This is a genomic window from Mesorhizobium sp. M3A.F.Ca.ET.175.01.1.1, from assembly GCF_004791945.1.
GTDB lineage: Bacteria > Pseudomonadota > Alphaproteobacteria > Rhizobiales > Rhizobiaceae > Mesorhizobium.
In genome coordinates this window covers 1-115,343 of the sequence record NZ_SRTP01000012.1, presented here as the reverse complement: position 1 = coordinate 115,343, position 115,343 = coordinate 1, and the positions used below count along the sequence as shown (strand labels likewise).

Genomic DNA, 115,343 nt, shown 5'->3' with positions numbered 1-115,343 from the left:
CCGATGTCGTCGAATTCGGTCGGATGCGACAGGCCGGACACGACAAGCACCGGCGCGCCGATCTTCGGCTCGCGCTCCGGGAAGATGTGGTCGACGTTGCGGCCGACCATCATGCGCACGATCTCGTTCTGGCCGGTATCTTTCAGCAGACCCTCGCCGACCATCTCGCCGTCGCGGAAGACGGTGTAGCGGTCGGCGATGCGGTAGATCTCGTCGAACTTATGGCTGATGAAGAGCACCGCCTTGCCTTCGCTCTTGAGGAATTCGATCAGGAGGAAAAGCTCTTCGATCTCCTTCATCGAAAGCGCCGCCGTCGGCTCGTCCATGATGACGATGCGCGCATCGATCGACATGGCGCGTGCCACAGCGACCAGATGCTTGTTGGCGATGCCGAGGTCTTTCAGACGTGCGTCGGCGTCGATATGCCCGGCACGCATCGTCTCCAGCACCTCGCGCGCGTTCTTGCGCATGGTGCGCCAGTCGATGATGCCGAAGCGGGTGCGCGGCGCGTGGCCGAGAAAGATGTTTTCGGCGACCGACAGATCGTCGAACAGCACGGTCTCCTGGTGAATGGCGGTGATGCCGTGGCCGAAGGCGGCATGGGCGCTGGGGAGCGTGGTGGTTTGCCCGTCGATGCCGATCTCGCCGGCGTCGGGCTGGTAGATGCCGGTCATGATCTTGACCAGCGTCGACTTGCCGGCGCCATTCTCGCCGATCAGCGCCGTCACCTGCCCCGGATAGAGCGATAGGCTGACATTGTGCAGCGCGCGCACGCCCGGGAAACTCTTGGAAATGCCTGAGAGCGTCAGGCGCGGGCTGGCGCTCTCAATCAGGCCTGACGGCTCGGGCCGCTCCGTCTCCATTTTGCGCTGGGCAGTCGTGTCCATATCCGTGTCAGGCCCTGAGAGAAGGTCCGTTTGAAGTTGCGGCGGGACAATTGTCCCGCCGCATGAGTTCGAAGCCGACCAGGATCAATAGATCTTGGAGAACTTCTCGATGTTGGTCTTGTCGAACTGGAAGGGCGGAGCCATCGCAGCCGAGTTGGTGTCGTCGAGCGTTACCTTGCCGACGCGGCCGATCGACAGCGTGGCGCCGGGCTTGGCCTCTTCCTTCTTCACCGCCAGGTCGTGGGCGAGGTAGATGGCCGAGTAGCCGAGGTCGATCGGGTTCCACAGCGCGACCGCCTGGCTGGCGCCATTGTCGATGAACTTCTTGAACTCCGACGGCAGCGCCAGGCCGGTGACGTTGACCTTGCCGATCAGGTTCTCGTCGGTCACCACCTGCGCCGCGGCGACGACGCCGACGGTGGTCGGCGCGATGATCGCCTTGAGATTGGGATAGGACTTCAACAGGCCCTTGGCTTCGTCCGTGCTCTTGGCCGAGTCGTCATCGCCATAGACGGTGGCGACGAGCTTGATCTTCGGGAATTTCTCCGGCAGCACCTTCTTGGCCGCCTCGATCCAGGCGTTCTGGTTGGTCGCGGTCGAGGAGGCCGACAAAATGGCGACCTCGCCGCCTTCCGGCAGGTAGTCGGCGGCGAGCTTGATGATGGTTTCGCCGATCAGGTTGGTGTCGGACGGGTTGAGATGGAGCTGGCGCCCTTCCTTGGCCACGCCCGAGTCCCACGAGATCACGGTGATGCCGCGGTCCATCGCCTTCTTCAGCACCGGCACCAGCGCGTCGGCGTCGTTGGCCGAAACGGCGATGGCATTGACCTTCTGCGCGATCAGCGAATTGATCACCTCGATCTGCGCCTCGGCGGTCGCCTTGGTCGGGCCGGTGTAGATGACGTCGACATCGCCCAGTTCCTTGGCCGCTTCCTCGGCGCCCTTGTTGGCGGCGTCGAAGAAGCCGTTGCCGAGCGACTTCACGACCAGCGCGATCTTGACGTTCTCGGCATAGGCGGCGTTGACGAACATGGCGGCGGAAAACGCCGCCGTGACCAGCAGTTTCTTCAAAAAGCTCATCGAATATCCTCCCTTGAGCGTTGCATTCCATCGCCGCTGCGGGCCGCCTCAGGCCTGCAGTGAAGATTCTTCCTTCTCGCCTGACTGTCTGCGGGCGACGACCAGCGCCACACCGGCAGTCTCGAGCATCTTGGCTTCGCGATCCTCTATGCCGTCGTCGGTGATCACCGTCGCGATGCGCGACAGCCCGCACAGGATCAGGCTGGAGCGCATGCGGAATTTTGAGGAATCGACCAGCACCACCAGTTCGTCGGCCTGGTCGATCAGCTTCTGCTCGGCCTGAATCAAGAGCGGGTCGCCTTCCATCAGCCCCAGGGGTCCCAGGCCTTGTGCGCCCATGAACATGCGGCGCGCATAGAAATTGCGCGTCACGTCATTGTCGAAGGGAGACAGGATGATGTTCTGCTCGCGGTAGATCGTGCCGCCCGACAGCATCACCGTGTTTTTCGAATGCTTGAGCAGATGCTCGGCGATCGGGAACGAATTGGTGAAGATCGGCATGCGCCGTCCGGACAGAAAATGCACCATCTGGAAGGTGGTGGTGCCGCCATTGATGATGATCGGCTCGCCATCGTTGCAGAGGTTCACCGCCTCCCGGGCTATCGCCCGCTTCTGCGTGGCGTTCAGCGTCTCGTTGACCGAGAAGGGCCGTCCGGCAAGGCCGATGAACTGCGGCGGCGAGATCGCCTCGGCGCCGCCGCGCACCCGGCGCAGGCGTTTTTGCACATGCAGCGCCGCAATATCGCGCCGGATCGTCGCCTCGGAAGAGTCCGTGAGGTCGACCATCTCCTGCACCGTCACCACAGGCTTTTCCTGGACGGCGGACAGAATGATCCTGTGGCGCTCTTTTTCGTGCATGGTTCCTCCCTGCGCGACCATCAGGCACTAGAAAGCGCGCAGTGTCAATCATTTCCGATCATATATTTTCATTGTGCAGTGCAATATGATCGATATTGATCGTTTATGATTGACAAGCCGCCCGCTTGCGTAGACATTCGCCGCGAGAAAGAGGAGCGCGACGTTCGCGCTCCAAGGGAGGATCCTCATATGCTCGACAAGCGCTCCGGCTCGCGCCTCGCCAATCTTTGCGACGATGCGAAAACCGTGGGGATGAGCGGTCCCGAGCTTCTTGTCTATCGCTCGAACACGCTCGGCTCCGACAAGCGCGTCACCAACTATGGCGGCGGCAACACCTCGTCCAAGGTCTGGCAGAAGGACCCGCTGACCGGCGAGGATGTCGAGGTGCTATGGGTCAAGGGCTCGGGCGGCGACAGCGCCTCGATCAAGCTCGACGGCTTCGCCACGCTCTACATGGAAAAGCTGCGCGCGCTGAAGGGCCTCTATCGCGGGCTCGCGCATGAGGACGAGATGGTCGGCTACCTGCCGCATTGCACCTTCAACCTCAATCCTCGCGCGGCCTCGATCGACACGCCGCTGCATGCCTTCGTGCCCAAGGCCTGCGTTGATCACATGCATCCCGACGCCATCATCGCGATCGCCGCCGCCAAGGATTCCAAGGCGATCACGAAGGAGATCTTCGGCGATGCCATCGGCTGGCTGCCCTGGAAGCGGCCGGGCTTCGAGCTCGGCCTGTGGCTGGAGACATTCTGCCTCGAAAATCCCGATGCCAAGGGCGTCGTGCTCGAAAGTCACGGACTGTTCACCTGGGGCGACACGCCCAAGGAGTGTTACGAGACGACGATTTCGGTGATCAACCAGGCCATGGAGTGGTTCGAGCGCCGGTCGGAAGGCGTGGCGATCTTCGGCGGCGAGGCGGTGCAGTCGCTCGATGCGCCGGCGCGCCGCGCCATCGCCGCGAAGCTGATGCCGAGAATCCGCGGCCTTGTCTCCGAAAAGAGCCACAAGCTCGGTCATTTCGACGACCAGCCGGCAGTGCTCGAATTCGTCAATTCGAAGCACCTGCGCCCCCTGGCGGCTCTCGGCACGTCCTGCCCGGATCATTTCCTGCGCACCAAGATCCGGCCGCTGGTCATCGAGTTCGACCCGGCGAAACCGGATGTCGATGCAGTCATCGCGCGCCTTGCGAACGATGTCGCCGAATACCGCGCCGGCTACCAGGCCTATTACGACCGCTGCAAGCATGCGGATTCGCCCCCCGTGCGCGATCCGAACGCGGTGGTCTATCTCATGCCGGGCGTCGGCATGTTCACCTTCGCCGGCGACAAGGCGACCGCGCGCATTTCCGGCGAATTCTACGTCAATGCGATCAACGTCATGCGCGGCGCCTCGACCGTCTCCTCCTATGTCGGTCTGCCGGAACAGGAAGCGTTCGACATCGAATACTGGCAGCTCGAAGAAGCCAAGCTGCAGCGCCTGCCGAAGCCGAAGGCATTGGCCGGCCAGATCGCGCTGGTCACCGGCGGCGCCGGCGGTATCGGCCGCGCTACCGCCAGCCGCCTGCTGCGCGAAGGCGCCTGCGTGGTGCTGGCCGATATCGACGAGGCGGCACTCGCCAGCGCCAACGAAGAGCTTTCCAAAGCCTTCGGCAAGGACTTCGTCCGCCCGGTGGTCATCAACGTCACCTCGGAGGAGCAGGTTGTCGCCGGCTTCGCCGAAACCGCGGTCGAGTTCGGCGGCATCGACATTCTGGTTTCGAACGCTGGCCTGGCCTCATCGGCGCCGATCGAGGAGACGACGCTGGCGCTGTGGAACAAGAATATGGACATTCTGTCGACCGGCTACTTCCTTGTCTCGCGCGAGGCCTTTCGGCTGTTCCGCGTGCAGAAGATCGGCGGCAATGTCGTCTTCGTCGCCTCCAAGAACGGGCTAGCCGCTTCCCCCAACGCTTCCGCCTATTGCACGGCCAAGGCGGCCGAGATCCATCTGGCGCGCTGCCTGGCGCTGGAAGGCGCGGAGGCGCAGATCAGGGTCAACGTCGTCAATCCGGACGCCGTGCTGCGCGGCTCCAAGATCTGGAGCGGCGAATGGAAGGAACAGCGCGCCGCCGCCTACAAGATGTCGACCGACGATCTCGAGGAGCATTACCGCTCGCGCTCGATGCTGAAGCGCTCGGTTTTCCCGGAGGACATCGCCGAGGCGATCTACTTCTTCGCCTCCGACATGTCGGCCAAGTCGACCGGCAACATCGTCAATGTCGACGCCGGCAACGCGCAAAGCTTTACGCGGTAAACTATTGAGGGCGGCGCTGCCCCTCACTCTTACCCTCTCCCGGTGAAGAACGGGGAGAGGGGGACGCCAGCGCCGGAGTGCTTCCCTTCTCCCCGTCAATACGGGGAGAAGGTGCCGGCAGGCGGATGAGGGGCAGCGCCAGCCGAACGCATTTTGGGAGGAATTGCAGTGTCCGAATTGATCATCTCGGCTGACGTCATCGAAAAGGGCAATGCCGCCCGCAAAACCGATCTCGAGCGCGACTATGCCTCGCTCGGCGAGCGCCTCGACCGGCGCGGCATCGCCATCGACGCCATCCGCGACAAGGTGGAAAAATTCGGTGTCGCCATCCCCTCCTGGGGTGTCGGCACCGGCGGCACGCGCTTCGCCCGCTTTCCCGGTCCAGGCGAGCCGCGCGACATCTTCGACAAGGTCGAGGACTGCGCCGTCATCCAGCAACTGACACGGGCAACACCCACCGTCTCGCTGCACATCCCCTGGGACAAGGCCGATCCCAACCGGCTGAAGCAGGCGGCGTCCCGCTTCGGTCTCAGTTTCGATGCCATGAATTCCAACACCTTCTCCGACGCCCTTGATCAGAAGCTCTCCTATAAGTTCGGCTCGCTGTCGCACGCCGATGCCGGCACGCGCCGGCAGGCGGTCGAGCACAATCTCGAATGCATCGAGATCGGCAATACGCTGGGCTCGAAGGCGCTGACGGTGTGGATCGGCGACGGCTCGAATTTCCCCGGCCAGGTCAATTTCGCCAAGGCCTTCGAGCGCTATCTCGATGCCATGCGCGAAATCTATGCCGGCCTGCCGGATGACTGGCGCTTGTTCACCGAGCACAAGATGTACGAGCCGGCCTTCTATTCGACGGTCGTGCAGGACTGGGGCACCAACTACATCATCGCCAGGGAGCTCGGCGACAAGGCCTTCTGCCTGGTCGACCTCGGCCACCACGCGCCCAACGTCAACATCGAAATGATCGTGTCGCGGCTGATCCAGTTCGGCAAGCTGGGTGGCTTCCACTTCAACGATTCCAAATATGGCGACGACGACCTCGATGCCGGCTCCATCGATCCCTATCGGCTGTTCCTCGTCTTCAACGAGTTGGTCGATGCAGAGCTTGCCGGCGCCAACGGTTTCAATCCCGCGCACATGCTCGACCAGAGCCACAACGTCACCGATCCGATCGAAAGCCTGATGCTGTCGGCGGTCGAGGTGCAGCGCGCCTATGCCCAGGCGCTGCTCGTCGACCGCAAGGCGCTGGAAAGCTTCCAGGAGGCCAACGACGCGCTGATGGCGACACAGACGCTGAAGGCGGCCTATCGGACCGATGTCGAACCGATTCTCGCCATGGCGCGGCTCAGGACAGGCGGCGCCATCGATCCGGTCGCCGCCTATCGCGAGGCCGGCTACCGCGCGAAGGTCGCGGCGGAAAGGCCGGCGGTGGCGGGTGGCGGCGGCGGGATTGTTTGAGCCGAAGCCGTTCGATAATTCGATTTTTATTGGACTAACGCGCTTCCACGGTCTTTCCTAGGCGTTCCCACGCCCCGGAGAGCCCCGCCAATGCCTATCACCCGCCGGACGCTGATCGCCCTCAGCCTGTCGCTCAGCTTCGCCCTTGCACAGTCAACAGCGGTTTTCGCTGCGTCGCCCGCTCCCTCCAAGGGCGAGCACGGCATGGTGGTGACCGCTCAGCATCTGGCCTCCGAGGTCGGTGTCGAGGTGCTGAAGAAGGGCGGCAACGCCGTAGATGCGGCGGTTGCCGTCGGCTATGCGCTGGCCGTCGTCTATCCGAACGCCGGCAATATCGGCGGCGGCGGTTTCATGACCATTCGCCTGAAGGACGGCCGCTCGAGCTTCATCGACTTCCGCGAGCGCGCGCCGCTGGCCTCCACCAAAACCATGTATCTCGATAAGGACGGCAATCCCATCAAAGGCGCCAGCCTCGACGGCTATCTCGCCGTCGGCGTTCCCGGTTCGGTTGCCGGCTTCGAGATGGCGCGCCAGAAATACGGGACGCGGCCCAGGCAGGATCTGATGGCAGCGGCAATCGCCTATGCCAAGGACGGTTTCGTGCTGAACCAGGGCGACGCCGCCTCCTTTGCGAGTGGCGCTGCACGGTTGGCCAAGGATCCGGCTGCGGCCGCAATTTTCTTGAAAAAGGATGGCAAGCCCTACACCGCCGGCGAGCGGCTGATGCAGCCGGACCTTGCCGCCTCGCTATCCGCCATTTCCGAAAAGGGCCCCGAGGCCTTTTACAAGGGGCCGATTGCCGACGCCATCGTCAAGGCCAGCGGCGCCAAGGGCGGCATCCTGGCCAAGGCCGATTTCGAGCAATATGCCGTGCGCGAGCTGAAGCCCGTCACCTGCTCCTATCGCGGCTACGAGATCATCTCCTCGCCGCCGCCGAGCTCGGGCGGCGTCATCATCTGCGAAATCCTCAACGTGCTCGAAGGATACCCGCTGTCCTATCTCGGCGCCGGTTCGGCCGAGACGGTGCATGTCATGGTCGAGGCCATGCGCCATGCCTATGTCGACCGCAATTCGGCGCTCGGCGATCCGGATTTCGTCGACAATCCGGTCTCGAAGCTGCTCGACAAAAGCTATGCCAAGGACATTCGCGACAAGATCGATCCGTTCCGCGCCGGCGTGTCGAAGGAATTGATGCCCAAGGGCTTCGGCGAGTCTAAGGAAACCACCCACTATTCGATCATCGACAATGACGGCAACGCGGTAGCGGTCACCTATACGCTCAACGGCTCCTTCGGCGCCGGCGTGGTCGCCGACGGCACCGGCATCCTGCTCAACAACGAGATGGACGATTTCACCCAGAAGCCGGGCGTGCCCAATCTCTACGGGCTGGTCCAGGGCGAGGCCAACGCCATCCAGCCGAAGAAGACGCCGCTGTCATCGATGAGCCCGACGATCGTGACCAAGGACGGCAAGCCGTTCATGGTCATCGGCAGCCCGGGCGGTTCGCGCATCATCACCATCACGCTGGAGGCGATCGTCAACGTGATTGATCATGGCATGAACATCCAGGAGGCCATCGACGCGCCACGCATCCATCACCAGTGGCTGCCTGACACCGTCTATATCGAGCCGTTCGGTCTGTCGCCCGACACCGAGAGGCTCTTGGCCGGCATGGGCTATCACCTCGACCTTGCCGACCAGACCTGGGGCCAGGCGGCCGGCATACTGGTCGGCGGCAAGAGCCTCGCGGAGATCGGGAAAGGCGGCGGCGCGCGCTACAACGGCGCCATCGACAGCCGCGCCGCGGCTGGCGAGGCGCTGGGCTACTGACTGGCGGATCAGGCGACCAGCGTGATCGTCGATGCGATCAGGAGCACGGCCGCGATGCCGACGAACAGCGCGTAGAGGCGCGGCCGGTCGAGCAGCAGAGCGTTGCCCGAAATCCAGGCCGAGGTGGCGCCTCCGAGCGCGAACAGGAAACCGTTGCGGTGGCCGAACGCCATCGAGGCGGCCATCAGGCCGCCGATGATCAAGGCGCCAAACACGATGATGACGGCGACGGCGTATTTCTCGAAATCATTGCCGCTGCCCATGGCCGGCCCCAGTGCGTTGAGATTCTGCAGGTCTTCCGGATCGAAAGGGTTGGCCGAGCCGTATTCGTCCTGACCGAGGGATTCGCGCATCATTCGTTCTCCGCTGGGCGGCAACAAACCATCAACGCTTGCCGAGCGCAACCAGCAACGCCATCACGGCGGTGCGTTCGAACGTGGCTGGTGCCGACGTGCCACGGTTTCCCGGCAGGGCTCAACGGCCTGGATTGGATCGGGTTCCCCAAGCTTGCCCTATCTGGAAAAATCGCTTCGCACGATGCCGTGCCGTTGCAGCTTGTCGTAAAAGGTCTTGCGCGGAATGCCGAGCGCCTCGATCGTGCGCCGGACGTCGCCATCGTTGCGGCCAAGTGTCTCGCGGATGATCTCGGCCTCGTAACGCTCCAGTCGCTCCGGCAGCGGCAGGTTGGCGTCGATCTCGCCCGAGGCGACGGAACTGCTCTCACCCATCTCTTCAAGCCCGAGCACGAAGCGCTCGGCAAAATGTGCCAGCTCGCGCACATTCCCGGGCCAGTCGTGGTCTCTGAGATGGCGTTGGATGGCGGCCGGCGCGGTGGGGACAGTGCGGCGGAACCGGGCAGCCGCCCGCTCGGCGAAATAACCGAACAGGAGCGGCACGTCGTCCCGGCGCTCGCGCAGCGGCGGGATCGAGAGCGTTACCACGTTGAGCCGGTAATAGAGATCCTCGCGGAAATTGCCGCGCTGGGCCGGGTCGCCGAGGTCGACCTTGGCGGCGGCGACGACGCGCAGGTCGACCGGCCGGACCTCGTTGGTGCCGAGCGGCGTCACCTCGCGCATTTCCAGCACGCGCAGCATCTGCACCTGCGTCGACGGCGGCATGCTTTCGATCTCGTCGAGGAACAGCGTGCCGCCGCTCGAATGCTCGATGCGGCCGATGCGCTTCTTCTGCGCGCCGGTGAAGGCGCCGGCCTCGTGGCCGAACAATTCGCTTTCGATGACGGTGTCCGGCAGCGTGCCGCAATTCAGCGCGACGAAATTGCCCTGGGCGCGGCGGCTCCAGCGATGCAGCAGGCTCGCCACGACCTCCTTGCCGGAGCCGGTCTCGCCGGTCACCAGCACGTCGACATCGGTGTCGGCGATCTGCCTCAGCGTGCGGCGCAGCCGCTCCATCGCCGGCGTCTGGCCGATCAGCGGCAGGCCTTCCTGCGCCTGCTCGGCCGCCTCGCGCAAGGCGCGGTTCTCCATCACCAAATGGCGCTTCTCCGCGGCACGCCACACACTTTGCGCCAGCCGGTCGGCGGCGAAGGGCTTGGTGATGAAATCATAGGCGCCGTCCTTGATCGCCTTGACCGCCATAGCGATGTCGCCATGCCCGGTGACCAGGATGACGGGGATATCCGGGTCGAGGTCGACCACACGGTCGAAGAGCTGCAGGCCATCCATTTCGGGCATGCGGATGTCCGATACCACGACGCCGGCAAAGCTGGCATTAAGGCCGGCAAGGGCCTCGCTGGCCGAGGAAAAGGCCGACACTGCAAAACCGGCGAGCTCCAGCGTCTGCCGCGTCGCCTTCAGCAGGTCGGTGTCGTCGTCGATCAGGATGACCGGAGACGGATTGCCGTTCGTCATGTCGCGCCGTCTGCCTTCGAGAGATGGATGGTGAAGCGGGTGCCCTGGTCGCTGCTTGCCACCTCGATGCGTCCGCCGTAGTCGGCGACAATGTCCTTGGAGATGACGAGGCCGAGGCCGAGACCCTTCTCCTTCGACGTGTTGAACGGCGTGAACAGAGACTTCAGGATCGCGGGCGGGATGCCGGGACCGTTGTCGCACACGATCAGCGCCACGCGGTCGGTTGTCTCGATCGCTGACACTTCCACCCGCGCATCGTCGCGGCCTTCCAACGCCTCCAGCGCGTTCTGGAAAAGATTGATCAGCACCTGTTCGAGCCGCAGGCGGTTGCCCATGACCTTGAGCGTCGGCGAGGGCAGCGTGATCGCCAAGGCTTCGAGCCGCCCGGCAAAGCGGCTCCTCAAAAGCACCACCGCGCCTTCGATGACGCTGCGCAGCTCGACCGGCTCGGCCGCCGTGCGGCCCTTGCGGGCAAAGGCCTTCAGCTCCTCGGTGATCGAGCCGATGCGTTCCGTCAGCGCGGCGATGGCGTCGAGATTTTCCTCGGCCGGCGCCGTCTGCTTGCGCTCCAGGAAGACACGGGCATTGTCGGCATAGGCGCGGATGGTCGCCACCGGCTGGTTGATCTCATGCGCGACGCCCGCGGCCACCTGTCCGAGGGTCGCAAGACGGTTGGCCTGCACCAGCTCCTGCTGCATGACCTGCAGCTTCGCCTCCGTGCTGCGGTGGTCGGCGATCTCGATCTGCAGCCGGTCGCGCGCGAGGCTGAGATCCTGAGTGCGCTCGGCGACGCGGCGTTCGAGCTCGGCGCGCGCCGCCTGTTCGGCGGCAATCCGCATCTGCGCCGATTGCCGGCGCCACAACAGATAGGCGGCTAAAGCGATGAGCGGGACCAGGACGCCAAGCGCCAACAGCCGCATTTCGCGTTGCGCCGCGGCGATCGGCGCTTCGGCCGGAACGAGATAGTCAAGCTGCCAAGGGGTCGAAGGCACGGCCGCCGACAGCCGCAGATACTCGGCATCGCCACCGCCCGGCGTGATGGCCTGGACCAGCGCGACATCCCCGCTGAGCGGTTGCGGCCGCGTGATCGGCAAGGGCACCAGCGGCGCGTCGCCGAACTGTTGGCTGGAGCGGATGTCGGCCCTGACCGGCTGGTTGAGCGGAGCGGTGGTCATGAAGCGCCAGGAGGGCACGCTGGTGATCAGCACCACGCCATGTTCGTCGCTGACATAGGCCGGGCGGTTCGCCTCGTGCCAGTCGGCCTCGAGCTGGTCGAACTCCATCTTGACCACGACCACGCCGAGCGGTGCCGCCGCGCTGCCGACACGGCGCGAAATGTAGAGCCCGGGCCGCTTGCTGACATTGCCGAGCGCGAAATATTCGGCGGTGCCGGATTGCATCGCGCCGGAGAAGTAGGCCCGAAAGCCATAGTCGTTGCCGACGAAGCTCACGGGCTCGCGCCAGTTGCTGGAAGCGACCGCCAGCCCATCCGTGCCGGTGACATAGAGCACCGAGGCCTTGGTGCCGGAGACCAGCCCTTCGAGCTTGCGGTTGAGCACGTCGATCGAGGCGGCGCTGCGTTGCGTCAGTGCGTCGTGCACCTGCTGGTCCTCGGATAGCAGCAATGGCAGCGCGCGGGGATTTTCCAGCACCGCGCGCAGCAGCGCGACCTTGAGATTGGCATCGGTCCGCCCCTGCGCGGCCAGCGCCTCGACCTCGGTCGAGCGTCCATAAAGGCCGGCGCCGTAGAGCGCTGCGACCACGATGAGCAGCGCCACCGACGCAAACAGCAGCCACGCCTGCCGCGCCCGCCCGGCAAGCAGTTCGGGGGTCGAGGAGAGGACAGCGGCCGGGCGTTGCAGCATGGTCTATTTGTGCATGATTTCGCACAAGGCGCAATTCAGCCTATGCGGATCGCCGCACGGCCGCTTGCCACGCAACAATCGCGAGGTCAAAAAAGCATGCAGAATCAAGCAGGAATCCTCGGAACGCGAATCTGGCACGCCTATTGCTAACGTATCTGCAGCAGCCGCGAGGCTGTGGAGGTCAACTGCCCCGGGAGGTCGAGCTTCTCGATCGGGGCCGAACGGAGGACATCATGCAGACAGCAATTGCTGCCGCGGAACCACGCGGCAAGGTTCCCTTTTACCGGCATCTCTATGTGCAGGTCCTGACGGCGATCGCCGCCGGCATCCTGCTCGGCCATTTCTATCCCGAACTGGGCGCTTCGCTGAAGCCGCTTGGCGACGCCTTCATCAAGCTGGTCAAGATGGTGATCGCGCCGGTGATCTTTCTGACCGTCGCGACCGGCATCGCCGGCGTCTCCGACCTGCACAAGGTGGGCCGCGTCGCGGGCAAGGCCATGATCTATTTCCTCGTCTTCTCGACGCTGGCGCTGGTCGTCGGCCTTGTCGTGTCCAACGTCGTCCAGCCGGGCGCCGGCATGCATATCAATCCGGCCACGCTCGACGCCACGAAGGTGACGACCTTCACCGAGAAAGCGCATGATACGACCATCGTCGGCTTCCTGATGAACATCATCCCCAATACCATCACCGGCGCTTTCGCTGACGGCGATATCCTGCAGGTGCTGTTCTTCTCGGTGCTGTTCGGCGTGGCGCTGGCGCTCGTCCGCGAGCGCGGCCGCCCCGTGGTCGACTTCCTGCAGGCGCTGACGTCGCCGATCTTCCGCCTCGTCGCCATCCTGATGAAAGCCGCTCCCATCGGCGCCTTCGGCGCCATGGCCTTCACCGTCGGCAAGTACGGCATCGGCGCGATCGCCAACCTCGCCTTCCTCATCGGCACTTTTTACCTGACGTCGCTGCTCTTCGTCCTGGTCGTGCTGGGCGCGGTGGCATGGTATAACGGCTTCTCGATCCTGGCGCTGATCCGCTACATCAAGGAAGAGCTGCTGCTGGTGCTGGGCACCTCGTCGTCCGAGGCTGCCCTTCCGGGCCTGATGGCCAAGATGGAGCGCGCCGGCTGCAACCGCTCGGTGGTTGGACTGGTCGTCCCGACCGGCTATTCCTTCAACCTCGATGGTACCAACATCTACATGACGCTGGCCGCTCTGTTCATCGCCCAGGCCACCGACACGCCGCTCACCTTCGGCGACCAGATCCTGCTTCTGCTCGTCGCCATGCTGAGCTCGAAGGGTGCCGCCGGCATCACCGGCGCCGGCTTCATCACGCTCGCAGCCACGCTCTCGGTCGTGCCTTCGGTGCCGGTGGCTGGCATGGCGCTGATCCTCGGCATCGACCGCTTCATGTCGGAATGCCGCGCGCTCACCAACTTCGTCGGCAACGCGGTGGCCACCATCGTCGTGGCGCGCTGGGAAGGCGAGCTCGATCAGACGCAGTTCGCCGCCGCCATGGCCGGCCAGTTGCCGGAAGAGGCCGATCTGGCGCTGTCGGGCGGTCTCCAGCCAGCCTGAGCGACCAAAGCAATTCCAGGACAAGTGTCCGACGGTTTTCCGTCCGGAATTGCGTAGACAAACAGAGGCAATCCTCCCAAGCCTGGACAGGCCGCTGCGTTCGCCGCGGCCTGTTCTTTTTGCCGCACGCCGCATAGGGTGGCGCGGCCGGACCTTCCGGCGCGACCCGAGAGGCCAGCGACATGAGCAACGCCTACCCCGAAGTCTACCTGGCCCGCCACGGCGAGACGGAGTGGAGCGCAACGGGAATGCACACCGGCCGCACCGATATTCCGCTGACAGCAAAGGGCGAGGCGGCCGCGCGCGGACTGGCGGAGCGCCTGCACGGGCTGTCGTTCAAGGCCGTCTGGTCGAGCCCGTCGCAGCGCGCCTTCGATACCTGCCGGCTCGCCGGGTTCGGCGCTGATGCGGTTAAGAAGCCCGACCTGCAGGAATGGGACTATGGCGCCTATGAAGGCGTGACGACGAAGGAGATCCACGCCGGGCGTCCCGGCTGGAACGTATTTCGCGATGGCTGTCCCGGCGGCGAGCGGGCCCCCGATGTCGGCGCCAGAGCCGACACCATCATCGACGAACTCCGTGCCGTCGCCGGCAATGTGCTGATCTTTTCAAGCGCTCATTTCCTGCGCGTGCTGGCGGCGCGCTGGATCGGTCTGCCGCCGGAAGGCGGCGCGAATTTCGTGCTCGACACGGCCAGCGTCAGCCTGCTCGGCTACGAGCACGACCTGTCCGAGCCGGTCATCCGCAAGTGGAACCAGAGATAGCCGCGGGCTTCCCTGTCACCGAGCAAGCTTCGCCAGCTCTTCGGCGGTCAGGTGCCGCGCCTTGCCCTTGGCGAGATCTCCGAGTGTGAGCCCGCCGATCGCCACCCGCACCAGCCTCAGCACCTCGACGTCGAATGCGCCGAGCAGCCGGCGGATCTGGCGGTTGCGCCCTTCGTCGAGCACGATTTCCAGCCAGGCGGTGCGTCCGCCGCTTCGCAGCAGCGCAATCGAGCTCGCCGTGAGCAATTCGCCATCGGCGACGGCTCCCTGGCGCATCCGTTCGAGCATCGGCTCGTCGGGCACGGAAGCGATCTGCACGTGATAGGTCTTGGCGACATGCGAGACGGGATCGAGCAGGCCGTTCGCCCAGCGCGTGTCGTTGGTCATCAGGAGCAGGCCCTCGCTTGCCTTGTCGAGGCGGCCCACCGGTGACACGAAGGGCAGGCCCGGATCGGCCAGGCAATCATAGACGGTGCCGCGGCCTTCCGGGTCGTCGCGGGTAGTGACCTGCCCGCGCGGCTTGTTGAGCATCAGGTAGACCTTGCGCTCGGCAACGACACGCTCGCCGTCGATGGTGATGCGGTCGCGGTCGGGATCGACGCGCTGCAATGGATCGCGCGCCACGTTGCCGGCGACCCGCACGCGCCCTTCAGCAATCAGCAGCTCCGCCTGCTTGCGCGAGCACAGCCCGAGCTTCGACAGCGCGCGATTGAGGCTCACCTTTCCGGCGGCGGATCGCGGCTTTGCAGATGGTGTTCGTCGTGTGGGCTTGTGCGTCATTGGCCGCTGATGCCACGCACAGCGACGCATACGCAACCTCGCCAGCCCCAATCAGGCTGCGGACACGGCGCCTAGAACTTCATGCTGAGGCTGCCCTTGACCGTGCGGCCTTCGCCGTAAATGCAGCCGGCGCCGGGATAACAGGTCGAGTAATAGGTCTTGTCGAGCAGGTTGGAGACGTTGAGCGCGGCCTGCCAGCCGTTTTTCTTGTAGCGCAGCGCGGCGTCGACAAGCGTGTAGCCGGGCACGTCGATCGTGTTGGCGTTGTCGCCGAAGCTCGCGCCGATGTAGCGCACCCCCGCGCCGAAGCTCAGGCCTTCGAGCCTGCCGGCGCCGATCTCGTAATTGGCCCATATAGAAGCCTGGTGCTCGGGCACCAGCGATGGCCGGTTGCCGATGACCTCAGGCGCGTCGCTGATAATTTCGGCGTCGAGATAGGTATAGGCCGCCGTCATGCTGAGCCCCGACACCAGATCGGCATTGGCCTCGATCTCCAGGCCGCGATGGCGCACCTCGCCGGTCTGCACCTGGAAAGGACCGCCGGCATAAGTCACGACGTTGGTCTTGCGCAGGTCGAACAGCGAGGCGGTGATGAAGCCAGGGAAGAAGCTCGGCTCGTATTTCACGCCGACTTCGTACTGCTTGCCCAGCGACGGCCGGAATGCCTCGCCCGACTTCGTCTGGCCGACATTGGTGGTGAAGGATTCGGCATAGCTCGCATAGGGCGTCAGGCCGTTGTCGAAGAGATAGCCGATGCCGACATTGCTGGTGAAGGCATGGTCTTTCTGCCTGCTGTCGCCGGCGCTGTTCAAATGGTCGACATAGGAATTGTCGACCCAGGACTGGCGGCCGCCCAGCGTCAGCAGCCAGTGGTCGGCGACCTTGGCCTGGTTCTGCGCATAGAGGCCGGCCTGGCCGATCGTCTGCGCCCGGTCGAGATAGATCGGCGGATTGCTGATCGACGTCGTGTAGTCGGGATTGAGGATATCGAGGTCGGGACCTGCGCCATAGCCGTTTTGCCCATCGACCGAGAAGCGGTTGTAGTCGAGGCCGACGAGCAGCTTGTTTTCGACCTCGCCGAAGCTTTGCTGATATTCGGCTTGGTTGTCGACGCTGAAAATGGACGCCGTTTCGTCGACCGTGAAAGCCGTGCGCGCCATGGTGCGGTCGTCGACCATGCCGCTGTAGTAGAGCTGCCGGTAGTCGGTGTCCTCATGCGAGTAGCGCAGGTTCTGCCTGACCGTCCAGTTCTCATTGAACTCATGGCTGAACTGATAACCGATCGAGCCGTGGTTGGCGTCGAAGCGGTCGAAGTCGGGCGAGCCGGTGAAGAAGCTGCGCGGCAGCTTGCCGTGTTCGGCCGGATAGTCCTGGCCAGCCACTGGCAGGAATGCGTTAGGCGCCAACCTGTCCCACTGGTAGTTGGCGAGGATTGTGAGCGAGGTCTGCGCGTCGGGCTGCCATGTCAGCGCCGGCGCGACGAAGACGCGGTCGTTGCGCGAATAGTCCGTCTCGGTCGAGCCGTTGCGCACGAGGCCGGTCAGACGATAGGACCAGACGCCGGCATCGTCGATCGGCCCGCCGACATCGAGCCCGGCCTCGACCGTGTCGAAGCTGCCATAGCTGAGGAAGCCGTCATAGATCGGCTTGTCCGTCGGCCGCTTCGAGACGGCATTGACCATGCCGCCGGCCTCGTTCTCGCCATAGAGGACCGAGGCGGGGCCCTTCAGCACCTCGACGCGCTCCAGCCCGTAGGGCTCGATCTTGAAGCCGGAGAAGTCGATCACCTTCTGCGGCAGCCCGTCACGATAGATCACCGCCGTGCAGATATCGAAGCCGCGGATCAGGCACTGGTCGAAGCGGTTGTCGACGCCCCATGGCGAGGACGTCACGCCGGCAAGATAGGACAGCGTGTCCTCGAGCTGCGCCGGCTGACGGTCGTCCAATTGCTTGCGGGTAACGACTGAGACGGACTGCGGGATTTCCTTGAGCGGCGTGTCTGTCTTGGAGCCCGTGGTGGTGTTCTTGGCGATGTAGCCCTCATCCGGGCCGATCGGACTGTCGGTCTGTCCCTCGATGTTGATCGGGCTGAGCTCGGCGGCGTTATCCTGGGCAGCGGCGGGAAAGCTGCCGAGAGCCGATAGGCAGGTTGCCGCCAACACAAATCCCACCATCCGGTTGCGCCCGACCGCAACCGAATCCATGTCCATTCTCATCTCGATACCCCCTCATGGCAGCGGTGACCCTCCATCCTTTGAAGGTCACCAAAATCTTGACTGAAATAGTCAGCTTCAATGTTGACTATTGGAGTCATGTTTCATAGTCAACCACCATCGTCGCACGACTGTTGCATTGCTGCGCAAAATGGGGAGCCGGGGATCGTGTTGAACAATCATGGCCTTATGCCCGGTTCGACGGCGCGGCTGGCTGGCGGCCGGCATGGCGGCTGACCTGCCTCAGCGCGGCTCCCGGATGTCGAGGCGCCGCGCCTTCGGCCTCTTCACTTTGCCGTTTGCGGCCATCGGTACCTCGTCCGCGCGCACGGCATCGCTGCGCATTGCCTGTCTTGACGACGGGCTGGCCGAGACCTTGCTCATGCTCGGCGTCAGGCCGATCGCCATCGCCGACCGTGAGGTCTGGGAAAAATGGGTTGTCGAGCCGGCACTGCCGCCGGAGGTCGCCGATATCGGCACGCTGCTCGAACCCAATCTCGAATTCCTCGCGCAGCTCAAGCCCGACGTCATCCTCGCCATCCCCTATCTCGACGGCATAAAGCCGCTGCTCGAGCGCGTAGCGCCGGTGAAGACGATCGGCATCTATACCGAGGGTGGGCAACCCTATCGCAATGCCGTCGACGCTACACGGAAACTCGCCAGCCTCGTCGGCAAGGTGGAGGAAGGCGAGGCGCTGATCGCCGCGACCGAGGCCTATTTCGCGAAGGTCAAGCTGCAGCTGGCGCCGCTCTCGGCCCGGCCACTCTATGTCGTCAGCTTCATGGATCCGCGCAACGTGCGCGTCTACGGCCAAAAGAGCCTGTTCCAGGAGGTCTTCGACCGCATCGGCATCCGCAACGCCTGGACCGGCGAGACCAATTACTGGGGTTTTGCGACCGTCGGCATCGATGGCCTGGCGACGGACGACGACGCGCGCCTCGCCTATCTCGAGCCTTTGCCTGAGGGGGCCGGCGGCACGCTGACAACGAGCCCGGTCTGGGACGCGATGCCCTTCGTGCGCAACCGCTCGATCATGCGCCTGCCCCCGGTGCTCATGTTCGGTGCGCTGCCCTCCGCTGCCCGCTTCGCGCGGGTGCTTGCCGAAGCGATGGCCGCCCATGGCTGAAGGCTCGATCGTTGCGGCGCGGCGCTCGGCTTGGCAGGCGCCGTGCTGCAGCAGGTGCTGCGCAACCCTCTGGCCTCGCCCGAAACGGTGGGCGTCTCGGCAGGCTCCCATCTGGCGCTGGCGCTGGCGACGCTCGCCGCGCCGTCGCTGCTTGCTTTCGGCCGCGAATGGGTGGCGCTCGCCGGCGCCTTCGCGGCTCTTGCGGCCGTGCTTGCGCTCTCCTGGCATAAGGGCCTGTCGCCGCTTTCCGTCGTGCTCGCCGGTCTTGTCGTCAGCCTCTATGCGGGAGCGATCGGCGCGGCGCTGGTCGTCCTCAAGCACGACTGGCTGGCCGGGCTTTTCATCTGGGGCGCCGGCTCGCTCGGCCAGCAGGATTGGACCACGACGCTTTGGCTGTTGCCGCGTCTTGGCATTGCTGCGCTGACGATCGGCCTCATGGTGCGGCCGCTGACCTTGCTCGGCCTGGAGGACGACGGCGCGCGCAGCCTTGGCGTGCCGCTTGGCATCTACCGTTTTGCCGGGCTTGGCGCCGCTGTCGCGCTTATCGCCTTCACGGTCGCCGCCGTCGGCGTGATCGGCTTCGTCGGTCTCGCGGCCGCGGCGCTCGCACGCATTGGCGGCGGGCGGCGACTAAGCCAGAGGCTGGTCATGGCGCCGCTACTGGGCGCGACACTGCTGTGGGCTGCCGATCAGGCGGTGCAACTTGCGACCGGACCGCAGGGCGACCTCTTGCCGACCGGCGCAATCACCGCTTTGCTCGGCGCGCCGCTCCTGCTTTGGCTGCTGCCGCGGCTGAGCCTCGGCAGAGAACTTCCAGCGCTTGCAGCAGAATGTCTGCCGAGACTGCAGCGCCCAGGCGTTGTGCTGGCGGCGATTGGCTTTGCCCTGCTCGTGCTCCTGGCTCTGGCCTTGCTTTGCGGACCCGGGCCGCACGGCTGGAGTTTCGCCTTCGGCGATCAGCTTGATGCACTGTTGTCATGGCGATGGCCGCGCGTGCTTGCAGCACTTTCCGCAGGCGCCATGCTGGCATTGGCGGGCCTGATGATGCAGCGGCTGACCGGCAATCCGATGGCGAGCCCCGAAGTGCTGGGCATCAGCGCCGGGGCGGCGCTTGGCATGGTGGTGGCGCTGTTCGTGTTCGACGCTCCGGGTCGTGCCCTGCAAACCGGTGCCGCGACCATCGGCGCCTTCGCCGCCTTGCTCGCTGTCCTTGCCATCGGGCGCCGTGCCGCATTTGCACCGGAGCGGCTGCTGCTTGCCGGCGTGGCGCTGACGGGCCTGTTCGACGCGCTCGTCCTGGTGCTCACCGCCAGCGGCGACCCGCGCGCCATGCTGCTGCTCAACTGGATGACCGGTTCGACCTACGGCGTCGATGCCGGTTCGGCAATCCTGACTGCCTCCATTGCGCTGTCCCTGCTGCTGACGGCACCTTTGTTCATGCGCTGGCTCGACATGCTGCCGCTCGGCCCGACGGTCGTCCAGGCGCTCGGACTTGATCTCTCTAGGACCAGGCTGCTGGTGCTGGTTATGGTCGCAGCGCTCACCGCCGCATCCACTTTGATCGTGGGCCCGCTGACCTTCATCGGCCTGATGGCGCCGCACCTGGCCCGGCGCCTCGACCTTGCCCGCGCCTTGCCGCAGGCTGCCGGCGCCGTGCTTGCCGGGGCGCTGATCATGGTCTGCGCCGACTGGATTTCCCGCACCGCCATCTTCCCGCGCCAGATACCGGCGGGCCTCGTCGCCACGCTGATCGGCGGCCCGGTGCTGATGGGACTGCTGCGCCGCCGCTGATCTTTCATCCCCAGTGGAGATAAACATGCACGCATCGCTGATGCAGACGCCGGCATTGATCGCCGACACCAGCGTTCACGATCTCGTCCCGGTGGGCGGCGGCGAGCCGTGGCGGATCTTTCTGCATGTCCCGCCGGACCCTGCGCCCGCAGCCGGCTGGCCAGTTCTATACCTGACCGACGGCAACGCGGTCATCGCAACCGCGGTCGATGCGATGCGCGCGCAAGCGAGCTACCCGTCGGGCACCAATGTCGGCGAGGGCGTCATCGTCGCCATCGGCTATCCGGTCGCCGGTGCCTATGATCCGCTGCGGCGCTCCTGGGATCTTGGGCCGCCGCCCGGGCAGACCTATCCGCCCTTCCACGACGCAGGCCCGGATGTACGCACCGGCGGGGCGGAAAAATTCCTGTCCTTCATCGAGAATGACCTGAAGCCTTTCGTGGCGAACCGCGCCAGCATCGACACCAGCCGCCAGGCGCTCTACGGCCATTCCTTCGGTGGCCTGTTCGCCCTCTATGCCTTGTTCACGCGTCCACGCGCCTTCCGCACCTGGATTGCCGCCAGTCCGGCAATCTATTGGGAAGACCGCGTCATCGACCGCTACCTCGAAGCCTTCGAGGCTGATTTGCCGGAAGACATGCGGGCGGAAGTCATCCTGGCCGCCGGCGAATACGAGTCCGAAAAGCTGGCGCCATTCCAGATCGGGGCTGCGGACGAGCAGAAGCGCCTGGAGCACAAGAAGGTGACGCGCACCGACGAATTCGCCCGCCTGATGGCCGAGCGCCTCGATGCCGTTGCTGGTATCCGCGCCAGTTTCGAACTGCATGCCGGTGAGAACCACATGTCGATCCTGCCGGTCACGGTGAACCGCGCGATCCAGGCGGCGTTTCGCGTGCGCCAGCTTGCTGGCGTGTGAGACCAGGGCAGCAGGTCACGGCGCCGGCGGGGCGCTCAACCGTCGGTAGGAAACGCCGTCGAAGCTTGCCGAGACAAAATCCTTCACCGACATCTTTCGCTTGCGTCCGTCGCTGCAGGCATAGACCGGCCAGCCGTCATCGCTGCATTCGCTGGCAACACAGATGCGGGCCACGCAGTTGCCGACAGTCAGCCGGAACCCGCCCTTGCCGACGAAACCTTGCAACAGGCTGCCGTCCGCCGCGCGCCATGTCCGCGCGCGGAATTCCGTCCGCAAAAGCCGGGGCTCGAGCGGCGCAGCGAGGCTGGCGTCGCCGCCAAGTCCCGCGAACAGAAGGCGATACCGCGCCATGCCTGTTGCGTAGGCGGTGACGAGATCCGACTCCTGCGAATAGGTCGTCGCGAGATCGCCGTGGTCGAGCAAATGAGAAGTCCGCTCTGCTGCCTCTGTCGGCCCTGTCAGCGCAACGAAGCCCCCGATCAGAACAACAATGGCAGAGAGTGCCATGCAAGTTCGCGACATTTTGATTTCCAGCAGCCATTCATATCCGGCCTGCCAGCGCCCCCGGCTGCCTTTTCACACCATCCCGCCAATCGGCTTCTGGCGCAAGATGAGCCGCTGCCGGGGAACGACAAACAGCACATCCGGGAATCGAGTCCCCAACCAGCACATTTCTGACCGAGCGCGGGCTCAATCGGACAGTGAGCGCTTGACCAAATCCCGAAAGTCGAGGTTTGTTCGGCCAGTGTCTGCCACGGTCTGAGCATGATTTCGAACACACGGCACATGGCTGGAGCGATCGCGCCCGGATCGCGTGTCGCGTTGCCGGCGGAATACGCCGGCGTATCGATGGCCATGACAAGGGCCATGATCGCCTGCGGCCATGGAGACCTGCATCTCGTCTGCGTCCCGACGGGCGGACTGCAGGTCGACATGCTGATCGGCGCGGGCTTGGTGTCCTGCGTCGAGACGAGCGCCTTGTCGCTTGGCGAGGCCGGCGGCGCGCCGCGCTTCAACGAAGCCGTGAAACGAGGGGCGCTTGCCGTCCGTGATGCGACCTGCCCGGCGGTGCATGCCGGGCTGATGGCGGCGCAGAAGGGCGTTCCTTTCATGCCCATTCGCGGGCTCATCGGTTCGGATGTGCTGGCCAACAGACCGGACTGGAAGGTGATCGACAACCCGATGGCACTCGACCCCGATCCGATCGTCCTCATCCCTGCGATCCATGTCGATTTCGCGGTCTTTCATGCGCCGCTGGCGGATCGCTCAGGCAATGTCTGGATTGGGCGTCGGCGGGAACTTGCCGCCATGGCCTACGCCGCCGGCAACGTGCTGGTGACCGTCGAGCGCATCGCCGACCACGATCTGCTCGACAACGAAACGCTTGCTGCCGGGGTGCTCCCCTCGCTTTATGTTCGCGATATCGCGGTGGCGCCTCGCGGGGCCTGGCCGTATGGCCTGTGGGGCGAATATGCCACCGACACCGCCGAACTGCGGCGCTATGCGCAGGCTGCGCGCAGTCAAAGCGGCTTCGATGAGTATCTCTCCGGCTTTGTCGGCGAGGGCAAGCATTTGCAGGTCACCCGATGACCCCGCCTGTCGCTGCCCGTGAACTCCTGATAGCGACGATCGCCAGGCTGCTCGACGGCGTTCGACACGTCGCGGTCGGAGCCTCTTCGCCAATCCCCGCGGCGGGCGCCATGCTGCTGCGCGCCATGAAGGAGATGGCCGGCGCGGACCCTGTCCGGATTTCCATCCTCGGCTCGGTCAAGCACAACTTTTTCACCAACGGCGCAGCGGAACTGTTCGACTGCGCCGGGCAGGGCCGAATCGACGCCTTCTTTCTCGGCGGCGGCCAGATAGACGGCCACGGCAACATCAATCTGGTCGGCGCCGGGCCATACCCGCAGTCGCAAGTGCGCTGGCCCGGATCCTTTGGCTCCGCTTACCTCTATTATGTCGTCCCGCGCGTCATTCTTTTCCGCGAGGAGCACACGCGGCGAGTCTTCGTGGACCGCGTCGATTTTGTGAGTGCGCCAGGTGTCAGCGACGCCGGGGTCTACCGCACCGGGGGGCCTTATGCCTTGCTCACCGGGCGAGCCCTGTTCTCCTTCGACAAGGCGCGACGAGGTTTTCGTCTCGAATCCGTGCATCCCGGCCACAGCCTGCCGGAAATCCTGGAGGAGACCGGGTTCGGCTTCGAGCACGAGGCCAATCCTGGGTCAACGGCATTGCCGTCCGCGGCAATCCTGGATGTCCTGCGGGGGCGGGTGCTCGACGAACTGCATGAGACGTATCCGGAATTCGCGAAGCAGTTGCGTGACGAGATCGCCGCTGCCGTCTGAACGACCGAGGAGCCGTCGGGCTTCGAACTGTCCACGACGGCCTCGGAACTTCGGATGCCAACGGCGCCAAGGCGCGTCGCCCGGATCCGTTTCCGTGCGAGGCGCCTTAGGCCGGCTCGTATTGCGAGTGGATGGATGCGCCGCAAAGCGCGGCCGACGTCTTGCCTCAGCGGCGAGCAATCATGCGCATCACCGCCAGGAATAGATCGGATTTCGAATGTGTTCCGACTTTTCCATAGGCGCGCTTCCGGTGCGTCTTGACGGTTTCCTGGCAGATCCCGAGCCTGTCGGCGATCTCGCGGTATGATCGCTAACTTGCCCCAAGTCTCGTTTTGCGCAATTTCGGTGGGAAGCCTTACGCTTTTGCTTGAGTTGCTCTAACACCAGGTGAGCATGAGGGCAGAGCCGCCTTTGACAATCGACCTCTATCTGCAGAGCAAGGACCGACGAGACGCTATGACTTACGATCTCAGCCTTTCCGGAAAAAAGGCGCTGATTACAGCCGCTGGCCAAGGCATCGGCCGTGCCAGTGCCGAAGCCTTCGCCAAGGCCGGTGCGCAGGTCTTCGCCACGGACATCAACGATGCCAAGCTGGCCGAGCTTGACGCCATCGATGGCATCACCGCGCTGAAGCTGGATGTCACGAATGCCGACAATATCGCCGAGGTTCTGGCAAAAACCGGCCCGCTCGACGTGCTCTTCAACTGCGCGGGCTTCGTTCATGCCGGCAATATCCTCGAGAGCACCGAGAAGGAGTGGGACTTTGCCTTCGATCTCAACGTCAAGGCGATGTACCGGCTGACCAAGGCAGTCCTGCCCGCGATGCTCGAAAAAGGCCGCGGTTCGATCATCAACATGTCCTCGGTGGCGTCCAGCCTCAAGGGCGTGCCGAACCGCTTTGTCTATTGCAGCTCCAAGGCCGCTGTGATCGGCATGACCAAGGCCATCGCCGCCGATTATGTGACCAAGGGAATCCGCTGCAACGCGATCTGTCCCGGCACCGTGGACAGCCCCTCCCTGCATGAGCGGCTGCGCGCTACCGGCGACTACGAACAGGCGCTGAAGAACTTCATCGCCCGCCAGCCCATGGGGCGGATCGGCCAAGCGGACGAAATTGCAATGCTTGCGCTCTACCTGGCCTCGGACGCCAGCGGGTTCATCACTGGCCAGGCTCACATCATCGATGGCGGCTGGGCGCTCTAACGCACAAGGACGGAGAGAAACATGAAACTTTTGCGTTTCGGCGCCAAGGGCAAGGAGAAGCCCGGAATCGTCGATTCCGACGGCAAAGTGCGCGACCTGTCCGCCCACGTCACGGATATCGGCGGTGACCTTCTGCGCGATGAAGGCCTGGCCAAGATTGCGGCACTGGATTTGACGAGCCTGCCCGAAGTCAAGGTCGATCGCTATGGTCCCTGCGTCGCTCAGGTGGGCAAGTTCATCTGCATCGGCCTGAACTATTCCGACCACGCCGCCGAAAGCGGCCTCCAGGTGCCGCCCGAGCCGGTGATCTTTGCCAAGGCCACCAGCGCGATTTGCGGGCCAAACGACGATATCGAGATGCCTCGCGGCTCCAAGGCCACCGACTGGGAGGTCGAGCTGGGGGTCGTGATCGGCAACGGCGGCAAGTACATCGACGAAGCCAATGCGCTAGACCACGTGGCTGGTTACTGCCTGATCAACGATATCTCTGAGCGCGACTTCCAGAACAAGCGCTCCGGACAATGGACGAAGGGCAAATCGGCGGACACGTTCGGCCCCATCGGTCCGTGGCTTGTCACCCGTGACGAGGTGCCGAACCCTCAGGACCTGTCCATGTACCTCGAGGTGAACGGCAAGCGGATGCAGGATGGCAGCACCAAGACGATGATCTATGGCGTCGCCTTTGTGGTATCGTACCTGTCGCAGTTCATGAGCCTGCAGCCAGGCGACATCATTTCGACCGGCACGCCTCCGGGGGTCGGCATGGGGATCAAGCCCGAGCCGGTCTATCTCAAGGCCGGCGACAAAATGGAATTGGGTATCCAGGGGCTCGGCGTGCAGCGCCAGAACGTCGTGCAGGGATAATACGCCTTACGATCTGCCAAGAAAGAGTTAGAAGATGACTGCCTTGCTGCCGCATGTGGATCCCGACGGTCTCCTGGAATATTCCGTCGTCTTCACGGACCGCGCGCTCAATCACATGTCGCTGGCCTTCCAGGGCGTCATGCGCGACCTCTCTCAGACGCTGCGCACCGCTTACAATGCGGGCGAGGAAGGCGAGGGCGTGGCATTGGTGCCCGGTGGCGGCACCTACGCCATGGAGGCCGTGGCGCGCCAGCTCGCCCATGGCAAGAAGGTTTTGGTCATCCGCAACGGCTGGTTCTCTTATCGCTGGACCCAGATCTTCGAGGCGGGGGCCATCCCCGCCGAAAGCATCGTGCTGAAGGCGCGCCCGGTCGATACGCAGCCGGGCGGGCGCCAGCGGCCGTTCCAGCCCGTGCCGGTCGACGAGGCTGTCGCCGTCATCGAAGCGGAGCGGCCGGATCTGGTTTTCGCGCCGCATGTGGAGACCGCCTCCGGCATGATATTGCCGGACGCCTACATGAAGGCGATCGCCGATGCCGCCCACAAAGTCAGCGCCCTCTTCGTGCTGGACTGCATCGCTTCCGGCGGCATCTGGGTCGACATGAAGGCGATTAGCGTGGACGTGCTGATCTCGGCGCCGCAGAAAGGTTGGAGCGCTTCGCCCTGCAGCGGCATCGTGATGATGAACAAGGCCGCCAGGGCCGCAGTGAAGGCGAGCACCTCCTCCTCTTTCGGCTGCGACCTGAAGAAGTGGCTCGAGATCATGGAAGCCTACGAGAATGGCGGCCATGCCTATCATGCCACCCTGCCGACCGATGCCTTGCGCGGGTTCCGCGATGCGATGCTGGAGACCGAGGCGAGGGGCTTCGAAAAGGTGCGGGCTGCGCAGCTCGAGCTCGGCGCGCGCGTAAGGCAGCTCTTGGCGCAACGCGGCTTTGCCAGCGTCGCCGCGGACGGCTTTGCCGCGCCCACAGTCGTCGTTTGCTATACCGACGACCCCGGCATCAAGTCCGGCGCCAAATTTGCAGCCGCCGGGCTGCAGACAGCTGCCGGCGTGCCTCTCATGTGCGACGAGCCCAGTGACTTTCAGACCTTCCGTATCGGCCTGTTCGGCCTCGACAAGCTGGCCGACGTCGACCGCACGGTGGGAAACTTGGAAGGTGCCCTCAACCAGGTGCTGGGCACCGCGAACCTTCGCTAGCTGTGGATTGGCTCGCTGTCCGGCGGGTCACAGAGACCGGCTGAACTTGCCGCGTATAGATTGATGTAAAATGGGATACTCAGGTTTCAGACTGATCAAGGAAGCCCTGACCGGAGAACTGGCAAGCACTTCCTGGCCCTCGACTGTGCGTCCGCGCATCCCGAAGGCGCGCGGCAATGTAAGGGCACAACCGAAGCTATAGATTCAGCATCGGGTCATGGGTCTTGGCCTTTACATAGACGACGTGCCGCCGTCGCAGCAAGGGCTTCGGCCAGGCTCAGCTTCCACTGTGAGCGACAATAGCTTCGGAAGTCGAAGGACGGCAGGCCCGGAGCAACCTCGAATTCGATAAGATGGACGGTATCGTCGGGCTCGATCCGGAGGTCCATCGAAAACACGTCCCGCAATCCCAGGACGCGCATCAACCGGTCCGCGATCGCCCTGACCCTGGCATCCGCCACCGGCTGGGAAGCATCGACCGACATCAGGATCGGCTCCTGGTAGGCTCCGACGGTCTTGGCTGTCTCTCCGGCATCTCCGTACAGCGCGAGGCTTTCAGCCATGGTCAGAAAGTCTCCTGCGGAATCGACAAAGGCGATGCCCAGCGCCTCGGCTCCGGCGCCTGGTTCGATTCCAAGAAAACTCGCCCGGACATTTCGTCCTGAAACATAAGCCTGCACGACCGTATCGTCACGATAGGCTGCGAAAATGCGGCGGCTGATCTCCAGCGCTTGGGCAAGATTGCTGCAATGCGAATCCGGCCATATCCCGATCTTGGCGCCGAGGCGGTTGGGCTTTACGAACCAGCCTTTCTGCGAGGCGGGAGGCTCGACCAGCCATTCTCCGGCGCGGGCAAGGCCTGCTGCCGGCACTGGCATCCCCAGCGAGGACAGGACCGAACCAGACCGGAACTTGTCCTGGCAGAGCGCAAACAGCGAATCGTCGGCGCCAATAGTCTTCAGTCCTCGCAGGCGGGCCAGAGCGGGCGCTGCACCACCACGAAAATACGCGATACCGTCCGTCAAGGTCCAAACCAGGGCGGTTTGAGGATCGGCGGCAGCGAGCCTCACCTCCATGTCGACCAGCTTAACCGGGTTGAAGGACATCCCGTAGGCCGCGCAGACCTGCTCGATTTCGCCGAATTCGCGGGCCAGATCGGTCGACTGCGCCAGATAGGCAGAGATTTCCGCGGCGCGGTTGGAATCGAATCCATCCGACGTCAACCGGTCAAAGCAGGCTTGCTCCGGTTCATAGACAAGGATCAATTGGGGATGCATCATAGGTGCTGCGGCAGCCTTGCTCGGAATATACTGAGCTTCACAATCTCATCGCCAAAGGAACGGCCTTTCCCGAAATCCGACACGTGAAGCCAAGAGGGCGACAGAGCTGCAGCCGGGCTCCTGCCCTAACAGGCTGCGGAAAAACTTGGTCGGTTTGCCCTTTCCCGTGTGAGGTCTTCGAAATTGAAGGGGGCCGGCCGGCTGTCGGCCGGGATTTTCGGCCGATTTTGCCTTGATGGTTGGTATGAGAGCGATTGTGGGCATGGTCAGGATGTGGCCATCAGTTTGGCAGCCGGATTCATAGGCGGCAGCGGCCACAGTGAACGTCCAGCCCACCCTGTGAGTGCCGCGATGGCGTGTCTTACGCAGCACGCCGATGGTCTTGATCCAGCCGAAGACCTCTTCGATGCGCTTACGTCCACGCAGGCTGATGCCATAGCCTGCATGCCGTGTCGTGCGGCCATCGAGAGCGCTTCGACGCAAGGTGCCGTTCTTGTCCACAACTCGTTCTTGGCGATGTGCGGCGTGACCTTGCGCTCGCGTAGGTCGGCGACGAACTCGCGTGCGTCATAGGCTTTGTCCATCCCCACTGTGATCTGCTTCTCGGCGCCCAGCCGATCCACCAGCGCCAGCGCTGCTTTCCGTTCGGCCGTCCCCGTCGCCGGCGTCAGCCGCGCACCGACGACCATGCCGTTACGGCCGCGGGAGGTGGAACAGGTAGAGGCGTGAGGCGCCGCCACACCAGCGGGTGCCGAAACGCAGCCGCACGCGGCCTGTCAATTGCATGTCGCTCAACCACCTGAGGACAACGCAGCCTGGCATGCCGGTGAGGGCCCGCAGCTCGCGCGAATCGAGCAACTGCCCTTTTGATTGCACCCGCGATCTTCAAGAAAATCTCGCAATTTTTCTCAAGATCACACAACTTTCTGCTATTGTATCGTGTGACTATGTTATATGCATGCTCAAACAGCCTGGCTTGCCGGGCTGGTGAGGTCCGCGAAAAGTGAAAAGCGACAGCCGCCGCCAAGGCATAATGGATTTCTTGATGGATGCCGGCACGGCCTCCGTCGAGGATCTCGCCTCGCGCTTCAGCGTTTCGAAAATGACGGTTCACCGTGACCTCGACGAGCTTGAGGAGAGCGGCTTCCTGCGCAAGGTGCGCGGCGGCGCCTCGATCCAGCCAAGCGGCCTGTTCGAGAGCGATTTCCGCTACCGGCAGAAGCAGGCGGGCGAGGAGAAGCGTCGCCTGGCGAAGGCCGCGGCCGCAATGATCGAGCCTGGCCAGACCGTTGTCATCGACGACGGCTCGACCGCTGGCAGCATCGCCGCTCATCTGGCCGAATTGCGCCCGCTGACCGTCATCACCAACAACCTGGCCGTCATCCAGGAACTGGCTCCAATCGGCGGTATCACGCTGATCGCGCTCGGCGGACAATACAGCAAGAAGTTCCACGGCTTTTTCGGCCTGCTGGCTGAGGAGACGCTGCGTTCGCTGCGCGCCGACGTGGCCTTCCTGTCCTCGTCGGCTATCCATGGAGCTTCGGCCTTCCATCAGGAGCAGGAGGTCGTGCAGACCAAGCGTCTGATGATGGCGGCAGCGGCACGAAAATATCTGCTGGTCGATCACGGCAAGTTCGGCCGCACGGCGCTGCATTTTCTTACCGAGCTCAAGACATTCGACACGGTCTTCACCGGCGGAGAGCTAGGCCCATCGGCGCGTGAGGTGCTGGAGGCAGCCGGCGTTTCGCTGACGGTTGTCGACGACAAGGATTAGAGGAGCGCTGCGCGTGGTCTACTGGGTCGGTACAAGCTGGAAGATGAACAAGACGCTCGCACAGGCGCTGGCTTTCGCCGAGGCGCTGGCCGGGTTTGTCCCCGGCTTCGACGAGCGCATCCAGCCCTTCGTTGTTCCGCCCTTCACGGCGGTGCGAGAGGTCAAGCGGATGCTGTCGTCGACGCGCATCAAGGTCGGCGCCCAGAACATGCATTGGGACGATGCCGGCGCCTGGACCGGCGAGGTCTCGCCGCTGATGCTGAAGGATTGCGGCCTCGATCTCGTCGAGCTCGGCCACAGCGAAAGGCGCGAGCATTTCGGCGAGACGGACCAAGCTGTCGGTCTGAAGACAGCGGCGGCAGTCAGGCACGGCCTGGTGCCGCTGATCTGCGTCGGCGAGACGCTGGCCGAGCGCGAAGCCGGGCGGGCCGACGCCGTGCTGACCGCGCAGGTCCAAGGCGCGCTGCAGTTTCTCGAAGGGCAGGCGAAGGCAGCAAGAATCCTGTTCGCCTACGAGCCGGTCTGGGCGATCGGCGACAAGGGCATTCCGGCGAGTTCCGACTACGCCGACAGGCAGCAGGCGCTGATCAAGCGTACAGCCGCCAAGCTGCTGCCGACAACGCCGCCGGTGCTCTACGGCGGCAGCGTCAATCCGCAAAATGCCGCCGAACTGATCCGTCAGCCCAATGTCGATGGCCTGTTCATCGGCCGATCGGCCTGGCAGGCGGAAGGCTACATCGACATCTTGCAGCGCGCCTCAGCGGCGGTCTGAACCAATCGCAACGCATTCGGACAAGGAAGGACACGACCATGAAGATAGCCATTGGAGCCGACAGCGCCGGCAAGCCGCTGCTCGACGTCATCGCGGCTCACCTCGCGACCAAGCCGGGGCTGACCGTCAGCGATCTCAGCCAGGCCGGCTACTATGCCGATCTGTCGCAGAAGCTCGCCCAGACCATCGTCGATGGCGAGAACGACCGCGGCATCCTGTGCTGCGGCACCGGCATCGGCGTCTCGATCTCGGCCAACAAGGTGCCGGGCATTCGCGCGGCGCTCACCCACGACACCTATTCTGCCGAGCGCGCGGCCAAGTCCAACAACGCACAGATCATCACGATGGGCGCCCGCGTCATCGGGCCGGAACTTGCCAAGGCGATCGTCGACACCTGGCTGGCATCCGAGTTCGACGAAAAAGGCCCATCGGCCGGCAACGTCCAGGCGATCAACCGGCTCGATGAAGCCAAGCGTTAGGTTATGTCTTTGACGCAATTCCGGACGGGTGAGCCCAACCGTTTCACAGTTTCCTGGAATTGCTCTAGCCAAGGCTGCTTCGGATCGCGCCGATGACGGTGACGGCCGAGGCGGCCCCCGGATCGATATGGCCGAGCGAGCGCTCGCCGAGGCGAGAGGAGCGGCCCTTGGCGGCGATCATCTCCTTGGTGGCCTCGGCGCCGCGCTCGGCCGCGGCAAGCGCCGCAGCGAGGCTTTCCGCAAGGCTCTTGCCGGCGTCATGCGCGGCACCCGCCGCTTCGGCCGCCGGCTGCCAGGCATCGACCATCGTCTTCTCGCCGGGTACGGCCTTGCCGCGATCCTTGATGCCTTGCGCCATGGCCGTGAACATCGCGATCACGTCCTCCTCCGCCAGCGTCGCCTTGCCCTTGACGGCGGCGGCGGCGCGCATGAAGGCGGTCGCATAGAGCGGTCCAGACGAGGCGCCGACAGCGTTGAGGAAGGACTTCGCCGCAGTGTTGAGCAGCGCTGTCGGCTCGCTCGCAGCGAGGTCGAGCGCCGCGACTGCATCGCGCGCCGCATTGAAGCCGAGGGCCATGGCAATGCCATGGTCGGCATCGCCGATCACGCCGTCCAGTTGGCAGAGCCGGTCCTTGTCAGCCTCGATCGTGGCCGCGATCGTGTCGAACATCATCTTCAGGCGGGTCGAGTCGATTGCCGTCATGGTCTGCCTCAGCCGGCCCGGAACATGGCGCAGTCGCACGGATGGTCGAGCATCTCCTGCAACTCGCCGTCGAGATGCTCCAAGGTCACGGAGGCGCCGGCCATTTCGAGTGAGGTGCAGTAATTGCCGACCCAGGTCGCGTGCACCGCGACGCCGATATCGTCGAGCCTCTGCCTGACCCGGCGGTTCATGATGTAGAGCTCCATTAATGGCGTCGAGCCGAGCGAGTTGACGAGCACCGCGACCTTGTCGCCGCGCGACGGCGCCATTTCGGCCAGGATCTTGTCCATCATCTCATCGGTGATCGCATCGGCGCTCTTCAGCGCCCCGCGTGCGATCCCGGGCTCGCCATGGATTCCCATGCCGATCTCCATTTCGTCGGCGCCGATCTCGAAATTCGGCCGCCGCGTCTGCGGCAGCGAGCAGGGCGACAGCGCCACGCCCATGGTGAAGGTGCGGTCATTGGCCTTGCGGGCGATGCGCTCGACCTCGTCGAAGGACAGCATCCGGTCGCAGGCCGCACCCGCTGCCTTGAAGATGAAGAAATTGCCGGCGACGCCGCGCCGCTTCTGGCGCTGGTCGCGGGGGGCGGAGGCGACGTCGTCGGTGGTTAGCACCGTGCGCACCTCGACGTCGTCCATGGCCGCCATCTCGGCGGCCATGTCGAAGTTCATCACGTCGCCGGCATAGTTGCCGTACATGAAAAGCACGCCCGCGCCGCCGCTCGCCGCCTTGGCGCATTCGAGGATCGGGTCCGGCGGCGGCGAGGCAAAGACGTTGCCGATGGCCGCGGCATCCGCCAGGCCCCTGCCGACGAAGCCGAGAAAGGTCGGCTCGTGGCCGGAGCCGCCGCCAATGACGAGGCCGACCTTGCCGGGCCGGGGACCGTCACGGGCGATGATCGAGCGCGGGCTGCCCTCCACGCTCCTGAGGTGACGCGGATGCGCGGCGAGGATTCCTTCCAGCATCTCGTCGACGGCGCGATTACCGTCGTTGATGATCTTCTTGGTCTGCACCGGCATCCTCCCGATCTCGGTATTTCCGAGATATTACAGGCTGTTGCTGCGATTTCCACCCGCCACGCCGGTTTCAGGCAGCGATGCGCTCCCGCGCGGCGAGAATCTCGACGCAGGCCTTGGCCGCCTCCTTGCCCTTGACCTTGAAGTGCTCGAGAAAGAAGCGGTGATGCTCTGCGCTGTCATGATAGTGGTGTGGCGTGAGCACCGCTGACAGCACCGGCACGCCCGTCGAGAGCTGTACGCTCATCATGCCGTCGATGACGGCACGGGCCACGAAATCGTGCCGATAGATGCCACCATCGACGACGAAGGCGCTGCCGAGGATCGCGGCGTAGCGGCCGGTCTCGGCGAGCGTCTTTGCCTGCAGCGGGATCTCGTAGGCGCCCGGCACGTCGAAGACGTCGACCGCAAAGCGACCATGGCCGAGAGCGGCAAGCTCGGTCTCGAACGACATGACGCACTGGTCGACGATGTCGGCATGCCAGCGCGCCCGTATGACGGCGACGCGGCGGTGTTGTTGGTCATTGGGGAAATGCTGATTCATGGGTCCATCCTTCCGTTTCGAACCAGAATCAGGACGCACGACACGAACAAAGGCCCGCGCGAGCGGGACCATTCTCCGTTTCGTTCTCTTCCATCCGGACTATACCGTCGGCCCCGGAATCGCACCGGATCTGCTGACCCTTCCGCTGCCGGAAGGCGCTCGCGGGCTTGGGTTTCCGAAGATCCCCTTACCGCCGGTGGGGACTTTCACCCCGCGCTGAGAACATTGACGGCGCAGCTATGGAAGGGCAGGGTCGGCCTGTCAACCGCCGGGGCATCGGGGGAACGCGATTTATCACGTGGCCCGGAACCGCTCCATCTTTGCCCGGTTGCCGCATCCTGCCATCTTGCACCAAACTCGCCCATTGCCCCGGCCGTGATCGATGAACAGCCAGGTGCAGCGTTTGCATTCCTTGATTTTCGACATCTGTGGACTGGCCGTCAGATGGAAAAGACGCAGGGCGAGCCTATGGCGAATGAGATCCGGACCTTGATGCTCCGGCGCTACGTCCCATGCGAGTTGACGACCTGTTGAGCCCATGGTCGTTACATCCATGGCGTCATGTACCGAGGCCTCTACTGCGCGCTTGGCGTCGCTGGGTGGCTCAACTCCTTTGATAAACGCGCTAAGCAATCCAAAGGCAGCCTCGCGGAATTCGCGAAGCAGTGCAAGCGCCAGCGACTGACCCGAGGTTGCCGCCAATTGGCCGGCTTCCGCAGCGTCGACGACGCCCGCACGCGCTGCCCAGTCCAGCGCGTCTTTCCAACATGTCAGCTTTTCTATTGCGCGTTGCTTGTCGTGGTCGCCGACGGTGTTGAGGAAATCCAGAACAACGTCGCCCGCTACGAAATCGGTCTCGTTCCAGGTCGTCATGAGAGAGTAACCCCTAATCACCAATTAATCGGTTGTGTCCGGCTGCTGCCTTCTGTAACCTTTATTATCCCATTAGCGGTTATCAAGAGGGAAGCATGCTGCAGTTTGATCAGTCGTTTCGTTTTGAGGACCAAAAGATTGCGTGGGGCCGAATTGGCGAAGGCCCGCCTTTGGTCATGATCCATGGGACGCCATTTTCCTCCCAGGTTTGGCGCCGGATCGCTCCGCTCCTGGCGTCCAGGCGCTCCGTCTACTTCTTTGACCTTCTAGGATATGGCCGGTCGGCCAAGGAGAACGTCCCGGACGTTTCCTTAGGCATCCAGAACAGGCTTTTTGCGGCGTTGTTGAGGGAATGGGGTCTGCAGGACCCAGACGTCCTCGCTCACGATTTTGGCGGCGCGACGGCGCTGCGAGCCCACTACCTTCAGAAGATTCGCTACCGGAGCTTGATCTTGGTCGACCCGGTTGCGGTCCCCCCTTGGGGTTCACCGCTGGTCCAGCATGTCCGAGAACATGAAGCGGCATTCGCTGGCGTGCCTGACTACATCCATGAGGCGATATTGCGGGCCTATCTGCAAGGCGCAGCCTTCAGGCCGCTCAGCGATGAAGCCATGAACCTGTACCTGGAGCCCTGGCTGGGGCCGGTCGGGAAGCCGGCATTCTATCGGCAGATCGCTCAAATGGATCAAAAATACACCGATGAAATCGAAGAGCTTTATTCTGCGATGAGCTGTCCTGTCAGGCTGTTGTGGGGAGAACAAGACCAGTGGATTCCCATCAGCCAAGGAGAGCGGTTGGCGAACAAGCTTACAAATGGCGCGTTGACGCCGGTGCCCATGGCGGGTCATCTCGTCCAGGAGGATGCACCCGAAGCAATCGTCGCAGCCCTTTTCGAAACGCTCCGATGACGATGCCTGGCTTGCCCTTGCGTCGAGCTCGATAGAAAGCGGGACGTATGTCCACGCGAGCGAGAGACCATTCTCCGTTTTGTTCTCTCACCCCGCCCTGAGGAATTGCCGGCGGTTGAGGCCGGCTGACGCTGTCAACCGCCGAGGCCATCGCGGATGGCCGAGAAATAGCGGTCGGTTCCGACCTGGCCGCCCTTCAGCGCGATCTCCAGCCCGTCGATCGCCGCGATGCTGGAATGGGCGACGCAGAGTGGCGAGCCGGGGGAGGCTGGAAGCGGCATCCTGACTGTCAGAGCGTCTACGCCCATCTCGCCAAGGGCGTGGCTGGACGTATCGCCACCGGCGATAATGACGCGTCGCAATTTCTGCTCCACGGTCAAGTGACGCAGCAGTTCGCCAAGCCCGCGGCCGACCTTGTGCCGGGCGCCTTCCTGCCGGTCGATCTCGGCCCCGCGATCGGCTGCTGGCCCAAGCGCCGTGTAGAGGATCACGCTGCGCCCGGCCTCGAGGCTGGCCTTGCCCGCAGCGGCTGCGCGCGCGATTGCCTTGTCGGAATGCTCCGAGACCAGCTCGACCGGATCGACCTCGATGCCGTCGAAACCGTCGCTCATCGCGTGCCGGATCTGCCGTTCCGTCGTCGGCGAGCAACTGCCCGACACAACAGCGATGCGGTCAGCGGCTCCGGGTGGCGCAAAGCCGTGCCCGGTGTCCGATCCCGTCTCCCCGGTCCATTCTGCGAGCAGCGCATATTCGATGCCGGAGGAGCCGACGACGAAGTATCCCCCGGGCGGGCGTGCGCGCCAGATCTCCTTGCCGGCCAGCGCCTGGCTTTCGGGGCTGTCGACGTCGATGAGCACGATCGCCGAATCTGCGGCCAGCCTGTCGAAGGCTGCGGATCGATCCGGCGACCGCAGCGTCGCCAGATCGAGCAAGCCCGACGGAAGATCGGTCTGGCGCGACAGATGCACCAGGAGGTCCGACTCGTCCATGGGAGTCGCCGGGTGGCGGCTCATCACCGGATGGCGGTCGATGCGGTAGCAGCGGTCGCGATAAGCGGCGAACAGATGGCCGAAGGCGGTGTAGCGCCTGAGTTGCGGTGCGCCGACCAGCAGCGGCACGCAGTTCTGCTCGAACACGGCGCGGCCGATCTCGGTCGCCCGGCCGATGCTGCCGATCGTAGGGCTGGAATCGAAGGTCGAGCAGACCTTGTAGTGGCAGATCTCGGCCCGAAGCGTCTTCAGCCAGGCGAACGCGTCCTTGAGATGCGTGTCCATCCATTGCGGCGACTCGCTTCGGCTGGTGCCGGCGAGGCCAATGGCGCGACAATGCGCGAAGCGTCCAAGCAGGCCGGCATCCGGCTTGCGCATGAACAGCACGGTGGGCACGCCGCCGAGCTCGAGTGCTTCCATGACGTCGGTCGAGCCGGTGAGGTCATCGCCATAATAGCTGAGGAGTAGGTTCTGCATGCTCAGGCCGCCTTGCCGTCGGCGAATTTCTCGATCGAGCGCGCTAGCTCGACATGGCTCCTGGCAAATTCCTTGAGGGGAATGCCCTCCACCGCGGCCTGCCAGGCCTGCTGCACGGCGCGCACGCCGGCGCCGGGCCCGTCCGGGTGGCTGACGATGCCGCCGCCGCAGAGATAGAGGAGATCGACGGTGCGCCCGGTGCGTTCATAAGTCTCGGGCGCTTGTCCGCCCCACTGGCCCGAGCCCGCCACCGGCAGCGCGCAATCGGCGGGCGAGAACAGCGGCGTGGTCACCGCCTCGAAGGAGCGAATGAAGGAGTCATCGGACTCCCAGTATTTCGAGGCGATGCCGTTGATCTGGAATTGGTCGACGCCGAGCAGCCGCCAGAACTGCTGCCAGACCCTGAAATCCATGCCGAGGCCCGGATGGCGGGTGAGGATGTCCCAGCCGTTGCGGTGCGCATGCAGCACCAGGCCGGAGCGCTTGCGCAGGAAGGCCATGCCGCCAAAGCCGATCGAGTTGATGTTGACCACCGCGCAATTGCCGCCGGCCGCGAGCACCATATCGTGGTTGCGCATCATCTCGTCCGGATCGGCATGCGAGATGCCGAAAGCGTACATCACCTTCTTGCCGTTTTTCTGCTCGTGGTCGAGGATCAGCGGCATGATCGCCTTTACCCGCTCCGACAGGGGCGAATAGGCCGGGCTCATCAGCTTCTCGTCGTCCTTGATGAAGTCGACGCCGGCCTCGATCAGCTCGCCCACCATCTCGGCCGTCTCGTGCGGGCGCAGGCCGAGCGCCGGCTTGACAATGGTGCCGATGATCGGGCGGCCTTCCACGCCGGTCAGCCGCCGGCTGCCGGAGACGCCGAATTGTGGACCCGGATGAGCGCCTCGGAACTCTTGAGGCAGTTTCATGTCGACGACTCGAATGCCCGACAGGCCCCTGATCGAGTAAGTGCCGCCAATGGCGATCGTCATCAGCGCCGCCAGGTCGGTGCCGATCGCATCGAACGGAAAGGCGATATCGACGTCGGCGCGCTTGAACGGGCCGGGACCGGTCTCGGGGATGGAAGGGTGCTCGGCATCGGCCAAGTGCCGGATCGCCAGCACGCGCGCCGCCACGCGCGCCTTCAACGCCTCGGTCTCGCCGGGCAGTGCGACGAATGTGCCGGTCGACTGGTCGCTGGCGATCTTGGCCGCCAGCGCCTCGATGCTGCCCGAGGTCTCGATGCGGTAGGTGAGGGTGATCATGGCCGCCATACCCAGTCAAAGGCAGGAAATGAATTCCCTGTCGTCGAAATCTGGTATAATGAGTACATAAGCATTGCAAGCAATATCCTGGCTGGGCCGGGCATCGCGCGAAAGGGCGACAGCCATTCCGGAAATTGCAACTGCAATGCTAGATTGGGACTGGATCAAGGGAGTGATTCGCGGCGATGAACCGTTCGGAACCGATCGTCCGGCGCAAGCTTTCCGATGAAGTCTTCGTCAGGTTGAAGCGCCTCATCACCAGCGGCGAGTTGCAGCCGGGCGACGACATGCCGTCCGAGCGCGAACTGATGGAGCGCTTCGAGGTCGGCCGGCCGGCGATTCGCGAAGCCATGCAGGCGCTGAGCAATATGGGCCTGGTCGCCATCTCGCATGGCGAGCGCGCCAAGGTGCTGCAGCTCACCGCCAAGTCGATCATCAAGCAGGTCGACGGCGCGGCGAAGATCATCCTGTCGTCCTCGAAGGACACGCTGGAGCATTTGAAGAGCGCGCGCATCTTCTTCGAGCGCGGCATGGTCAGGGAGGCCGCCGAGAAGGCGAGGCCCGAAGATGTGCAAAGGCTCAAAGCAATCGTCGCCGAGCAGCGCGCCGCGCGCGGCAATGCGGAGGCGTTCATTTCCGCCGACATGCGGTTTCATACCCAGATCGCGGCGATATCGGGCAATCCGATCTATGTCGCCGTCAGCGAGGCGATGCTCGGCTGGCTGAAGGAATATCACACCGAGATGCTGATCTGGACCGGCAAGGAAAAGTTCACGCTGACCGAACACGAAGAGATCATCGGCCGCATTGAGAAGAAGGATGCCGACGGCGCCGAAAAGGCGATGATCAAGCATCTCGAGCGCTCGCGCGCCCTCTATGTGATGAACTGGGAGAAATAATGCATGTCGCTCAGAAGCGTGCCGCGGTTCTGAGACAACGAATGCATCAAAACAAAACTCAAAGCGCGTCGCTTGAATTCGTTTCAGCGCGACGCGTTTTAGGTCCGCTCAGCCGAGCCTGGCTATGGCGTAGGCCGGCATTGTGAAGTGCCCTGAAGCCGCGCCGGGATCAAGCCTGCCCGCTCCGGCTCCGTCCCAAATCATAACCGGGCCTGCCGCTGCCAGCGTCGAGGCGTCGACAGACACCTCGTCGGGTGTGACGTTTGCCAGCCAGATCGTGACGGCGCCGCTGTCAGCGCGGCCTGCGAGCACCGCCAGGCGGTTCTCGTCGCTTGCGCGCATGGCGATATGCGTCTGGCCGGCCAGGGCGGCAAGGCCTTGCAGTGCGTGGAAGATCGGCCGGGGCGTTCCTTCCTCGCTGGGTTCGCCCGCCTCGGCAAGCACGCCGAAGCGCCCCGCGAAGCTGGAAAGCGTCAGCATCTCTAATCCCGCAGGCGCTACGCGCGCGGCATAGCCGATGGTCCAGGCGGCCGCGAACAGGCCGGCATGACGCGGATCGCGATTGGCCATGGCGATGCGCAGCCCATCCGCATTGTCCTTGGTCGCGCCGCCATACGGGTTCTGCCGCATGGCGATGGTCGAAGGCCCGATGCGGTAAGCTTTGGTCCCGTAGATGGCCCGTGTCGACTGGGTGATGAAAGGCAGCGCCTCCAGCGATTGCATGATGCTGAGGTCGTCCGCCGCGTGCACGATCGGGCATGTGCAATGGCTGACGAAGTCGAGCGCGCCAGCTGGCACGCGCTTGCGGTTGAGTTCGGTGAAATAGCTAAACATGCCGCCACCGAGGCGAATCTCCGGGAAGGCGCGCCGAGCCGCGGCATAGACATCCTCCAGCGGTGGACAGTCCGGCCAGGCGCTGCCGGGCGGCGTCGACTGCCGGTCGACCGAAGGCGAGACCGCGACCGCATCGAGCCGCAAGCCTGCCTGGCGCACCATCTCGGCGACACCGGATAGCTCGGCATCGAGATCGCCGCTGCAAGCAACGACGCATTCGAGCGTCGTCGTGGCGGGAAAAGTGCTGGCAACCCTGGCATGAGCCCGCAAGGCGTCCAGGCCATGGCCGCGTGTCGGGTCGAAGTGGAGCAGGAGTTGCTGCGGCCCAAGCTTCGACAGCAGCGCCACTTTGCCGAGCGTCGCCTCGACATCCTCCGGATAGGCCACCATGCCGAGATCGGGCAGCTTTGGCCCCGCTTCGCCGGGTTCGATGCGGACCGGCACGGCACCCGTTGTCGCGGCCGCCCTCACATTGCCCGTGATCAGCAGGCTGACCGTCTGACGCACCGGCTTGCCTGCCGGCAGAACATAGGGCCAGGGCAGAGCCAGCGGCCGCACATAGGTCTTGTAGGACGCATCCGACCAGTTGCGCTGGTCCTCCATCTCGAACGTGTCGCCTTCCATCCGGCACTCGGCGCTGACGCCCGGGCGGACCTGATGGGTGATGGCGCGCATGTCCTTGAACGGTTGCCAGGGGTCGATCAGCAACGGCAGTTTTGTGTCGATCACGCGGCCGTCCGTATGCTCGACCTTGACCGGGCTGCCGGCAAGGCCGGCAATCGGATGCAGGATGCAGAAGCCGCAGCGGTTGGTCTCGAAATCGCTTTCGGGCAGCGCCGTCACGTCGAAGATCAGTCGGCCGTCGGCGTGCGCTTCGATCCTGGCGCTGAAGCCGAGCCGGCTTCCGCCCGGCCCTTCGCAGCTTGCCGAGTAGCGCACGCAGAAATTGTCGTCGCCCTGTTCGACGATCACGTCCGACAGCGCCGGCTCATAGGTGCCCCAGTCGCGGTCGCGCACGACATACGCGATGGCGCGCAGCACCTCGATGCCGCCGTGGCGGATGCTGCGCAAATTGCCGTTGACGAAGTCGGCGTTGAGGGGACCGGCGTTGAGCCGGACCGGCTCGGCGTCCATCGCGCGTGTGCCGTAGAGGGGGAATGGATTCGTGGTCATTGCAGGAGGTCGTCGATCTCGACCGGCTGCCGGCTGCCAGCGCCGGCATAGGCGGCCTCGACCAGCGCGAATGTCTTGAGGTTGTCGGCGCCGGATGTCGCCGGCTCCTTGGCCGTCGTCAGGCAGTCCACCCAGTGCCTCTGGATGGCGACGACACTTTCCTGGATGTTGTGCCATGGCCGCGACGCCCAGGGGAGCAGCGGCGGCGAGACGTCGGAAACGCTGGTACCGCTCTTGCCGGTCACCGTGAGTTGGTAGCCCTGTGCCAGGCGGATCGTGCCGTGGCTGCCGTCGATCTCGATCAGCGTCTCGGGAAACGGCTCGGCGGCAAGCTTCGTCGCATAGCTGCAATCGACCACGGAGGTGACGCCGCCCTCATGGTCCATCAGCATCGTCGCCACGTCCTCGCCTGCGATGTTAGGGTTGACGCGCATGGTACGCGCGGTGAGGCTCGACACGTCGCCGAGCAGGAAGCGCGCGATGTCGAGAATGTGGATGCCGAGATCCTCGATGATGAAGCGCTTGCCCGTCGCGAGATAGGGCTGGCCGGAAAATACGTCATAGCCCGAGCGGAAGCAGATGCGCCCGAAGAACGGCTTGCCGATCTCACCGCTGTCGAGCACTGCGCGCACCGCCTGGATCGGCGACTGCCAGCGGAAGTTCTCATGCACCATCAGCGGTACGCCGCCCTCCGCGCAGGCTTTGACCATGGCCTTGGCGTCGGCAAGCGTCGGCGCGAACGGCTTCTGGCAGATCACCGGCACGCGGTTGGCGGCGGCCATCTCGACCAGCGGCCTATGGCTGCCGACGGTGGTGGCGATGTCGACGAAATCGAGCGTCTCGCGTGCGAACATCGCCGCCGCATCGCTGTAGCGCCGCTCGATGCCGAACTGGTCGCCGACGATGTTGAGCCGCTCCGGATCGCGGTCGCAGATCGCCACGATTGCGGCGCCATCGATGTCGCGCCAGCCATGCATCTGGTTGACGGCGAAGAAGCCGCAGCCGATCAGCGCTCCGCGCAACGGCGCCATGATCAGCCCACCTTCGCCATCTGCATCAAGGTCACGCGGCTCTGCAGCCGGCGCTGCGCCTGGTCGACGACCACCGCGACGATGATGACGAGGCCCTTGATCACCATTTGCCAGAACGAGCTCACGCCCATCATCACCAGCCCGTCGGAGAGGATGCCGATGACGAAGGCGCCAACGATGGTGCCGCCGATCGTGCCGCGTCCGCCTGACATCGAGGTGCCGCCGAGCACCGCCGCCGCGATCGCGTTGAGTTCGAAGCTTTCGCCCGTCGCCGGATGCGACGCCATCAGTTCGGATGAGATGATGAGCCCGACGATCGCCGCGCAGAAGCCGGAGAACATGTAGACGAACATCTTCACCATATTGACGCGGACGCCCGAGATCCGCGCCGCGCGTTCGTTGCCGCCGACGGCAAAGATGTGGCGGCCGAGGGGCGTGTAGCGAGCGAGATAGGCCGCCCCCAGCGCCACTACGAGCAGAATCCAGATCGACACCGGCAGGCCGAGCAGTCGGCCGGCGCCGAGATAGCCGAAGCCGGTGGTGCCGAGCTCCGGCTTGCCGACGAGGTTGGGAAAGGTGCGGCCGTCCGACGACAAGAGCGCCAGGCCGCGCGCGACGTAGAGCGTGCCGAGCGTGGCGATGAAGGGCGCGACGTTCAGCCTGGTGATCAGCAATCCGTTGACGGCGCCGATCAGGATACCCACCGCCAGCGTGATGAGGGCGATCTCGACGACATTGAAATAGACGGTGTAGCCGATCTGCAGGTCGATGCCGTTGAGCACGAGGTAGCCGGCGACCATGCCGCACAGGCCGACGATCGAGCCGACCGACAGGTCGATGCCGCCGGTGATGATGACGAAGGTCATGCCCATGGCCAGAAACGCGTTGAGCGCTACGTGCTTGGCCATCAGGATCAGATTGGCGGCCGAGAGAAAGTTTGGCGCCGCGATCGAGAAGAACACCAGCACCGCGATCAACGCGATGAAGGTCCGCAGCTTCATCAGCGTCAGCAGCAGCGAGCCGCTGGATGCGGATGGAGCAGCCGCCTTGGCCGGGATGTCAGTCATGGGCGTTGCTCTCCGTGTGCGGTCTGGGTCCATGACCGAGCGCCGACGCCGCGACGATCGCCGCTTCGCTTGCCTCGGCGCGATCGAACATGCCTGTCAGTTTTCCGTTGCTCATCACCGCGATGCGGTCGGACAGCGCCATCACCTCGTCGAGGTCGGAGGTGGCGAAGAGGATGCCCAGCCCGTCGCGCGAAAGCTTGCGCATGGTGCGGAACACGTCGGCCTTGGCACCGACATCGATGCCGCGGCTGGGCTCGTCCATCAGAAGGACCTTCGGTCCGGTGAGAAGCGCCTTGCCGATCACCACCTTCTGCTGGTTGCCGCCCGACAGCGACGATACCTCCTGCGCCGGGTCGGCGACCTTGATCGCCAGTTCGCGCACCATCTGCGTGACGGCCTGGCGTTCGGCTCCACCGCGGATGTGGAACAGGCTGACGAAGCGCGACAGGCTGGCCAGCGTCAGATTGCTGGCGACGGACAGGATCGAGACCAGGCCTTCGCGCTGGCGATCTTCCGGGATCAGCGCCAGCCCGCGCTGGATGCGCCGCGTCGTGTCGCGCTCCCTGACCTGCTTTCCATCGATGAAGATCCTGCCGCTCGCCTGACCATGGCGGCCCATGATGCAGTCGAACAGCTCGCTGCGCCCGGCGCCCATCAGGCCATAGATGCCGAGGATCTCGCCGGCGCGCAGCGAAAGCGAGACGTGATCGACCGCCAGTCCGCCGGTGACGCGCGGCAGGCAGATCTCCTCGGCCCGGAACACCTCCTCGCCGGGCCGATGGCCGTCGGGCTTGGCGAAATCCTTGGCGTCCGAGCCGATCATCTGCCGCACGATCCACTGCGTGTCGACGTTGCGCATCTCCTCCTGGCCGGTGATGCGGCCGTCGCGCAGCACGGTGATGTAGTCGCCGATGCGGATCAGTTCTTCCAGCCGGTGCGAGATGTAAACGATCGCCACGCCGCGTGCCTTGAGATCGGCGATCACCTTGAACAGGATCTCGACCTCAGCCGCGCTCAGCGCGGAGGTCGGCTCGTCCATGATCAGGATGCGCGCGTCGAGCGAGACCGCCTTGGCGATCTCGACCAGTTGCTGCTGGCCGATGCGCAGATCCTCGACCAGCATGTCCGGCCGAATGCCGGCTTCGAGCTGTTCGAGGAATTCGGCCGCACGCCGCTCCTGCGCCCTATGGTCGATCTTGCGAAAGGCGTTGGTGATCTCGCGCGTGGCGAAGATGTTTTCGGCGACCGAGAGATTGCCGAACAGGTTCAGCTCCTGGAACACCATACCGATGCCGCGGCTCACGGCGTCGCCGGACGACGCGAAGGAGACCTCGGCGCCGTCGAGCAGGATGCGGCCGGCGGTCGGCCGCTCGACGCCGGCGATGATCTTCATCAGCGTCGACTTGCCGGCGCCGTTTTCTCCCACCAGCACGTTGACGGCGCCCTTGCGCACCTCGAAATTGGCATGCTTGACCGCGACAGTGCCGGCATAGACCTTGGAAATGTCCTCCAGCTTGAGGATGACGTCGTGAGCGGGCGAGGGGCTCATGGCTTCGGCCCGATCTCGGCCTCCGCCGGTGTCACCAGCGGCAGCTCCTGGCCGCTCTCGATCGTATAGGCGCCGAGCACCTTGGCGGTTCGGCCCTCGAGTCCATCGCGCGGCAGCTTGGACAGCACCGTCTTGTCGGCATAGGCGTTGAAGGCCTTGCCGAATTGGGCGAAGTCGATCTGGTTGGTGAAGTCGTTGAATTGCACGAAGTCGAGGCTGTCGCGCAGCGCCGTGCCGCGCATCGCCGGCCCGATCTGCACCCGGGCATCCGCCTTGCCGTCGCCATCGACGTCGACATCGATGGTTGCCGCACGCGACTGCGTGTTGGCGGTGACGATCTTGCCTTCGACCCGCACCGCGAAGGTCCATGGCGAATTCGCCTGCTTCTTCGGATTGCCGTACTTGGCGCCGGCTGCGGCAGGATCGGATTTGGCAAGCGCGTGCACCTCGGCGAACGGCCCCGCCTTCTGCTGCAGATAGGGAATGACCTTGGGTGTCCAGATCTCGGCGACCATCCTGTCGGGGTTGAAGGCCGAGCTGTTGGCGCTATCGCCACCCTGGGCCGACGGCGTCGGCAGGATCTTGCAGGCGCTGAGGCCGACGGCGGCGGTGAGCGCAAGGATGAGCCAACTCTTCTTGGGCACGCAAGTCGGCTTGGTCATGGCAATCGAGAATACCCGAAAAAGAAATGGAGGCGAGGGACGAACGGGCGTTCGCCCCCCGCACTTGCATCGCGCCGGCTCAGTTCTTGAGCGCGAAGGTCTCCAGCTTGGGAGCATTGTCGGCATTGATCAGGACGCAGTCCATGAGCTGCTTTTCCTTCTCTGGCGACTTCTTGTTCTTGATGTAGTCGTTGGCCTGCTCGACGGCCATCTGGGCCTGGGCATAGGCCGGCTGCAGCACCGTCGCCTTGATGCCGCCGGAGGTGATGGAGTCGCGCACGTCGTTCGAACCGTCGAAGCCGACGACGATGACGTCCTTGCGGCCGGCCGCGGCCAGCGCCGCATAGGCGCCCATCGCCATCGTATCGTTGCCGGAGATCACGCCCTTGATGTCCGGGTTGGCCTGCAGGATCGATTCCATCTTGGAATAGGCTTCGGTCTGGCTCCAGTTGGCCGACTGCTGCGCCACCATCTTCAGATCCGGATAATCGTCGATGACGTCATGATAGCCTTTGGAGCGAATGCCGGCATTGGTGTCGGACTCCTTGCCGACCAGTTCGACATAGTTGCCTTTCTCGCCCATCAGCTTGACGAATTCCTGCGCGCCGAGCTGCGCGCCCTGGTAGTTGTTGGAAACGATCTGCGCCACGGCGACGCCGGTGGCGTTGATCTCGCGGTCGATCAGGAAAGCAGGCACGCCGGCGTCCTTGGCCTTCTGGACGGCGGCGACGGTGGCGTCGGCGCCGGCATTGTCGAGGATGATCGCCTTGGCGCCGCGGCCGATCGCCGTGTCGATCAGTTCCGACTGCTTGTTGGCGTCGTCGTCATGCACCAGCACCAGCGCCTCGTAGCCGAGTTCCTTGGCCTTGGCTTCGGCACCCACGGCTTCCGCCTTGAAGAACGGATTGTCGTGCGAGGGCGTGATGATGGCGATGAGATCCGCTGCATAGGCAGGCATCGCGGTGCCGAGTGCGAGCACGCCGGCGAAGGCTGCAAGCGTCATTCTGCGAGTGAGTTTCATTGAAGTCCTCCCATTGAAAACTCAGCCTCGGTGCCGAGGCGATCGTCTGTGTCTGAATTCGTCAGGCAGTAGTGGCAACGCCACTGGATTAAAGCCTTTTGCCGGCTTCCTCCGATCGAGCCTCGCTGCCCCTTCCCCGCCATTCCTCCGCTCGCCCAGTTCCGGAGTCCCAGCAATGCGAGCTCGAACAGCTAAAGCTAACTGGTATGATGAGTCAACCACAAATTCAGATGATATGTATCTGGTATAAGCATCAGGTAATGCGCTGAATGCTGGCGGCGATCTCCTCCGGCTCGAACACGCGCTTCCAATCGTCACGCATCAGCACCGGCTTGCCGAACTCGATCGCCTTGTTGCAGGCATCCGAAAACACGCCCTGGGTTTCGCCGAAAATGACGGCGCCGAGCACGTTCATGTGGCCGAGCAGGAAGTCGAGCGCCGCCTGTCGGTCGACGCCGCGCGCCACCACCTCGTCGAGCGCTTCCTTCATGACGACGAGCAGCGACGCGCAGACCGTCTCCGACAGCCCGGGTTCCAACAGAGCCATCTGCTCGACGGTGACGCGATGCGAGCGCATCACCGGCGCCCAGATGATCTGAGCGATCTTCTCGCCCTTGGCGTAGTCCTCTTCCGGCCCCTGCATCAGCGCGCTGACGAAATGCTGCTTGGCCTTGACGCCGCCGAAGAAGTCCTTCTTCGCCGCCATGTCGGTCTCGTCGTTGAAGATCGGCGGATGGCAGGGATGGGTGACGAAGTAGGTCAGGTCGGGGCGCTTGGGCAAGTGGCCGGCAAAGGGTGCGGCCGCATCGAGCACGATCACCATCGTTCCAGGGGCAAGCTTGCTCTCGATGCCGGCCGCGACCTTGCCGATATGCGTGTCGGGGACGGCCAGGATCACCACCTCAGCGCCCTTGAGCCCGTCATCGACGCTCACCGTGTCGATGCCGAGGCCGGTTTTCAGCCGCTTCTTGCCCGCCTCGCTGATCTCGACATGGCGGATCGAATAAGGCGAACCGCGGAAATTGGTCGACAGGCGGTAGCCCATTTTGCCGCCGGCTCCGAACAGCGCGATCGTTGTCATCTAAACCTTGCTCCCTGAATATCCTGACGACGGATGGCCGATCGTCAGCTTGTACACTGGTATGATCACTCTACCACCGTTTGGCAAGCGGAATCGTCAAGGCTGCACCTTTTCGACCAGACTCGGCGCGCCTACTTCCGCCGTGATTGCCGGATCCGCTCCGCCATCGGCAGGATCGACAGAAGCGCGCCGCGCCAGCACCTGGCGGCCGGCGAGCGCCAGCACGAAGATGACGACGATGCCCTGCACGATGTCCTGGGCGCCGGGAGGGAGGCCAACGATCTGCATGGTGGTGACGATCAAGACGAGCAGGATGCTGGCAAAGAGGGTGCCCAGCGCCGTCGCCGAGCCGCCGAAGATCAGCGTACCGCCAAGCACCACGGCAGCGATCGACTGCAACAGGTATGGTTGGCCCATTTCGAGGAAGGCGCCGCCGATATACGCGCCGAGCAGCAGCCCGTCGAGCGACGCCAGCACCGAAGAGATGACGAAGGCCGAGGCAATCACCCGGCCGTTGCGGATCCCCGCGAGCCGTGCCGCGGCGCGGTTCTGGCCGACCGCCGACAGCAGCTGCCCGAACACTGTGTAGCGCAGCACGAAGGAGGCCGCGGCCACGCCGAAAACGGCGACGATGGCCATGATCGGCACGCCGGAAATGCGTCCCGTCGCAACGGCCTTCAGCGCCGGGCTGACGGCAAAACCCGGTATCGCCTTGTTCGAGAGCAGCGTCGCCGTTGCCAGCACGTAGCCGGTCGCCAACGTCGCGATGATCGCCGGGATGCCGAGCCCGACGACAAGCAGCGAGTTGAGAGCGCCCACCGCAAGGCCGAGCAGGATGGCGGCGGCGACGCCGATGGCGAGATTTGCGTCCTGGGCTTTGACGGTGAGCAGCGCGACGAAGGCGCTGAGCGTGATCACCGAAGCGACAGACAGGTCGATATTGCCGCGTCCGGTCGTCACAACGAACATCTGGCCGATGCCGACCACCGTGAGGAACGATGCCGAGAGCATCACGCCGGACAGGCTGGACAGGCTGAAGCGGTTGGTGACGACGGAGAGCACGAGCCACAACAGCAGCACGCCGACCGCCGACCAGATCCAGCGGTTACGCTGCGCCCAGATGCCGAAGCCGGCGAGTGCGTTCATGGCTCGCTCCTGCGGTCGGCGGTCAGGCTGCGCAGCGTTAGGAGTGCGATCAGGATCAAGCCTTGCGTCGCGGCGTTGTAGTCGCTGCTGACGCTAAGCGTGCCCAGCAGCGCGCCGATCAATGACAGCGTCACCGCGCCGGCGACGGCACCGACCGGCGAAATGATGCCGCCGAGAAGCGAGCAGCCGCCCATGACGACTGCGGCAACGCTGAGCAGGGTGTAGGAGTTGCCGGAATTGATGTCGCTTGCCGTGTTGATGGCCGTCAGCGACAGGCCGGCGGCCCCGGCGAACAGCCCGGCAATGAGATAGCGCATCAGCGCGTAGCGGGTCGGCGACCAGCCCGAGCGGATCATCGCTGCCGGGTTGTTGCCGAAGCCGCGCAGCACCACGCCGAGCGGCAGCCGGTCGATGACCAGCACGATCAGCGCCACGGCCGCGATCAGGATGATCGAGGTCGGCACGGCGCCGAGCGACCAGTTGAAGAGCGCCGACAGCCACTCCGGACTGGCGCCGCCCGGTGTCGGCTGCAGCGCGTAGCCTATGCCGACCCAGATGAAGGACGCGCCGAGCGTCACCACGATGGCGGGGATCTTGCGCGCTTGGATCAGGCCGCCGAGCCCGGCATAGGCGGCAACGGCCGCCGCCAGCGCCAGCGCCCCGAGCCATGGCTGGTCATAGAGCAGCGTGGCGCTGAGCACGCTGACCAGGCCGGCAAAGGCGCCGGCGCCGAGATCGATCTCGCTGCCGCCGACGATGAACATCTGTGCTGCCGTCACCAGCACCAGAGACAATGCCGGCATCAAGAGCAGGTCGAGGCCGAAGGAAGAGGCGACGGCGGGGTTGATCGCAATCATGATGGCAAACACGGCGGCAAGCCCGATGAAGGGCGCGGCGTTGACCAGCCTGCGGCCGAATCCGGTCATGGCGGTTTGGTTTGGCGCTTTGCTCGCCTGCCTGTCCGTCGAGTGCGTGAAGGAGGCGCCGACGATTGCCTGCTCGGTGATGCCGTCGCCTGCCAACTCCTTGACGATCCGACCGCCGGAAAAGACCAGCACGCGGTCGCAGGCCAGCAGCTCGGCGTCCTCTGTCGTGTGCCAGACCAGCGCCCGGCCGCTGCGCGCGACCTCGTTGCAGAGCCGGTAGAAATCCTGCTTGGTGGCTATGTCGACGCCGCGCGTCGGATCGTCGAGCAGGATGATCGGCGTGTCGGCAACCAGCGCCCGCGCCACCAGCGCCTTCTGCTGGTTGCCGCCGCTGAGCTCGCTGATGTTGGACCGGAAGCGCCCGTCGTCGAGCCGCAGGCGGCCGGCGGCCTTCGAAGCGGTCTCGCGGTTGGCACGGTCGGAGAGAACGCTGAGTGCCGGGCGGCGGGCAATGGCACCGATGCCGATGTTTGCGAGCACGCTCCACAGCGGAAACACGCCTTCCTTCTGCCGGTCGCCGGCAATGAAGCCCGCGTCCGCGTGCCTGGCAATGGCCGCGTGCCGCGTGCGCCCGGGGTTGAAGATCGCGTGCAGCAGCTCTTTCTGCCCGCTGCCCTCGAGCCCGGCCAGCCCGACGATCTCGCCGCGCACGATGTCGACGTCGTGGCCGAGATCGGCCGTCAGCGGCCCGGAGAGCCGCACCAGCACGTCCTGGGAGGAGGTGACGGACACCTTGTGCTGATGAACCGGGTTGGTGTCTCCGCCCATCAATTGCACGAGCCTGCCGATCGAGGCGTCCGCGGCATGGCCCTGCCATGCGGTGCGGCCGTTGCGCAGCACCACCACCTCGGTGGCGATGTCGATGATCTCCTGCAGCTTGTGGCTGATGAAGATGAAGGCGAGCCCGGCCTTTGCCCGTTCGCGGATGAAAGCCCGCAGTTGTTTTGAGCGGTCGAGATCGAGCGAGGATGTCGGCTCGTCGAGCACGATCAGTTTGACCCCGGGCGTCGCCGCGGCGCGCGCGATCTCCACCATCTGCCGTTCGGCGATGGTGAGGTGTCCGACCTCCGCGTCGGCATCGATGCCGTTGCCCGGGAATACGGCGTCCAGCGCCGCGCGGGCGCGGGTGCGATAGAGCGCGCGCCAGCCCGGCCGGCTCGCCGCGTCGCCTGGCGTTTCCAGGAAGAAGTTCTCGGCGACGGAAAGATTGGCGCAGAGCGACAGCTCCTGGTGCACCATGCGAATGCCGCGCCGCTGTGCCTCGCCGGTATCGTAGGCAGAAAAGGGCACCTCCTCGCCGGCAAATGAAATCGCGCCGAGCGTCGGCCACATCGCCCCGCACAAAATGCGCATCAGGGTCGATTTGCCGGCGCCGTTGCCGCCGACAAGCCCGATCACGTCGCCTGCGCCGACCGAAAGCTCTATTCCCGCATTGGCGAGCGTCGGTCCGAAACTCTTGGTGATCCCGCTGAGCGCAACGACGCTTGGCCGGGCAGCAGCGCCAGGTGCCGCGGCCGCGGCGCTGTCCTGATCGGCAACGGCAAGCTGGGACATTCGTCCTCCGTATTGTTGGCAAGATCGGGCGCGCAATTTTTGCCCGGCGCCCGATCTGAGCCGTCTGGCCGTCCTACTTGCTGAGCAGGTTCTGCTTGACCCAGTCCAGCGAATAGCTCGGGCTGATGATCTGGCCGCCCGGCAGCTTGGCATACTCCTTGAGGTTGCTGGCGTCGACGGTTGCCACCGGCATGATCATCAGCTTCGGCGCCTTGGCGCCCTTCAGCAGCGACAGGCCGAGCCAGAAGGCGGCGCCGCCGATTCCGGGCGTGGTGTTCATCGACACCGTCTGGTAGCCGTTCTTGGCATTCTCGTCGGCCCACCATTTGACGAAGTCGGTGCCGCCGCCGCCTTCGATGATCGGCATCTTGCCGGCATAGTCGCCGCCATACTGGACGAAGGCCTGCGCGATGCCGACATCGTCGCTGCCGCCCTGGCCGAGCACGGCATCGACATGCGGCAGCGAGGGCAGCACGTTGGCGATGGCCGCCTGCGCCACCGAGGCCGTCGCCTGGCCGTAGACGGTCGCCACCACCTTGATGTCCGGATATTTAGCCAGCACTGATTGCTGCGCGTTGAACATGTCATTGTCGGGCGCCGAGCCCTTCACGCCGCGCACCTGGATGACGTTGCCCTTGCCGCCGAGCATCTTGAAGACGGCTTCGGCCTGGGCTGCCTTGTAACCCTTGAAGTCGAAATTGAGCTGGTAGTTGCAGGGCGCCGAGGCGACCGAGTCGAATGAGATAACGATGATGCCGGCCTTGCAGGCCTTCTCGATGATGCCGTTGACGGCGGTCTCGGAAGCGGCGTCGACGGCGAGCACATCGACCTTCTTCAGGATCAGTTCGGCGATCTGGCTGTTCTGCTGCGCGACCGAACCGTCGCCGTTCATGACGATGTAGTCCGCGATCTGCCCCGCGGCCTTGGCCTCCTTGGCCGAGGCTTCGAACGCTTCCACCATCTGGTGGCGCCAGGTGTTGCCGTAATAGGCGTTGGCGAGCGCAATGACCGGAGCGTCCGCAGATGCCTGAGCCGGCAAACTCGCAGCACTTGCCAGCACGGCGCCGGCCAGCGCCGCCAAGATTGAACCCTTCATTGTATCTCCTCCCAGAAAGATCGCGATGCACAGCGGTCGCTGCTGATGATGAGGCCATGTCAGGTACACATTATACCAGCATACCAATTAGGCAAGGGGCTTCGATGTCACAGCGCGAAAGCTGCGATCAGGACCGACGTTGGCCATGTGGAAAGAGAACGAAGGACGGAGCGGCATCGTCCGTCGACTTGGATGCCCTTGCAGGCCTAGCAGCGTGATGACGGTCGTGTGGCCAGGGTCTAAGCGAATAGAACTGGACGCGTGGCGCAAATGGGGACCGCGCGTAGCTCGCGAGCGCTGTCAGCAGAACGCGAAGGTTGCACGGGTAAGATTAGGTTGGATGCAGTGGCGGGGTGGCAGGTTTGACCCGCCACGCCGCAAATGGCGGTCTTCAAGCGACCGCTGGAGCAAACAGACCTGCTTCCTCAAGGATGCGCCGGTGGTTGAGCAGGTCGAGCGCCAGCTCGCTGTGGTATCGACCGACCAAGGTTGCCCGCCTTTCCGGGTCCGTGGTCGCGTCGATGCCGCCGATGACAGCCGCGATCCGTTCGGAGAGCTGACGCAGGGCCTTCCACTGTTCGGATTGATCCGCAAGGGCGCCGAGATTGCCCGAGGTCGACTTGCCGACACCGACCGGAGCGGTCGAGCCCAGGTTGACATATCCTTCCGGCAGGGCGCCCTTCAGATTCCGCACGGCCTTGAACTGGATCGCGTCGTAAATCTGATCGACGGCCTGCTTGGCGCCGGCAACACGCGTCGGGTGATCGGTGTCGGCCGCCACGTGCGGAAGAAGCTCCAGCCGGCCTGGATGCCGCTCGCTCAAGGGCAGGTAGGGCGTGAGCGGCCCTCGCAGCGTTCCGTCCTTCGCGTCGCTGAAGATGTCGGCATCGACCGCCACATGGCTGACCTTGCCCGACTGCAGGGCGGCATCGAGAGCCTCGATGTCGACGAGCTCGCCGCGATCGTAGTTGATCAGCACCGCCCCATCGGCCAGGCTCGAGAGCACGTCGCGGTTCACGAAACCTGCATTGCTGAACTTGCCGGTCGACTTGTCGAGGCGGCCGAGGCCGACGTGAACCGAAAGCACGTTGGCGTCTTTCGCTGCCTTGACCGGACTGTCGGCATATTCAAAACCCTCGGCTTCGATCCAGGCGCGATGGGCTTCCCTGGCATAGACGCAAACGTGCATGCCGAACGCCGATGCCAGCTTGGCGACTTCCCGGCCGATGTTGCCATAGCCCAGGACGGCCAGTTTCTGGCCTTCGAGCTTGGAGGTCGGGAAATCCTTCAGGTTGCGCCCGGTGTCGAACTTCCCGGCCACCGTCCGTTCATGCAACTCATCGACGGGGATGTTCGGAACGACTTTGAGAAGGGCCTTCATGGCCATCTGGGCCGTCGCGCGGCTGTTGATGCCGGGCGTGTTCATCAGCGGCGCTACGCCACCGTCGCCGTCAGGGCCGCCCCACGAGCTGGAACCCATGTTGCCGGTCCCGGCGCCAATCCGCACGCCCCCGAGCGGGAAGACGGACTGCTTGGGAATGAAGGTGGCTGCCGCGATCAGGGCATCGTATTCGCCTTGGGCCGTGCAGCCCAGCAGCTCAGCTTCGGTGCTCAGCCCTGGCTGATAGAAGAAGTGGATCTTGCCTTTTTGCAGGGCGTTCCGGTCCTGCAGGGCGCCAAGGTGGAATTCGCCGCCTTTTTCCCGAATATAGGCCGCGATCTCGCTGCTGTCGGGTGCATTGTTCTCTCCGAGGCGCAGGCCAAGCAGATCGGCGATCAGGACCGTGTAGGCGCGCTCGGGATCGTCCTTCCTGACCAGGCCGGCGGCCGAAGGCGCGCTCTCGAACCGCTCGCCCTGCGCCGCCAGTTCTTCCTCGAGCACGGCAACCTTGGCCCTGCGGTAGGCATAGGCGAGATTGTCGAGAAGCAGGCGCACGTCCTCGGGATCGCGGATGCCGCCGATCCAGGCCCGGTAGTCGCCGGGCATGCCGGGAAACGCGTTCACGTAGCGGGCAGCGTCCAGGCCTTTCTCGTGGTCGCCGTTGACATGCGTGATGCCCTCATAGCCGAGAAGCTGCTTCGAGCGGGCAATGATGCGCGCGTGGATCTGTTTGTCGGTGATATCGGGATCGACGACTTTGAGGAGGACAACGGCGGCCCCGCGCTTTTCAGCTTCGCTGACGGTGAACTTCAGCAACGAGTTGTTGTCGACCCACTCCGAGATCACCCGGCGGTTCTCGACCGAGCGACGGTTCAGATCGCTGACGGAGCCGACACGCCGGGCAGCCTGCAGGAGGCCGAAGGTGGTCTCGGCGAAGGCGAGCGCGCTGTAGGTGTTGATGACGCCGCCGAGCATGCGCTGCTGTTCCGCATCGTAGAAGGGGCCGATCGTCAGCGATCTCTTGCCGCTGACCGGGAGCTTCGCGTCGACAGGAGGAGCAAGCTTGAGCTGGCGCGGAATGGCCCAGGCCGGATCGTTCTGGTTGTTCTCGACGAGCTTCAACGCCTGCGGCGTGAATGAGACGACGAAGTATCCGGAGATGCCCCCGATCGCCTTCTGGAACGGCATGAAGACGCAGCATTTCGCGAGCGCTTCGCGCACGACAGCCTCGCCCCACGGCATCGCTCCCAGCATGGATGTAGCGTCGAGGACGGCGTGCCGGTTGTCGGGATCGCGATCGAGCCACTTCAGAAGCTCCTCGATCTCCGATTTGCTGTAGGTATTCGCACCCGTCGTCTCGTGTCCGACGCCGAGGAACAGCGTTGTTCCGAGGGCCTCGAGTTCCTTTGCAGTGGGGATGGACCCCTCGACGGTCGCGAACTGGATTTTGTCGGCGCTGCCATTCTGCGCGAACTTCTGCAGTTCGAGAAGCTGGGTCGCCCAGGACTGCCTGAAGAATCCGGCGCCATGGGACTCGGAGGCTTCCGGTTTCGTGGTGTCCACGTAGACGCGCTGGTTTGCGTTGTTGGGGTTCATCAGGTGCATGACCGCGACGGTAAAGCCGCTGTGCCCGCCACCGAGACCGACGGCCATCAAATTCTGTTTGGGGAATTCGAAGTACTGATGGATCGAGCCCATCATGTCGGTCAGGATCTTGTCGGCGGGATAGCCCCTATGCATGCTGCGCGCGATCTCGGCCGTCGTGAATGGACCGAGGTCGTTGCCCTTGTCGTCGAGCTTGCGGTAGTTGGCCTCCAGCCAGGCATCGAATTCGACGCGCCGCAGTCTTCCAGCGACCTCGTCAATCGTCGCGTCCGTGATGGGGCCTACGCCGAAGAAGGGATTCGATGGCGCCTTTGGCGGACCTGAGCGAGTAATGGTGTTCTCGCGGGCAAGTTGTTCCTTCATCTCAGCAATAGTCACCATGCGGGAGTTGTCCTCTCTGTGAGATCCTGTTTGTGCCCGTGAATGCTCGACTGGTGCGGGATATTCTCGTGCAAGCCGCGCGCCAAATCTCTGGCCCTAGGCGACTCTGGGGTCCCCGTCCGGCGGCGCATCGTAGATATCCGTTGAGCCGTCGCTGTGATGCTTGCGACAATCACACCACCAATTGAGACATCGGGTCAGATTCATTCGCAGTGCGGGCAGGACGATCTGGCTGATTGTTGGAGAGCATGGCACGGCGCAGATCTTAGCAAGCCGGACAACCATAAATTGCATCTGCCGGCGGAGAGGCGCGATCTCATCTCTTCGCCTAATTCCGCGCCTTTGTCGGCCCGATCACGCGGATCGGACCAGGGCGTCCAGGACAAATTGCTTTGCGCCGCGCACGCTCTTTTCCAGGTCGGCCCCGAGGGCAAGAGCGGCGGCGATGGCGCTGGACAGCATGCAGCCTGTTCCGCGCATCTCGGAATGCAAGCGGAGCGCTACGAACCGAACGGCGGGACGGTTCGGCTGCAGCAGGATGTCGACCGATTGGCTCGACTGCGCGTGTCCGCCTTTGACAAGCACGGCCGTTCCTATGGTCCTTGAAAGTTCCTCGCCTTGGAGAGAGGCGCTTTCTTCATCCGGCGCCGGCGCCGATCCGGTCAGCTCTGCCAATTCGAGCAAATTGGGCGTGACGAGCCGGCAGACCGGCATCAGATCGCGGCGCAATGCGCCGATTGCATCGTCCTCCAGCAGCAGCCGGCCCGACGTTGAGGCCAGCACTGGGTCGAGCACTACGGACGCTTGGCGATTGCTCGCCAGGACGGAGCCGACCGCCTCGATCGCCGCTGCCGTGCCCAGCATGCCGATCTTGACCGCCGCGACTTGGTTGGCGGCAAAGGCGGCCTTCATCTGGGCGACGACAAGCTCCGGCGGCATCTGCTCGATGCGCTCGACCGCCGCGTGAGTCTGGACGGTCACGGCCGTGACGGCGAGGCAGCTGCGCAGCCCGTGCGCGGCCACGGTTTCGATGTCGCGGGCTATTCCGGCGCCGCCGCTCGAATCCGAGCCGGCGACGATCAGGACATGCGGCGTCATCGCCATGGCGCCGTCGCCGCCAGCCATTCCAATGCGCGCACCTCGGGCTCGGCGTTGCGGGTGATGTCGGTCACCACCGCGGCGCTCTGAGCGCCCTGCGCGAAGACACCGGCAATGCGCTCGACGGTGAGCCCTCCAATGGCCACCAGCGGGGTGTTGCCGACGCGCTGCTTCCAGACGGCGATGCGGTCCAGCCCCTGCGGAGCCCATTTCATCGCCTTGAGGACGGTGGGGTAGATCGGGCCGAGCGCGACATAGTCCGGCTCGGCTCGAAGCGCAGTCTCGAGCTCGGCGTCGTCATGCGTGCTGAGGCCGAGCCTCACGCCCGCCTTACGTATCGCCTTCATATCGGCTTCGAGCAGGTCTTCCTGGCCGAGATGGACGAAATCGCAATTCTCCTCGATCGCGAGGCGCCAGTAGTCGTTGACGATGAACTGGCAGCCATGACGGTCGCAGACCGCCTTCGAAGCATGGATCTCGCGGCGTAGCGAAGCTTCGTCCCGGTCCTTGATGCGCAGTTGCACCAGTTTCAAGCCGAGCGGCACCAGCCGTTCGATCCAGGCGGCGGAATCGACGATCAGGTAAAACGGATCGAGCCTCATGAGAACGCTGCCATGCCGATGACGGGGGTCGAGGGGACGGCCATGTCGCGCGGCTCGAGCAAACCGGCGCAATAGGCCTCGCGGCCGGCCTCGACCGCCTTGCCGAAGGCCGCTGCCATGGCGACGGGATCGCCTGCCTTGGCGACCGCCGTGTTGAGCAGCACCGCGTCGTAGCCGAGCTCCATCACGGCTGCGGCGTGCGATGGCCGGCCGATGCCGGCATCGACGATCAGCGGCACGCCGGGAAAATGCCCGCGCAGGCTTCGCAGCGCATCGGGGTTCTGCGGCCCGCGCGCGGAGCCGATCGGCGCGCACCAGGGCATCAACAGCCGGCAGCCGGCGTCGAGCAGGCGCTCGGCCACGATGAGGTCGTCGGTCGTGTAGGGAAAGACCTGGAAACCTTCCGCGGCAAGGATCCTGGCTGCTTCGACCAGCCCGAAGACGTCGGGCTGCAGCGTGTCGTGGTTGCCGATCACCTCGAGCTTGATCCAGTCCGTGCCGAACACCTCGCGCGCCATTCGCGCCGTCGTCACCGCTTCGCTCACCGAATGGCAGCCGGCGGTGTTGGGCAGGACGCGAACCCCCAGCGACTGGACCAGCGACCAGAACTGGCCGCCGGCTTTGCCGCCCGATGTTTCGCGGCGGAGCGACACGGTGACGATCTCCGTGGCGGACGCCTTGATCGCCTCGGCCATGATGGCAGGCGAGGGGTAGAGCGCGGTGCCAAGCAGAAGGCGGGACGAGAATTTATGTCCATAGAGGTCGAGCATTGGATCAGCCCCCCTTCATCGGCGAGAGGATTTCGATGCGATCGCCATCGCTGAGACGGCAGCGGTCGCGTTCCCTGGCAGGCACGACATCGCCGTTCCTCGCGGTGGCGAGCCAGCTGCCCTGGAAGTCAAGTTCGCTGAGCAGCGCGGCAAGCGTTTCGGCCGCGACTTCATGGGTTTGGCCGTTAACGATGAGCTTCAAGGGCAAACTCCTTTGCTGCCGGATTTCCCAGGATGAGGTCGGCTGCCTGTCGCGCCATGGCCGGCGCGAGCAGGAAGCCGTGGCGGTAGAGGCCGTTGATGCGAATGTGCCCCCCGTCGCGCTCGACGCGCGGCAGGTTGTCGGCGAATGCAGGACGCACGCCGACGCCTGTCTCGACCAGTTCGGCCTCGCCGAAGGCGGGATGCAGCGCGTAGGCGGCGCCGAGCAACTCCATGGTCGAGCGCACAGTGACCGGGCCATCGGCATCGCACTCGATCATCGTCGCGCCGACCATGAACAGGTTTTGCTCGCGCGGCACGACATAGACGGGGATGCGCGGATGCAGCAGCCGCACCGGGCGGGCCAGCGAGATCTCGCCCGTTCGCAGCATCAGCATCTCGCCGCGCACGCCACGCAGCTCCGGTCGCGGCTCGGCGATGCCGGTGCAGTCTACCTCGATATCCGAAGATGCAGGCGCCCGGCCGCGGCCGAACTCCAGCCGCGCGCCCATCCCGCGCAGCTTGTCGCTGAGGGAAAGCAGCGCCTTGCGCGGGTCGAGATGCGCTTCCTGAGCGAAGTACAACCCACGTCCGAACCGGCCTTGGAGGGCCGGTTCGAGAGCCGCGATCTCACCGGCGTCGAGCTGCCTGAAGCCGGATGTGCGGCGCCCGAACCGGTCCAACTCACGAGCGTCGCGGGCAGGAGCCAGCACCAGCGTGCCGCGGCGCGAGACATGGCCGGGCAAGGCCGCGTTCCACCAGTCGGCGGCGCGGCGCCCGAGCGTCAGCACCGCCTCTTCGGCGCTCTCGCGCTCGCACCAAGGCGCGAGCATGCCGCCTGCCTGCCAGGAGGCGTTGCCGGCGATCTCCATGCGCTTCTCGGTGACGGTCACCTCGGCGCCGCGCGTTGCCAGCTCGTGCGCGAGCGTCAACCCGGCAACGCCTGCGCCGCGAATGAGCACCTTCATGGCCGGCCGGTGCTCTCCGATGCGTTGTCGAGCGGTATGTAGAGATCGCCGCCGTCCCGGTACTTCGCCGCCATGGCCGCGAGCCCTTCCTTCTGCGCTTCCGCGCGAATGGCGTGCGAAATCCGCATCGAGCAGAATTTGGGGCCGCACATCGAGCAGAAATGCGCCACCTTGTGCGCCTCCTTGGGGAGGGTTTCGTCGTGGAAGGCGCGCGCCGTCTCGGGATCGAGCGACAGATTGAACTGGTCCTCCCACCGGAACTCGAAACGCGCCCGCGACAGCGCGTCGTCCCTGATCTTGGCGGCCGGATGGCCCTTGGCGAGGTCGGCGGCATGCGCTGCGATCTTGTAGGTGATGACGCCGGTCTTGACGTCGTCGCGGTCGGGCAGGCCGAGATGCTCCTTCGGCGTGACGTAGCAGAGCATCGCCGTTCCGAACCAGCCGATCATCGCCGCGCCGATGCCCGATGTGATGTGATCATAGCCGGGCGCGATGTCGGTGGTGAGCGGTCCAAGCGTATAGAACGGCGCCTCGCCGCAGACCGCGAGCTGCTTGTCCATGTTCTCCTTGATCTTGTGCATGGGCACGTGGCCGGGGCCCTCGATCATCACCTGGCAGTCCTTGGCCCAGGCGATCTTGGTGAGTTCTCCCAGCGTTTCCAGTTCGGCGAATTGGGCCGCGTCGTTGGCGTCGGCGATCGAGCCGGGGCGAAGACCGTCGCCGAGCGAGAACGCCACGTCATAGGCGCGGGCGATGTCGCAGATGTCCTCGAAATGCTCGTAGAGGAAGCTCTCCTTGTGGTGATGCAGGCACCACTTGGCCATGATCGAGCCGCCGCGCGATACGATGCCGGTGACGCGGTCGACGGTGAGCGGAATGTAGGGCAGGCGCACGCCGGCATGGATCGTGAAATAGTCCACGCCCTGCTCGGCCTGCTCGATGAGGGTGTCGCGGAACACCTCCCAGGTCAGTTCCTCGGCGACCCCGCCGACCTTCTCCAGCGCCTGATAGATCGGCACCGTGCCGATCGGCACCGGCGAGTTGCGCACGATCCAGTCGCGGATGTTGTGGATGTTGCGGCCGGTCGAGAGGTCCATCACCGTATCGGCGCCCCAGCGGATCGCCCACACCATCTTCTCGACCTCCTCGGCCATCGACGAGGTGACGGCGGAGTTGCCGATATTGGCGTTGATCTTCACCAGGAAGTTGCGGCCGATGATCATCGGCTCGCTTTCGGGGTGGTTGACGTTGGATGGGATGATGGCGCGTCCGCGCGCCACCTCGTCGCGCACGAATTCCGGCGTGACGAAATCCGGGATCGCGGCGCCGAAGCTCTCGCCGTCGCGGTGAAGTCTCGAACGCAACTGCTCGCGGCCGAGATTTTCGCGGATGGCGACGAATTCCATTTCCGGCGTGATGATGCCGGCGCGCGCATAGGCGAGCTGGGTGACGGCGCGGCCGCCGACGGCGCGGAACGGCCTGTTGCGCACCGGGAACTCCGGTGTCAGGCGATCGGCGGAGACGAAGCCGTTGTCCTCGGGCTTGATCGTGCGCCCTTCATAGCGCTCGACGTCGCCGCGAGCCTCGATCCATGTCTCGCGCAACCGCGGCAGGCCGCGCTCGATATCGGTTTTCACCGCGGCATCGGTATAGGGACCGGACGAGTCGTAGACCGTGACCGGCGGCTCGCCGGCGCTTGGGTGGACCGAGATCTCGCGCATCGGCACCTGCAGTTCCGGATGAAGCTGGCCCGGTTTGTGGACCTTCTTGGAAGCGGGCAGTTCGCCGACGGTGACGGTCGGAGTGTGGGCATTCATGAGTGAGCCTCCTTGCTCAGAGTGCAACGGAGACCCAGTTCACGCGATGAGGAGGAAGTGACGCTTCGCTTAGGATGCGGGCATTGCCCGAATGCCGAAGCCGGATTGCCGACCCGCGAAGCCTCGCACCGTCCCTACGCCAGTATGAACTGGATCAGGTTCAACGGGTCACTGCGCGCGATAGCAGTATCTCAGCCCCTTGCCGGGACTCCCCTGGTGAGGTGCGCAGGTTGGACGATGCGACGCTGCCCTGTCAACTTAAGTGCGTCCTGTTTCGACAATCGGCTGCCGGCCAGGTTCGACAAAAATGGTGACGCTGGGATAAATGCCGGGTGTCGCGCTGCGGCTATGTTGCGTCCAGCGATGTTCCAAGGACGAGACGTCGCCTTTATCCTAAGGAGCTTTTCCGTGTCGGGCATAAAGAGTTCGCTGCTTCGCCATCTCAAACAACCGGGTCTGTTCGCGACACTGGATCGCATGGCATCCGGGGGCGAGCAGGGGGATCGGAGCGTGTTCAAGGTCTTCAACCCCTCGACCGGCGAATTGCTTGCCGAGCTTCCCGATATGGGCGTCGAGCAAACGAAGGCCGCGATCGACAGGGCCTATGTCGCGCAAGCCAGATGGGCAGCTCTCACCGCCCGGGACCGCAGCGACACATTGTGGCGCTGGCACCAACTGATTCTTGATCACACCGATGATCTCGCTGCGATCCTGACCGCCGAGATGGGTAAGCCGCTGCCCGAGGCAGTATCGGAAGTCTCGCACGCCGCCGCCTACTTGCAGTGGTATGCGGAAGAAGCCAATCGCATCTACGGCGAGACGATTTCTGCTCCTTCGACGGATCGGCGCATGCTGGTGATCAAGCAGCCGATCGGCGTCGTCGGCACCATCACCCCCTGGAACTTTCCTGCTTCCATGGTGGCGCGCAAGATTTCGCCGGCGCTGGCAGCCGGTTGCGCGATCGTGCTGAAACCGGCTGAGCAGACCCCGCTCGTCGCTGGCGCGATGTTCGCACTGGCGGCGGAGGCGGGTTTCCCCGACGGCGTCGTGAATTTGATCTATGCCTCGGAAGGTGCTGCGGTCGGGCGCGAACTCTGCACCAATCCAAAAGTGCGCAAGATCAGTTTCACGGGCTCCACCGAAGTCGGGCGGCTGCTGATGCGCCAGTGCTCGGATCAGGTCAAGAAAGTCAGCCTCGAACTGGGCGGGAACGCGCCGTTCATCGTCTTCGACGATGCCGATGTCGATGCTGCCGTCGATGGCGCGATCCAGGCAAAGTTTCGCAATGCCGGGCAGACCTGCGTTTCCGCCAATCGGCTCTATGTGCAATCGGGCGTGCACGACGAATTCGCCGAGAAATTTGCCGCACGGGTTCGCTCGCTCTCGGTTGGCGACGGCTTCAAACCGGGTGTCGCCATCGGACCGTTGATCGACACCCACGCGCTCCTCAAGATCGAGGCTCATATTGCCGACGCGATCGGGAAGGGCGGAGCGATCTGCTGCGGCGGAAGCCGGGCGGGTCCCGGCGGCACTTTTTTCGAGCCGACGGTTCTGACGGGCATCACCAGTGAAATGCTGCTCGCTCAGGAAGAGACCTTCGGGCCGCTTGCGCCGATCATCCGTTTCGAGGACCCCGATCAGGTGGTGCGCGAGGCCAATGATACGATCTACGGCCTCGCCGCCTATTTCTATGCCTCCAATCTCAAACGCGTCTGGCATGTGGCCGAGGCGCTCGAATACGGCATGATCGGCATCAACACCGGCCGGATGTCATCGGAAGCCGCTCCCTTTGGCGGCATGAAGCAATCGGGGATCGGTCGCGAAGGCTCGCGACACGGCTTGGAGGAGTACCTCGAGATGAAGTATCTCTGTATGGGTGGACTCTAGCTCCAGTCCAAAGCTAAGCGCCAACCACCAGTGCCCCGCCGATAAGCCCCGCGCCGGCCGCCGTCAGCAGCATCTTCTCGCCCGGTCGAATGGGATTGGCGCTGTGGGCGACGGATAGCGACAGGGGGATCGTTGCGGCCGACGAGTTGCCATAGTCGGCGATGGTCTTGACCATCCGCTCGTCCGCGATACCGAGCGACTTGCCGACGGCGTTGAAGATGCGGGCATTCGCCTGGTGCGGCACGAAGCGGGCGACGTCCGGCACCGAGACACCCGCCGCCGCCAGCGCCTCGAGCGAGCAAGTTCTCATCATCTCCACCGCCTTGGCGAAGACGTCGCGGCCGTTGCCGATGGTCATGCGGGTTTCGACGACGCCGATCTCGTCGGCGAACGGCCGGTTGCTGCCGCCGGCCGGGATGTGGATCAGGCCGTAAGCGGACCCATCCGAGGCAAAGGAAGAACCGAGTATGCCGTGGCTGGGATCGCCTGACGGGGCGAGCACCACCGCACCTGCGGCATCGGCGAACAGCACGGCGCTGGCGCGCTCGTCCGGATTGATCCGACGGCTCAAGATGTTGGCGGCGATGACGATGGCCGGCTTGTTGTGCAGGCGCACGAAGCCGTCGGCGAAGGTCATGGCGTAGATGAACCCGGCGCAGGCGCCCGCGAGGTCGACCCCGCCGGCTTTTTCGAGGCCGAGCCTGTGCGCCACCAGCGGCGCGCTGGGCGGTAAGAGATGATCCGGCGTCGAAGTCGCCAGCAGCAGCAGCCCGATCTCCTTGCGCTCGATGCCGGCCACCTCAAGCGCCATGTCGCCAGCCTCGGCTGCAAGCCCGGACAACGTGTCGCCGGGCTCAGCCCAGAAACGCGAGCGGATGCCGGTGCGCCCCTCGATCCAGCCTGCCTCCAGCCCGAGGCTTGCCTCGATCTCGGCATTGCCGACTTTTCGAGCCGGCACGTGATGGCCAAACCCGATGATGCGCGCCGTGCGATTCATCGCCGGTCGCCCGCAAGCCCGGCGGCCTCGTCTATTGCCGCGTAAAGCCGGTCGAGTTCGTCCGACGTCACGCAATAGGGCGGCAGCACGTAGATGACGTTGCCGAGCGGCCGCACCAGCAAGCCGCGCTCCAGGAAGAAGGCGCGCAGCCTGGGTCCGACCTCGGCCAGATAGCCGGCACTGCCGACACGCAGATCAAGCGCGGCGATGGTGCCGGTGGTGCGCACATTGTCGAAACGCGAATCCTGGCTGAACCGCGCTACCTTCTCCGCTTGCATCCGTGAGAGTGCGCCCACGCGCTCCGCCACAGGCTCGTCCTTCCAGATGCCGACGTTGGCGAGCGCTGCCGCGCAGGCGATCGGGTTCGCGGTGTAGGAACTCGAATGGAAGAAGGTCTTGGCCCGGTCCGCGGAAAAATGCGCGCGGAAGATCGCATCGGTGGCAAGCGTTGCCGCGAGCGGTAGCGAGCCGCCGGTCAGGCCCTTGGAGGTGCACAATATGTCGGGCGAAATCCCTGCCTGCTCGCAGGCGAACATGGTGCCGGTGCGGCCCCAGCCGGTCATCACTTCATCGGCGATGAAAAGCGTCCCGAAGCGCTGGGCAATGCGTTTGAGTTCGGCCAGCACCGACGCCGGATACATCAGCATGCCGCCGGCGCCGAGCACCAGCGGCTCGACGATCAGTGCAGCAACCTGGCGATCGCGCGCCAGTCGTTCGAAGGCGTCGAGCGTTTGCTGCTCCTGGCCGGCGGCGGGGAAGGGGATGGTATCGACCTCGAACAGCAGCGGCTCGTAGGCGGCGTTGAAGACGCCGCGCGCGCCGACGCTCATCGTGCCGATGGTGTCGCCGTGATAGCTGTGTTCCAGGACGACGATGCGCGAGCGCGGGAAGCCATTGTTGCGATGAAACCCCAGCGCCATCTTCAGCGCGACCTCGACACTGGTCGAGCCGCTGTCGGAATAGAAAACCCAGTCCAGGCCCGGCGGAGCCATGTCGACCAGCGCCGAAGCCAATCGCTCGGCCGGCTCATGGCTGAGGCCGGCGAAGATCACCTGGTCGAGCGTCTCGGTTGCGTTCCGAATCGCCTCCACGATCTTTGGATGGCGGTGGCCGTGGGTGATGACCCACCAGGACGAGATCGCATCGAGGATGCGCTTGCCCTCGCGCGTCTCGACATAGGCGCCCTCGGTGCGCGCGATGGTCGGCGGAACCGGCTCGGTGGCATGCTGGGTGAACGGATGCCAGACGGCGGAGCTCATGGTCGGACCTCCGTGAAGTCGGACACATGGAACGAGGACCGCATGGCCGCGGCAAGCGCCTCTGGCGTCAGCGGATCGAGCCGAGGCAGGCGGCCGAGCACCCGCACCTTGCCCATCTCGGCGATCGTCCTTTGCGTATCCGTCATCTCGTCGCCGATGAAGGCGATGCCGAGCAGCGGTATCGAGCGCGCGCGCAGAGCCTCGATCGAGAGCAGCGTGTGGTTGATGGTGCCGAGCCCGGTTCGGGCGCAGAGCACGACTGGCGCGCGCCATTGCGCGAAGATGTCGATGTAGAGCGTGCGCCTGTTGACCGGCACCATCAGCCCGCCGGCGCCTTCCACGACCAGTGGCCGGTCGGTCGCGGGCAGCATCAACGCGTCCGGATCGATTTCCACCCCGTCCAACTCGGCGGCGCGGTGCGGCGAGAGCGGTTCGTTGAGACGCCAGGCTTCGCGCAGCACTCGATCCGCGGGCAATCCTGCGAGCCGGGAGACAGTCTCGCTGTCGGTTTCTTCGCCTAAGCCGGCCTGCACAGGCTTCCAGTAGATGCCGTCGAGCAGGCCGGCCAGGCCCGCCGCGAACACCGTCTTGCCGATGCCGGTGTCGGTGCCGGTCACGACGATCTGCACCGTCATCGCGCGCGCTCCCATTCCCCGGCAAGTGCATCGAACAGTGCGGAAACGTCGCCCTCGCCGACATTCAGGGTCAGCGAGATCCTGAGCCTTGCCGTCCCCTCCGGCACGGTTGGCGGGCGGACGCCGCGCACATCAAAACCACGCGACTGCAGCGCTCCTGCCAGCGCCATGGCGCGGCTATTCTCGCCGACGACGACCGGCAGGATCTGCGAACCGCTCGCGGGCAGGCCAAGGTGATCGGCCCTCTTGCCGGCGAGCGCGACCAGCTTCGCCAGCCGCTCGCGGCGCGCCGGTTCGTCAGCGACGATGTCGAGGGCCGTTGACGCCGCCACCGCCATCAGCGGCGAGGGCGCGGTGGCATAGATGAACGGCCGGCAGCGGTTGACGAGAAAGTCGCAAAGCACTGCCGGCGCCGTGACCAGCGCGCCGGATGCGCCCAGCGCCTTGCCGCAGGTGTGCAGAGCCACAATATTGTCGCGGCCTTCGAGATCATGCGCCAGGCCGCGCCCGCCCGGACCGTAGACGCCGGTGGCATGTGCCTCGTCGACGAACAGGAATGCGTCGTGGCGGTCCGCGACCCCGATCAATTCACCGAGCGGAGCCCGGTCGCCATCCATGCTGTACAAGCTCTCGGCCACGATCCAGGCGCGGCCGGCGCCGCCTTTTTCGCGCCAGCTCCGGATCGCATCGTCCACGGCGTGCGCATCGTTGTGCGCGGCCAGCGTCACTTCGGCGCGGCCGGCTCGCGCGCCCTCATGCGCGCTGGCATGGACCAGTTCGTCCAGCACGATCAGGTCGCCCTTCTGGGGCAAGGTCGTGAGCACCGCGAAATTGGCGACATAGCCGCCGCCGAAGAACAGCGCGCGCTCGGCGCCGAAGAAGCCGGCCGCCTTGGCTTCGAGTGCCTCGTGTTCGGGGTCGTTGCCGCGCAGCAGCCGAGAACCCGTCGCCCCAATAGGCGTACCGGCGGCGAGTGCCGCCGCAACCGCCTCTGCCATGCGCTTCGAGCGCGCGAGGCCGAGATAGTCGTTGGAGGCGAAGTCGGCGCCACAGCGGGCGCTGAGGCTCCGCAGCCGGTCCTTGCGGGCCAGCCCTCGCAGGCTGGCCTCGTAGCGGTCGAGCAAAGCCCGGCCGTTCGCGCGCCCGTTCACTGGGCTTCGCGCTCCATCGGCTTGATGCCCAGCCGGCGGAACAGCGCGCTGTCCTTGTCCTCTCCGGGGTTTTCGGCGGTCAGCAGCGTGTCGCCGACGAAAATGGAGTTGGCGCCGGCGAAGAAGCACAGCGCCTGCATCTCGTCGCTCATCGCCGTGCGGCCGGCGGAGAGCCGCACATGCGATTTCGGCATCATGATGCGGGCCAGCGCGATGGTGCGTACGAATTCGATCGGCTCGATCGGTTCGGCCTCGCCGAGCGGCGTGCCCTCGATCGGGATCAGCATGTTGATCGGCACGCTGTCGGGCGGCTCGGGCAGGTTGGCTAACGTCACCAGCATGTCGATGCGGTCGGCCTTCTCCTCGCCCATGCCGACGATGCCGCCGCAGCAGACCTTGATGCCGCTGTCGCGGACATTGGCAAGCGTGTCCAGCCGCTCAGCGAAGGTCCGGGTCGAGATGATCTCGCTGTAGTAGCGCTCCGACGTGTCGATGTTGTGGTTGTAGTAGTCGAGGCCGGCCTGCTTGAGCCGCTGTGCCTGGCCGAGGTCGAGCATGCCGAGCGTCATGCAGGTCTCCATGCCGAGCGCCTTAACGCCCTCGACCATCGCGATCACCGCATCCATGTCGCGCTCCTTGGGGCTGCGCCAGGCGGCCCCCATGCAATAGCGCGTGGCACCCGCGTCGCGTGCCTTCCTGGCTTCCGCGATGACGCGCTGAACCTCCATCAGCTTCGAGGCCTTGAGGCCGGACTGGTGATGCGAGGACTGGCTGCAATAGCCGCAATCCTCCGGGCAGCCGCCGGTCTTGATCGAAAGCAGGCGGGACAGCTGCACCCGGTTGGGATCGAAATTCTCGCGGTGGATGGTCTGAGCCCGGAAGAGCAGATCGTTGAAGGGCAGGTCGTAGACCGCCCGCGCCGCTTCCCGATTCCATTCGGCAGACGCCCCCGGGATCGACCGCAAGGTGGCATTCAACTGCAGTTCGGCGTCCATGCCATCTCCTTCCTATGAATATCCATTCGCAACCGATTTCCGATGCACGAGCATTGAAACCTCTATTGGCCACCTGACCGGCTTCACAGGCTCATGAGCGGCGGTTTCTGTTCAAAGGCCGAGTGCGCTGCGATCAAGGACATGTTCCGCTACCGGCAATCCAGCCCAATATCAAGGATCGGCGCGCTATGGGTGATCCATCCGACCGAGATCAGGTCGACCCCGGTCGCGGCGATTGCAGGTGCCGTCTGCGCCATCACCCGGCCGGATGCCTCGGTGATGGCGCAGCCGCCGACCATCGCCACCGCTTCGGTCAACTGCTCGACGGACATGTTGTCCAGCAGCACCGCGTCGACGCCTGCCGCCAGCGCGATATCGAGTTGATCGAGCGTATCGACTTCGACCTCGATCTTGACCATGTGACCTGCCGCCGCCCGCGCGCGCTCGATCGCCGTCCGGACGTCGCCGGCAAGCGCGATGTGGTTGTCCTTGATCAGCACGGCGTCGTCGAGGCCGAAGCGATGATTGGCGCCGCCGCCGGCGCGCACGGCATACTTCTCCAGCGCACGCAGGCCAGGCGTGGTCTTTCGCGTGCAGACGATCGTGGCCTTGGTGCCGCGCACCGCGTCGACGATCGCCGCGGTTTGCGTGGCAATGCCGCTGAGATGGCAAAGCAAATTGAGCGCCGTCCGCTCGGCGGTCAGCAAGGCGCGGGCAGGTCCGTGCACCGCGGCGACGACATCACCGGCCGCTGCGGCGGAGCCGTCAGCAAGGACAATCGCGACCTCGGTCCTGGGATGGATCAGTTCGAAGGCAAGGGCGGCGATGTCGAGCCCGGCAATCACGCCCGGCTGTCTTGCCGCGAGCACCATCGTCGCGGTGGCATCCGCCGGAACGATGGCGTCGGTGGTGATATCCCCGGCGCGTCCCAGATCCTCGAGCAGCGCGGCCCGCACCAGCGGCTCGACCATCACGCGCGGCAGCGGCGTCAGCGTCATGGTCAAGCTCTCCTGCCTAGTTGCATCGCCGTGCTGGAAATCGTCTCTGAAAAGACCGCGACCGCCTGGAACGCCTCGCCCATCGTCAACCGCAGCGATCGCGACCGAGCATCGCGTCGCGAGAAATCAATCCGGAAGTGCGAGCCCCGGCTTTCCTCGCGGCGAAGGGCAGCAATTGTGATCATCAGTGCGACCAGGGCGGGGTCTGATATGGCATCATGGCCAACCGCAATCGGCGCCAGGGCTTTGGCTGCCTCGCGCAGCGTCTCGCCGTCGCGCTCGATGCCGAGCGCACGCGAAGCGATCGGGCGGATGCGCGCGGCGTCCGGCCGCGGCGGCACGATCGCCGGCCTCAGCCGTTTCACCACGCCAGGCGACGCGGCGGCGACGCTTGCCGCCACCCAAGCGGCCGAAACCACGGCCTCGATCAGCGAGTTGCTGGCGAGCCGGTTGGCGCCATGCAGCCCGCTTCGGGCAACTTCGCCGCAGGCCCACAGCCCGCGAAGCGAACTGCGGCCGTCGGCGTCCACAGCGATGCCGCCCATATGATAATGCGCCGCCGGCCGTACGGGGATCGGCTCCACCGCAGGATCGATGCCGGACTCGCGGCAGAGCGCCGCGATCGCGGGAAAGCGCTCGGCGAATCTCGGCCCGAGGCACTGCCGCGCGTCGAGGAACACGCGATGCCCGGCGCCAAACTGCCGCCACACGGCCCGCGCCACGACATCGCGCGGCGCCAACTCTGCGCCCGGTGTATCGGCGAGGAAGCGGCAGCCTCTCTCGTCGACGAGCACCGCGCCTTCGCCGCGCACCGCTTCACTCACCAGCGGCATCGGGCGCCGCGGGCCATCGAGTGCGGTCGGGTGGAACTGGACGAATTCGAGATCGGCGAGTTCGGCGCCGGCACGCGCGGCAAGCGCCAGGCCTTGGCCGAACGAGCCGAGCGGGTTGGTCGTGTGGTCGAACAGGCCGCCTATGCCCCCGGTGGCGAGCACCACGCGGTTTGTGGAAAGCGAGACGGCTTCGCTGTTTCCGACCGCAAGCACGCCGGTGACTTCGCTCTCTTCGACAAAGAGCTGTCGAACCTCCACGCCTTCCAGCATGGCGATCGACGGCGTCCGCCGCACGGCAGCCGTCAGCGCGCGGATCAGTTCGCGGCCGGTGGCGTCGCCGCCGGCGTGCACGATCCGGCGGCGCGAATGCGCGGCTTCGAGCCCAAACCGCAACGAACCGTCGGGCGCACGGTCGAATGCAACACCCAAGCGCGCAAGAAATTCGATGACTGTCGGAGCCGCCTCGACGACGCGCCTTGCCGCCGCTTCGTCGCAAAGCCCGTCGCCGGCTGCGAGCGTGTCGGCAAGGTGCAGGTGTGGGCTGTCGTCGTTCCCAAGGCTCGCCGCGAGTCCGCCCTGGGCAAGCGTGCTGGAGGTTTCTTCTCCGAGCGAGGCCCTTGATATGAGGACGACCGGTTCCGAGGCCAGACGAAGCGCCGTCATCAGGGCGGCAATGCCACCGCCGATGATGACCGGCCGACCGTGGAGGTGGTGGATGGTCATATGGCGAGCATCCGCTCGACGGCTTGTCGTGCCCGCTCGGCGACGTCTGGATCGATTGTCACGATGTGACGGTCCTCCTCGAGCGCGGTGCGGATGTTGGCAAGCGTGATGCGCTTCATGTGCGGACAGAGGTTGCAGGGGCGCACGAAATCCACGTCCGGGTGCTCGACGGCGACGTTGTCGCTCATCGAGCATTCGGTCATCAGCACGACGCGCGCCGGCTTGTGCCGTCCGACATAGTCGGACATCGCCGCCGTCGAGCCCGCGAAATCCGCTTCGGCGACGACTTCCGGCGGGCACTCGGGATGGGCAAGCACCGTGACGCCGGGGTGCGACTCGCGCAGCTCGCGTATATCGGCGGGCGTGAAGCGCTCATGCACCTCGCAGTGCCCCTTCCAGGCGATGATGTCGACCTTGGTCTGCGCCGCGATGTTCTTCGCCAGATATTCGTCGGGCAGCATGATCACGCGCGGCATGCGGAGCGATTCAACGATCGCCAGGGCATTGCCCGAGGTGCAGCAGATATCGGTCTCGGCCTTCACGGCGGCGGAGGTGTTGACGTAGGTCACGACCGGAACGCCGGGGTAGCGCTGCCGCATCAGGCGCACGTCCGAGGCGGTGATGGAGTCGGCCAGCGAGCAGCCGGCGCCGGGATCCGGAATGAGCACGGTCTTGCCGGGATTGAGCAGCTTCGCCGTCTCGGCCATGAAGTGCACGCCGGCGAGCACGATAACGTCAGCATCGACCGACATCGCCTTGCGCGCGAGCGCCAGGCTGTCGCCGACGATGTCGGCCACGCAGTGGAAGATTTCCGGCGTCTGGTAGTTGTGCGCCAGGATGACCGCGTTGCGCTCGCGCTTCAGCGCCAGGATGGCGTCGATATCATCGACGAACGCCGGCCATTCGATGGGTGGAATGACCCGCCGGACACGATCGTAAAGCGATGCGGCGGAAGGCGGTGAAATGGCCATGGGCGCTCCAATTATTCTCGATATGAGTATAATTGCGACATATACTTCCTTTGAGAATAAGGCTTGTCAAGCGCGCGATAAGGGCAATTTCGTCCCGGCAGCAACCCGCTCGTCGAGAACGGCGTGGCGGAAGCGGAACAGCTTCGCCGGCCGTCCGACAGTGTCGGCTGTCGTCTCTCCGGTCTCCTCGACCAGTTCCTGCTGCTCGATGAGACGGCGGAAGTTCGGCTTATGGACCAGCCGCCCGGAGAGCGCTTCCACCGTCCGTTGCAACTGGAGGAGGGTGAAGACGGGCGGCATCAGTTCGAAAACGACGGGCCGGTATTTGATCTTGGAACGCAGCCGCGCGATGCCGGTCGCCAGAATGCGACGATGGTCGGCTATCATCGGGGTTCCGGTTATCGGCAGGAAAGCGCTCTGCCCCAATCTGCGCGTGGCCTCCTCGACCATGGCCGCCTCGTAGAGGAGCTCGTAACGCTGTAGGACGAGTTCTTCGTTCCAGTCGCGGCCGTCGAGGCCGAAGACGATTGCAGCCCGCCGCTGGCGCTCCCGCTCTTCCGTGCCCAGGCCGGCCTCGGCAGCCCATGCCGCCAGGTGCGGCTGCAGAACCTCCGCGATCATCGGCGGAATGCCGGAGCGGTAATCTTCCCACGGAAAATAATCGTACCAGCGCCGCCAGGCACGGCTGGCCTCGCCGGCGGCAGGTTCGGCGCGTGTCAGGGCAAGATAGCTGATCGAGATCACCCTCTGCTGGCGCTGTCCGCCAATCCGGTCGCTGTCGGCGCCGATCCGGTCGCTATCGGCAAATGTGTAGAGCTGCTCGATATAGCCGAGCTGATGGCCGGTCTGATGCTCCACCCATGCCCGCAGACCGGACTGCAGGGACCTGTGGCCGAGCTCGAAGGGACCCGAGGGCAGGGCGCTGCCTTGCTCGACGGTGAGAACGCTCGGGCCCTGGTTCGTCACCGCAACGACCACGGCAATCAGATCGACGCTGGCGTCGCGGATTTTTTCTGACTGGGCTTGTGTGCTGCTTGCTGCTGCCAGGCCTTGCATGGTCCACTGAGCTGTTCTGCGGTTCGGCCCGGGAGCTGAACCCCGAGTCGCTGCGACGTTGGACTGCGCTGGTTCGTCCGTCAATGTTCGGCGTCGCGACGGACGAATAGCTGCCGGAAGAAATTTGTATATGCTTGTATAGATAAGAATCTGGCGGAGTCGCCGGGCCGCGAAGCCGGCACAGGAGGGTCCTATGCGCAACGCTTCCCTTTTCGATCTGTCGGGCAGGAAGGCGCTCATCACCGGCGCAAGCCGCGGCATCGGGCGCGGCATTGCCGAGGCGCTCAGCGCGGCTGGCGCCGACGTCGCCGTCACCGCGCGCGATCTCGCTTCCCTCGACGCGACGAAGCGGGCCATTCATGACGCCGGCGGGGTTGCGCATGCCATTGCCCTGGACGTCACGGATGTCGCCCGGTGCCGCGCCGCGACGGACGAAGCCGTTGGCCTGCTCGGCGGTCTCGATATTCTCGTCAACAATGCCGGCCTGGAAGAGGTCCGGCCCTCGCTGGACGTCGACGAAGCGCTTTGGGACAGGATCGTCGACACCAACCTCAAAGGCGCATTCTTCTGCTCCCAGGCGGCCGCCCGGCATATAAGGGACGCCGGACGGCCCGGTGCCATCATCAATCTCTGCTCGCTGACCTCCGAGGTCGGAATTCCAACGGCCGTGCCCTATGGCTCGTCAAAATCCGGGCTGCTCGGCATGACGCGTGCGCTGGCGGCGGAATGGGCGGATCTAGGGATCAGGGTCAACGCCATCGCTCCTGGTTATTTCAGGACCGCGATGACCGAGGTGTTCTACGCCGACGAGGCTTGGCAGCAGTCCATGCTCGCCAAGATCCCGCAGCATCGTTTCGGCCTGCTGTCGGATCTGCATGGCATTGCCGTGTTTCTCGCTTCGGACGCGGCGGCATACATAACCGGACAGTCCATCCCGGTGGATGGGGGCTTTCTCGCCTCGATTTGAAGCCCCGTGTTTCAGGGAGGTCGGCGTGCAAAAAATCCTGGCAGCCGTCATACATACATGTATATACTTTTGCGCCGAAGAAGCGCCGCGCTTGGAATCCATCTCCATCCCGCCGGTCTGGAACCGACGGGGGAGTGACCGGTCCATGCCAGCCATCCTTGCGTACGCAGAGAAGGAGCAGCCATGCCTGACGTCAGCTTTCACGACCTGTCGGCGCTCGGCGCCGACGAGAGGGCCAGTCTGCTGAAGCGCGCTGAAACCGACTTGTCGGTCTTCGCTGAGCAGGTCCGTCCGATCATCCACGCGGTCAAGGATGAAGGCGACGCGGCCTTGCTCCGGTTCGCGAAGGAATTGGACAAGGCCAACATTCCCGACGGCAATCTCAAGGTTTCGGAAGCTGAATTCGACGCGGCGTTCGACAAGGTCGAGAAGGATGTCATCGAGAGCATCCGGTTCGGCATCGGCAACATCAGGCATTTCCATGAGGAACAGCGGCCGGAGACGATGTGGCTCAAGGAGGTCAGGCCCGGCGCCTATGCGGGCGACAGGTACACGGCCATTGCTTCCGTCGCGCTGTACGTCCCGCGCGGCAAGGGCGCCTTCCCGTCGGTGACGATGATGACCTCCGTTCCAGCCGTGATTGCCGGCGTGCCGCAGATCGCGATCGTGACGCCGCCGACCGCGGATGGATCCGTCGACGCGGCGACCCTGGTTGCCGCCCGCCTTGCCGGTGTCGACACCGTCTACAAATGCGGCGGCGCCCAGGCGGTCGCGGCCGTGGCCTACGGCACCGAGACGGTGAAGCCCGCCGTCAAGATCGTTGGGCCGGGCAGCCCCTGGGTGGTCGCGGCAAAGAACCTGTTGTCCTCGGTCATCGACACGGGTCTTCCGGCCGGACCGTCCGAAGCGATCATCTTTGCCGATGACAGCGTCGATGGGGGTCTGGCTGCGCTCGATCTTTTGATCGAGGCCGAGCACGGACCTGATTCATCGGCCTATCTCGTCACCCACAGCCGCAAGGTCGCCGAGGGGGCTTTGGCCGCGCTCCCCGGACATTGGTCCCGCATGACCGAGCAGCGCGTCGAGTTTTCGCGCGCGGTGCTGACCGACAAGCGCGGCGGTATCGTGCTGACCGCTTCCCTCGAAGACAGCTACCGCTTCATCAACGACTATGCGCCCGAACATCTCGAAATTCTGTCCAGGGAGCCCTTCGCGCATCTTGGTCATATCACCGAGGCGGCCGAAATCCTCATGGGCCCGCACACGCCGGTGACGCTTGCCAACTTCGTCCTGGGGCCCAACGCCGTGTTGCCGACCAGCCGGTGGGCGCGCACCTACGGACCGCTGTCGGTGACCGATTTCCTCAAGCGCTCGTCCGTCGGCTATGTGACCTCTGCGGCCTATCCGGAGCTCGCCAAGCATGCCCGCCGGCTTGCCCGCTACGAAGGCTTCAGCTCGCATGAGAACGCGGTCTCGGAGATCCGCGATGGCTATCTCGGCGCGTGACCGGGAAACGCGATGAAGGCCGTACGACTCCATGGACCCGGCGATCTGCGCGTCGAGGATGTGCTCGCGCCAGGCGCTCCCGACGCGGGCTGGGTGAAGCTGCGGGTCGACGCGGCCGGCATTTGCGGTTCCGATCTCCACAATTTCCGCACCGGCCAATGGATAAGCCGTTCGCCTTCGACGGCCGGCCATGAATTGACCGGCACGGTGCTTGCCGTTGGCGAGGGCGTGCAAACCGTCGCCGTGGGCGACCGCGTGGTCGCCGATTCCCGTTTCTGGTGCGGAGAATGCGCGCAATGCATCGCCGGCAACCGGCATCTGTGCGCCTCGCTGGGCTTCGTCGGCGAAGTATGCGACGGCGGCTTTGCCGAACAGACGGTCCTGCCGTCGCGGCTGTTGCATGTCGTCGACCGCAAGCTTGACGAAAGAGTGGCGGCAATGGCCGAGCCGCTGGCCGTCGCGTTGCATGCCGTGCGGCGCCTGCCGAAGACGGCCGGTTCGGTGCTCGTGGTCGGCTGCGGCACCATCGGCGGCCTGGCCGCGCTGCTGCTGTCGCGGACATTCGCCGGCAGGGTGTTGATCGCCGACCGCAATCAGGCCCGCTGCGCCCGCGTCGCGCGGGTGACCGGCGCCACGATCATCGATCTCGATCGCGACGCTGTCGCCGTCGCGACCGCAAATGCTCCCCTGCTTGCGGCCATCGAAGCGACCGGCAGCATCGCCGCGCTCGCCCAGTTGCTGGATGTTCTCAGCCCAGGAGGCGCCGTCGCGCTGGTCGGCATATTCCACGGCCGGCTGGACATCGATCCCAACATGCTGGTCGAGCGCGAGATCGCGCTGCTGGGCTGCCACGCCTTCGCCGGCGAGCTTCCCGATGCCATCCGGATGCTGGGTGAACTGAGCGAGCCGCTCATCAGCCTGATCGATCGCGAGATCGGCCTGGACGAGGTTCCCGCGGCCTATGAGCGGCTGCTGGCGGGGCAGGGCGACGGCTTGAAAACAATCATCCGCATGCCGCGACCTACCGAGGGCGTGTGATCCGAGAGTTCGCCGGGAAAGGACTACTGACGATGAATGCTTTGCCCGATACGGCCAGCCCCCTCTACGAGAAGGTCAAGGACTACATCCTGACCAATATCGGAACGGGCCGGTGGAGCAAGGATCGCAAGCTGCCGTCCGAAAATGAGTTCGTGGCCGCGCTGGGCGTGTCGCGGATGACGGTCCACCGCGCCTTGCGGGAATTGACCGCAGCGGGGTTTCTGATCCGGCTTCAGGGCGTCGGAACCTTTATCGCGCCGCCTCGGCCGCAATCGGCCCTGATCGAAATCAACAACATCGCGGCCGAGATCGTGGCGCGCGGCAACCGGCATCGCTCCGAAGTGCTGGTCCTCGAAAAGATCATGCCGACGAAGGAGCTCGCGCTCTCGTTCGAGTTCGCGAGGCGCGCGTCGGTCTATCATTCCGTTGTCGTCAACTTCGAGAACGACCTGCCCGTTCAACTGGAGGAGCGTTTCGTCAACCCGAGCTTGATACCCGACTACGACAAGCAGGACTTTTCCAGGACGGCGACGTATGACTACCTGATGCAGAAGACCCCGGTGACCGAGGTCGAGCATATCATCTCTGCCATTCCGGTCGATGCCGAAACCGCACGGCATCTGGGCATCGACGCCGGCGCCTGCTGCCTTCTTCTGCATCGCCGCACCTGGACCGGCGCGATCGTGGCCACGATCAGCAAGCTCACCTATGTGGCAAGCCGCTACTCGCTCGGCAGCCGCTACTCGCCCACGCGGAAAAGCTGACCATGGCAAAAGGCTGGAACCAGCGAAGACTTCCAGTCGCGCGCCGCCGATCAGACTCTCTCCCAAAGTCGCTCCGACAGGGCGGGAATCCAGAAAATCCGGCCAGTCCAGCTTGTATATGCATGTATGTATTTCAGCCTTGACATCGCCTGTCGCTGACGTTGAATATCGTTTGCTTCATCGAAGCGGCAGGCAAGGCGCTGGGCCGCAGCGCCGCTCAAGCAGAAGCCAGCATTCTCGCCAGGCCGGATGTTGGTGCAAGACCGGTCTGACAAACAAGGGGAACAGGATGATGCGTAACCTAGCAGGACAATTTCGCGCGCTTATGACCGCTGCCGCCATCGGGTTCGCCGCGGCTCCGGCGGCGCATGCCGCCGATGCCGCCATACCCGCGACGCCCGAGGCAGGGTCTTTTAAGATCGGCATCGAGCCGTGGCTTGGATACGGCCAGTGGCATGTTGCCGAAGCCAAGGGCCTGTTCAAGGCGAGCGGGCTTTCGGATGTCCAGATCGTGAATTTCGCCGAGGACAAGGACATCAATGCCGCCCTGGCGAGCGGGCAGCTCGACGCCGCGAACATCGCCACCCACACCGCAATGGGCATGGTCGCGGCGGGCCTGCCGGTGAAGATCGTGCTCCTGCTCGACGTCAGCATGACGGCCGATGCCATCATCGCGGGCAAGGACATCGCTTCGATCGCGGACCTCAAGGGCAAGCAGGTCGCCTTCGAGGAGGGCACCACCAGCGACATCCTGCTCAAATACGCCCTTGCCAAGAATGGCATGTCGATCGCCGACGTCCAGCCGGTGCCGATGCCGGCGGCCGATGCCGGCAGCGCTTTGATCGCTGCTCGCGTCCCGGTCGCGGTCACCTACGAGCCCTATCTCACCACGGCCATGGCGCAGAACAAGGACGTCAAGCTTCTCTTCACCGCGGGCGAGGATCCGGGCCTGATCAGCGACGTGCTGGTGGTGCGCGATGAGGTGATCAAGTCGCGGCCTGGTCAGGTGCTTGCCATGATCAAGACCTGGGATGCAGCCCTGAAGGACTACAATGCCGACACCGCGGGTGGCCGCGCCATCATTTCCAAGGCGGTCGGTTCGAGCGTCGAGGACCTCAATACCGCTTTCGACGGCGTGCGCTACTACTCCCTCGCCGAGAACAAGGACGCCCTCACCGGCGAGTTCTCCACCAAGACCTTCGCCGATGTCGAGGCCGCGGCCAAGAATGCCGGCCTGCTCCAGGCCGACGTGACACCTGAGCAGATGATCGACCCGGCCTTCGTCAACGCCGCGCAATGACCATGGCCTGGTCCCGGCGGTAACGCACATGTCGGAGCAGCCTGCGGGCAAGGCCAATCCGTCCGGCGCCAGACCGGGACCTGTCGCCAGGCAAGCGGCGGGACAGGCGGCGCGGCGTCGCCGGTCTTCCGGGATCGGCGCCCCGATCAAAAGATCGCGCTTCCTCACCATCGCGGTGGCGGTCTTCGCCGGCCTCGGCCTCGCCTGGTGGGCGGCAACAGACCTGGAACTGGTGAAGCCCATCTTTCTGCCTTCGCCGCAGAGCGTGGCGATGCAACTCGCCAAGCTCTGGGGCGACGGCACGCTGTGGCGCGACCTCAAGGCCTCGATATACCGGATTTCGATAGGCTTCCTCATTGCCTCGGCGCTGGCGATCCCGATCGGGGTGCTGATCGGCAGCTTCAAGGCCTTTGAGGCAGCAATCGAGCCGCTGGTGGATTTCATCCGCTACATGCCCGTGGTGGCCTTCGTGCCGCTGTCGATCCTCTGGTCGGGAACGAGCGACGCCCAGAAATTCCTGATCATCTTCATAGGGACATTCTTCCAGCAGGTGCTGATGATCATGGACAATGTGAAGCGCGTTCCCCCCGACTTCGTCGGGCTTGGCAGGACGCTCGGCTTGCCGGACCGCAAGATCCTGACCCGCATCGTTGTTCCAAGCGCCTTGCCTGGCATCTGGGACACGCTGCGCATCAGCCTGGGCTGGGCATGGACCTGGCTGGTGCTGGCCGAGCTCGTCGCGGCGACATCCGGCCTCGGCTACCGCATCACGGTCTCCCAACGCTATTTCCAGACCAACACGATCATCGGCTACATCCTTTTGCTCGGCCTGCTCGGCCTCGTCACCGACCAGGTCATGAAGGCGCTCGGCAAGGTGCTGTTCCGGCAGGAAGGCCATGCGCAATGAAGGGCGGCCGATGAGTTCCCCAAAGCTGCGCATCGAAGGTCTTCACAAGAGCTTCGGCACCGGGGCACGGCGCACGGAAGTGCTGCGCGACATCAATCTCGATCTCGCCGACAACGAGTTCGTATCTCTGGTCGGCATATCCGGCTGCGGCAAGAGCACGCTGCTGTCGATCGTTGCCGGGCTGCAGGATTTCGATGCGGGCGAACTCGATATTGACGGCTCGCCAATCCTCCAGCCCGGGCTCGATCGAGGCGTTGTCTTCCAATCCTATACGCTGCTGCCGTGGCTGACGGCGCAGCAGAACATCGAGTTCGCCCTCAAGGCCGCGGGCCATGATCGCTCGACCTGCCGCGAGATCGCTCGCCAGCATCTCGATCTCGTCAAATTGTCGGACAGCGCCAACCGCTACCCGACGGAACTTTCCGGTGGCATGAAGCAGCGCGTCGCCATTGCCCGCGCGCTGTCCTATCGCCCCAAGATGCTGCTGATGGATGAACCCTTCGGCGCGCTCGATGCCCTGACCAGGCATCAGATGCAGGAGCTGCTCACGCAAATCTGGGAGGAGCACAGGCTCACCGTGCTGTTCGTCACCCATGACGTGGAAGAGGCCGTCTATCTGTCGGACCGCATCGTCGTCATGGGGATCGGTCCGGGACGCATCATGCGCACCTTCAATGTCGACATCGAGCGTCCGCGCCGGGAAGAGGTCATGGAGAGTGCCGCCTTCATGAACCTGCAGCGCGATGTGCACAGGGCCATACGCGAAGCGTCCAAGCGGCCTGAAATGGCGTGAAGCCTTTTCGGACGGGATGGAATCGATCTGGGTCGCAGGAAGAGGCAAAATGGGTCGCAGGAAGAGGCAAAATGGCCGAGCCGATCAACGCACGTCGCGCCGCCCGTGGCGCTGATGACCCAGCCGGTCGGCGGAGTTGGTGGGTCGCAAGTGCTTATGCTTCTCGAACAAATCGAGTTTGTCGCCATAACCAAGCCTCAGCGGGGCTCCGCACTGCTCGCATCGAAAGGTGGAGATCACCCGAAACCAGGAGCCCTTCCTGATGATCGGATGATTGCAATTCGGACACTCGAATCTGAGATCCAAGTGGCGCATATCGTCAGGTAAAGGCACTGTTCTCCCCACAGACCTCGGATACGTTCGCCGTCCCGTAAGAGGCCGATCGAGCAGTCGACGCACACTCGCAGCCAGCTAATGAATAACGAAACAGATTCGATGTTCCGTCCCTGAGACTTAATAAGTCGGTGATGAGACGTTCGAAAGCGGCTGCGTGCGACTGAAGGCCAAGACCAAGTGAACTGGGGAACTTCCGTCAGCGCTGCCGGTTGTGGCTGTCCGCTTGCGCATCGTGTCCCCTCTTATGCGCAACCGGGAACCTCCAGCTAAAATCTGTCTGTGGAACCGTGCTCGTTCGGTATCGGCATCTACAGTCAGGCTGGTTATACGAAGTGAAGCGCAACCATTGGCGTGCGTTTCCACCTTCTTTGAGAGGCCAATGGTCAGGCGGCTGAAGATGCATCAGCATGGGGGACACCTGACCACAAGCAGGCGGGCGACACGGGAGCGGCCCGGCGCTTTGGCGGGGTGGCTCACCACTAGCCGGGCCTAACCGGCGGGGGCTCAGATGAAAAACTCGGCACCGGCTGTACGACATTATATGAGTGATCGCTCGTTCTTGCGCCATCGAACGAAGGAGGAAGGCTTGCCGGACCAGCACGCCCGCAAAAGGCTTTAGGCCTCGCGAGCGACCGTCTGCCATACTTCTGACGGGTGAGGCCTGAGGATGTCCAGCCGATAGTCCGGCTTGCTTTGGCGGACTCGGCATCGGGTTTGACAAACTTATGATCGCCGACGCTCAGGGCCATGGGCCTGCGTTCAACCTCGGCTTACACTCGCCCTTATGAACTGGCGCTTCAATCGGCCTCGCGCGGTTTCGCGTAGTTTGCGTCTTTAACGGTCCTAGCGGAAAGCGCGTGACATCTGATCGGTAAGCGGCTTCAGCAGATAGGACCAAACGCTGCGCTGACCTGTGCTTATGTGGACCTCGGCCGGCATTCCGGGCTTGAGGACCTTCGCGTCTGTCAGGCAACTTGCCTTGTTTTCGACGCCGATCCGCGCCGAGAAATACGAAAGCTGGCGCTGCGGGTCGTTGATCAGGTCGGCGGAAACCCACCTCACCGTACCCCGGCACGCCGGCGTCGTGCCGGCATCGAAAGCCGGAAAGCGAATTGACACGGGCTGACCGGAACGAACGTCATCTACCCGAGAGGGTGGAATGAGCGCGTCCACGACAAGATTGTCGGTATCGGGAACGATCGTCATGAGCGACTCCCCAGGTGCAATGACGCCGCCAACCGTGTGGACCGTGGACTGTTGTACCGTCCCAGACTGCGGTGCGCGGACTTCCGTCTTGGTCAACTCGTCCTGCGCGACGATCTTGCGTTCGGTGAGTTCAGTCCGCTTGGCTTCCGTTTCGCGCAGTTCCTTCGTCACGTCGCTGCGCCGCTGCTCGTCAAGCTGCAGGATCTGCAACTCGGTTTCGCTGATTTTGATCTGCGCTTCAGCTACCGCCGCCGCCAGGCGTCCAGACTCGCCTTTGGCCCGCGTCGCATCCAATCTCACATTGCTCAAGCGCTCTTTCGAAACCAGTTTCTTCGAATAGAGAGCATCGACATCCGTAAGGTCGCGGTCGAGCAACCCCGCCGATTCATCGATCGCCGCCTGCTGGGCCTTCAGGCCCTCGAGCTGACGTTCAATCTGCTTTGTCTGGCTCTTTAGTAGCGACTTTTGCCCCGTCAATTCTGACGCCCGCGTTTCGAACAGGGCACGCTCGCCATTGACCAGCGCCACCAGGTCCGGATCGCCCATTTCCGCCTGCAGACTGGCTGGAAGCTGCATGGTCGTCTGGCCTTGGCGTTCGGCCTCCAGCCGGGCAAGCCGTACCGTGGCGCGGTCGAGATCCTCGCTGATGATCTGCAGGTTCGCCCGCGGCAGCGTATCGTCCAGCCTGACCAGCACGTTGCCGGCCCGGACATGGTCGCCGTCTTGCGCGAAGATGCCGCTGATCGTGCCGCCGGTCTGGTGCTGGACCTTCTTGGTGTTGCTTTCGACCACGACGGTTGCCGGCGCGATCACAGCGCCCGCTATCTTGGTCAGGCCAAGCCATAGCCCGGCGCCGACGACCAGCAGGCAGGTCACCGCCAGTCCGAGCATCAGGCTAGGCCCGATGCTGCCAGGCGCCTGGAGCGAGTTCGCATCCGCGGGACGCTCACCAGCATCGAACCAAGGCCAAGATCGCAGGAGCGCTTGGAGGCGAAGCATGACGTCACGCATGCCCGCTCACACCCCTCTGCATCGGAATGACCGGGGACGGCCGTTGGGCGGCAGGAGCAGATGGTCGCGCCACGCTCTCCAGGACCTTCTCGCGGGAGCCAAACGAGCGGACCATGCCATTGGCCAGCACGAGCACCTGGTCGATATTGGTAAGGGCGGAGGGGCGGTGCGCAACGACGATGACGATGCCTCCGCGTTGGCGCACAGCCAAGATCGCGCCCGCGAGGGCGGCGTCGCCTTCGACATCGAGGTTGGAATTCGGCTCGTCCAGGACGACGAGAAACGGCTCGCCATAGAGCGCCCTGGCAAGGCCGATCAGCTGCCTCTGTCCCGCCGACAGGGCCCTGCCTCCCTCGCCGATACGCGTTTGGAAGCCTTCCGGCAGGTGCATGATCATCGAGTAGACGCCCGCGGCTCTGGCGGCCGCCAGCACGCCTTTGGGATCGCTCTTGCCGCCGAACCTGGAAATGTTGTCCGCTACCGTCCCGTCAAAAAGTTCTACGTCCTGTGGCAGATAGCCGATATGGGCTCCGAGCGAATGCGGGTTCCACTGCTCGAGAGACGCCCCGTCCAATCTTACTTTGCCGTGCAGCGGCTTCCAGGCGCCGACCAGCGCGCGCACGAGTGTCGTCTTGCCGGAACCGCTCGGCCCGACGATGGCCAGTCCTGCGCCGCTGGACAGCTGGAAGCTTGCATCGAGCACGGTCGGCTTCGGCACGCCAGGCGGCGCGACTGTCAATCTTTCGACCGTCAGCCGCGTCTGCGGCCGGGGCAATTCCATGGGTTCGATCGGATCTTCGAACGCCCCCAGCGTCGCCTGGAGTTGGAAGTAGCTATGACGGGTCGTCAGGAACCCTTTCCAGTTCCCGATGGCCGCGTCGACCGGAGCCAGCGCGCGGCCAAGCAATATCGAAGATGCGATGATCACTCCGGGGGATGCTTCGCCGCCGATCACCAGATAGGCGCCAAGACCCAGAACCGAGGATTGCAATGCCATCCTCAGCGCCTTCGACAGCGAACTGGTACCACCTATGATGTCGGAGAGCCGCTCCTGATGCGTGAGGTAGCCATGAACGGTGTCGCTCCAGCGCCGCGCCAGCCTGGAAGAAAGGCCCATGGCGTGAACGACCTCTGCATTGCGGCGGCCGGACTCGGCAAGAGCGCGCTGCGAGATCATGGCTTCCGATGTAAGCCTGGCAGGCCTGCGGCCAAGAATTTCCGCGGCTGCGGTCAGCGCTACGACGGCAAGTGCACCGATCGTCGCCAGCACCCCGAGGGAGGGGTGCAGCATGTAGATGATCAGCAGATAGAACGGGATCCAGGGCGCATCGAAGATGACCGTCGGCCCGGACCCTGAAAGAAAGCCGCGCAGATGCTCGAGATCCCGCAGTGGATCCACCCGGTCGGCCTCCCGCCCGGCCTTGAGCGGCAAAAGCACCGATATGGCGAATGCCCTTTGATGCAGGTTCCTGTAGAGCCGGCTGGCAATGCGGACCAGCAGGCGAAGCCGCACGAAGTCGAGCAGTCCGTAGGCTGCGTAGAGGCCCAGCATTCCAATGGTCAGTCCGACCAGGGTCGGAACGCTTTGGGACGGCAGCACGCGGTCATAGACCTGCAGCATATAGAGGGAACCAGTCAACGCCAGGACGTTTGTCACCGCGGAAAAAAGCCCAATCCCAAGCAATCCCGGTGCGCAGTCAGACATTGCGGTGCGTAAAAGGGAGGACAGCTCTTGTTTTTTATTCATAGCCTGCTGTTTTTCACGCGGAAGTGCCGCGTGGCTTTCTTAGATTTATTCAATATGGAAAGTCCCCAGTGCTTGAATAGCATCGGATCCGAGCGGTTTTTCCCGGATATGAGGCGCTGCTAACGTATCCTAGTGCAATCGAAATGAAGCAAAATCGTGGCCCTGCGGGCGATCGGGAGCCGGCGGATCGGCGAGTTTCGGGGACAACGGTCGCGAGAAGCTTTGTCATTCCTCGGCGGACTGCGCTGAAAATATTAACCTTTTTCGCAAGGTCGCCAACGATCGATTTGGCGCCAATCAATTATTTTGACCACCGAAATTGGTATGTGACTTTTGTCTAATGTAGCTTTCGGTTAGGCAAACGGGGCTGGGGGGCGTTGCCGGACATAAGAAGGAACAAGCATGGCAACTCTCCATTATGCGTCGGGCGGTTCGGCCGCGGACGTTGCGACGGCCGGATTCAATTTGGTCGACGTTCAATATCTTTCCCAGGTGAACGAGCTGCCTGACGGAATGAAGGCGCTGGTTTACCTGGGCGCTCATGATGGCGTTACGCAGTCATTCATCGATAAAGTCACGCCTTTCCTTAACAATCCGAAAGTGTTCGGTTTCTTTCTCATGGATGAGCCGGATCCTACTGGCAAATGGGGAACCTATGCCAGCACTGAAAATCTGAAGGCCGAATCCGATTGGATCCATTCTCATTTTCCAGGCGCCAAGACTTTCATCACGATGATGAACATGGGGTCATCCACCAATCCGGATTTCACCAATACCTATAATCCCGCGAGCACTGGAATCGATTATTACGGCCTGGACCCGTATCCGGTTCGCACGGACACGACCACCGTCGACTACGATATGATCGACCGAGCCGTGGCCGCGGCTGTCAAGTCAGGCATCCCGGTGGACAAGATCATCCCCGTCTACCAGACCTTTGGCGGCGGCGGGTGGGAGACTGATACAGGCGGAAAGCACGTCCTTCCCACCACGTCGCAGATGCAGACGATGATGGATCACTGGGCCAAGCTCGTTCCGTCGCCGGCGTTTGACTATGCCTATGCCTGGGGCTCGCAGAACGGCGACACGGCGCTTGAGAACTCGCCGGATCTGCAGGCCTTCTTCCGGGAGCACAATGCCAGCTCCACCTCGTCGACGCCAGTGGCGACCACCGAGCCGGCACCGACGCCAACCTCCGATATGACACCGCCAACAACCGAGCCAACCGCGCCGACAACCGCGGATGCTTCAGTTGGTGACCACATTGTCCAAGGAGGCAAGGGCAACGACACCTACCATGTCAACAATGCCCACGACAAAGTCATGGAAGCTGCGGGCGCCGGCTTCGACAAGGTGATGGCCTCGGTCAGCTATGCTCTGTCTGCCGGCTCGCATATCGAGCAGCTCTCCACCTCCAGGACGGGCGGCAAGACCGCTATCGACCTGACCGGCAACGAGCTCGCCCAGAAGGTCAACGGCAACTACGGCGACAACAAGATAAACGGTGGTGGCGGCTCCGACACATTGAAGGGTTATGGCGGCCACGACGCCTTCGTCTTCGACACGGCCCTTGGCTCGGGCAATGTCGACAGGATCCGCGACTTCCAGGTTTCCCAAGACAAGATCCACCTCGACCACGCCATATTCGCAGGACTCCAGCAGGGAGCGCTTGCGTCCGGCAATTTCCACGTTGGTCAAGGCGCGCGTGACGCCAACGACCACATCATCTACAACAGTTCAACCGGAGCGCTCTCCTTCGACAGCGACGGTACTGACGGCCATGCCCAGACGCAATTTGCCACCCTCGCTTCGCATTTGCACCTTGGCGCTAGCTCTTTTCTCGTAACCTGACAAAGCGCCTGACCGGCAGGGGCGAACCGATCGCTTCTGCCGGTCCAGCCAGGGAGAACGGCTCGGATACCGTTGGACCATTCGGCCAAACTGGAATAGTCCTTGGCTTGGACGACCGGGTTCGGCTCTCGTCCATCAGTTGCCGCCCACAAATTCGATCCGCAGACGGCGCTCTGCTTCCTCGCCTGATGTGTAAAGGCATCGCAGGAGCAGGAACGGCCGCATCGCTAGCAGGCAGCCCTCCTCCAGACGCCACCCATCGTCAGCCTCTTGTTGACCCTGTGTTTGGCCTGCATTTTTCATGATTGGTCCCAATCACCGCCGGGCGGCCCGTCGTCTTCTCATTCGAACGTAGGAGGACAACAACTGGACCCGCCCATAGCTTGGGTACGCGACTGAGCGCATCCCTTGCGGCGACAGCGGGCCATGAAAGACGATCCAAGTTCGAGCCATTTCAGGCAACTGGTGGACCGCACGTTCTTGGGAGCGGCAAAATGAGGCCGCACCTGGTCTGCGTCGGAGGTGAGGACCACGCCCTAAGAATTCCCTTTCTTGAAGAACTGCGCGACAGAGGCTTTCAGGTCACGGCCGTCTCCAGTGGCGACGAGGCCCCATTCCTGCGCCACGACATTGCGCATCGGAGCTATGGCTTTGACCGCTTCGCGACCGGCAGCGGCAAAGCAGGCACGGTCAGGACCCTTCGCAGACTGCTGGCGGAGTTGCGCCCGGACATCGTGCAGAGTTTCGATACCAAGCCGAACCTTTTGACCCCACTCGCGGTGCGGGGACGAATACCGGTTATCCGCACGATCAACGGATTGGGCTGGACCTTCTCTTCTCGCGCCCCGCGCGCCCTGGCGCTGCGGCCGATCTTCTGCGGGCTGCAATGGCTGGTATCCTTCTGGACGGCCGCGACCGTTTTCCAAAACCGGGACGATCAGGCATTCTTTCAACGATACAGGCTGCTCGGACATGGCGACGCGCGCCTCATCGGTGGGTCCGGCGTCGATGTTGCCAGCTTCACCGCTGCGACACGCCTTGCGCCGCCGACAGCGCAGATGCGCGAAGAATTAGGGCTTCAATCGGCTGAAATCGTCATGTTTGTCGGCCGGCTGACTCGTCAGAAGGGCATACCGACGCTCCTTGAAGCGGTGCCGAAGGTTCTGGCCAAAAGGCCAAATGCCCGGTTTGTCCTCATCGGCCCGTGGCAATCCGAAGGACCATTTGCGGTCGAAGAAGCCGAGCTGCAACGACATGGTTCCAATGTGGTCGTGCTGGGGAAACGCCAGGACGTTCCTGCGCTCCTGGGCATGGCCGACATATTCGCCTTTCCGACCGAATATCGCGAGGGAATCCCGCGTGTGTTGCTGGAAGCCGGACTGGCGCAATTGCCGATCGTCGCCTCCAGCATGCCCGGCTGCAGTGATGTCGTCGAAGATGGTTGGAACGGTTATCTGGTTGCGCCGCGCGACCCGGACGCTCTGGCAAATCGCATAGTCGGCCTTCTCGCCGATCGTCCCCTTGCGAGGACCATGGGCAGCCGTTCCGCTGCGGTTGTGAGGGAGCGTTTTGCCCTTCCAGGGATCGTCGACCAGTATTGCGAGCTTTACAGGCAAACCCTCACGGCTCGGCCAGGAAGCGGTCTTGCTCACACCGCCATGGCGAAGCGCATCGCGAACCGACGGTTGGACGAGGCGCGACGATGATACGCGATGCATTGCTCGCCGCGGGCGTTGCCCTCTCCTTCACTTCGCAGATATCGGTTCCGGGCCTGCCATTGGGGTACGGCGAATTTTTCCTCGCGATCTGGATCATGCTTTCGATCGGCCGAATCCTGGCGGGAGGCCGCATCGAAGTGACGGCGGCCTCTCTGCAACTGGCGGGTTTTTGGCTTCTCCTGTCGCTGACTTTGGCGATCGGCACGGTAGTGGGCTATTTCACCACCGTGCTCTATCTCACCGGGCTGTCGCACGACGCCATGGCCTATGGGCTATTGGCGAGCTTCACCTGCCTCGCGGCATTGGAGCCCAATGCCGAGTTCCATCTGCGGCGTAGCGCCTGGTGGATGGTCGCAATCGCCGTCTGTGCCTTTGCGATCCAAGTTGGACTGGCCTTTGGCGGAATCCATCAGCCCGGAGTCGATCCGTGGTATTGGGATCGTTTCCGCGGCTGGTCCGAGAACCCGAACCAACTCGCGCTCTATTGTGCGGTCTTCGGTCCATTGGCGTTGCATTTGGTAGCGACCAGCAGAAATCGATGGGCTCAGTTCCTGGCGCTCTCCAGCCTGATCCCCATCATCTATGTCGGACGGCTGACCAAAAGCGATACATATCTCTACACGACCATTCTGAGCGGTCTCGTATTTCTGGGTCTGCGATCGAGGGCATGGTTCGCATCCAATGGCAACAGGCCCAGCCTTGCTCGGCAAATCGCGCTTTTGCTGATGATCGGCGCCGCTCCTCTCGCATTGGCGGCGGCGCCATATGCTGTCACCGAGGAGAGCAGCGTCGCAAGCTTCGCCAAGAGCCTCACCAAGGACGGAGGCGGCGAAGCGACGGCAGAGACATTCGAACTTCGGGTCTTTCTATGGAACGAGGCAATCGAGAAGGGACTGCAATCCGGTTCGCTTGGCCTTGGCCCCGGTCCGCACCTGGAGCGTCCGCCGGTGGCGGACAGGCAGTTCCTGGAGCGACCGTTCGAAGCTCACAACACCATTCTTGATCTTTACCTTCAGGGTGGGCTGGTGGCGGTCCTCGCCTTGGTCTGGATCGTCGGATCAGCAGCCATGTCGGCCTGGCGCAGCCGCTTCGACGCGCTGTCGGTGCTTCTCGCTTCGGTGGTGGTCTTCAGCATGCCGCATCTGATCATCCGCCACCCGATCGTCTGGTTCGCGCTGACTTTCTGCCTGGTTGCAGGAATGCGCCAGGAACTCCGCCACGGGCTCCAGCATGCAAGGATTGCGTGATGTGTGGGATTGCTGGAATCCTCGTCGCCGCCTGTAGGGATCCGAAGTCGCTCGAGGCGATAGGGGAGATGACGCGGTCACTTCGCCACCGCGGGCCTGACGGCGAGGGACTCTGGACAGATCGCGACGCGGGGATTGCGCTGGGCCACCGTCGGCTGGCGATCGTGGACTTGTCTGGGGCAGGGCGGCAGCCAATGCGTTCCGCCAGCGATCGGTATGTGATCTCCTTCAACGGTGAGATCTACAATTTCCGTGACCTGCGGCGCGAGCTCGAAGCTGCGGGGCACCAGTTTCACAGCACCGGCGACACGGAAGTGATGCTGGTTGCGATCGAGACCTGGGGTCTCGAAGCGGCGCTCAAGCGCTTTGCCGGCATGTTTGCGTTTGCGTTGTGGGACCTGAAGACCAGAACGCTTCACCTAGCCCGGGATCGAATGGGCAAAAAGCCGCTCTACGTCGCTCTCGCCGGGCATGCCCTGGTCTTTGCTTCGGAACTCAAGGCAATCAGGCGCTTCCCGCTCTTCTGCCCAGAACTCGACCTTGATGCCGCTGGGTCCATGCTCTCGAAAGGGTGGGTACCGGATCACAAATGCATCTGGCGGGGCGTGTTCAAGCTGCCACCCGGTTCGCTTCTCTCGGTCAGATCCACGGATCTTGCCGAGGCGGGCAGTGCGGTCTCGCTCTGCCAGCGTGTCGATCACTGGTGGTCGCTGGCCGAAGTGGCCGCGAAAGGCCTCGAACGGCCGATCCTCGGCAGCGACGACGAACTGACTGATGAGCTTGACGAGCTGCTTCGGCTGGCGGTTCGCGAACGGATGGTCGCCGACGTGCCGTTGGGCGGCTTTCTGTCGGGCGGGATCGACAGCTCCACCGTCGTAGCCCTGATGCAGGCGCAATCCAGAAGCCCGGTTCGCACGTTCACTGTCGCTTTTGCGGAGGGAGGCTTTGACGAGGCTCCCTATGCGGCCGAGGTGGCACGACATCTCGGCACCGATCATACCGAGCTTCACCTTTCGCCAGATGCGGCGCGCGAGGTCATTCCCGAGCTGCCGCGGATATGGGACGAGCCTTTCGCCGACGAATCCCAAATTCCAACTTTGCTGGTGGCGCGGCTCGCCCGCCAACACGTCACGGTCGCCCTGTCGGGCGACGGCGGAGACGAGTGCTTCGCCGGCTATGGCCGCCACTTTATGGCAAACCGGTTGAAGCGCCAACAAAGCCTTCCCCTGATGGTGCGGCGAACCATGGCGTCGGGACTAAGCTTGCTGGCCCGTGTGGCGCGCGAGGATTTCCTGCGCGGTCTGCCGCTTGCGGCAAATGTGCGCCATATGCTGCGCAGCGACCGGCTCGGTCGTCTCGCCGGCTTGCTTACCGCAAGGCATGAGGATGAATTGTATCAGCGGTTGGTGACATCACCGGCTGCGCGCCTCACTCGCCACAGTCAGTCCGGGTCGATCGACAGCGCACCGAAACTCGACGGGCTGCTGTCGCGACTTCTCTACGACGACATGGCCGGCTATCTGCCCGGCGACATATTGGTAAAGCTGGATCGGGCGACCATGGCCAACGGCCTTGAAGGGCGTTGTCCACTGCTGGACCACCGGGTTGTGGAGTTCGCCTGGCGCCTTCCTTCGGAAGCGAAGGTGCGCAACGGCAGTGGCAAGTGGATTCTTCGCAATCTGCTGCGCCGCTATCTTCCGGACCGGTTAATCGACCGGCCGAAGCAGGGGTTCGACGTGCCCGTCGCCGCTTGGCTGAGGGGACCGCTGCGCAACTGGGCGACCGATCTTCTCGCAGACATGCGGCGCGACAGCGAGAACGTGCTGGATAGCACCAGGGTGCAAGGTTGCTGGCTCGATCACATGCGAGGCCAGGATCGCTCTCGCGAATTGTGGTCGGCGTTCATGTTTCAAGCCTGGCTGAACGAAGTCAGGCGGGAAAAGGTCCCGATCGATCCATCTCGCACCCTCGACATGGCAGGAGTATGAAATGGCAGGTTCAGCCATCAGCCGCATTAGACTCCCACGAGCCGCCGCTCAACCAACGCCCCCGCTACTTGAAAACAGGGAGCGGATACGGCCGCGACGTGAACGCGCCGACACGCAAGCTGCATCGAGCCAGCTTGCAGTGGCGTTGGGGAGAAGAAAATGGTCAATCCTTGCCTTTGCCGTTGTTGGAGGGGTCCTCGCGGCACTTGTGGGCCTCGTTCGTCCCGTGATGTTTGAGGCTACCAGCCAATTGATAATCGATCCGCCTGCACGCAGTTCGCTTGCACCGGGCGGCTCTTCTGCACAGGATCTCATCGATTCCAGCATCGACGATCACATCACCATGCTCTCGTCGCAGGGCCATCTGCGCCGTGTCGCGACAGCGCTTCATAAGGTGGAAGGCAGCACGCCGGGGCAGGGCGCGTCCAAAACCGGGATTTCCAGGCCCGGCCCGGGCCCTGCACCAAAAAGCGCATTTGCAGCGGGGATTCTCGAGCGGCTTTGGCCGCAAAGCGCGCAAGCGGCGGTCGATTCCGACCTGAAGCTGCTCAGGAACAGGACAAGGATTGGGCAGGAACTGCGATCGAGGATCATCTCCGTCGCTTTTGCGGATGAAGATCCGGTGCGAGCCGCCACGGTGGCCAATACTTTTGCCCAGGTCTATGTCGACGAGCTCGCGAAAAAGCGGCAGGCCGAGGACAGGCTGGAGCTCGACGCAGTCGTCGCCAATCTGCCCCGCGTGCAGACCGACCTCGTTGCGGCGACCGATCGGTTGGAAAAATACCGGCTGAGCCATGGCGCCGTCGATCAAGGCTCGGCTGATAGCGCGGCCAGGGAGAGAGCCGATCTCAGCCAGCAGATATCCATGTCCAAGGCCGATCTGGCGGCGATGGAATCGCGCCTTCAACACATCCAGGATCTTCGCAAAGAGAACGCTCCGGTCGCCTCGCTGGCCGATGCCCTGGGCACGCCGGAGTTGGCGGATCTTGCGGCTCGTCAGGCCAGCGCGCCGGCGGACAAGAATCTAAGCACAGCCATCGCCAATGAGATCGAGCAAGGCGTCGCGCGCGTTGAGGCGGAGGTGAACACCTATCGGGCTCAGGTTGGCGCGCTGGAAGATCGCAAGAATGTTCTCGATGCGGTCGCAGCCGACACCGCTACCCGGCTCTCCGGGCTGCGCGCGCTTGAGCCCCAGGTCAGTCTTCTCACGCAGCGATACAACGAGTTGCTGAGCCGCCAGCAGGATTTGATGAGGCGCATCGGAGCTCCCTCAGCTGGCGTCTCCATCCTTTCGCCAGCATGGCCGCCGGCCAAACCGCAGACCTTGCCGCCGATTTTCCTGGTGCCGCCGGGGATGGTTGCGTTCGCCATTCTTGGTGCGGTCTTCGTGCTGGTTCGAAATCGCTTCAATCGTACCCTGCGTGGTGAGGTTGAGACCGAAGCAGCGCTTAGAATCCCTTGCATTGGCCTAATTCCAGATCCAGGCAAGATGCACATGAAGCAGCTGCGGGAATTGGTCTTGGGGGAGTCTAGATCCGCCTACAGCCGGGCGGTGACGTCACTATTGGTCGCGGCTGCGCCAAATCAAGCCAGGATGCGTTCCCCACATACCATCTTTGTCACCTCGAGCCTGCGCGAAGACGGTGCGAATGAACTTGCATGGAGCTTGGCATTAGCCGCCACACGGCTGGGCGGCCCTGTCCTTCTGATCGATCTGGAACGCGCGCACCATCAACTTACCCAAGAATTCCTCCACCAGCGCAGCGGGCCAAAAGCGCTCCGGTCGTTCGGCGACTTCATCAGCAACCGCTGCAGTCTCGAGGATGCAGTTGCTACTATGCCTGAAGCTGGCGTCGACCTGATGACCGTTGCTCCGTCCGAGGATCTGCTTAGGCTTCTTGCGCGCGCCGACAGCCTTGAATGCAGAGACGAATTGCAGGCTGCGTACGGACTGGTCATCATAAACGGCCCGCCCGGACTTGCGGGACCGGAAGCCAGGTTCCTCACGAATTGGGCGGATGCGATCCTTTTTGCCATTCGCTGGAGCAGGACCCCGCGCAATACCGCACGCGCGGTTTTGGAATTGCTTCAAAGGGACGGCGCGATTTCGGTTCCCACCGGCAGTGTCCTTACGGGGGTCAATCTCAAGCGGCATGCCAAGTATCAATTCGGCGACAGCGCGGATTTGTTATTCGCGAAGTTGCCCTGAGCATTGCGGCGACCTGTCATGATCGAGTTTAAACCTTGATCGTCGAGCTCTTCGGACCGCCCGGTTCGGGCAAAACAACCTTCGCCCACGCCCTTGCAAGGCGATTGCGCGAGGGCGGATACTGCGCAGAAGTCGTCCGCAGCTACCGACCGGGGGTAAGGTCCGGAACCCTCGACTTCGGCGTTTTCCTGTCTGTGGCAAGGATCATGTCGGCGACGGTTTCCACGGCCAAAATCATTTTTTTCCCACGAAACGGCGGCGAGGACCTGTCGAAATCGCTGTTGCTGCTCAAGGCAATCCCACCGAAGAAGCCGATCTGGCGAGCCCGGATATGGCAGCATATATTGAAGCTGTCGCACGCTTGGGATCGCGCAGAGACGATCGAAGACATTCAAATCTTCGACGAGGGCTATGTTCAGGCAGTCGGGTCTCTGGCACTTCTCAACGGGAACGCCGACAAAGCCACTCTCGAAACCGTGCTGAGCAATTTGCCTGTCGCGGATCTGACAATCAGAGTTGTGTTGCCACGAGCTACGGTGGCGACGCGTCTGCGCGAACGAATAGAACGCGAACCCCCTGCGGAGCGGCTCTTCGAGGCCGATTTCGAGGTCAACATGCGTTCCTTCGGGGTCTTCAACACGATAAGCGAAATACTGTCTGCGTCTGGTCGAGACTTCATTTGTGTGGAGACCTCCACTCAAGGGGCCACTGCAAGAAGCGCCCAGGATGTTGAACGCGCAATCATCGCCAAATGCAGTCTGGCAACGAATTTGCAACGGCGACAGTGAGGCGCCCGACTCCGAAGCGGATGGTCAGCCTGGGAGCCCGTGAACCATAGCGTAGCCGGGGCGGCCGGTCGCCCAGGCATGCGCAATCTCATTCAGGTGAATGATGGCGAGGTCCGGCACCCACCGTAAGCTCCGTGTCCCGTCGTCAGCTGCTTCTCGGAATCGCGAGCCAATGTCCCACAGCGACTTTCTGAGATCCAGGAGTGTTCGGGTAACAGCAAGCCCAATCGGCAAGGTCATCCGCGCGGCGGGTGGCGTATCGGCAATGGCGATCACGGGGCAACTCATCCTGGTCGCCACCATTCCCATACTGGCCCGGCTCTATTCTCCGGCAGATTTCGGCCTCTTCACGATCTATCTTTCGGCGGTCAACATACTCGGCGCGGTCGCAGCCCTGCGCTTCGAACCCTCGCTCTACGGAGTCAAGGAGGCCGGGCAGACCTATGTCACCGTCAAGCTCATTCTGCTGGCTGTGTTGGTCACCGGCGTCCTGACCTTTGCGACCGGGCAGTTGCTTTTAAGCGTTGCGCCTCCCCAACTGAGGCACCTGGTCTGGCTCGTTCCGATCGGGATGAGCGGCGCGGCGCTCGTTGAAACGATGAATTGCTGGGCGTTGCGTGCGGGTCTGTTGCGCGATTTCGCCGTCGGCCGTCTGATCCTGCCGGCAACCATGGCCCTGCTGCAATTGGCCTTTGGCTTCGCCCGTCTCGGTGGTGAAGCCATGGTGCATGCGCATATCCTCAGCCAGTTCGTCTTTCTCGCCTTCCTAGGCTTTCGCATTCTGAATTGGGGCGACGTGCGCGGCATCTATCGAGCGCCATGGAACAGCGTCTTCGACAAGGCCAGAAGGGAATACAAATTCCCATTGTTCGATATTCCCGCAACCCTTGGCAGCTATGCCATCAACAATCTTCCGGCGATTCTGGTCGGTTCCTTGTTCGGCGCAGCTGTCGCTGGTTACCTCGGCGTCGCCGCACGGCTCGTGACCGGACCTATCGTGCTGATCGCCACGCCGCTGAGCAACGTCTTTGTCGCCGAGGCCAATAAGAACAGCAATCATGGCCATATGCTTGCCATCGCGCGGGGTCTCCTGATTCTTGCTGCTGGCCTTACCGCATTCCCGATTTTGGTGCTTGGGCTGGCAGCTCCTTACCTCGTCGTCCCCGTCCTGGGTCAGGCCTGGATGCCGACCGCACAGATCATCACCGCATTGGCATTCATGGGCGCCGTGCAGGCATTGTCGACGCCTCTCAGCGAGGTTCCTGCTCTGCTGCGGCGGCAGGAAGTGCGACTCGCCGTCGACGCCGCGCGCATGGTGCTCGTCTTTGGTCCCCTGCTCGCCGGCGCCAAAGCGGGTTGGGAGCCTATCGACGTCATCTATCTCATGGCCGCCGGCGGGACGGTCGGCTTTGCCCTCAAGACTGCAGCCTCGCTGTACCTTCTGAAGCGGGATGCCGAACCGGCACGGGCAACATTGCCGAGCTTATATACGATCGCAAGGAAAGAGCACCATGAAGCTCCAATCGAGTAGCGACACGCGCGCCGAGCGAACTATGCGCTCCGCGGAGTCCGTGGCCCACGATGAAGGTAAGACAAATCTGTGGCGCCTAGGTCCCCGCGATGTGAACAATGTTGCCCATTCTGCCGATGCTTCGACAATGCGCCCGTTCATCTCGGTTGCCGTGCCAACATTTCGCCGGCCAGACACCATCCGACGCACCATCGACAGTATCGTTGGACAGGATTTTTCCAACTGGGAACTTGTCGTCAGCGACGACGAAGGAAGCGAGGGCTCGAGTTGGCCCATCTTGGAAGAATACGCGCGAAAGGACCCTCGCATCCGAATTTTGGAAAACCGTAGGGGTAGAGGGCAGGTGGAGAACACCAACAACGCAATGCTTGCCTGCATGGGTAAGTGGATCAAGTTGTTGCATGACGACGACTGGTTGGCTCCGGGAGCCCTGAAGAGGTTTGCCGAAATTTCAACCAGATATCCCTCAGCAGCTTTCATGACGTGCGCGGCGCGTGTTGTTGAGGAGAGCCGGGTAGTGATGCGCTCGGATCCACCCGAGCAAGATCGGGTTTCGCTCTATTCGAGCCAGCAGTGCCTGACGGACCTGTATCTGGTGCGCATGACAAGGAGCCTGGGCATCATACCGTCGACGCTCTTGATCAACAGCGCCGTAATTCAGGCCGGATGCCGGATGCGTGCCCATAAGTCGATCCCGGCGGGCGTCGATCAGTTGTTCTTTGTCGACCTGGCCCGGCACGGAGAGATGATCGCCATCAATGAAGGCCTGATCTTCTACGATGCGACACGCCATCCGAGCATCACGACGACCAAGAGCTACGAGGACGTGGACGAGGTCACTCTTGCGGTCAAAGAACTCAATTGGGATCTTATCGAGGATAGGAACGGTCTCCCCAGCCCGGAGACTCTTTTGCGTGCGCTGCAGGTGGCCCGCATCCCTGCCAGATTCCGGCATCAATCCTGGCGAACGACAATGCGAGACGCAATGCAGATCCTTCGACCGTCAGTCATGAGGATCGCAAACCAGTACATGCTGGAATATCTGTTCAGGATACGCCCGAAACTCGGCGCGTTGCAGACCCGCAGGCGCTGACGCGCACTCGCCGAGGCCGGCGGCCCGCAATTGCGCTGCAGGAGGTCGGGATGGGTTGAGGTGCTACGGCAGCACCGAGATCCGCCCCAGAAGCGCTACCAGTTCGGCCTGCCGCCTCGTCTCCGTCTTGGCAAATAGCGATGCAAGCTGTGTACGGATGGTGGTCCGGCTGAGCCGAGTCCGCTCGGCAATTTCCAAGGGGGCATCGCCTCTCGCCAGGCGCAACGCCAGATGGGTCTCCGCACCCGTCAATCCAAACATTTTCTGCAACGTCTGTGGGTTCGGTCCGTTTCTCGCCTGACGATCGAGAAGTGCTAGGATAATCGACCTGTCAGGCGTGACCACGCCTTCTTCGTCGAGGATAACCGGCCGGTCTCCAGCGTTGCGGATTACGATCCAAGACAACGATCCGGGCACAAAATGCGTAGGCACGCCAGCTATCAAGCTCCTCAGCGCCGCTGATAGATCGCTGGGCGGATCATGAGAATCGTCACAGCCCGCAAGGATGGTTTCAGCGGCCGCATTCCATTTGAGCAGCCTTTTCGACTCGCTCAGCACAAGCCAGCCACAGCCCATGCGTTCGAGCATGCCGGTTATTGAGTCGAGGCCCGGTCGCTCGCAGTTGCTGGCCGGGGTCGGCCGCACGGGTTTGCGGTCAGAGCCTCGCGCGTAGGCTCTCGGCGACCCTGCCGATATCGTGCCAGGTCGCGCGACGAATCTCGGTTCGTTCAGTCGATTGACCAGGTTCATTGGTCATCCATCCTCGTTGGCTTCATGCTTGGGACGTCGCAGTCGGGACGTTGGTTGCCAGTATTTTATAAGCTCTTGGTTTTGGGGTGTGAAAGCGAGCAGACGTACTAGTCGCGTGCCCGACGGTCTAAGCTCGACGGGCTAGGCCGGAAGTTGTAGTTAGGTTGGATGAGGTTTGCCGAAGGAGGTCCATCCTGCCGCGAACTCATCTGGCGTCCCTGACCGTTCTGATCGCTACGCTGCTCTTTGAGGTAAGGGTTTCCCTGACAGGTGCCGCTGACCCAGGCTTTCTCGAATTCATTCCGGCAATAGTCGTCGTGGCTTTCCTTGAGAACCGTTGGTCTGGGGTAGCAGCAACGCTTGTGATGGCGGCCGCCGGGTTGGGTGCCCGCGGAGTCATGAATGGCCACGCTGTGGCCGATGATTGGGTACGCGCCGTCCTGCTTTTGCTTTCCGGCGGGATGATCAGTTTTCTTTTCGACCGTTCGAGGCGAAGCTTGCGTGCGGCGCTCGACGTCAAGCTCGCTGCCGTCGAGGCTGCCGAGTCACGTTATCGTCGGGCTTTTGAGCGAGCCGAGATGGGTTTCGCGACCGCCAACGACACAGGTGAGCTGCTGCAGTCGAACAGGTGCCTCTGCGCCATGTTGGGTTATCCCGAAGGCGAACTCGCCGGCCGGCAGATCGATACGCTTGTCCATCACGACGATCGCGACTTGTTCACAAAATCGCTCGCGGGGTTGAGCGTCGAGACGCCCTCTTTCAGCTCGGAAATGCGCATGATCAGAAAGGATGGCAGCACGCTGTGGACCCGGCTCTTGCTTTCTTGGTCCGCTCCGGATGCTGTTCCCTTGGACAGTCTGTTTGTGGTCGTCGACGACATCACCACCCGGCGATCTGCTCGCGAAGCACTCGTGGCTCAGAAGGAATGGCTCGACCTCGCGCTGTCCGCCGGCCGGCTGGGCACGTGGCGAATAGATTATGACGATCAAGTCGTCTCGGGTTCGAGCCAGTTCTGGGAGATTTTGGGGTTGCCACCAGCTGCGCTCCGTCCCCTGGACGCGCTCTCAGATATCGTTCACCAGGCGGACTGGGGAAAGCTCGCATCGCCCCCGCGGAAGCGTCATTTTGCGGCCAGCTATGACGTGGAGATCCGTATCAAGCGACCAGGCGGCCAGATCCGTTGGATTGCCTTGAGGGGACGCGAGGAAAGCCACGGCGGCCGCAATCAGCGGATTGGCATCGCAGCGGATTTGACGGCGCGTCGGCAAACGACACTGCTGCGTGCGGCGGCAAGAAAGCAAGAGCGGCTGATGCTTGAACAGCGCCACAGGTTCAGCAACTTGTTCGCCGTTATCATCGCCATAGTGAAGATGATCAAGGCGCCGGATGGCAACGTCGCCGAATTCAAGAACATGCTCGTCGAACGAATTCGCGCCCTCGAGGCGACGCATAGGCTGCTCACGGACAGCGCTGACGCGTCGCCCACCATTCGTGAGCTCGTCCTTCAGGAACTGCGGCCCTTCTCACAAGCAGGCAAGACGTCCGTCACGGGCCCCGAGATCAAGATATCAAGCGGAGCGGCCGAGAGTTTTGCAATGATCGTCCACGAACTTGCCACCAACTCGATCAAGCACGGGGTGCTCGGCCACGCGCAGGGCAAGGTAAAGGTGCGATGGACCGTCGTTTCAGGCGGAACCGGCGACGAGATTGAATTCGACTGGATCGAAACGGGAGGCCGACCCACTGCTCCGATCAAGCGCCAAGGTTTTGGATCCATGGTTCTGGGGACCGATGGAACACCCATTGTGGGTCATTCTTCGAAATTGGAAATGGGAGAGGACGGGCTTCGGTATTCTCTTCGGCTGTCGCCGAATGAGATCCAGGACTAATGCAGGTCGCTCAGAGGTGCGCAGCGGTTCGAGACAACGACAGGCATCAACAAAGCGCATCGCCTGATCCGTTCTCAGCGCGACTCGCTTTAGCTCACATTGTTCCCAGCCAGTTCTTGATCAAAATTGCCGCCTCGGTCCGATTTCGAACCCCCAACACCCGCATGATCGCGGCGGCGTGGATCTTCGTAGTGGCCTCGGCGATATCGAGATCTCGAGCGATCTCCTTATTCGAATAGCCCTCGGCCATCAGCCTCAAAACATCCTTTTGTCGCGATGTTAGCTTTCCCAGAGCGCCTGCGCCGGTGCTGTTCCCGTGCGGAATTTCAAGCGCCTGCTCGTGGCTTGCAGAGGTCCGGGACAGAAGCGCTGGCACGTAGATTCGACCCGATAGGATCTCCTTCACGGCCAGCACGACTTCCTCGTCAGGCTGCGATTTCACAATGTAGCCGTGCAGCCCAACCGAGAGGGCGGTTATGATTTCGGATCGTGAATCGTTGCCAGAAACAATTGCAAATCGCGTGTCCGGGTAAGCAGCCAAAACGTCGCTAAGCACTTCTTGCGAGAAGAGCCCCGGCATGTTGAGATCGAGCATCGCGAGGCTGATGGGCTTGTGTTCGGCAAGGAGGCCAACCACCGCATCGAAGCATGTTGCCTCAAAGATTTCGACGCCTTCGATGGCGGCGGTCAACGCCAACCGTAAGCCACGCCTGTACAGTCCGTGATCATCGGCGATGACGATCTTGTACATTTCACCCCAACGCACACCACTTTCGGCCTGGGACGAACGGCAAACATCCAGAACGCTATTCTGAATGTGAAGATGCGCACCCCGTCCGGCAGCTGAAACCCAACAAGAATTCCGACCTTCTAATGCACCTGGCTGGACCGAAGAGGCTACTATGCGTTTACCATGATGCAAGTCGGACCTTGGTCCCCTGCCAGGCACGCCGTTGCATCCGTGCCTGCGTGAGCGATGTGGCCGCGCCTTGCCGTCCGGCCCGTCCCCAGGACAGCGCCATTCGAACGCACGACGACACGTCTGCAGCCGGAGCGTATTTTCCGCCCAATCCGGAGCACGTGCAGCGACCCCTTGGGTCACAGCCAATCAACGCGGCCGGACGTGAGCTTCGGACGCTGACCTGATTATTAGCCTGTGTCGGCCATATGGGCCGGGAGGATCGTATGAAAGCGGTTATTCAATGTGGTGGAATGGGCATGCGCCTTCGGCCATTCACCTCGGTTCTGCCGAAGCCTCTGATGCCGATCGGTGCCCGGCCTGTGCTTGAGTTGCTGCTGAAATGGCTGCGGCGAAACGGCATCGAAAACGTATATGTCACGACGGGCTACCTAGGCCACCTCATCCGCAGCGTCTGCGGTGATGGTTCCCAGTGGAACGTCAAGATCCGTTACACGCAAGAAATGGAACCGCTTGGGACTATAGGCCCACTCTCCTTGATCAGAGAGGAACTGGACGAACCCTTTCTCGTCCTCAACGGCGACGTGCTTACCGACTTGAGCCTCAGTCGGTTTGTGGCGGCGCACCGTGCCCACAGCGACCTGGTTACAATCGCGACTGCTTCACGCGTCACCAAGATGGACTTCGGCGTCATCGACGAGGTCAACGACACTGTCCAGGTTTTCCGTGAAAAGCCCTCGCTGACGCATTTGGTAAGCATGGGGATCTACTGCATGAATCCCGATGTTCTGCGCTTTATCCCGTCCGGCATCCCGTTCGGATTCGACGATCTGATGCTGCAAATGCTTCAAGATGGACAGGTCGTGCACGTTTATAAGCATGAAGGGCTCTGGCTGGATATCGGCCGCGTCGAAGATTTTCAGAAGGCGCAGGCGGTCTCCTGGGAGGAGCAGTCGGCGTCCATAGAGGTCGCCGCCGCAGCAGCCTGAAGCAGCTCGTGGAGACAGAAGCAGACGATCACCGGGAGGTTGGGATGCTCTTGGTTAGCGCACCCGTGCTGGGTGTTCCAGAGAAGGCCGCCTTGTCGAAAGTGATCGACAGCGGCTGGCTGACCATGGGCGAGCGGGTTCGGGCGTTTGAAGCGGCATTTGCCGCGGTGCACGGCGCCGACGATTGCGTCGCGGTCAGTTCCTGCACTGCCGCCCTTCACCTCATTCTTTACGGACTCGGCATCGGGCCCGGTGACGAGGTCCTGGTGCCTTCCCTGACCTTCGTTGCGACCGCGAACGCGGTGTTGTATGTCGGCGCCAAGCCGGTCTTTGTCGATATTGAATCCGACGACGTTCCGCTGATGTCGGTTGCAGAGGCAGAGGCGCGCTGCACGTCGCGCACCAGAGCGGTGATCCTGGTCCATTTCGCAGGCTACCTCGCCAACAAGGAGGAGTGGCAGACCTTCGCCAGCGTGCGGGGTCTCTACATCATCGAGGACGCCGCACACGCCCCTGGTTTGAAGGAGGTAGGGACCTTCGGTGCCGGAGCGGCGTTCAGTTTCTACGGCAACAAGAACATGACCACCGCGGAAGGCGGCGTGGTCATCACGCGAGATCCCGACTTGCGGGAGAAGATTCGCCAGGCGCGTGCGCATGGCATGACCACTGGAACGCGCCAGAGACTGAACAGCCGCACACCGCAATATGACGTGACGATGCTCGGCTTCAACTACCGCATGGATGAGATGCGGGCTGCCATCGGCCTGGTTCAGCTTCGCAATTTGCAGGAGTGGAATGAGGTCAGACGCATCCTTGTCGTGCTGTACAGGCGTCTTATCGCCATGCGCTGCCCGACCATCTCGATGCCATTTGCGGAACCGCGCACCTCCGCATATCACATCATGCCGATCCTCTTGCCCCGCTATGTCAACAGGCAAGACGTCATCGACGAGCTGCGCGCGCAGGGCATACAGACCACAATTCACTATCCGCCTGTGCATCAAATGACCCTGTATCGGGAACTCTTTCCCGGGGTTCACCTGCCGCGCACGGAGTCTTTCGCCGACCGTGAACTGACCATTCCGCTGCATCCCCAGATAACATCTCCGGTCGCGGAGGCAGTGGTGGATGCGCTGGCGTCGGCTCTCGACAGCGGTTCTCGGGCCGGGACAGCCGCATGAACGCATTCGACATCCCCATTCACCAGCTTGGTATGGCACGTGTCCGCCACGGACTTGGCAGGCGCGCCATGGATATCATCGCCGCATCCGCAGGGCTCATTGCCCTGTCGCCGCTGATGCTCCTGATCGCAACAGCACTGCTGCTGGAAGGCGGCCGCCCCGTCGTCTTTGTTCAGCCCCGCATAGGTGCCGGCGGACGGCTTTTCCACATGTACAAGTTCCGAAAATTCGATCCCCGTTGCGATGCGGGAGGCCCTGCGCTGACCCTTGCCAATGACGACCGGATGACGATGGTGGGCAGGTTTCTAGCTCTCAGCAAGTTCGACGAACTGCCGCAGTTGTGGAACGTCCTGAAGGGCGAAATGGCCCTAGTCGGCCCGCGCCCTGAGAGTCTGCCTTTCGCCGAGTGTTTCAGGGACGGCTACGAAGCTGTCCTGCAATACAAGCCGGGCTTGTTCGGTCCTGCTCAGATCATGTTCCGCCGCGAGGACCTTTTCTACCCTCGCGATGTCGAGCCGGCCACGTTCTACAAGGAAGTGCTGTTTCCGGCAAAAGCCAGAATCGATCTTTCCTACTATGGTCGCCGGACCATCATCTCCGACGCGGTCCTTGTCGTTCGAGGTGTTTTCATTGTCCTTGGCATGGCTTCGGCGCACTCAGGCGATGCTTGAAAGCGGTCCGGGGATTGTGTGGTCATGACCTATCAGGGAAAAAGAGTTCTGGTCACCGGCGCGGACGGGTTCATCGGGTCGCATCTGACCGAGGCGCTGGTTCGCGGCGGCGCGGACGTAACTGCTTTGGCCCTCTACAATTCGTTCGACAGTCACGGGTGGCTGGATGATCTGCCGGACGGCATCCGAAATCAGCTGAAGCTGGTCCGCGGCGACGTTCGCGACAGCGGATTCGTGAACAGGATCGTAGCTGGCCAGGCCGTCGTTTTTCATCTCGCGGCACTGATCGCCATTCCGTACTCATACGCCGCTGCTCAATCCTATGTAGAGACGAACGTGATGGGCACGCTCAATGTGCTCGAAGCGGCGCGCCAGTGGGACATCGAGCGCGTGGTGCACACCTCAACCAGCGAGGTTTATGGCACCGCCCTGACCATGCCCATCAGCGAATCCCATCCGCTGCAGGGGCAGTCGCCATACTCGGCCTCCAAGATCGGAGCCGACATGATGGCGGAGTCCTACGCTCGATCCTTCGACGTGCCTGTCGTTGTGCTTCGTCCATTCAACACATTCGGACCGCGCCAAAGCGAACGAGCGATCGTGCCGACGATCATCAGGCAGGCCCTCGATCCTAAATGCGCGGCCATCATGGTGGGAGATACCAGCCCGGTCCGCGACCTCACCTTCGTCGAAGACACCGCGGCGGCTTTCCTCGCCGCGGGCTCGGCTGAACTCGAATTCGGGCATGCGTACAATGCCGGAAGCCAGCGCGCGGTCACCATATCGGACGTGCTGGACCTGGTGCTTGAGCTGAGCGGTTCGAACAAGCCGGTGCATCGCGACGAAAGCCGGCTGCGGCCGCAAAATTCCGAGGTCCGGGCGCTGTTGGCAAATTCGTCGCGGCTCGAGACGGCAACGGGATGGAAGGCACAGACCAGTCTGCGCGAAGGCCTGAGCCGAACCATTGCGTGGTGGCGCAAACGCCTCAGTGAAGGGCTCGTACGTCAAGAGATGGGCTACATGACATGAGGCTCACCCCGGTCGCTGCCGCATTGCTCATGGTTTGCGCTGCCGCGCTCCTCAACCTGCGGACGGCCGGCGGTCAGGGAAGCAACGCGTCCACCGGATTCGTGGCGCCGGTGGCGATGGATCTGCCCGACTACCTTCGTCCCGCGACCGACCCGGCATTCGGCACCAGCTTCGTTCGCATCACCAAGCCCGGAAGCCTTGGAAACGGCGTTGTCTGCGGGCCCAAATATTGCAGCCACCGTTATTCAAGTGCGCAAGCCTGGAACGCTGACCAGACGTTGCTGCTCCTCGACAACGGCTGCAATGGAATGTGCTTTCTCGACGGGCACACTTATGTGGCGCTGTTTCACCGCAACAGAGGCGGGGAATGCGAGTGGCATCCTCGCAATCCCGAGCTGATGATCTGCGTTCACAACCGGGCGATTTCGACCTGGGCACCGCGGACGAACCAGGAACAAGTCCTGTTCACGTCCACAGCGTATCGCGACCTGCAATTCGGCCCCTCGAAAGGCAATCCTAGTCGGGACGGCAGCCGCATCGCGGTGCGCGCAGTCCGCAAGGATGGCGCGAAGGTTGTCTTTGCCTACGATCTGGATCGGCGCGGGAAATTCCCGGACATCGATCTTGCTCAAGTTCCTGGAACGACCAGTTCCTGCACCATCTCGCCACTCGCAGCGTACATCCTGTGTTTCCAAAATCTCATGGACGGCACAGAACAAAGAGCCATTTTCGCCGTTGACGGGGGCTTGCGGCAGAGATGGACGGACCATCACCGGCCCGGTCACGGCGATCTGACGGTCGACGAAGATGGCAACGAGGTCTATGTCGGCATCAGCAAGTCCGGGCCCGACAAGTTCCAGATAATCAAACGCAGGCTGTCGGATGGGAAGGTGACATCACTTACCGCCTATGGCCAGGCGGAGCATGCATCGACCCGCGCTCTGGCTAGGAGCGACTGGGCGTTCCTGAGCTATGGCGGCAATCCGGACCAGGTTTCCGCCAATCCGGGATGGGCCCCCTATGCGCGCGAGGTGATCGCGCTTCGCATCGACGGCAGCGGCGCCGTTCGGCGCATCGTGCAAACGCGCAATCCTCCCTCCGACTATTGGAGCGAGACCCATGCCTCGCCTTCTCCGGACGGGTCGCAGGTTATCTGGTCAAGCAACTGGGGCGTACCGGGCGGGCCGGTTTACGACTTTGTCGCCCGTCTCGATTGGGCCCAACAGGAGAACCCGAAGGAGCTTGTCGCCAATGGTAAACCTTAGCCGCTTCTTGCTCACGGCGGTTGCCGTGCTGGCCACCCTGCCCATGGCCTTTGCGGGCGATCTATCGGCTGCTTATCGGATTTCGCCCGGAGACACTGTCGAAATCGGGATAACCTCCATTCCGGGCCGGACACAGCGTGCGGTGGTCCAGATGGATGGCACGATCGTGCTCCCCGATGCGGGCACGATATCGGTCGGCGGCCTGACTTCGCCGGAATTGCAAACGCGCCTGCAGGCGATCTTGCCGACCAAGATCTTTCACATGCGCATGGCCGACGGCCGCGAGCAGATGGCGGTTGTAAGACCGAGCGACGTCACGGCGATCATCGCTGAGTACCGTCCGATCTATGTGACCGGCGATGTGCTGACCCCGGGACAGCAGGCTTTTCGCCCGCTGATGACCGTGCGGCAGGCGATTGCGGTGGCCGGCGGCTTCAGCCTCTTGCGGTCGCGAAGCAACCAAGTCGGACCAGACCCGACGGATCTGCGGCGCGACTATGAGATGATCTGGGGGGAATATACCAGGGACTACTTCCACAGCGCCCGGCTGCGCGCGGAACTCCAGAAGCAAGCCAATTTCGACATGCAGCCCCCACAGGGATCCCCCCTTACTCCGGCGCTCGCGGCCGGCGTAGCGAAGACTGAAGCAGAAGCGCTGAAGCTCTCGCTGGACAACTATCAACAAGAGCAGAGCTTTGTGGAGAAGGGCGCCAGGGACGCCGCAGCACAGGTCGAAGCACTGATCAAGCGCGCGCAGGACGAAGCCGATGGCGTGAAGGCCGACGAGGAGGACCTTGCGCAGGTGACGAGGCTGTTCAAAGCCGGCAACCTGACGAACAACAGGCTCGCCGACGTCCGGCGTGCAGTCCTTCTATCGTCCACCCGGGCCCTGGAAACATCCGTCGAGCTCATGCGGACGCGACGCCTGCAGGACGATTTCGCCAGGCAGCTCGAGCGAAACGAGAACCAGAGGCGGATCGGCCTGCTGAACGAACTGCGCGACACCGAGGTCCGGCTGGCCGACATCAGCGCAAGACTTCGCGCAGCCAGTCAGAAATTGCAGCCCCAGGGCGCGACTGCCGCGCCGTTGTCGATTGCCGGCGAGACCGTGCGGGCCCAGCTGACGATCATCCGCAAGATCGACGGGCAGTGGCGCAAGCAGGCGACGGACGAGGACGCCGAGGTGGCGCCAGGAGATACGATCGAGGTCAGATTCAGCAACGAGCTGGAAAGCGCGGCAGCACAATAGCGCTATCGCTTCCGCACAATCGACGAACGCTCGATCTCGCCGTGGAGACAAATCTTGAGCGAGGACATCAACGTCGCGGACGCCTATAGCAGAGGCAGCGCGGTCTTCATGGGAATGGAAATGCTTGTCGCTTCCGGTGCGCTCGTTCCGAGACCGGAGACGGAGCTGTTGGGCTCGACCGCGCTCGATGTCCTGCACCAAATGAACCTGCCGGCGCCACGCGTTGTCGACATGTGCTGCGGCGCCGGCAATCTCGCTTGTGCCATCGCCCGTCATGTTCCGAGCGCGCGGGTCTGGGCCAGCGATGTTACCGATGCCTGTGCCGAGCTGGCGAGCCGCAATGTCCTCCACCATGGGCTGGCCGATCGGGTGCTCGTCCTAAAGGGCGATTTGTTCGAAGCGCTGTCTGCTTTGCTGCCCCCGGCCACCATCGACGTCGTGGTGTGCAATCCGCCCTACATCTCTGAGAAGCGGCTTGAAGGCGATCGTTCGCATCTGCTTGCGCTCGAGCCGCGTGAGGCTTTTGCGGCCGGGCCCTATGGCATCGCCATCCACATGCGCGTGGTGAAAGATGCCGCGCGGTATCTGCGGCCGGGCGGCGCACTGCTATTCGAGGTCGGCCTCGGCCAGGATCGCCAAGTTGCAAGCCTGCTGGAGCGCAGCTGGGCCTACGACAATATCGGCGTCGTCACCAATCTCGCCGGCGAGGCGCGCGTCGTGATCGGATACGCAAAGCGGCAGCCCTGAGAAATTGGCGGATCGGAGCTTCATCCCCGCTTGCGGGCGATGAATTGCGCAATGCCCTGGATGGAATCGAGGTTCTCCGGCAGAAGCTCACTGTCCTCGACGGTGATGCCAAAGGTCTCTTCGATGAAGCCGATGACCTCGAGCACCCCCGTAGAGTCGACGATGCCCTGATCGAGCAGCGATTGCGTGGTGCTCAGAGATTTCACGTCGGCGATGTAGAAGTTCGAAGCCAGGAAATCGCGAATTTGTTTCGTGTAGATGTCGCCCGCGGGCCTCGTTGCCAAAATCGAATCCATCTAATCCACCCTCCAAAGAGACAAAATGCAGTCGGCGCCGTCCAACAGGCACTACGAAAGAGCCACCTTCTTGAGTTTTCCGGTATCCGTCATGGGCAGGCTGGGCACGATGACGATGGATTTCGGGACCATGAAGCTTTCAAGCCGCTTCTGGCATTCCATCTGCAACTGCCTTTCGCCGACAATGCGTCCTTGCTCGATCACGACGAACGCCTTGACCGCCTGGCCCAGAAGCTCGTCAGGCACGCCGACAACGGCGGCCTCCTTGACGCCCGGAATATTCACCAGCACGTTTTCAACTTCCTTCGGCGCAACCTTCTCGCCCCGGGATTTTATGATCTCGTCGCCGCGGCCGATGAAGTAGAGATAGCCGTCGGCGTCCATGCGGCAGTAGTCGCCGGTGTAGAGGACCTGCTCGCCGGGCAAGGGGCCGGGCTTCAGTTTTCTAGCGGTCGCTTCCGGCTTGCCCCAGTAGCCCTTCATCACCGTGGCGCCACGGATAACCAGTTGTCCGACGGTACCCGGCTCGACCCGTTTGTCGTTCTCGTCGACGAGCCACATTTCCGTGTTCGGGATCGCGATCCCGACGCTCAAAGGCTTTCGCTCGAGATCTTCCGGCGGCAGATAGGTGCAGCGCTTGCACTCGGTAAGACCGTACATCGAATAGATCCGAGCGTCCGAAAATATCTCCTTCAGCATGTTGATCTGCTTCAGTGACAAGGCGGCTGCGGTGTTGGTGACGTAGCGGATGCTCGAGAAGTCGTGATCCTTCAGTGACTTGAGCTCCGAAAGCGAGGCAAAGATGGTGGGCACGCCGGGAAAGCCCGTGACCCTCTCTTCCTTGATCACCTCAAGAATCTGCGCCGGGAAAGCGAAGGATCGTTCGAGGACAAGGCGGGCGCCGGTACGGAACGCCATCAGCATCTGATAGAGGCCGTAGTCGAAGGCGAGCGGCAGGACGTTGAGGATGACGTCATCCTCGCGGAGTTCCAGATAGGATGCTATCGATGTGCATGCCGCCGTCATGTTGCGGTGCGTCAGCATCACGCCTTTGGGCTCGCCGGTGGACCCTGAGGTGTAGATGATGGCGGCAAGATCGATGTCGATCGAATTGCGCGCCGGAGCGGCGGCAGTTCTTTTAGCAGCCGCGTCCCAGCGCACCCCGTGCGGCAGGCGGGTGAGTTCGTCGTCATCGATCGGCCCCGATACGATCACCTTTCGCAGGGAGCGGCAGTTCTGCGCTGGTGCAACGAAGGCCGAGCGCAGGTGCTGGTCGGTGATCAGCGCCGTCGGCCGGCAATCATTCAGAAGGTAATCGAGCTTTTCGCTTTTCGTGAGCGGGTTGACGAGGCAAACGACCGCGTTTGCCTTCAGCACCGCCCAGAAGCTGACAACCGTCTCGACCGTGTTGTCGGCGAAGATCATCACGCGGTCGCCGCGTTGCACGCCGCCTGATGCCAGGGATTGCGCCATCCCGTTGGAGCGCTCGTCGATCTCGCCGTAGGTGAGGCGTTGTCCGCTGCAAACCAGCGCCACCTTGTCGGCGAGCCGTCCGGCGGAGTGGATCAGATAGTCGTGCAGGAGCGGTACGGCACCATGCATCATGCGAGCTCTCTTTCCCGACGCTCGTAGTCGACATCGATGCTGAGATCCGGCCTTGTCGCGCCGACTGGACGGGTTGCGACAAATTGCTGATGCAGGAGCTGCGTCGACAGCACGCCCACCAGGGCCATGTTGTCGGAATTCGACATGTCGCCGTCGCCAGCTCTGGCTCGGCATTTCCCGACCAAACCCTCAACCGATGAGGCATCGAATACGCCCGCTGTCCGCAATGCCGCCTCGGACAATGCGTCACGAATGTATGCCGGGGCGTCCGCGGCGAAGAAACTCAGCGCATTCGGCGCCCGGTAGGGCTGCTTCGTTCGGGCAACGATCTGCGGCGGCAGAATCGGTGCGGCGACGCGTTTCAGCACGTGTTTCTCGTCGAGCCCCCGAAGCTTGTAGGCGTCGGGAAGCGCATTCGCCAGGGCAATGACGTTGTCATCCAGGAACGGGAAGCGGCCCTCGACGGAATGGGCCATAAGCATCCTGTCCCCTTGCGACGAGAGCAGATAGCCCGACATCAAAGTCCGGATTTCCAGATACTGGTCTTGGGCGAGGGCACTCCACTGCGGGAATTCGGCCGGCAATGTCGAAAGCAGCTCGCTCACCGCATCGCGGCGTTGCGAGGCGGCGCGCATATCGGGGCAGAACAGCCGTTTGATCGCGCTGGTCGTGCGCCAGCGCGTCTCATGCGCAAAGCCCGGCATGTCATGGGCATGAATGTTGCGGCCGAAAAACTGCCTCGCCAATGCCTGCTGGCGAACCGGTGAACGCGAGAGGTAGGGATAGAGGCGCTCGAGCAGCCCGGCGCGTCTGGTCGAGGCAGGCTGACGTCCCCAGAAGCGGCGCACCTTTCCTTCGCGGAACAGGTCGTAGCCGGCAAACATCTCGTCGGCGCCTTCCCCGGTCAGCACCACCTTGATGCCGTGTTTGCGCACCAAGCCCGACAGCAGGAACAGCGGTGCCGGGGCGGTCCTGAGGATCGGCCGCTCGGTATGTCGGATCACCTCGGGAAAGACCTCGGCGATATCGCTGCGCGAGACGACCACCTCGTGGTGCTCGCTTCCGGTTTGGGCGGCAACAAGCCGCTGGAAACGGGTCTCGTCATATTCGGCATCCGCAAAGCGCAGGGAGAAGGTCTGGAAACGCTGGCCGGCGAAGCGTCTTCCCAGAGTGGCGACAAGGGAGCTGTCGAGCCCCCCGGACAGATAGCAGCCGACAGGCACATCGGCCTGTACGATCCGCAAGGCCGTCGCGGCTTCGAGCGCGAGGCCGACCTCCTCGACCGCCTCATCCAGGGAGCCGCTAAACCGGTCTGGGTCCGGACCAGGGATTTGCGGAAAGCGCGGTTGCCAGAATGCATGTTCGCGCGCCGCCCCGTTCTCATAGACGCGAACATGTCCAGGCGGGAGCTCCCGGATGCCCTGGAAGACATTCTGCGGAACGACAACCGTCCACATGGTGAATATCTGGTCGATGCCTGCCGGATCGAATGTGCGCGGTATCGCGACGTCGGCCGCGAAAATCGCTTTGACTTCGCTGGCAAAGAATAGGCGTCCGCCATGCTCGCACAAATGCAGCGGGCAAATGCCGTAGCGATCGCGCGACAATACCAGCCGACCGGCAACGGCGTCCCAGATTGCCAGCGCCCATTGGCCGTTCATGCGCTCGAAGACGGCCTCGCCCCACTGCTGATAGGCGTGCAGGACGACTTCGGTATCGCTGCGAGTGTGGAACCGATGACCGAGAACGATCAGCCTGTCGCGCAGTTCGAGGTAGTTGAAAATCTCGCCGTTGAAGACGATCCACGTCAGGCCACTGGCGTCGGCAAGGGGCTGTTGCCCAAGCTGAAGATCGACGACCGACAGACGGGCATGCGCCAGCCCTGCACGTCTGTCCCGGTACAGGCCCCGCTCGTCGGGGCCGCGATGCGCAAGCGCACCAGCCATGCGCAACAGGGCTTCGCGCGAAGGCGGTTCAGCGGTGGCATTCAGCGCCAATATTCCGGCGATCCCGCACATCGGGGTCAGTCCAGGTCCATCGGCACGGACGGCAAGGGCCGGGCATGCAGATAGCGCGCGGCCCGACGCTTGGCTTCGATATCCTTGAAGACCTTCTCGACCTGGCCGCCGGTGAGGCCCGCAGCGGCCGCCACCTCGTCCGCACACACTCCGTGGTTCACGCCATAGAGGCATAGATCGGTCAGGTGGTAGGGCAGCGCGAAATAGAACTCCTCCTGGCTCTGCGCCATGGAGAACGTGTCGGTGGTCGGCGGCCTGCGCCGGATTTCTTCATCCACGCCGAGATATTCCGCCAGCTGGTAAACCTGGGTTTTGTAGAGGTGCACGATCGGCATCACGTCGGCGATGCCGTCGCCTTGCTTGACGAAGAAGCCCTGGTCGAATTCGAGCCGGTTGGGCGTTCCAGCTACCGCATAGCCAAGGCGATCCGCGTGGTAATATTCGGTCATCTTGCGGATGCGCTGCTTGTAGTTGGTAGCCGCAACGATCTGCAGGTAGGCTGCCGTGGACAGCCGAACCGTGTTGATGTTGCCATCGGGATCTTCAACCGTGAGCCGGGTGATGTTGAGCCCTTGGCTCTTCAGGACCGGAGTAAGCACAAGCTTGCATTTCCACCCTCGATCGTAGTCCGGAACGACGGAGCGGATGGCCTCGGACTGCCGGCGATAGGCGCCGATGGCATCGAGCGCCGGCGCAATGTCTTCCACCAGAGTGTCGATGCCGAGCTGGGCTGCGACGACACGTCCGAGCCTGAGCGAGTCTCCGGAGGAATCGCGCTCCGGCATGAAGATTCCCAGCACCTTGTCCCTGCCGAAGGCACGCACGCACAACGATGCGACGACGGAACTATCGATGCCGCCCGACAGCCCAACCACCACCCCGCGCCGCCGAAGCGTGACCAGTACCTGTTCACGTGTCGCCGTCACGATGCGCTCTGCCTCAGCGGCGGCATCCAACGCCAGCACATCCTTGGTGAATCTCGAGATCACGCAGCCTGGCCCTCCAAGCGCAGGGATTCGGCAGGTGTATAGGTTTGCAGGACGGCCTTTTCGATCAGCGGACGGTTCGTCGCCACATGCGGCTCGACGACAAGATCGATATGGGTGCCGACGATCGAAATCACCTGCAGATCGCAGAACACGCGATCCCAGCCGATGGCGCGTGACATGCCTGGGCGAGCACAGCGAAACAAAGTGCCTTGAATGGGAAGCGGCGCCTTGGGTTGCTCCAACCAGCGGAAAAAGGCCTGGGCCCGCAAGACTTCCTGCAATTCCAGCTTGATCCGGAAGCACGCGCCGTTGAACTGGCCGTCGGTGTAGTGGTCGATCGCGCGAGCGAGACGCGTTTCATAACCTGTTCTCACCGCGATCTTCGCCAGGGCTCGGCAAGCGACGCGGTGGAACGAGATGCGGTTGGACCGGAGCCGACGCGCCGTGCGGGCGATTGTCTCCCAGCGGCGGCTGCGTTCGCCCTCGAGGCTTGTATCGAGGATACCGACGAACTTCACCGATCGTCCCGCCTTGAGGAGGCGCAGAGCGACTTCCAGGGCAACTGCTCCGCCAAGCGAGTGGCCAAGAAGCCTGACATGGCCCGACGGCTGCGCTCGGTTGACCTGTTGGACCGCCGCATCCGCCATGCTCGCCAAATCATTCTGCCCTTTAAGGATCAGTGCCAGGCCTGGATATCGAATGGGCATGACCTTGGCCGTCTTGCCCATGGCGGAGGCGAAGGCGGCAAGGCTCGGTCCGTAGCCGACCGACCCGGGAAACAGGAAAAGAAGCGGCGGGTTATGGTCCGGCGCGGCTTTGCCCGAGGCGGTTGCTTGCGCGGCGGCCACTGCCGTGACCATTTCGTCCGCGCTCATCCCTACGGTGAAGCTCTCAAGCCCGAGTTCCTGGCCGATGAGGTTTTCTATCTCCATCACGCAGTGCAACAGCTTGAGCGAATCTCCTCCTGCCTCGTCCCACCTGCCTGCGGCTGCTCGCGTGTTGAGAACCTTGCTCCAGGCCTTCTGCACCACCTGACGCACTTTGAGGTCGCTGCCGGGACTTGGCGGATCGGCGGTGGTGGCCGGCTTTCTGGCCAACAGATCCATCTTGCCCAGTTTCGCGAGGTCTATCTTTCCGCTGCTCAGGCGGGGAATTTCGCCCACGCGGTGAAGCCGCAGGGGTCGCAAGGGCGAGGGCAGCGTGTTTGCGATCAGCTGGCGCAGGCCATCCACAAAGTCCGGACCGGCGGAATCGTTCGGTACCGCGAATGCGATAAGCTCGGTTGCCTCGGTCACGATGGCCACGGCGTCCTGGACCGACGAGGCCGATCGCATCACCCGTTCGAGCTCGGCTGGCTCGATCCGTCGGCCATTGATCTTTATCTGCCGCCCCTTTCGGCCGATGATCCTCAACAGACCCTGGCTGTCCAATCGGACGAGATCACCGGTCGGAAAGATCCGTTTGCCCGGATCGTCAGGGTCTGCTTCGGCAGGCAGGACGGCGCCGTTTTCCCAATGCCCAAGCAGGACGTAAGGGCTCTTGATCACCAGCTCTCCGGTCTCACCGGATGGGACGGGTTGTCCTTCCTCATCCACGATCGCGAATGCGATGCCCGGCAAAAGGCGTCCGACCGGCGCGTCCGCCTCCGTATTCGACTGTTCTGACGGCAAAAACCACTGGGAGCCTGTCGTTTCCGTAGACGAATAGCCGATCTGGATCACGCACTGCTGGGGGACGGCTTGGCGCAAAAGGGCGATGTCGGTCCAAAGCACCTTTTCACCCCCGACGCGGACCACCCTCAGCGACCTGAACGTACCCTCGGGGGCGTCTGCCATGAGCGTGCGCAGCAAGGCGGGCACGAGGTAGATGACCGTCACGCCCTCGTCGCGCATCCTGGCGCGAACGCCACGCAGGCCGGTCGCTTCCAGTTCGACGAGGTGCAGGGTGGCGCCGGTGAGGATGGCCGTCAAAATCTCTCGGCAGCCGGCTATCGTGGCCAGACCCGTCAGGGGCAGAAAGACGTCCTCGGAATTGATGTGACATGCGTCGACATATTGTTGCACTCGCCTGAGCAGGCTGCGCTCGCTGTTGACGATGCCTTTGGGACGCCCGGTGCTGCCGGACGTATAGAGAACGATCGCCGCCTTATCGACACAAGGCGAGGGAAGGGGCGGGGCGGACAAATAGGACTCCGAGGCCGCACTCGCGGCCATGTCGATCCATTGGACATCGGCCGGCAGGTCGCGGGGCCTGTCCCCCATGCCCAGCATAGCCGAGAGCTTGGCCGCGGACACAATCTCCTGGATCCGGGGGCTGGGGTCTCTTGCGTTGAGGGGAATTGAGATCCGCCCGGCGGCGACTGTTGCGAGCATCGCAACAATGCTCCAGACGGAATATGGCTGGCAGATTCCGACTGGGCTGCCTTGGGCAACGGCTGTCGCGATTCGGCGGGAGAGGATCTCGACGGCAGTGCCGAGCGCCGAATAGGAGAGTCCGTTGACGCCGTCATGTAGTGCGATCTTATGCGGGTATTGCCTTACGGCGGTCTCCAGGTGAGGACCGATGCCGATTTCCGCAAACCCGGCTGGCAGAGGCCGATAGGAGCGCAGGACGGGCCCGCCATGATCGAGAGCATAGTCGGGCACGTCTTCCCATTTGGAGGACCCTGCCGGAAGAGGAGCCTCATCAAGATCCTGGTCCGCCGCTGGTGCCTTCAAGTACGCCGGGAGCATGGCTTGCCTGAGCGAAAGGTGATGCTGGGTTATGGATCTCCACAGCGGGATTTTCATCGATCATTCTGATGATGCGGCTTCGGATAAATGGACGCGAGGTGGAATGACCCTTTGAACTGGGCAGAGATTAACGTGAGGAATATGCCGTGACATCAAACAGACCGATTCTGATCACGGGGGCAGCCGGGTTCTAGGTGTTCATCTATGCCGTAGGCTGCCTGCTGATGGTCGGCAGGTAGTCGGTCTCGATTCGATGAATGGCTACTATGACATTAACCTGAAGCGAGCTCGGCTCGAGCAGTTGGAAGCGTTTCCGCATTTCCGCTTCGAGCATATCGACCTTACGGATCGGAATCGATTTCCACGCTGTTCGTCGGTCGTGTCCGCGAAGTGGTGTAGTTCGGCGGTAGCGAAGCCGCTCGCGAGCGCGCCCTCAATGGCGCCGTAGCGAGCGAGCGGCGCAGCGGTGGTCATCGATGTTCTTCCGTTAGGGTCGGGTTGCTGACACCAACCTGATTCGAAGGAACCACCGATGACGGGACTGTCAGGAATTCTGTGCGCGAGGCCATGATGATGGAAAGGAGAGAATCATCACATGGCTATCGAGAAAGAACTTCTGGACCAGTTGCTTGCCGGGCGCGACCCGAATGAGGTGTTCGCCCGG

92 protein-coding genes, 2 pseudogenes and 2 riboswitches (1 of these 96 running past the window's edge) are annotated in these 115,343 nt (G+C 63.5%); of the genes and pseudogenes, 42 read left to right on the top strand and 52 right to left on the bottom strand.

The window, feature by feature from the left end; genetic code table 11:
* The 3 genes from EN818_RS23870 to EN818_RS23860 form a co-directional block, all read right to left on the bottom strand.
* Positions 1-887, bottom strand: partial view of a sugar ABC transporter ATP-binding protein gene (locus EN818_RS23870; protein ID WP_095807792.1) — the 5' portion only. The gene continues 673 nt to the left of window position 1, outside the view; the window shows 887 of its 1,560 coding nt (coding positions 1-887); the start codon lies at positions 885-887; the stop codon falls past the left edge of the window.
* 84 nt (positions 888-971) lie between these two features.
* Positions 972-1,967, bottom strand: coding sequence for a rhamnose ABC transporter substrate-binding protein (gene rhaS, locus EN818_RS23865; RefSeq protein WP_095807793.1), 996 nt, complete (start codon positions 1,965-1,967; stop codon positions 972-974).
* Positions 1,968-2,015: 48 nt separating this feature from the next.
* Positions 2,016-2,825, bottom strand: coding sequence for a DeoR/GlpR family DNA-binding transcription regulator (locus EN818_RS23860; RefSeq protein ID WP_095807794.1), 810 nt, complete (start codon positions 2,823-2,825; stop codon positions 2,016-2,018).
* A gap of 189 nt (positions 2,826-3,014) precedes the next feature.
* Between EN818_RS23860 and EN818_RS23855 the strand changes: the two genes are divergently transcribed.
* The 3 genes from EN818_RS23855 (at position 3,015) to ggt (ending at position 8,408) form a co-directional block, all read left to right on the top strand.
* The gene (locus EN818_RS23855; protein ID WP_135905537.1) at positions 3,015-5,117 is read left to right on the top strand and encodes a bifunctional rhamnulose-1-phosphate aldolase/short-chain dehydrogenase; all 2,103 of its coding nucleotides are present in this window, start codon (positions 3,015-3,017) and stop codon (positions 5,115-5,117) included.
* Positions 5,118-5,285: 168 nt separating this feature from the next.
* Entirely contained in the window at positions 5,286-6,578 is a 1,293-nt protein-coding gene (rhaI, locus tag EN818_RS23850) for an L-rhamnose catabolism isomerase (protein ID WP_095807796.1), read from the top strand.
* A gap of 90 nt (positions 6,579-6,668) precedes the next feature.
* A complete protein-coding gene (gene ggt, locus EN818_RS23845) occupies positions 6,669-8,408 on the top strand; it encodes a gamma-glutamyltransferase (protein WP_095807797.1) in 1,740 nt (579 codons plus the stop codon).
* A gap of 8 nt (positions 8,409-8,416) precedes the next feature.
* On the opposite strand, the gene EN818_RS23840 is transcribed toward ggt, so the two are convergent.
* The 3 genes from EN818_RS23840 to EN818_RS23830 form a co-directional block, all read right to left on the bottom strand.
* Positions 8,417-8,764 carry a hypothetical protein gene (locus EN818_RS23840; RefSeq protein ID WP_165349918.1) on the bottom strand — a complete coding sequence of 116 codons (348 nt, stop codon included), beginning with the start codon at positions 8,762-8,764 and terminating at the stop codon, positions 8,417-8,419.
* Positions 8,765-8,920: 156 nt separating this feature from the next.
* Positions 8,921-10,276, bottom strand: a complete 1,356-nt coding sequence (locus tag EN818_RS23835; protein ID WP_095807798.1) for a sigma-54 dependent transcriptional regulator — start codon at positions 10,274-10,276, stop codon at positions 8,921-8,923.
* Positions 10,273-12,141: an ATP-binding protein gene (locus EN818_RS23830; RefSeq protein ID WP_095807799.1), complete on the bottom strand. Its 1,869-nt coding sequence runs from the start codon at positions 12,139-12,141 to the stop codon at positions 10,273-10,275. Before EN818_RS23830 ends, EN818_RS23835 begins: the two co-directional genes overlap by 4 nt.
* Positions 12,142-12,374: 233 nt before the next feature.
* Between EN818_RS23830 and EN818_RS23825 the strand changes: the two genes are divergently transcribed.
* The gene (locus EN818_RS23825; RefSeq protein WP_135905534.1) at positions 12,375-13,709 is read left to right on the top strand and encodes a dicarboxylate/amino acid:cation symporter; all 1,335 of its coding nucleotides are present in this window, start codon (positions 12,375-12,377) and stop codon (positions 13,707-13,709) included.
* A 182-nt stretch (positions 13,710-13,891) separates the two neighbouring features.
* The gene (locus EN818_RS23820; protein ID WP_095807801.1) at positions 13,892-14,473 is read left to right on the top strand and encodes a histidine phosphatase family protein; all 582 of its coding nucleotides are present in this window, start codon (positions 13,892-13,894) and stop codon (positions 14,471-14,473) included.
* Between the two features lie 15 nt (positions 14,474-14,488).
* On the opposite strand, the gene EN818_RS23815 is transcribed toward EN818_RS23820, so the two are convergent.
* Both EN818_RS23815 and EN818_RS23810 read right to left on the bottom strand, forming a co-directional pair.
* On the bottom strand, positions 14,489-15,253 hold the full coding sequence (locus EN818_RS23815; protein ID WP_095807802.1) for a pseudouridine synthase: 765 nt from the start codon (positions 15,251-15,253) through the stop codon (positions 14,489-14,491).
* 71 nt (positions 15,254-15,324) lie between these two features.
* Positions 15,325-17,463 (bottom strand): TonB-dependent siderophore receptor, encoded by a 2,139-nt coding sequence (locus EN818_RS23810; RefSeq protein ID WP_176478410.1) that lies wholly within the window; start codon positions 17,461-17,463, stop codon positions 15,325-15,327.
* A gap of 229 nt (positions 17,464-17,692) precedes the next feature.
* Here EN818_RS23810 and EN818_RS23805 point away from each other — a divergent pair, with 229 nt between their 5' ends.
* From EN818_RS23805 to EN818_RS23795, 3 genes and pseudogenes are all read left to right on the top strand, one after another.
* Positions 17,693-18,592: an ABC transporter substrate-binding protein gene (locus EN818_RS23805; protein WP_245420435.1), complete on the top strand. Its 900-nt coding sequence runs from the start codon at positions 17,693-17,695 to the stop codon at positions 18,590-18,592.
* 12 nt (positions 18,593-18,604) lie between these two features.
* Positions 18,605-20,383: pseudogene (fhuB, locus tag EN818_RS23800) on the top strand (Fe(3+)-hydroxamate ABC transporter permease FhuB); the annotation flags it as partial.
* 25 nt (positions 20,384-20,408) lie between these two features.
* Positions 20,409-21,299, top strand: coding sequence for an alpha/beta hydrolase-fold protein (locus EN818_RS23795; protein WP_135905532.1), 891 nt, complete (start codon positions 20,409-20,411; stop codon positions 21,297-21,299).
* 15 nt (positions 21,300-21,314) lie between these two features.
* Here EN818_RS23795 and EN818_RS23790 read toward each other — a convergent pair whose 3' ends face one another.
* Complete coding sequence (locus EN818_RS23790) at positions 21,315-21,806, bottom strand: hypothetical protein (RefSeq protein WP_245420436.1); 492 nt, start codon at positions 21,804-21,806, stop codon at positions 21,315-21,317.
* Positions 21,807-22,085: 279 nt separating this feature from the next.
* Between EN818_RS23790 and EN818_RS23785 the strand changes: the two genes are divergently transcribed.
* From EN818_RS23785 to EN818_RS23760, 5 genes are all read left to right on the top strand, one after another.
* Positions 22,086-22,889, top strand: coding sequence for a CoA transferase (locus EN818_RS23785; protein ID WP_210237128.1), 804 nt, complete (start codon positions 22,086-22,088; stop codon positions 22,887-22,889).
* Positions 22,886-23,644: a CoA transferase gene (locus EN818_RS23780; RefSeq protein ID WP_135905528.1), complete on the top strand. Its 759-nt coding sequence runs from the start codon at positions 22,886-22,888 to the stop codon at positions 23,642-23,644. The genes EN818_RS23785 and EN818_RS23780 overlap by 4 nt, the downstream gene beginning before the upstream one ends.
* Before the next feature lie 456 nt (positions 23,645-24,100).
* Positions 24,101-24,847, top strand: coding sequence for an SDR family oxidoreductase (locus EN818_RS23770; RefSeq protein WP_095807882.1), 747 nt, complete (start codon positions 24,101-24,103; stop codon positions 24,845-24,847).
* Positions 24,848-24,868: 21 nt separating this feature from the next.
* Positions 24,869-25,711, top strand: a complete 843-nt coding sequence (locus tag EN818_RS23765) for a fumarylacetoacetate hydrolase family protein (protein WP_095807807.1) — start codon at positions 24,869-24,871, stop codon at positions 25,709-25,711.
* A gap of 34 nt (positions 25,712-25,745) precedes the next feature.
* Positions 25,746-26,912 (top strand): aminotransferase class V-fold PLP-dependent enzyme, encoded by a 1,167-nt coding sequence (locus tag EN818_RS23760; protein ID WP_135905526.1) that lies wholly within the window; start codon positions 25,746-25,748, stop codon positions 26,910-26,912.
* A 215-nt stretch (positions 26,913-27,127) separates the two neighbouring features.
* Here EN818_RS23760 and EN818_RS23755 read toward each other — a convergent pair whose 3' ends face one another.
* Both EN818_RS23755 and EN818_RS33790 read right to left on the bottom strand, forming a co-directional pair.
* Positions 27,128-28,192, bottom strand: a complete 1,065-nt coding sequence (locus EN818_RS23755) for a D-alanine:D-lactate ligase-like protein (protein WP_135905524.1) — start codon at positions 28,190-28,192, stop codon at positions 27,128-27,130.
* 300 nt (positions 28,193-28,492) lie between these two features.
* Positions 28,493-28,890 (bottom strand): annotated as a pseudogene (locus EN818_RS33790) (transposase); the annotation flags it as partial.
* 305 nt (positions 28,891-29,195) lie between these two features.
* Here EN818_RS33790 and EN818_RS23745 point away from each other — a divergent pair.
* The 3 genes from EN818_RS23745 to EN818_RS23735 are packed head-to-tail and all read left to right on the top strand — an operon-like array spanning position 29,196 to position 31,217.
* Entirely contained in the window at positions 29,196-29,966 is a 771-nt protein-coding gene (locus tag EN818_RS23745; protein ID WP_135905522.1) for a DeoR/GlpR family DNA-binding transcription regulator, read from the top strand.
* A gap of 13 nt (positions 29,967-29,979) precedes the next feature.
* The gene (locus EN818_RS23740) at positions 29,980-30,738 is read left to right on the top strand and encodes a triose-phosphate isomerase (RefSeq protein ID WP_135905520.1); all 759 of its coding nucleotides are present in this window, start codon (positions 29,980-29,982) and stop codon (positions 30,736-30,738) included.
* A gap of 38 nt (positions 30,739-30,776) precedes the next feature.
* On the top strand, positions 30,777-31,217 hold the full coding sequence (locus EN818_RS23735) for an RpiB/LacA/LacB family sugar-phosphate isomerase (RefSeq protein WP_095807813.1): 441 nt from the start codon (positions 30,777-30,779) through the stop codon (positions 31,215-31,217).
* Between the two features lie 64 nt (positions 31,218-31,281).
* Here EN818_RS23735 and dhaL read toward each other — a convergent pair whose 3' ends face one another.
* From dhaL to EN818_RS23715, 4 genes are all read right to left on the bottom strand, one after another.
* Entirely contained in the window at positions 31,282-31,920 is a 639-nt protein-coding gene (dhaL, locus tag EN818_RS23730; RefSeq protein ID WP_095807883.1) for a dihydroxyacetone kinase subunit DhaL, read from the bottom strand.
* An 8-nt stretch (positions 31,921-31,928) separates the two neighbouring features.
* Positions 31,929-32,936 carry a dihydroxyacetone kinase subunit DhaK gene (locus tag EN818_RS23725; protein WP_095807884.1) on the bottom strand — a complete coding sequence of 336 codons (1,008 nt, stop codon included), beginning with the start codon at positions 32,934-32,936 and terminating at the stop codon, positions 31,929-31,931.
* Between the two features lie 73 nt (positions 32,937-33,009).
* The gene (locus tag EN818_RS23720) at positions 33,010-33,483 is read right to left on the bottom strand and encodes a 6,7-dimethyl-8-ribityllumazine synthase (RefSeq protein WP_095807814.1); all 474 of its coding nucleotides are present in this window, start codon (positions 33,481-33,483) and stop codon (positions 33,010-33,012) included.
* Positions 33,484-33,561: 78 nt separating this feature from the next.
* Positions 33,562-33,711: riboswitch (FMN riboswitch) on the bottom strand.
* 66 nt (positions 33,712-33,777) lie between these two features.
* Positions 33,778-34,356 (bottom strand): CGNR zinc finger domain-containing protein, encoded by a 579-nt coding sequence (locus EN818_RS23715; RefSeq protein ID WP_095807815.1) that lies wholly within the window; start codon positions 34,354-34,356, stop codon positions 33,778-33,780.
* Positions 34,357-34,451: 95 nt separating this feature from the next.
* Here EN818_RS23715 and EN818_RS23710 point away from each other — a divergent pair, with 95 nt between their 5' ends.
* Positions 34,452-35,264 (top strand): alpha/beta hydrolase, encoded by an 813-nt coding sequence (locus EN818_RS23710; protein ID WP_135905518.1) that lies wholly within the window; start codon positions 34,452-34,454, stop codon positions 35,262-35,264.
* A gap of 134 nt (positions 35,265-35,398) precedes the next feature.
* Here the strand turns inward: EN818_RS23710 and EN818_RS23705 are convergent, their stop codons facing one another.
* The gene (locus EN818_RS23705; protein WP_095807817.1) at positions 35,399-36,730 is read right to left on the bottom strand and encodes a four-carbon acid sugar kinase family protein; all 1,332 of its coding nucleotides are present in this window, start codon (positions 36,728-36,730) and stop codon (positions 35,399-35,401) included.
* Positions 36,731-36,732: 2 nt separating this feature from the next.
* Positions 36,733-37,983, bottom strand: coding sequence for a 3-oxo-isoapionate-4-phosphate decarboxylase OiaX (gene oiaX, locus EN818_RS23700; protein WP_095807885.1), 1,251 nt, complete (start codon positions 37,981-37,983; stop codon positions 36,733-36,735).
* 185 nt (positions 37,984-38,168) lie between these two features.
* Between oiaX and EN818_RS23695 the strand changes: the two genes are divergently transcribed.
* A complete protein-coding gene (locus EN818_RS23695; protein WP_095807818.1) occupies positions 38,169-38,882 on the top strand; it encodes a transcriptional regulator NanR in 714 nt (237 codons plus the stop codon).
* A gap of 108 nt (positions 38,883-38,990) precedes the next feature.
* Here EN818_RS23695 and EN818_RS23690 read toward each other — a convergent pair whose 3' ends face one another.
* The 17 genes from EN818_RS23690 to thiC form a co-directional block, all read right to left on the bottom strand.
* Positions 38,991-40,889 carry a hypothetical protein gene (locus tag EN818_RS23690; RefSeq protein WP_135905516.1) on the bottom strand — a complete coding sequence of 633 codons (1,899 nt, stop codon included), beginning with the start codon at positions 40,887-40,889 and terminating at the stop codon, positions 38,991-38,993.
* Entirely contained in the window at positions 40,886-41,920 is a 1,035-nt protein-coding gene (locus EN818_RS23685; protein ID WP_135905514.1) for a Gfo/Idh/MocA family oxidoreductase, read from the bottom strand. The genes EN818_RS23690 and EN818_RS23685 overlap by 4 nt, the downstream gene beginning before the upstream one ends.
* Positions 41,921-41,922: 2 nt before the next feature.
* Positions 41,923-42,987: an ABC transporter permease gene (locus EN818_RS23680; protein ID WP_135905512.1), complete on the bottom strand. Its 1,065-nt coding sequence runs from the start codon at positions 42,985-42,987 to the stop codon at positions 41,923-41,925.
* Positions 42,980-44,536: a sugar ABC transporter ATP-binding protein gene (locus EN818_RS23675; protein ID WP_135905510.1), complete on the bottom strand. Its 1,557-nt coding sequence runs from the start codon at positions 44,534-44,536 to the stop codon at positions 42,980-42,982. Before EN818_RS23675 ends, EN818_RS23680 begins: the two co-directional genes overlap by 8 nt.
* Positions 44,533-45,198 (bottom strand): DUF2291 family protein, encoded by a 666-nt coding sequence (locus EN818_RS23670; protein WP_135905509.1) that lies wholly within the window; start codon positions 45,196-45,198, stop codon positions 44,533-44,535. The genes EN818_RS23675 and EN818_RS23670 overlap by 4 nt, the downstream gene beginning before the upstream one ends.
* Before the next feature lie 79 nt (positions 45,199-45,277).
* Positions 45,278-46,219 carry a D-ribose ABC transporter substrate-binding protein gene (locus tag EN818_RS23665; RefSeq protein ID WP_095807824.1) on the bottom strand — a complete coding sequence of 314 codons (942 nt, stop codon included), beginning with the start codon at positions 46,217-46,219 and terminating at the stop codon, positions 45,278-45,280.
* Between the two features lie 253 nt (positions 46,220-46,472).
* Positions 46,473-47,300 (bottom strand): phosphogluconate dehydrogenase C-terminal domain-containing protein, encoded by an 828-nt coding sequence (locus EN818_RS23660; RefSeq protein WP_135905507.1) that lies wholly within the window; start codon positions 47,298-47,300, stop codon positions 46,473-46,475.
* Between the two features lie 96 nt (positions 47,301-47,396).
* Positions 47,397-48,446 (bottom strand): ABC transporter permease, encoded by a 1,050-nt coding sequence (locus tag EN818_RS23655; RefSeq protein WP_135905505.1) that lies wholly within the window; start codon positions 48,444-48,446, stop codon positions 47,397-47,399.
* Complete coding sequence (locus EN818_RS23650; RefSeq protein WP_135905503.1) at positions 48,443-50,926, bottom strand: ATP-binding cassette domain-containing protein; 2,484 nt, start codon at positions 50,924-50,926, stop codon at positions 48,443-48,445. The genes EN818_RS23655 and EN818_RS23650 overlap by 4 nt, the downstream gene beginning before the upstream one ends.
* 73 nt (positions 50,927-50,999) lie before the next feature.
* Positions 51,000-52,022, bottom strand: coding sequence for an ABC transporter substrate-binding protein (locus tag EN818_RS23645; protein ID WP_135905501.1), 1,023 nt, complete (start codon positions 52,020-52,022; stop codon positions 51,000-51,002).
* Between the two features lie 391 nt (positions 52,023-52,413).
* Positions 52,414-55,389 (bottom strand): NAD(P)-dependent oxidoreductase, encoded by a 2,976-nt coding sequence (locus EN818_RS23640; RefSeq protein WP_135905499.1) that lies wholly within the window; start codon positions 55,387-55,389, stop codon positions 52,414-52,416.
* Between the two features lie 354 nt (positions 55,390-55,743).
* On the bottom strand, positions 55,744-56,514 hold the full coding sequence (locus tag EN818_RS23635; protein WP_245518863.1) for a hydroxymethylpyrimidine/phosphomethylpyrimidine kinase: 771 nt from the start codon (positions 56,512-56,514) through the stop codon (positions 55,744-55,746).
* Complete coding sequence (locus EN818_RS23630; RefSeq protein ID WP_135905497.1) at positions 56,484-57,089, bottom strand: thiamine phosphate synthase; 606 nt, start codon at positions 57,087-57,089, stop codon at positions 56,484-56,486. The genes EN818_RS23635 and EN818_RS23630 overlap by 31 nt, the downstream gene beginning before the upstream one ends.
* Entirely contained in the window at positions 57,086-57,859 is a 774-nt protein-coding gene (locus EN818_RS23625) for a thiazole synthase (protein ID WP_129552588.1), read from the bottom strand. The genes EN818_RS23630 and EN818_RS23625 overlap by 4 nt, the downstream gene beginning before the upstream one ends.
* Positions 57,860-57,863: 4 nt before the next feature.
* On the bottom strand, positions 57,864-58,061 hold the full coding sequence (gene thiS, locus EN818_RS23620) for a sulfur carrier protein ThiS (protein ID WP_095807832.1): 198 nt from the start codon (positions 58,059-58,061) through the stop codon (positions 57,864-57,866).
* Positions 58,045-59,028 carry a glycine oxidase ThiO gene (gene thiO / locus EN818_RS23615; protein ID WP_135905495.1) on the bottom strand — a complete coding sequence of 328 codons (984 nt, stop codon included), beginning with the start codon at positions 59,026-59,028 and terminating at the stop codon, positions 58,045-58,047. Before thiO ends, thiS begins: the two co-directional genes overlap by 17 nt.
* Positions 59,025-60,845, bottom strand: a complete 1,821-nt coding sequence (gene thiC / locus EN818_RS23610) for a phosphomethylpyrimidine synthase ThiC (protein WP_135905493.1) — start codon at positions 60,843-60,845, stop codon at positions 59,025-59,027. The genes thiO and thiC overlap by 4 nt, the downstream gene beginning before the upstream one ends.
* A gap of 113 nt (positions 60,846-60,958) precedes the next feature.
* A riboswitch (TPP riboswitch) is annotated at positions 60,959-61,070 on the bottom strand.
* Positions 61,071-61,322: 252 nt separating this feature from the next.
* Between thiC and EN818_RS23605 the strand changes: the two genes are divergently transcribed.
* Positions 61,323-62,732 carry an NAD-dependent succinate-semialdehyde dehydrogenase gene (locus EN818_RS23605; RefSeq protein ID WP_245420458.1) on the top strand — a complete coding sequence of 470 codons (1,410 nt, stop codon included), beginning with the start codon at positions 61,323-61,325 and terminating at the stop codon, positions 62,730-62,732.
* 13 nt (positions 62,733-62,745) lie between these two features.
* On the opposite strand, the gene EN818_RS23600 is transcribed toward EN818_RS23605, so the two are convergent.
* From EN818_RS23600 to EN818_RS23560, 9 genes are all read right to left on the bottom strand, one after another.
* On the bottom strand, positions 62,746-63,729 hold the full coding sequence (locus EN818_RS23600; protein WP_135905491.1) for a beta-ketoacyl-ACP synthase III: 984 nt from the start codon (positions 63,727-63,729) through the stop codon (positions 62,746-62,748).
* The gene (locus tag EN818_RS23595) at positions 63,726-64,988 is read right to left on the bottom strand and encodes an adenosylmethionine--8-amino-7-oxononanoate transaminase (RefSeq protein WP_135905489.1); all 1,263 of its coding nucleotides are present in this window, start codon (positions 64,986-64,988) and stop codon (positions 63,726-63,728) included. Before EN818_RS23595 ends, EN818_RS23600 begins: the two co-directional genes overlap by 4 nt.
* Complete coding sequence (gene bioD, locus EN818_RS23590) at positions 64,985-65,623, bottom strand: dethiobiotin synthase (protein WP_135905487.1); 639 nt, start codon at positions 65,621-65,623, stop codon at positions 64,985-64,987. The genes EN818_RS23595 and bioD overlap by 4 nt, the downstream gene beginning before the upstream one ends.
* On the bottom strand, positions 65,620-66,774 hold the full coding sequence (locus EN818_RS23585; RefSeq protein ID WP_135905485.1) for an 8-amino-7-oxononanoate synthase: 1,155 nt from the start codon (positions 66,772-66,774) through the stop codon (positions 65,620-65,622). The genes bioD and EN818_RS23585 overlap by 4 nt, the downstream gene beginning before the upstream one ends.
* The gene (gene bioB, locus EN818_RS23580) at positions 66,771-67,769 is read right to left on the bottom strand and encodes a biotin synthase BioB (protein WP_135905483.1); all 999 of its coding nucleotides are present in this window, start codon (positions 67,767-67,769) and stop codon (positions 66,771-66,773) included. The genes EN818_RS23585 and bioB overlap by 4 nt, the downstream gene beginning before the upstream one ends.
* 149 nt (positions 67,770-67,918) lie before the next feature.
* The gene (gene nadC / locus EN818_RS23575; protein WP_135905481.1) at positions 67,919-68,767 is read right to left on the bottom strand and encodes a carboxylating nicotinate-nucleotide diphosphorylase; all 849 of its coding nucleotides are present in this window, start codon (positions 68,765-68,767) and stop codon (positions 67,919-67,921) included.
* A gap of 2 nt (positions 68,768-68,769) precedes the next feature.
* Complete coding sequence (locus EN818_RS23570; RefSeq protein WP_135905479.1) at positions 68,770-70,323, bottom strand: L-aspartate oxidase; 1,554 nt, start codon at positions 70,321-70,323, stop codon at positions 68,770-68,772.
* Positions 70,320-71,294, bottom strand: coding sequence for a quinolinate synthase NadA (gene nadA / locus EN818_RS23565; RefSeq protein ID WP_135905477.1), 975 nt, complete (start codon positions 71,292-71,294; stop codon positions 70,320-70,322). The genes EN818_RS23570 and nadA overlap by 4 nt, the downstream gene beginning before the upstream one ends.
* 66 nt (positions 71,295-71,360) lie before the next feature.
* On the bottom strand, positions 71,361-72,350 hold the full coding sequence (locus tag EN818_RS23560; RefSeq protein ID WP_135905475.1) for a hypothetical protein: 990 nt from the start codon (positions 72,348-72,350) through the stop codon (positions 71,361-71,363).
* Between the two features lie 193 nt (positions 72,351-72,543).
* Between EN818_RS23560 and EN818_RS23555 the strand changes: the two genes are divergently transcribed.
* From EN818_RS23555 to EN818_RS23525, 7 genes are all read left to right on the top strand, one after another.
* A complete protein-coding gene (locus EN818_RS23555; RefSeq protein ID WP_135905472.1) occupies positions 72,544-73,317 on the top strand; it encodes a glucose 1-dehydrogenase in 774 nt (257 codons plus the stop codon).
* Positions 73,318-73,500: 183 nt separating this feature from the next.
* On the top strand, positions 73,501-74,823 hold the full coding sequence (gene hisD / locus EN818_RS23550) for a histidinol dehydrogenase (RefSeq protein ID WP_135905470.1): 1,323 nt from the start codon (positions 73,501-73,503) through the stop codon (positions 74,821-74,823).
* A gap of 12 nt (positions 74,824-74,835) precedes the next feature.
* Positions 74,836-75,861 carry an alcohol dehydrogenase catalytic domain-containing protein gene (locus EN818_RS23545; protein ID WP_135905468.1) on the top strand — a complete coding sequence of 342 codons (1,026 nt, stop codon included), beginning with the start codon at positions 74,836-74,838 and terminating at the stop codon, positions 75,859-75,861.
* 32 nt (positions 75,862-75,893) lie between these two features.
* Positions 75,894-76,625 (top strand): histidine utilization repressor, encoded by a 732-nt coding sequence (hutC, locus tag EN818_RS23540; protein WP_135905466.1) that lies wholly within the window; start codon positions 75,894-75,896, stop codon positions 76,623-76,625.
* Positions 76,626-76,917: 292 nt separating this feature from the next.
* Positions 76,918-77,925: an ABC transporter substrate-binding protein gene (locus tag EN818_RS23535; RefSeq protein ID WP_135905557.1), complete on the top strand. Its 1,008-nt coding sequence runs from the start codon at positions 76,918-76,920 to the stop codon at positions 77,923-77,925.
* 28 nt (positions 77,926-77,953) lie between these two features.
* Complete coding sequence (locus tag EN818_RS23530; RefSeq protein WP_135905464.1) at positions 77,954-78,832, top strand: ABC transporter permease; 879 nt, start codon at positions 77,954-77,956, stop codon at positions 78,830-78,832.
* A 10-nt stretch (positions 78,833-78,842) separates the two neighbouring features.
* Complete coding sequence (locus EN818_RS23525) at positions 78,843-79,625, top strand: ABC transporter ATP-binding protein (RefSeq protein WP_135905462.1); 783 nt, start codon at positions 78,843-78,845, stop codon at positions 79,623-79,625.
* 1,179 nt (positions 79,626-80,804) lie between these two features.
* Here the strand turns inward: EN818_RS23525 and EN818_RS23520 are convergent.
* Both EN818_RS23520 and EN818_RS23515 read right to left on the bottom strand, forming a co-directional pair.
* Complete coding sequence (locus tag EN818_RS23520) at positions 80,805-82,166, bottom strand: HlyD family type I secretion periplasmic adaptor subunit (RefSeq protein WP_245518866.1); 1,362 nt, start codon at positions 82,164-82,166, stop codon at positions 80,805-80,807.
* A gap of 4 nt (positions 82,167-82,170) precedes the next feature.
* A complete protein-coding gene (locus tag EN818_RS23515) occupies positions 82,171-83,925 on the bottom strand; it encodes a type I secretion system permease/ATPase (RefSeq protein WP_135905458.1) in 1,755 nt (584 codons plus the stop codon).
* Between the two features lie 402 nt (positions 83,926-84,327).
* On the opposite strand from EN818_RS23515, the gene EN818_RS23510 reads away from it, so the two are divergent.
* The 8 genes from EN818_RS23510 (at position 84,328) to EN818_RS23475 (ending at position 96,350) form a co-directional block, all read left to right on the top strand.
* Positions 84,328-85,776 (top strand): calcium-binding protein, encoded by a 1,449-nt coding sequence (locus EN818_RS23510; RefSeq protein ID WP_135905456.1) that lies wholly within the window; start codon positions 84,328-84,330, stop codon positions 85,774-85,776.
* A 494-nt stretch (positions 85,777-86,270) separates the two neighbouring features.
* Positions 86,271-87,482 (top strand): glycosyltransferase family 4 protein, encoded by a 1,212-nt coding sequence (locus EN818_RS23505; RefSeq protein WP_135905454.1) that lies wholly within the window; start codon positions 86,271-86,273, stop codon positions 87,480-87,482.
* The gene (locus tag EN818_RS23500; protein ID WP_135905453.1) at positions 87,479-88,741 is read left to right on the top strand and encodes an O-antigen ligase family protein; all 1,263 of its coding nucleotides are present in this window, start codon (positions 87,479-87,481) and stop codon (positions 88,739-88,741) included. Before EN818_RS23505 ends, EN818_RS23500 begins: the two co-directional genes overlap by 4 nt.
* Positions 88,741-90,729, top strand: a complete 1,989-nt coding sequence (gene asnB, locus EN818_RS23495) for an asparagine synthase (glutamine-hydrolyzing) (protein WP_135905451.1) — start codon at positions 88,741-88,743, stop codon at positions 90,727-90,729. Before EN818_RS23500 ends, asnB (EN818_RS23495) begins: the two co-directional genes overlap by 1 nt.
* A 1-nt stretch (position 90,730) precedes the next feature.
* The gene (locus tag EN818_RS23490; protein ID WP_135905449.1) at positions 90,731-92,938 is read left to right on the top strand and encodes an exopolysaccharide transport family protein; all 2,208 of its coding nucleotides are present in this window, start codon (positions 90,731-90,733) and stop codon (positions 92,936-92,938) included.
* A 35-nt stretch (positions 92,939-92,973) separates the two neighbouring features.
* Positions 92,974-93,726 carry an AAA family ATPase gene (locus tag EN818_RS23485; protein ID WP_135905447.1) on the top strand — a complete coding sequence of 251 codons (753 nt, stop codon included), beginning with the start codon at positions 92,974-92,976 and terminating at the stop codon, positions 93,724-93,726.
* Positions 93,727-93,898: 172 nt separating this feature from the next.
* Positions 93,899-95,257: a lipopolysaccharide biosynthesis protein gene (locus EN818_RS23480; protein ID WP_135905444.1), complete on the top strand. Its 1,359-nt coding sequence runs from the start codon at positions 93,899-93,901 to the stop codon at positions 95,255-95,257.
* Positions 95,238-96,350, top strand: coding sequence for a glycosyltransferase family 2 protein (locus EN818_RS23475; protein WP_245518862.1), 1,113 nt, complete (start codon positions 95,238-95,240; stop codon positions 96,348-96,350). Before EN818_RS23480 ends, EN818_RS23475 begins: the two co-directional genes overlap by 20 nt.
* A gap of 63 nt (positions 96,351-96,413) precedes the next feature.
* Here EN818_RS23475 and EN818_RS23470 read toward each other — a convergent pair whose 3' ends face one another.
* Positions 96,414-96,938, bottom strand: coding sequence for a helix-turn-helix transcriptional regulator (locus EN818_RS23470; RefSeq protein WP_245420446.1), 525 nt, complete (start codon positions 96,936-96,938; stop codon positions 96,414-96,416).
* Positions 96,939-97,264: 326 nt separating this feature from the next.
* Between EN818_RS23470 and EN818_RS23465 the strand changes: the two genes are divergently transcribed.
* On the top strand, positions 97,265-98,989 hold the full coding sequence (locus EN818_RS23465; RefSeq protein WP_135905442.1) for a PAS domain S-box protein: 1,725 nt from the start codon (positions 97,265-97,267) through the stop codon (positions 98,987-98,989).
* 94 nt (positions 98,990-99,083) lie between these two features.
* Here EN818_RS23465 and EN818_RS23460 read toward each other — a convergent pair whose 3' ends face one another.
* A complete protein-coding gene (locus EN818_RS23460) occupies positions 99,084-99,740 on the bottom strand; it encodes a response regulator transcription factor (protein WP_095807857.1) in 657 nt (218 codons plus the stop codon).
* A gap of 434 nt (positions 99,741-100,174) precedes the next feature.
* On the opposite strand from EN818_RS23460, the gene EN818_RS23455 reads away from it, so the two are divergent.
* Genes EN818_RS23455 through EN818_RS23425 form a run of 7 tightly spaced genes read left to right on the top strand, consistent with a single transcriptional unit; the run spans position 100,175 to position 107,039 of the window.
* Positions 100,175-100,897: a sugar phosphate nucleotidyltransferase gene (locus EN818_RS23455; RefSeq protein ID WP_095807894.1), complete on the top strand. Its 723-nt coding sequence runs from the start codon at positions 100,175-100,177 to the stop codon at positions 100,895-100,897.
* A 44-nt stretch (positions 100,898-100,941) separates the two neighbouring features.
* Positions 100,942-102,078 carry a DegT/DnrJ/EryC1/StrS aminotransferase family protein gene (locus EN818_RS23450; RefSeq protein WP_095807858.1) on the top strand — a complete coding sequence of 379 codons (1,137 nt, stop codon included), beginning with the start codon at positions 100,942-100,944 and terminating at the stop codon, positions 102,076-102,078.
* The gene (locus tag EN818_RS23445; RefSeq protein ID WP_135905440.1) at positions 102,075-102,749 is read left to right on the top strand and encodes a sugar transferase; all 675 of its coding nucleotides are present in this window, start codon (positions 102,075-102,077) and stop codon (positions 102,747-102,749) included. The genes EN818_RS23450 and EN818_RS23445 overlap by 4 nt, the downstream gene beginning before the upstream one ends.
* Before the next feature lie 24 nt (positions 102,750-102,773).
* Positions 102,774-103,778, top strand: a complete 1,005-nt coding sequence (locus tag EN818_RS23440) for an SDR family NAD(P)-dependent oxidoreductase (protein ID WP_135905438.1) — start codon at positions 102,774-102,776, stop codon at positions 103,776-103,778.
* Positions 103,775-105,043: a hypothetical protein gene (locus EN818_RS23435; RefSeq protein ID WP_135905436.1), complete on the top strand. Its 1,269-nt coding sequence runs from the start codon at positions 103,775-103,777 to the stop codon at positions 105,041-105,043. Before EN818_RS23440 ends, EN818_RS23435 begins: the two co-directional genes overlap by 4 nt.
* 25 nt (positions 105,044-105,068) lie before the next feature.
* The gene (locus EN818_RS23430; RefSeq protein WP_245518861.1) at positions 105,069-106,292 is read left to right on the top strand and encodes a polysaccharide biosynthesis/export family protein; all 1,224 of its coding nucleotides are present in this window, start codon (positions 105,069-105,071) and stop codon (positions 106,290-106,292) included.
* A 54-nt stretch (positions 106,293-106,346) separates the two neighbouring features.
* Positions 106,347-107,039 carry a HemK/PrmC family methyltransferase gene (locus tag EN818_RS23425; RefSeq protein ID WP_135905434.1) on the top strand — a complete coding sequence of 231 codons (693 nt, stop codon included), beginning with the start codon at positions 106,347-106,349 and terminating at the stop codon, positions 107,037-107,039.
* A 20-nt stretch (positions 107,040-107,059) separates the two neighbouring features.
* Here the strand turns inward: EN818_RS23425 and EN818_RS23420 are convergent, their stop codons facing one another.
* From EN818_RS23420 to EN818_RS23400, 5 genes are read right to left on the bottom strand one after another with little or no spacing between them, the layout of a single operon-like run.
* Positions 107,060-107,335, bottom strand: a complete 276-nt coding sequence (locus EN818_RS23420) for an acyl carrier protein (protein ID WP_176478413.1) — start codon at positions 107,333-107,335, stop codon at positions 107,060-107,062.
* A 51-nt stretch (positions 107,336-107,386) separates the two neighbouring features.
* Positions 107,387-108,940: an AMP-binding protein gene (locus tag EN818_RS23415; RefSeq protein WP_189523833.1), complete on the bottom strand. Its 1,554-nt coding sequence runs from the start codon at positions 108,938-108,940 to the stop codon at positions 107,387-107,389.
* Positions 108,937-110,958 carry an asparagine synthase (glutamine-hydrolyzing) gene (gene asnB / locus EN818_RS23410; RefSeq protein ID WP_135905432.1) on the bottom strand — a complete coding sequence of 674 codons (2,022 nt, stop codon included), beginning with the start codon at positions 110,956-110,958 and terminating at the stop codon, positions 108,937-108,939. The genes EN818_RS23415 and asnB (EN818_RS23410) overlap by 4 nt, the downstream gene beginning before the upstream one ends.
* A 5-nt stretch (positions 110,959-110,963) precedes the next feature.
* Positions 110,964-111,947 carry an NAD(+) synthase gene (gene nadE / locus EN818_RS23405; protein ID WP_245518860.1) on the bottom strand — a complete coding sequence of 328 codons (984 nt, stop codon included), beginning with the start codon at positions 111,945-111,947 and terminating at the stop codon, positions 110,964-110,966.
* Positions 111,944-114,736, bottom strand: coding sequence for an AMP-binding protein (locus EN818_RS23400; RefSeq protein ID WP_245518859.1), 2,793 nt, complete (start codon positions 114,734-114,736; stop codon positions 111,944-111,946). Before EN818_RS23400 ends, nadE begins: the two co-directional genes overlap by 4 nt.
* Between the last annotated feature and the right edge of the window lie 607 nt (positions 114,737-115,343).

Excerpts from the sequence above, each read along its gene's own strand:
- rhaS (WP_095807793.1), bottom strand. The coding sequence starts at position 1,967 with ATGAGCTTTTTGAAGAAACTGCTGGTCACGGCGGCGTTTTCCGCCGCC.
- EN818_RS23860 (WP_095807794.1), bottom strand. The coding sequence starts at position 2,825 with ATGCACGAAAAAGAGCGCCACAGGATCATTCTGTCCGCCGTCCAGGAA.
- EN818_RS23855 (WP_135905537.1), top strand. The coding sequence starts at position 3,015 with ATGCTCGACAAGCGCTCCGGCTCGCGCCTCGCCAATCTTTGCGACGAT.
- ggt (WP_095807797.1), top strand. The coding sequence starts at position 6,669 with ATGCCTATCACCCGCCGGACGCTGATCGCCCTCAGCCTGTCGCTCAGC.
- EN818_RS23840 (WP_165349918.1), bottom strand. The coding sequence starts at position 8,764 with ATGATGCGCGAATCCCTCGGTCAGGACGAATACGGCTCGGCCAACCCT.
- EN818_RS23835 (WP_095807798.1), bottom strand. The coding sequence starts at position 10,276 with ATGACGAACGGCAATCCGTCTCCGGTCATCCTGATCGACGACGACACC.
- EN818_RS23830 (WP_095807799.1), bottom strand. The coding sequence starts at position 12,141 with ATGCTGCAACGCCCGGCCGCTGTCCTCTCCTCGACCCCCGAACTGCTT.
- EN818_RS23825 (WP_135905534.1), top strand. The coding sequence starts at position 12,375 with ATGCAGACAGCAATTGCTGCCGCGGAACCACGCGGCAAGGTTCCCTTT.
- EN818_RS23820 (WP_095807801.1), top strand. The coding sequence starts at position 13,892 with ATGAGCAACGCCTACCCCGAAGTCTACCTGGCCCGCCACGGCGAGACG.
- EN818_RS23815 (WP_095807802.1), bottom strand. The coding sequence starts at position 15,253 with ATGACGCACAAGCCCACACGACGAACACCATCTGCAAAGCCGCGATCC.
- EN818_RS23810 (WP_176478410.1), bottom strand. The coding sequence starts at position 17,463 with ATGGACATGGATTCGGTTGCGGTCGGGCGCAACCGGATGGTGGGATTT.
- EN818_RS23805 (WP_245420435.1), top strand. The coding sequence starts at position 17,693 with ATGGCGGCTGACCTGCCTCAGCGCGGCTCCCGGATGTCGAGGCGCCGC.
- EN818_RS23795 (WP_135905532.1), top strand. The coding sequence starts at position 20,409 with ATGCACGCATCGCTGATGCAGACGCCGGCATTGATCGCCGACACCAGC.
- EN818_RS23790 (WP_245420436.1), bottom strand. The coding sequence starts at position 21,806 with ATGGCACTCTCTGCCATTGTTGTTCTGATCGGGGGCTTCGTTGCGCTG.
- EN818_RS23785 (WP_210237128.1), top strand. The coding sequence starts at position 22,086 with ATGGCTGGAGCGATCGCGCCCGGATCGCGTGTCGCGTTGCCGGCGGAA.
- EN818_RS23780 (WP_135905528.1), top strand. The coding sequence starts at position 22,886 with ATGACCCCGCCTGTCGCTGCCCGTGAACTCCTGATAGCGACGATCGCC.
- EN818_RS23770 (WP_095807882.1), top strand. The coding sequence starts at position 24,101 with ATGACTTACGATCTCAGCCTTTCCGGAAAAAAGGCGCTGATTACAGCC.
- EN818_RS23765 (WP_095807807.1), top strand. The coding sequence starts at position 24,869 with ATGAAACTTTTGCGTTTCGGCGCCAAGGGCAAGGAGAAGCCCGGAATC.
- EN818_RS23760 (WP_135905526.1), top strand. The coding sequence starts at position 25,746 with ATGACTGCCTTGCTGCCGCATGTGGATCCCGACGGTCTCCTGGAATAT.
- EN818_RS23755 (WP_135905524.1), bottom strand. The coding sequence starts at position 28,192 with ATGATGCATCCCCAATTGATCCTTGTCTATGAACCGGAGCAAGCCTGC.
- EN818_RS23735 (WP_095807813.1), top strand. The coding sequence starts at position 30,777 with ATGAAGATAGCCATTGGAGCCGACAGCGCCGGCAAGCCGCTGCTCGAC.
- dhaL (WP_095807883.1), bottom strand. The coding sequence starts at position 31,920 with ATGACGGCAATCGACTCGACCCGCCTGAAGATGATGTTCGACACGATC.
- EN818_RS23720 (WP_095807814.1), bottom strand. The coding sequence starts at position 33,483 with ATGAATCAGCATTTCCCCAATGACCAACAACACCGCCGCGTCGCCGTC.
- EN818_RS23715 (WP_095807815.1), bottom strand. The coding sequence starts at position 34,356 with ATGACGACCTGGAACGAGACCGATTTCGTAGCGGGCGACGTTGTTCTG.
- EN818_RS23710 (WP_135905518.1), top strand. The coding sequence starts at position 34,452 with ATGCTGCAGTTTGATCAGTCGTTTCGTTTTGAGGACCAAAAGATTGCG.
- EN818_RS23705 (WP_095807817.1), bottom strand. The coding sequence starts at position 36,730 with ATGCAGAACCTACTCCTCAGCTATTATGGCGATGACCTCACCGGCTCG.
- oiaX (WP_095807885.1), bottom strand. The coding sequence starts at position 37,983 with ATGATCACCCTCACCTACCGCATCGAGACCTCGGGCAGCATCGAGGCG.
- EN818_RS23695 (WP_095807818.1), top strand. The coding sequence starts at position 38,169 with ATGAACCGTTCGGAACCGATCGTCCGGCGCAAGCTTTCCGATGAAGTC.
- EN818_RS23690 (WP_135905516.1), bottom strand. The coding sequence starts at position 40,889 with ATGACCACGAATCCATTCCCCCTCTACGGCACACGCGCGATGGACGCC.
- EN818_RS23685 (WP_135905514.1), bottom strand. The coding sequence starts at position 41,920 with ATGGCGCCGTTGCGCGGAGCGCTGATCGGCTGCGGCTTCTTCGCCGTC.
- EN818_RS23680 (WP_135905512.1), bottom strand. The coding sequence starts at position 42,987 with ATGACTGACATCCCGGCCAAGGCGGCTGCTCCATCCGCATCCAGCGGC.
- EN818_RS23675 (WP_135905510.1), bottom strand. The coding sequence starts at position 44,536 with ATGAGCCCCTCGCCCGCTCACGACGTCATCCTCAAGCTGGAGGACATT.
- EN818_RS23670 (WP_135905509.1), bottom strand. The coding sequence starts at position 45,198 with ATGACCAAGCCGACTTGCGTGCCCAAGAAGAGTTGGCTCATCCTTGCG.
- EN818_RS23665 (WP_095807824.1), bottom strand. The coding sequence starts at position 46,219 with ATGAAACTCACTCGCAGAATGACGCTTGCAGCCTTCGCCGGCGTGCTC.
- EN818_RS23660 (WP_135905507.1), bottom strand. The coding sequence starts at position 47,300 with ATGACAACGATCGCGCTGTTCGGAGCCGGCGGCAAAATGGGCTACCGC.
- EN818_RS23655 (WP_135905505.1), bottom strand. The coding sequence starts at position 48,446 with ATGAACGCACTCGCCGGCTTCGGCATCTGGGCGCAGCGTAACCGCTGG.
- EN818_RS23650 (WP_135905503.1), bottom strand. The coding sequence starts at position 50,926 with ATGTCCCAGCTTGCCGTTGCCGATCAGGACAGCGCCGCGGCCGCGGCA.
- EN818_RS23645 (WP_135905501.1), bottom strand. The coding sequence starts at position 52,022 with ATGAAGGGTTCAATCTTGGCGGCGCTGGCCGGCGCCGTGCTGGCAAGT.
- EN818_RS23640 (WP_135905499.1), bottom strand. The coding sequence starts at position 55,389 with ATGGTGACTATTGCTGAGATGAAGGAACAACTTGCCCGCGAGAACACC.
- EN818_RS23635 (WP_245518863.1), bottom strand. The coding sequence starts at position 56,514 with ATGGCTGGCGGCGACGGCGCCATGGCGATGACGCCGCATGTCCTGATC.
- EN818_RS23630 (WP_135905497.1), bottom strand. The coding sequence starts at position 57,089 with ATGAGGCTCGATCCGTTTTACCTGATCGTCGATTCCGCCGCCTGGATC.
- EN818_RS23625 (WP_129552588.1), bottom strand. The coding sequence starts at position 57,859 with ATGCTCGACCTCTATGGACATAAATTCTCGTCCCGCCTTCTGCTTGGC.
- thiO (WP_135905495.1), bottom strand. The coding sequence starts at position 59,028 with ATGAAGGTGCTCATTCGCGGCGCAGGCGTTGCCGGGTTGACGCTCGCG.
- thiC (WP_135905493.1), bottom strand. The coding sequence starts at position 60,845 with ATGAATGCCCACACTCCGACCGTCACCGTCGGCGAACTGCCCGCTTCC.
- EN818_RS23605 (WP_245420458.1), top strand. The coding sequence starts at position 61,323 with ATGGCATCCGGGGGCGAGCAGGGGGATCGGAGCGTGTTCAAGGTCTTC.
- EN818_RS23600 (WP_135905491.1), bottom strand. The coding sequence starts at position 63,729 with ATGAATCGCACGGCGCGCATCATCGGGTTTGGCCATCACGTGCCGGCT.
- EN818_RS23595 (WP_135905489.1), bottom strand. The coding sequence starts at position 64,988 with ATGAGCTCCGCCGTCTGGCATCCGTTCACCCAGCATGCCACCGAGCCG.
- bioD (WP_135905487.1), bottom strand. The coding sequence starts at position 65,623 with ATGACGGTGCAGATCGTCGTGACCGGCACCGACACCGGCATCGGCAAG.
- bioB (WP_135905483.1), bottom strand. The coding sequence starts at position 67,769 with ATGGACGCCGAACTGCAGTTGAATGCCACCTTGCGGTCGATCCCGGGG.
- nadC (WP_135905481.1), bottom strand. The coding sequence starts at position 68,767 with ATGACGCTGACGCCGCTGCCGCGCGTGATGGTCGAGCCGCTGGTGCGG.
- EN818_RS23570 (WP_135905479.1), bottom strand. The coding sequence starts at position 70,323 with ATGACCATCCACCACCTCCACGGTCGGCCGGTCATCATCGGCGGTGGC.
- nadA (WP_135905477.1), bottom strand. The coding sequence starts at position 71,294 with ATGGCCATTTCACCGCCTTCCGCCGCATCGCTTTACGATCGTGTCCGG.
- EN818_RS23560 (WP_135905475.1), bottom strand. The coding sequence starts at position 72,350 with ATGCAAGGCCTGGCAGCAGCAAGCAGCACACAAGCCCAGTCAGAAAAA.
- EN818_RS23555 (WP_135905472.1), top strand. The coding sequence starts at position 72,544 with ATGCGCAACGCTTCCCTTTTCGATCTGTCGGGCAGGAAGGCGCTCATC.
- hisD (WP_135905470.1), top strand. The coding sequence starts at position 73,501 with ATGCCTGACGTCAGCTTTCACGACCTGTCGGCGCTCGGCGCCGACGAG.
- EN818_RS23545 (WP_135905468.1), top strand. The coding sequence starts at position 74,836 with ATGAAGGCCGTACGACTCCATGGACCCGGCGATCTGCGCGTCGAGGAT.
- hutC (WP_135905466.1), top strand. The coding sequence starts at position 75,894 with ATGAATGCTTTGCCCGATACGGCCAGCCCCCTCTACGAGAAGGTCAAG.
- EN818_RS23535 (WP_135905557.1), top strand. The coding sequence starts at position 76,918 with ATGCGTAACCTAGCAGGACAATTTCGCGCGCTTATGACCGCTGCCGCC.
- EN818_RS23530 (WP_135905464.1), top strand. The coding sequence starts at position 77,954 with ATGTCGGAGCAGCCTGCGGGCAAGGCCAATCCGTCCGGCGCCAGACCG.
- EN818_RS23525 (WP_135905462.1), top strand. The coding sequence starts at position 78,843 with ATGAGTTCCCCAAAGCTGCGCATCGAAGGTCTTCACAAGAGCTTCGGC.
- EN818_RS23520 (WP_245518866.1), bottom strand. The coding sequence starts at position 82,166 with ATGCTTCGCCTCCAAGCGCTCCTGCGATCTTGGCCTTGGTTCGATGCT.
- EN818_RS23515 (WP_135905458.1), bottom strand. The coding sequence starts at position 83,925 with ATGAATAAAAAACAAGAGCTGTCCTCCCTTTTACGCACCGCAATGTCT.
- EN818_RS23510 (WP_135905456.1), top strand. The coding sequence starts at position 84,328 with ATGGCAACTCTCCATTATGCGTCGGGCGGTTCGGCCGCGGACGTTGCG.
- EN818_RS23505 (WP_135905454.1), top strand. The coding sequence starts at position 86,271 with ATGAGGCCGCACCTGGTCTGCGTCGGAGGTGAGGACCACGCCCTAAGA.
- EN818_RS23500 (WP_135905453.1), top strand. The coding sequence starts at position 87,479 with ATGATACGCGATGCATTGCTCGCCGCGGGCGTTGCCCTCTCCTTCACT.
- asnB (WP_135905451.1), top strand. The coding sequence starts at position 88,741 with ATGTGTGGGATTGCTGGAATCCTCGTCGCCGCCTGTAGGGATCCGAAG.
- EN818_RS23490 (WP_135905449.1), top strand. The coding sequence starts at position 90,731 with ATGGCAGGTTCAGCCATCAGCCGCATTAGACTCCCACGAGCCGCCGCT.
- EN818_RS23480 (WP_135905444.1), top strand. The coding sequence starts at position 93,899 with ATGTCCCACAGCGACTTTCTGAGATCCAGGAGTGTTCGGGTAACAGCA.
- EN818_RS23475 (WP_245518862.1), top strand. The coding sequence starts at position 95,238 with ATGAAGCTCCAATCGAGTAGCGACACGCGCGCCGAGCGAACTATGCGC.
- EN818_RS23470 (WP_245420446.1), bottom strand. The coding sequence starts at position 96,938 with ATGCTCGAACGCATGGGCTGTGGCTGGCTTGTGCTGAGCGAGTCGAAA.
- EN818_RS23460 (WP_095807857.1), bottom strand. The coding sequence starts at position 99,740 with ATGTACAAGATCGTCATCGCCGATGATCACGGACTGTACAGGCGTGGC.
- EN818_RS23455 (WP_095807894.1), top strand. The coding sequence starts at position 100,175 with ATGAAAGCGGTTATTCAATGTGGTGGAATGGGCATGCGCCTTCGGCCA.
- EN818_RS23450 (WP_095807858.1), top strand. The coding sequence starts at position 100,942 with ATGCTCTTGGTTAGCGCACCCGTGCTGGGTGTTCCAGAGAAGGCCGCC.
- EN818_RS23445 (WP_135905440.1), top strand. The coding sequence starts at position 102,075 with ATGAACGCATTCGACATCCCCATTCACCAGCTTGGTATGGCACGTGTC.
- EN818_RS23440 (WP_135905438.1), top strand. The coding sequence starts at position 102,774 with ATGACCTATCAGGGAAAAAGAGTTCTGGTCACCGGCGCGGACGGGTTC.
- EN818_RS23435 (WP_135905436.1), top strand. The coding sequence starts at position 103,775 with ATGAGGCTCACCCCGGTCGCTGCCGCATTGCTCATGGTTTGCGCTGCC.
- EN818_RS23420 (WP_176478413.1), bottom strand. The coding sequence starts at position 107,335 with ATGGATTCGATTTTGGCAACGAGGCCCGCGGGCGACATCTACACGAAA.
- EN818_RS23415 (WP_189523833.1), bottom strand. The coding sequence starts at position 108,940 with ATGATGCATGGTGCCGTACCGCTCCTGCACGACTATCTGATCCACTCC.
- asnB (WP_135905432.1), bottom strand. The coding sequence starts at position 110,958 with ATGTGCGGGATCGCCGGAATATTGGCGCTGAATGCCACCGCTGAACCG.
- EN818_RS23400 (WP_245518859.1), bottom strand. The coding sequence starts at position 114,736 with ATGAAAATCCCGCTGTGGAGATCCATAACCCAGCATCACCTTTCGCTC.